Annotated in this window: 120 protein-coding genes and 2 pseudogenes (2 of these 122 only partly in view); 62 read left to right on the top strand and 60 right to left on the bottom strand. The window is 43.6% G+C overall.

Features of this window, described 5'->3' with window-relative positions; genetic code table 11:
* Positions 1-708, top strand: a pseudogene (locus tag P3X63_RS10855) (glycoside hydrolase family 10-like protein); its annotated part reaches 441 nt to the left of the window's first position; the annotation flags it as partial.
* 138 nt (positions 709-846) lie between these two features.
* On the top strand, positions 847-1704 hold the full coding sequence (locus P3X63_RS10850) for a GRP family sugar transporter (RefSeq protein WP_277692846.1): 858 nt from the start codon (positions 847-849) through the stop codon (positions 1702-1704).
* A gap of 27 nt (positions 1705-1731) precedes the next feature.
* Here P3X63_RS10850 and P3X63_RS10845 read toward each other — a convergent pair whose 3' ends face one another.
* Both P3X63_RS10845 and alr read right to left on the bottom strand, forming a co-directional pair.
* Entirely contained in the window at positions 1732-2457 is a 726-nt protein-coding gene (locus tag P3X63_RS10845) for an endonuclease/exonuclease/phosphatase family protein (protein WP_277692845.1), read from the bottom strand.
* A 161-nt stretch (positions 2458-2618) separates the two neighbouring features.
* The gene (alr, locus tag P3X63_RS10840) at positions 2619-3800 is read right to left on the bottom strand and encodes an alanine racemase (protein ID WP_277692920.1); all 1182 of its coding nucleotides are present in this window, start codon (positions 3798-3800) and stop codon (positions 2619-2621) included.
* A gap of 658 nt (positions 3801-4458) precedes the next feature.
* Here alr and P3X63_RS10835 point away from each other — a divergent pair.
* The 4 genes from P3X63_RS10835 (at position 4459) to P3X63_RS10820 (ending at position 7292) form a co-directional block, all read left to right on the top strand.
* Positions 4459-4806 (top strand): ArsR/SmtB family transcription factor, encoded by a 348-nt coding sequence (locus tag P3X63_RS10835; RefSeq protein WP_026587316.1) that lies wholly within the window; start codon positions 4459-4461, stop codon positions 4804-4806.
* Between the two features lie 117 nt (positions 4807-4923).
* A complete protein-coding gene (locus P3X63_RS10830; protein WP_077736680.1) occupies positions 4924-6222 on the top strand; it encodes an arsenic transporter in 1299 nt (432 codons plus the stop codon).
* An 18-nt stretch (positions 6223-6240) separates the two neighbouring features.
* Complete coding sequence (arsC, locus tag P3X63_RS10825) at positions 6241-6660, top strand: arsenate reductase (thioredoxin) (RefSeq protein ID WP_026587314.1); 420 nt, start codon at positions 6241-6243, stop codon at positions 6658-6660.
* A 110-nt stretch (positions 6661-6770) separates the two neighbouring features.
* A complete protein-coding gene (locus P3X63_RS10820) occupies positions 6771-7292 on the top strand; it encodes a GNAT family N-acetyltransferase (protein WP_277692844.1) in 522 nt (173 codons plus the stop codon).
* A 391-nt stretch (positions 7293-7683) separates the two neighbouring features.
* Here P3X63_RS10820 and P3X63_RS10815 read toward each other — a convergent pair whose 3' ends face one another.
* Positions 7684-8682, bottom strand: a complete 999-nt coding sequence (locus P3X63_RS10815; protein ID WP_277692843.1) for a LacI family DNA-binding transcriptional regulator — start codon at positions 8680-8682, stop codon at positions 7684-7686.
* Positions 8683-9060: 378 nt separating this feature from the next.
* On the opposite strand from P3X63_RS10815, the gene P3X63_RS10810 reads away from it, so the two are divergent.
* From P3X63_RS10810 to P3X63_RS10725, 18 genes are all read left to right on the top strand, one after another.
* Entirely contained in the window at positions 9061-10071 is a 1011-nt protein-coding gene (locus P3X63_RS10810) for a TRAP transporter substrate-binding protein (protein ID WP_277692842.1), read from the top strand.
* Between the two features lie 51 nt (positions 10072-10122).
* Positions 10123-10629, top strand: coding sequence for a TRAP transporter small permease (locus P3X63_RS10805; RefSeq protein ID WP_077736684.1), 507 nt, complete (start codon positions 10123-10125; stop codon positions 10627-10629).
* 35 nt (positions 10630-10664) lie between these two features.
* Positions 10665-11960, top strand: coding sequence for a TRAP transporter large permease (locus P3X63_RS10800; protein WP_277692841.1), 1296 nt, complete (start codon positions 10665-10667; stop codon positions 11958-11960).
* A gap of 31 nt (positions 11961-11991) precedes the next feature.
* Complete coding sequence (locus tag P3X63_RS10795) at positions 11992-14409, top strand: glycoside hydrolase family 31 protein (RefSeq protein WP_277692840.1); 2418 nt, start codon at positions 11992-11994, stop codon at positions 14407-14409.
* A gap of 28 nt (positions 14410-14437) precedes the next feature.
* Positions 14438-15532, top strand: coding sequence for a mannonate dehydratase (gene uxuA, locus P3X63_RS10790; protein WP_277692839.1), 1095 nt, complete (start codon positions 14438-14440; stop codon positions 15530-15532).
* A gap of 2 nt (positions 15533-15534) precedes the next feature.
* Positions 15535-16386 carry an SDR family oxidoreductase gene (locus P3X63_RS10785; RefSeq protein ID WP_077736688.1) on the top strand — a complete coding sequence of 284 codons (852 nt, stop codon included), beginning with the start codon at positions 15535-15537 and terminating at the stop codon, positions 16384-16386.
* 216 nt (positions 16387-16602) lie between these two features.
* Entirely contained in the window at positions 16603-16977 is a 375-nt protein-coding gene (locus P3X63_RS10780; RefSeq protein WP_026587301.1) for a GntR family transcriptional regulator, read from the top strand.
* 11 nt (positions 16978-16988) lie between these two features.
* On the top strand, positions 16989-17858 hold the full coding sequence (locus P3X63_RS10775) for an ABC transporter ATP-binding protein (protein ID WP_201278508.1): 870 nt from the start codon (positions 16989-16991) through the stop codon (positions 17856-17858).
* Positions 17842-18498 carry an ABC-2 transporter permease gene (locus P3X63_RS10770; protein ID WP_026587299.1) on the top strand — a complete coding sequence of 219 codons (657 nt, stop codon included), beginning with the start codon at positions 17842-17844 and terminating at the stop codon, positions 18496-18498. The genes P3X63_RS10775 and P3X63_RS10770 overlap by 17 nt, the downstream gene beginning before the upstream one ends.
* Positions 18499-18714: 216 nt before the next feature.
* Complete coding sequence (gene manR / locus P3X63_RS10765; RefSeq protein WP_277692838.1) at positions 18715-20658, top strand: mannose transport/utilization transcriptional regulator ManR; 1944 nt, start codon at positions 18715-18717, stop codon at positions 20656-20658.
* A gap of 141 nt (positions 20659-20799) precedes the next feature.
* A complete protein-coding gene (locus P3X63_RS10760; protein ID WP_277692837.1) occupies positions 20800-22722 on the top strand; it encodes a fructose-specific PTS transporter subunit EIIC in 1923 nt (640 codons plus the stop codon).
* 17 nt (positions 22723-22739) lie between these two features.
* The gene (gene manA, locus P3X63_RS10755) at positions 22740-23684 is read left to right on the top strand and encodes a mannose-6-phosphate isomerase, class I (protein WP_026587296.1); all 945 of its coding nucleotides are present in this window, start codon (positions 22740-22742) and stop codon (positions 23682-23684) included.
* A 359-nt stretch (positions 23685-24043) separates the two neighbouring features.
* Positions 24044-25759, top strand: coding sequence for an acyl-CoA dehydrogenase family protein (locus P3X63_RS10750; protein ID WP_026587295.1), 1716 nt, complete (start codon positions 24044-24046; stop codon positions 25757-25759).
* A 14-nt stretch (positions 25760-25773) separates the two neighbouring features.
* Positions 25774-26682: an NAD(P)-dependent oxidoreductase gene (locus P3X63_RS10745; RefSeq protein WP_077737222.1), complete on the top strand. Its 909-nt coding sequence runs from the start codon at positions 25774-25776 to the stop codon at positions 26680-26682.
* The gene (locus P3X63_RS10740) at positions 26666-28117 is read left to right on the top strand and encodes a CoA-acylating methylmalonate-semialdehyde dehydrogenase (protein WP_481748574.1); all 1452 of its coding nucleotides are present in this window, start codon (positions 26666-26668) and stop codon (positions 28115-28117) included. Before P3X63_RS10745 ends, P3X63_RS10740 begins: the two co-directional genes overlap by 17 nt.
* 84 nt (positions 28118-28201) lie before the next feature.
* Entirely contained in the window at positions 28202-28981 is a 780-nt protein-coding gene (locus tag P3X63_RS10735; RefSeq protein ID WP_026587292.1) for an enoyl-CoA hydratase-related protein, read from the top strand.
* Positions 28982-28996: 15 nt separating this feature from the next.
* Positions 28997-30052 (top strand): enoyl-CoA hydratase/isomerase family protein, encoded by a 1056-nt coding sequence (locus P3X63_RS10730; RefSeq protein WP_277692836.1) that lies wholly within the window; start codon positions 28997-28999, stop codon positions 30050-30052.
* 350 nt (positions 30053-30402) lie between these two features.
* Complete coding sequence (locus tag P3X63_RS10725) at positions 30403-30657, top strand: HPr family phosphocarrier protein (RefSeq protein ID WP_077736695.1); 255 nt, start codon at positions 30403-30405, stop codon at positions 30655-30657.
* 35 nt (positions 30658-30692) lie between these two features.
* On the opposite strand, the gene P3X63_RS10720 is transcribed toward P3X63_RS10725, so the two are convergent.
* A complete protein-coding gene (locus tag P3X63_RS10720) occupies positions 30693-31082 on the bottom strand; it encodes a MerR family transcriptional regulator (protein WP_077736696.1) in 390 nt (129 codons plus the stop codon).
* Positions 31083-31448: 366 nt separating this feature from the next.
* On the opposite strand from P3X63_RS10720, the gene P3X63_RS10715 reads away from it, so the two are divergent.
* The 10 genes from P3X63_RS10715 (at position 31449) to P3X63_RS10670 (ending at position 42594) form a co-directional block, all read left to right on the top strand.
* Positions 31449-31856 carry a hypothetical protein gene (locus P3X63_RS10715; RefSeq protein ID WP_026587289.1) on the top strand — a complete coding sequence of 136 codons (408 nt, stop codon included), beginning with the start codon at positions 31449-31451 and terminating at the stop codon, positions 31854-31856.
* 444 nt (positions 31857-32300) lie between these two features.
* Entirely contained in the window at positions 32301-33641 is a 1341-nt protein-coding gene (gene brnQ / locus P3X63_RS10710; protein ID WP_277692918.1) for a branched-chain amino acid transport system II carrier protein, read from the top strand.
* Positions 33642-33837: 196 nt separating this feature from the next.
* Positions 33838-35241: a right-handed parallel beta-helix repeat-containing protein gene (locus P3X63_RS10705; RefSeq protein WP_277692835.1), complete on the top strand. Its 1404-nt coding sequence runs from the start codon at positions 33838-33840 to the stop codon at positions 35239-35241.
* Between the two features lie 185 nt (positions 35242-35426).
* Positions 35427-35762 (top strand): PadR family transcriptional regulator, encoded by a 336-nt coding sequence (locus P3X63_RS10700; protein WP_277692834.1) that lies wholly within the window; start codon positions 35427-35429, stop codon positions 35760-35762.
* 1 nt (position 35763) lies between these two features.
* Complete coding sequence (locus P3X63_RS10695; RefSeq protein ID WP_277692833.1) at positions 35764-36285, top strand: DUF2812 domain-containing protein; 522 nt, start codon at positions 35764-35766, stop codon at positions 36283-36285.
* 230 nt (positions 36286-36515) lie between these two features.
* Complete coding sequence (gene ppsA, locus P3X63_RS10690; RefSeq protein ID WP_277692832.1) at positions 36516-39116, top strand: phosphoenolpyruvate synthase; 2601 nt, start codon at positions 36516-36518, stop codon at positions 39114-39116.
* A 508-nt stretch (positions 39117-39624) separates the two neighbouring features.
* On the top strand, positions 39625-40119 hold the full coding sequence (locus tag P3X63_RS10685) for a DinB family protein (RefSeq protein WP_026587283.1): 495 nt from the start codon (positions 39625-39627) through the stop codon (positions 40117-40119).
* Positions 40120-40647: 528 nt separating this feature from the next.
* Positions 40648-41826, top strand: coding sequence for an MFS transporter (locus P3X63_RS10680; protein ID WP_277692831.1), 1179 nt, complete (start codon positions 40648-40650; stop codon positions 41824-41826).
* 22 nt (positions 41827-41848) lie between these two features.
* Positions 41849-42406 (top strand): TetR/AcrR family transcriptional regulator, encoded by a 558-nt coding sequence (locus P3X63_RS10675; RefSeq protein WP_277692830.1) that lies wholly within the window; start codon positions 41849-41851, stop codon positions 42404-42406.
* A gap of 74 nt (positions 42407-42480) precedes the next feature.
* Entirely contained in the window at positions 42481-42594 is a 114-nt protein-coding gene (locus tag P3X63_RS10670; RefSeq protein WP_277692829.1) for an immunity protein YezG family protein, read from the top strand.
* Positions 42595-42758: 164 nt separating this feature from the next.
* Here the strand turns inward: P3X63_RS10670 and P3X63_RS10665 are convergent, their stop codons facing one another.
* The 4 genes from P3X63_RS10665 to P3X63_RS10650 all read right to left on the bottom strand — a co-directional run bounded on the left by P3X63_RS10665 (position 42759) and on the right by P3X63_RS10650 (position 45968).
* On the bottom strand, positions 42759-43265 hold the full coding sequence (locus P3X63_RS10665; protein WP_026587280.1) for a GNAT family N-acetyltransferase: 507 nt from the start codon (positions 43263-43265) through the stop codon (positions 42759-42761).
* A 24-nt stretch (positions 43266-43289) separates the two neighbouring features.
* Complete coding sequence (locus tag P3X63_RS10660; protein ID WP_026587279.1) at positions 43290-43544, bottom strand: YnfE family protein; 255 nt, start codon at positions 43542-43544, stop codon at positions 43290-43292.
* A 100-nt stretch (positions 43545-43644) separates the two neighbouring features.
* Positions 43645-45195 (bottom strand): cellulase family glycosylhydrolase, encoded by a 1551-nt coding sequence (locus tag P3X63_RS10655; protein ID WP_026587278.1) that lies wholly within the window; start codon positions 45193-45195, stop codon positions 43645-43647.
* Between the two features lie 401 nt (positions 45196-45596).
* The gene (locus P3X63_RS10650; protein ID WP_026587277.1) at positions 45597-45968 is read right to left on the bottom strand and encodes a DUF1360 domain-containing protein; all 372 of its coding nucleotides are present in this window, start codon (positions 45966-45968) and stop codon (positions 45597-45599) included.
* A gap of 158 nt (positions 45969-46126) precedes the next feature.
* Between P3X63_RS10650 and ric the strand changes: the two genes are divergently transcribed.
* Entirely contained in the window at positions 46127-46840 is a 714-nt protein-coding gene (gene ric / locus P3X63_RS10645) for an iron-sulfur cluster repair di-iron protein (RefSeq protein ID WP_026587276.1), read from the top strand.
* A gap of 87 nt (positions 46841-46927) precedes the next feature.
* Here the strand turns inward: ric and P3X63_RS10640 are convergent, their stop codons facing one another.
* From P3X63_RS10640 to P3X63_RS10630, 3 genes are all read right to left on the bottom strand, one after another.
* Positions 46928-49282 carry a nitric-oxide reductase large subunit gene (locus P3X63_RS10640; protein ID WP_026587275.1) on the bottom strand — a complete coding sequence of 785 codons (2355 nt, stop codon included), beginning with the start codon at positions 49280-49282 and terminating at the stop codon, positions 46928-46930.
* 163 nt (positions 49283-49445) lie between these two features.
* The gene (locus tag P3X63_RS10635; RefSeq protein WP_026587274.1) at positions 49446-50111 is read right to left on the bottom strand and encodes a Crp/Fnr family transcriptional regulator; all 666 of its coding nucleotides are present in this window, start codon (positions 50109-50111) and stop codon (positions 49446-49448) included.
* A gap of 42 nt (positions 50112-50153) precedes the next feature.
* Positions 50154-50393: a DUF2164 domain-containing protein gene (locus P3X63_RS10630; protein WP_026587273.1), complete on the bottom strand. Its 240-nt coding sequence runs from the start codon at positions 50391-50393 to the stop codon at positions 50154-50156.
* Positions 50394-50612: 219 nt separating this feature from the next.
* Here P3X63_RS10630 and P3X63_RS10625 point away from each other — a divergent pair, with 219 nt between their 5' ends.
* The gene (locus P3X63_RS10625; protein WP_026587272.1) at positions 50613-51800 is read left to right on the top strand and encodes a nitrate/nitrite transporter; all 1188 of its coding nucleotides are present in this window, start codon (positions 50613-50615) and stop codon (positions 51798-51800) included.
* A 142-nt stretch (positions 51801-51942) separates the two neighbouring features.
* Positions 51943-52656 carry a fumarate/nitrate reduction transcriptional regulator Fnr gene (locus P3X63_RS10620; protein ID WP_077736703.1) on the top strand — a complete coding sequence of 238 codons (714 nt, stop codon included), beginning with the start codon at positions 51943-51945 and terminating at the stop codon, positions 52654-52656.
* A gap of 44 nt (positions 52657-52700) precedes the next feature.
* Here the strand turns inward: P3X63_RS10620 and P3X63_RS10615 are convergent, their stop codons facing one another.
* The gene (locus tag P3X63_RS10615; RefSeq protein WP_277692828.1) at positions 52701-53423 is read right to left on the bottom strand and encodes a YwiC-like family protein; all 723 of its coding nucleotides are present in this window, start codon (positions 53421-53423) and stop codon (positions 52701-52703) included.
* Positions 53424-53566: 143 nt separating this feature from the next.
* On the opposite strand from P3X63_RS10615, the gene P3X63_RS10610 reads away from it, so the two are divergent.
* From P3X63_RS10610 to P3X63_RS10570, 9 genes are all read left to right on the top strand, one after another.
* Positions 53567-54034 (top strand): cyclic nucleotide-binding domain-containing protein, encoded by a 468-nt coding sequence (locus P3X63_RS10610; RefSeq protein WP_277692827.1) that lies wholly within the window; start codon positions 53567-53569, stop codon positions 54032-54034.
* Positions 54035-54147: 113 nt separating this feature from the next.
* Entirely contained in the window at positions 54148-55251 is a 1104-nt protein-coding gene (locus P3X63_RS10605; RefSeq protein WP_077736705.1) for a TIGR04053 family radical SAM/SPASM domain-containing protein, read from the top strand.
* 91 nt (positions 55252-55342) lie between these two features.
* Positions 55343-55585 (top strand): DUF1858 domain-containing protein, encoded by a 243-nt coding sequence (locus tag P3X63_RS10600; RefSeq protein ID WP_026587267.1) that lies wholly within the window; start codon positions 55343-55345, stop codon positions 55583-55585.
* Complete coding sequence (locus P3X63_RS10595) at positions 55582-56823, top strand: DUF438 domain-containing protein (RefSeq protein ID WP_277692826.1); 1242 nt, start codon at positions 55582-55584, stop codon at positions 56821-56823. Before P3X63_RS10600 ends, P3X63_RS10595 begins: the two co-directional genes overlap by 4 nt.
* Before the next feature lie 198 nt (positions 56824-57021).
* Positions 57022-60708 carry a nitrate reductase subunit alpha gene (locus P3X63_RS10590; RefSeq protein ID WP_026587265.1) on the top strand — a complete coding sequence of 1229 codons (3687 nt, stop codon included), beginning with the start codon at positions 57022-57024 and terminating at the stop codon, positions 60706-60708.
* Entirely contained in the window at positions 60698-62167 is a 1470-nt protein-coding gene (narH, locus tag P3X63_RS10585; RefSeq protein ID WP_026587264.1) for a nitrate reductase subunit beta, read from the top strand. Before P3X63_RS10590 ends, narH begins: the two co-directional genes overlap by 11 nt.
* A 17-nt stretch (positions 62168-62184) precedes the next feature.
* Positions 62185-62727 (top strand): nitrate reductase molybdenum cofactor assembly chaperone, encoded by a 543-nt coding sequence (narJ, locus tag P3X63_RS10580; RefSeq protein WP_077736709.1) that lies wholly within the window; start codon positions 62185-62187, stop codon positions 62725-62727.
* Positions 62724-63410, top strand: coding sequence for a respiratory nitrate reductase subunit gamma (narI, locus tag P3X63_RS10575; RefSeq protein WP_026587262.1), 687 nt, complete (start codon positions 62724-62726; stop codon positions 63408-63410). The genes narJ and narI overlap by 4 nt, the downstream gene beginning before the upstream one ends.
* A 114-nt stretch (positions 63411-63524) precedes the next feature.
* The gene (locus tag P3X63_RS10570; RefSeq protein ID WP_026587261.1) at positions 63525-63866 is read left to right on the top strand and encodes a hypothetical protein; all 342 of its coding nucleotides are present in this window, start codon (positions 63525-63527) and stop codon (positions 63864-63866) included.
* Positions 63867-63903: 37 nt separating this feature from the next.
* Here P3X63_RS10570 and P3X63_RS10565 read toward each other — a convergent pair whose 3' ends face one another.
* Positions 63904-65316: an alanine/glycine:cation symporter family protein gene (locus P3X63_RS10565; protein WP_277692825.1), complete on the bottom strand. Its 1413-nt coding sequence runs from the start codon at positions 65314-65316 to the stop codon at positions 63904-63906.
* A gap of 323 nt (positions 65317-65639) precedes the next feature.
* On the opposite strand from P3X63_RS10565, the gene P3X63_RS10560 reads away from it, so the two are divergent.
* The 3 genes from P3X63_RS10560 (at position 65640) to P3X63_RS10550 (ending at position 67236) form a co-directional block, all read left to right on the top strand.
* A complete protein-coding gene (locus P3X63_RS10560; RefSeq protein WP_026587259.1) occupies positions 65640-65984 on the top strand; it encodes a hypothetical protein in 345 nt (114 codons plus the stop codon).
* A gap of 27 nt (positions 65985-66011) precedes the next feature.
* On the top strand, positions 66012-66137 hold the full coding sequence (locus P3X63_RS10555) for a hypothetical protein (protein ID WP_256860391.1): 126 nt from the start codon (positions 66012-66014) through the stop codon (positions 66135-66137).
* Positions 66138-66453: 316 nt separating this feature from the next.
* A complete protein-coding gene (locus tag P3X63_RS10550; RefSeq protein ID WP_077736710.1) occupies positions 66454-67236 on the top strand; it encodes a (S)-acetoin forming diacetyl reductase in 783 nt (260 codons plus the stop codon).
* Positions 67237-67502: 266 nt separating this feature from the next.
* On the opposite strand, the gene parC is transcribed toward P3X63_RS10550, so the two are convergent.
* From parC to P3X63_RS10535, 3 genes are all read right to left on the bottom strand, one after another.
* Positions 67503-69926, bottom strand: a complete 2424-nt coding sequence (gene parC, locus P3X63_RS10545; RefSeq protein WP_077736711.1) for a DNA topoisomerase IV subunit A — start codon at positions 69924-69926, stop codon at positions 67503-67505.
* A 4-nt stretch (positions 69927-69930) separates the two neighbouring features.
* Positions 69931-71898: a DNA topoisomerase IV subunit B gene (gene parE, locus P3X63_RS10540; protein WP_026587256.1), complete on the bottom strand. Its 1968-nt coding sequence runs from the start codon at positions 71896-71898 to the stop codon at positions 69931-69933.
* A 319-nt stretch (positions 71899-72217) separates the two neighbouring features.
* Positions 72218-72631, bottom strand: a complete 414-nt coding sequence (locus tag P3X63_RS10535) for a CoA-binding protein (RefSeq protein ID WP_026587255.1) — start codon at positions 72629-72631, stop codon at positions 72218-72220.
* 179 nt (positions 72632-72810) lie between these two features.
* Here P3X63_RS10535 and plsY point away from each other — a divergent pair, with 179 nt between their 5' ends.
* The 3 genes from plsY (at position 72811) to P3X63_RS10520 (ending at position 75253) form a co-directional block, all read left to right on the top strand.
* Positions 72811-73404: a glycerol-3-phosphate 1-O-acyltransferase PlsY gene (plsY, locus tag P3X63_RS10530; protein ID WP_026587254.1), complete on the top strand. Its 594-nt coding sequence runs from the start codon at positions 72811-72813 to the stop codon at positions 73402-73404.
* Positions 73405-73488: 84 nt separating this feature from the next.
* Entirely contained in the window at positions 73489-73776 is a 288-nt protein-coding gene (locus P3X63_RS10525; protein ID WP_077736712.1) for a HesB/YadR/YfhF family protein, read from the top strand.
* A 124-nt stretch (positions 73777-73900) separates the two neighbouring features.
* Positions 73901-75253, top strand: coding sequence for an IS1182 family transposase (locus P3X63_RS10520; RefSeq protein WP_179115646.1), 1353 nt, complete (start codon positions 73901-73903; stop codon positions 75251-75253).
* Positions 75254-75378: 125 nt separating this feature from the next.
* Here the strand turns inward: P3X63_RS10520 and P3X63_RS10515 are convergent, their stop codons facing one another.
* The 7 genes from P3X63_RS10515 to acnA all read right to left on the bottom strand — a co-directional run bounded on the left by P3X63_RS10515 (position 75379) and on the right by acnA (position 80198).
* A complete protein-coding gene (locus tag P3X63_RS10515; protein ID WP_026587252.1) occupies positions 75379-75687 on the bottom strand; it encodes a hypothetical protein in 309 nt (102 codons plus the stop codon).
* Positions 75688-76104: a YbgC/FadM family acyl-CoA thioesterase gene (locus P3X63_RS10510; protein WP_026587251.1), complete on the bottom strand. Its 417-nt coding sequence runs from the start codon at positions 76102-76104 to the stop codon at positions 75688-75690.
* Positions 76105-76218: 114 nt separating this feature from the next.
* Complete coding sequence (tlp, locus tag P3X63_RS10505; protein ID WP_026587250.1) at positions 76219-76455, bottom strand: small acid-soluble spore protein Tlp; 237 nt, start codon at positions 76453-76455, stop codon at positions 76219-76221.
* A 28-nt stretch (positions 76456-76483) separates the two neighbouring features.
* Complete coding sequence (locus P3X63_RS10500) at positions 76484-76627, bottom strand: acid-soluble spore protein N (protein WP_006637039.1); 144 nt, start codon at positions 76625-76627, stop codon at positions 76484-76486.
* A gap of 65 nt (positions 76628-76692) precedes the next feature.
* Positions 76693-76818 carry an FbpB family small basic protein gene (locus P3X63_RS10495; RefSeq protein ID WP_077736713.1) on the bottom strand — a complete coding sequence of 42 codons (126 nt, stop codon included), beginning with the start codon at positions 76816-76818 and terminating at the stop codon, positions 76693-76695.
* Between the two features lie 71 nt (positions 76819-76889).
* Positions 76890-77396 carry a peroxiredoxin family protein gene (locus tag P3X63_RS10490; RefSeq protein WP_077736714.1) on the bottom strand — a complete coding sequence of 169 codons (507 nt, stop codon included), beginning with the start codon at positions 77394-77396 and terminating at the stop codon, positions 76890-76892.
* 75 nt (positions 77397-77471) lie between these two features.
* Positions 77472-80198 (bottom strand): aconitate hydratase AcnA, encoded by a 2727-nt coding sequence (gene acnA, locus P3X63_RS10485; protein ID WP_077736715.1) that lies wholly within the window; start codon positions 80196-80198, stop codon positions 77472-77474.
* 234 nt (positions 80199-80432) lie between these two features.
* Here acnA and sspO point away from each other — a divergent pair, with 234 nt between their 5' ends.
* The 4 genes from sspO to P3X63_RS10465 all read left to right on the top strand — a co-directional run bounded on the left by sspO (position 80433) and on the right by P3X63_RS10465 (position 81937).
* Positions 80433-80579 carry a small acid-soluble spore protein SspO gene (gene sspO, locus P3X63_RS10480; protein WP_026587246.1) on the top strand — a complete coding sequence of 49 codons (147 nt, stop codon included), beginning with the start codon at positions 80433-80435 and terminating at the stop codon, positions 80577-80579.
* 29 nt (positions 80580-80608) lie between these two features.
* The gene (locus P3X63_RS10475; RefSeq protein ID WP_026587245.1) at positions 80609-80755 is read left to right on the top strand and encodes a small acid-soluble spore protein P; all 147 of its coding nucleotides are present in this window, start codon (positions 80609-80611) and stop codon (positions 80753-80755) included.
* 131 nt (positions 80756-80886) lie between these two features.
* Positions 80887-81258, top strand: coding sequence for an Hsp20/alpha crystallin family protein (locus P3X63_RS10470; protein WP_077736716.1), 372 nt, complete (start codon positions 80887-80889; stop codon positions 81256-81258).
* 250 nt (positions 81259-81508) lie between these two features.
* Positions 81509-81937, top strand: coding sequence for a DUF2621 family protein (locus P3X63_RS10465; RefSeq protein WP_277692824.1), 429 nt, complete (start codon positions 81509-81511; stop codon positions 81935-81937).
* Positions 81938-81973: 36 nt separating this feature from the next.
* Here the strand turns inward: P3X63_RS10465 and P3X63_RS10460 are convergent, their stop codons facing one another.
* The 3 genes from P3X63_RS10460 to P3X63_RS10450 all read right to left on the bottom strand — a co-directional run bounded on the left by P3X63_RS10460 (position 81974) and on the right by P3X63_RS10450 (position 83708).
* Entirely contained in the window at positions 81974-82468 is a 495-nt protein-coding gene (locus P3X63_RS10460) for a CcdC family protein (RefSeq protein WP_142246118.1), read from the bottom strand.
* An 83-nt stretch (positions 82469-82551) separates the two neighbouring features.
* The gene (locus P3X63_RS10455) at positions 82552-82917 is read right to left on the bottom strand and encodes a response regulator (RefSeq protein ID WP_026587241.1); all 366 of its coding nucleotides are present in this window, start codon (positions 82915-82917) and stop codon (positions 82552-82554) included.
* A gap of 83 nt (positions 82918-83000) precedes the next feature.
* Positions 83001-83708 (bottom strand): cytochrome c biogenesis protein CcdA, encoded by a 708-nt coding sequence (locus tag P3X63_RS10450; RefSeq protein ID WP_277692823.1) that lies wholly within the window; start codon positions 83706-83708, stop codon positions 83001-83003.
* 242 nt (positions 83709-83950) lie between these two features.
* Here P3X63_RS10450 and P3X63_RS10445 point away from each other — a divergent pair, with 242 nt between their 5' ends.
* On the top strand, positions 83951-84118 hold the full coding sequence (locus P3X63_RS10445; protein ID WP_026587239.1) for an aspartyl-phosphate phosphatase Spo0E family protein: 168 nt from the start codon (positions 83951-83953) through the stop codon (positions 84116-84118).
* Between the two features lie 80 nt (positions 84119-84198).
* Here P3X63_RS10445 and P3X63_RS10440 read toward each other — a convergent pair whose 3' ends face one another.
* The 6 genes from P3X63_RS10440 to yneA form a co-directional block, all read right to left on the bottom strand.
* Positions 84199-84417, bottom strand: a complete 219-nt coding sequence (locus P3X63_RS10440) for a YneF family protein (RefSeq protein ID WP_026587238.1) — start codon at positions 84415-84417, stop codon at positions 84199-84201.
* Positions 84418-84502: 85 nt separating this feature from the next.
* Positions 84503-84943 carry a sporulation inhibitor of replication protein SirA gene (sirA, locus tag P3X63_RS10435; protein ID WP_026587237.1) on the bottom strand — a complete coding sequence of 147 codons (441 nt, stop codon included), beginning with the start codon at positions 84941-84943 and terminating at the stop codon, positions 84503-84505.
* A 180-nt stretch (positions 84944-85123) separates the two neighbouring features.
* Complete coding sequence (gene tkt, locus P3X63_RS10430; RefSeq protein ID WP_277692822.1) at positions 85124-87127, bottom strand: transketolase; 2004 nt, start codon at positions 87125-87127, stop codon at positions 85124-85126.
* A gap of 166 nt (positions 87128-87293) precedes the next feature.
* Positions 87294-87527, bottom strand: a complete 234-nt coding sequence (locus P3X63_RS10425) for a DUF896 domain-containing protein (protein ID WP_026587235.1) — start codon at positions 87525-87527, stop codon at positions 87294-87296.
* A 16-nt stretch (positions 87528-87543) separates the two neighbouring features.
* Complete coding sequence (locus P3X63_RS10420) at positions 87544-88233, bottom strand: YneB family resolvase-like protein (protein ID WP_077736718.1); 690 nt, start codon at positions 88231-88233, stop codon at positions 87544-87546.
* Positions 88234-88252: 19 nt separating this feature from the next.
* The gene (gene yneA / locus P3X63_RS10415; protein ID WP_026587234.1) at positions 88253-88564 is read right to left on the bottom strand and encodes a cell division suppressor protein YneA; all 312 of its coding nucleotides are present in this window, start codon (positions 88562-88564) and stop codon (positions 88253-88255) included.
* A gap of 155 nt (positions 88565-88719) precedes the next feature.
* Here yneA and lexA point away from each other — a divergent pair, with 155 nt between their 5' ends.
* Positions 88720-89343, top strand: coding sequence for a transcriptional repressor LexA (gene lexA / locus P3X63_RS10410; RefSeq protein ID WP_026587233.1), 624 nt, complete (start codon positions 88720-88722; stop codon positions 89341-89343).
* A gap of 231 nt (positions 89344-89574) precedes the next feature.
* Here the strand turns inward: lexA and P3X63_RS10405 are convergent, their stop codons facing one another.
* The 6 genes from P3X63_RS10405 to P3X63_RS10380 all read right to left on the bottom strand — a co-directional run bounded on the left by P3X63_RS10405 (position 89575) and on the right by P3X63_RS10380 (position 96069).
* Positions 89575-92019, bottom strand: coding sequence for a peptidase G2 autoproteolytic cleavage domain-containing protein (locus P3X63_RS10405; protein ID WP_026587232.1), 2445 nt, complete (start codon positions 92017-92019; stop codon positions 89575-89577).
* Between the two features lie 206 nt (positions 92020-92225).
* Complete coding sequence (locus P3X63_RS10400; protein WP_077736719.1) at positions 92226-92918, bottom strand: hypothetical protein; 693 nt, start codon at positions 92916-92918, stop codon at positions 92226-92228.
* A 41-nt stretch (positions 92919-92959) separates the two neighbouring features.
* Positions 92960-93799: a thymidylate synthase gene (locus tag P3X63_RS10395; RefSeq protein ID WP_026587230.1), complete on the bottom strand. Its 840-nt coding sequence runs from the start codon at positions 93797-93799 to the stop codon at positions 92960-92962.
* 76 nt (positions 93800-93875) lie between these two features.
* Positions 93876-94634 carry a hypothetical protein gene (locus tag P3X63_RS10390; protein WP_277692916.1) on the bottom strand — a complete coding sequence of 253 codons (759 nt, stop codon included), beginning with the start codon at positions 94632-94634 and terminating at the stop codon, positions 93876-93878.
* A 468-nt stretch (positions 94635-95102) separates the two neighbouring features.
* Positions 95103-95936, bottom strand: coding sequence for a prohibitin family protein (locus P3X63_RS10385; protein ID WP_026587228.1), 834 nt, complete (start codon positions 95934-95936; stop codon positions 95103-95105).
* Positions 95929-96069 carry a hypothetical protein gene (locus tag P3X63_RS10380; RefSeq protein WP_179115722.1) on the bottom strand — a complete coding sequence of 47 codons (141 nt, stop codon included), beginning with the start codon at positions 96067-96069 and terminating at the stop codon, positions 95929-95931. The genes P3X63_RS10385 and P3X63_RS10380 overlap by 8 nt, the downstream gene beginning before the upstream one ends.
* Before the next feature lie 256 nt (positions 96070-96325).
* Here P3X63_RS10380 and P3X63_RS10375 point away from each other — a divergent pair, with 256 nt between their 5' ends.
* Positions 96326-96700, top strand: coding sequence for a P-loop NTPase family protein (locus P3X63_RS10375; RefSeq protein ID WP_077736720.1), 375 nt, complete (start codon positions 96326-96328; stop codon positions 96698-96700).
* 170 nt (positions 96701-96870) lie between these two features.
* Here P3X63_RS10375 and P3X63_RS10370 read toward each other — a convergent pair whose 3' ends face one another.
* From P3X63_RS10370 to P3X63_RS10350, 5 genes are all read right to left on the bottom strand, one after another.
* Positions 96871-97476, bottom strand: coding sequence for a TetR/AcrR family transcriptional regulator (locus tag P3X63_RS10370; RefSeq protein ID WP_277692821.1), 606 nt, complete (start codon positions 97474-97476; stop codon positions 96871-96873).
* Between the two features lie 332 nt (positions 97477-97808).
* Entirely contained in the window at positions 97809-98108 is a 300-nt protein-coding gene (locus tag P3X63_RS10365) for a hypothetical protein (RefSeq protein WP_277692820.1), read from the bottom strand.
* A 14-nt stretch (positions 98109-98122) separates the two neighbouring features.
* Positions 98123-98617 (bottom strand): GNAT family N-acetyltransferase, encoded by a 495-nt coding sequence (locus P3X63_RS10360; RefSeq protein WP_277692819.1) that lies wholly within the window; start codon positions 98615-98617, stop codon positions 98123-98125.
* A gap of 144 nt (positions 98618-98761) precedes the next feature.
* Entirely contained in the window at positions 98762-99562 is an 801-nt protein-coding gene (locus P3X63_RS10355; RefSeq protein WP_026587224.1) for a DUF2935 domain-containing protein, read from the bottom strand.
* An 87-nt stretch (positions 99563-99649) separates the two neighbouring features.
* A complete protein-coding gene (locus tag P3X63_RS10350) occupies positions 99650-100513 on the bottom strand; it encodes a manganese catalase (RefSeq protein WP_277692818.1) in 864 nt (287 codons plus the stop codon).
* Positions 100514-100820: 307 nt separating this feature from the next.
* Between P3X63_RS10350 and P3X63_RS10345 the strand changes: the two genes are divergently transcribed.
* The gene (locus tag P3X63_RS10345) at positions 100821-101006 is read left to right on the top strand and encodes a DUF4177 domain-containing protein (RefSeq protein ID WP_026587223.1); all 186 of its coding nucleotides are present in this window, start codon (positions 100821-100823) and stop codon (positions 101004-101006) included.
* Positions 101007-101213: 207 nt separating this feature from the next.
* A complete protein-coding gene (locus P3X63_RS10340) occupies positions 101214-101570 on the top strand; it encodes a YxeA family protein (RefSeq protein WP_077736725.1) in 357 nt (118 codons plus the stop codon).
* Between the two features lie 81 nt (positions 101571-101651).
* On the opposite strand, the gene speG is transcribed toward P3X63_RS10340, so the two are convergent.
* From speG to P3X63_RS10320, 4 genes are all read right to left on the bottom strand, one after another.
* Positions 101652-102182: a spermidine N1-acetyltransferase gene (gene speG / locus P3X63_RS10335; RefSeq protein WP_026587221.1), complete on the bottom strand. Its 531-nt coding sequence runs from the start codon at positions 102180-102182 to the stop codon at positions 101652-101654.
* 28 nt (positions 102183-102210) lie between these two features.
* The gene (locus tag P3X63_RS10330) at positions 102211-102525 is read right to left on the bottom strand and encodes a DMT family transporter (protein WP_026587220.1); all 315 of its coding nucleotides are present in this window, start codon (positions 102523-102525) and stop codon (positions 102211-102213) included.
* Positions 102525-102860, bottom strand: a complete 336-nt coding sequence (locus P3X63_RS10325) for a DMT family transporter (RefSeq protein WP_026587219.1) — start codon at positions 102858-102860, stop codon at positions 102525-102527. Before P3X63_RS10325 ends, P3X63_RS10330 begins: the two co-directional genes overlap by 1 nt.
* Before the next feature lie 80 nt (positions 102861-102940).
* Complete coding sequence (locus P3X63_RS10320) at positions 102941-103525, bottom strand: TetR/AcrR family transcriptional regulator (protein WP_026587218.1); 585 nt, start codon at positions 103523-103525, stop codon at positions 102941-102943.
* Between the two features lie 306 nt (positions 103526-103831).
* On the opposite strand from P3X63_RS10320, the gene P3X63_RS22880 reads away from it, so the two are divergent.
* Positions 103832-104266: a YrvL family regulatory protein gene (locus tag P3X63_RS22880; RefSeq protein ID WP_481748573.1), complete on the top strand. Its 435-nt coding sequence runs from the start codon at positions 103832-103834 to the stop codon at positions 104264-104266.
* Between the two features lie 125 nt (positions 104267-104391).
* Here the strand turns inward: P3X63_RS22880 and P3X63_RS10315 are convergent, their stop codons facing one another.
* The 13 genes and pseudogenes from P3X63_RS10315 to P3X63_RS10265 form a co-directional block, all read right to left on the bottom strand.
* Positions 104392-105516 carry a Rap family tetratricopeptide repeat protein gene (locus P3X63_RS10315; protein ID WP_026587216.1) on the bottom strand — a complete coding sequence of 375 codons (1125 nt, stop codon included), beginning with the start codon at positions 105514-105516 and terminating at the stop codon, positions 104392-104394.
* Between the two features lie 240 nt (positions 105517-105756).
* Complete coding sequence (locus tag P3X63_RS10310; protein WP_481748578.1) at positions 105757-107172, bottom strand: flavin monoamine oxidase family protein; 1416 nt, start codon at positions 107170-107172, stop codon at positions 105757-105759.
* 217 nt (positions 107173-107389) lie between these two features.
* Entirely contained in the window at positions 107390-108040 is a 651-nt protein-coding gene (locus P3X63_RS10305; protein WP_035428102.1) for a hypothetical protein, read from the bottom strand.
* Between the two features lie 234 nt (positions 108041-108274).
* Positions 108275-108442 carry a hypothetical protein gene (locus P3X63_RS10300; RefSeq protein ID WP_179115696.1) on the bottom strand — a complete coding sequence of 56 codons (168 nt, stop codon included), beginning with the start codon at positions 108440-108442 and terminating at the stop codon, positions 108275-108277.
* 64 nt (positions 108443-108506) lie between these two features.
* Positions 108507-108590, bottom strand: a pseudogene (locus tag P3X63_RS22745) (hypothetical protein); the annotation flags it as partial.
* A gap of 448 nt (positions 108591-109038) precedes the next feature.
* A complete protein-coding gene (locus tag P3X63_RS10295) occupies positions 109039-109473 on the bottom strand; it encodes a dUTP diphosphatase (RefSeq protein ID WP_026587213.1) in 435 nt (144 codons plus the stop codon).
* 635 nt (positions 109474-110108) lie between these two features.
* On the bottom strand, positions 110109-110444 hold the full coding sequence (locus tag P3X63_RS10290; protein WP_026587211.1) for a hypothetical protein: 336 nt from the start codon (positions 110442-110444) through the stop codon (positions 110109-110111).
* A gap of 363 nt (positions 110445-110807) precedes the next feature.
* Positions 110808-111299: a Rok-like winged helix domain-containing protein gene (locus P3X63_RS10285; RefSeq protein ID WP_277692816.1), complete on the bottom strand. Its 492-nt coding sequence runs from the start codon at positions 111297-111299 to the stop codon at positions 110808-110810.
* A gap of 95 nt (positions 111300-111394) precedes the next feature.
* The gene (locus tag P3X63_RS10280; RefSeq protein WP_256860393.1) at positions 111395-111526 is read right to left on the bottom strand and encodes a hypothetical protein; all 132 of its coding nucleotides are present in this window, start codon (positions 111524-111526) and stop codon (positions 111395-111397) included.
* Between the two features lie 808 nt (positions 111527-112334).
* A complete protein-coding gene (locus P3X63_RS22875; RefSeq protein ID WP_442858866.1) occupies positions 112335-112505 on the bottom strand; it encodes a DUF3986 family protein in 171 nt (56 codons plus the stop codon).
* Positions 112506-112725: 220 nt separating this feature from the next.
* Positions 112726-113373 carry a hypothetical protein gene (locus tag P3X63_RS10275; RefSeq protein ID WP_277692815.1) on the bottom strand — a complete coding sequence of 216 codons (648 nt, stop codon included), beginning with the start codon at positions 113371-113373 and terminating at the stop codon, positions 112726-112728.
* A 211-nt stretch (positions 113374-113584) separates the two neighbouring features.
* A complete protein-coding gene (locus P3X63_RS10270) occupies positions 113585-114265 on the bottom strand; it encodes a hypothetical protein (protein WP_277692814.1) in 681 nt (226 codons plus the stop codon).
* Between the two features lie 198 nt (positions 114266-114463).
* Positions 114464-115343, bottom strand: partial view of an alpha/beta hydrolase family protein gene (locus P3X63_RS10265; RefSeq protein WP_277692813.1) — the 3' portion only. 92 nt of this gene lie beyond the right edge of the window; 880 of the gene's 972 nt are visible here — the last part of the coding sequence; its start codon lies beyond the right edge, outside the window; the stop codon is at positions 114464-114466.

Genomic DNA, 115343 nt, shown 5'->3' with positions numbered 1-115343 from the left:
TTCATTGTAAAAGGTATTGAAGAAGTCGTCAAAAACTATGATATTGACGCCGTTCATATGGACGACTATTTTTATCCTTATAAAATCGCAGGTAAAGAATTTCCTGATCAGGACACATATGAGAAATACGGCAAGGACCGCTTTGCAAATATCGATGATTGGCGGCGGGACAACGTCAACCAGCTTGTCAAACAGATCAATGCCGCCATTAAGAAAGAAAAACCATGCGTCAAATTTGGCATCAGTCCATTCGGTGTGTGGAGAAACAAGGCGGATGATCCGACCGGTTCGAATACGACGGCCGGAATGACAAACTATGACGACCTTTATGCAGACACACGGGAATGGATCAAGCAGGGCTATCTTGATTATATTGCCCCGCAAATCTATTGGAGCATCGGTTTTGCACCAGCCAGCTATGACATATTGGTCGATTGGTGGAAACATGAAACGGAAGGTCGCCCCATTCATTTATATATTGGACAAGCGGCCTATAAGATCAACCAAAACGCTGATCCAGCATGGTCAGACCCTGAAGAATACCCAAGACAGATCGCATTAAACCGCTCTTCTGACATCCCGGGAAGCATTCATTTCAGCCTGAAGGATTTAAATCGAAACCCGCTCGGTATAAAGGACAGGTTGATCAATGACCTTTACCATCACCCGGCTCTCATTCCCGAGATGCCGTGGCTTGCCAGCTCCGCAAACCATGATCAATAAAAATCGATCTTCTTAAAACAAAAAATCCATTTTGATTTAATTCAAAGTGGATTTTTTGTTTTAAAATTCCCCTTTATGGCGCACCTTAATACATAAAGACTCTAAAGGAAAGGTTTTAATCAGATGGACATTTTCTTAGCAATTTTACCAGCAGTCTTCTGGGGAAGCATTGTTCTCTTCAATGTAAAACTCGGGGGAGGCCCTTACAGCCAAGTCCTCGGAACGACAATCGGAGCCTTAATCTTTTCAATCGGGGTCTATTTAGTCGTACAGCCTGAATTATCGCCGCGCATATTTGCCGTAGGCATTGTGTCCGGAGTGTTTTGGGCGCTCGGCCAAACCAATCAGCTGAGAAGCATTAAATTAATCGGCGTTTCCAAAACGATGCCGATTTCAACCGGGATGCAACTCGTATCCACATCGCTGTTCGGTGTTCTTGTATTTCATGAGTGGGCGACAACGATCTCCATCATCCTCGGCGTATTAGCGCTGATATTTATCATCGTCGGGATCATCTTGACATCGCTCGAAGACCGCAGCCGAAAAACAGAGGAAGCCACAGGCAACATGAAAAAAGGGATCATCATTTTGCTGATCTCCACTTTAGGCTACCTCGTCTATGTCGTTGTTGTCCGGTTCTTTGATGTCAGCGGCTGGGCCGCTCTGTTCCCACAGGCCATCGGTATGGTGGCCGGGGGCTTGATTTTAACATTCAGACACAAACCTTTTAATTTTTACGTGATCAAAAATATTATCCCCGGCTTAATCTGGGCGGCGGGAAACTTGTTTTTATTCATTTCTCAGCCGCGGGTCGGCGTGGCGACCAGCTTTTCATTGTCGCAAATGGGGATCGTCATTTCGACGCTCGGCGGCATTATTATACTCGGTGAAAAGAAGACGAAGCGGCAGCTGATCGGAATCGTCATCGGCATTATTTTGATTGTGACGGCCGGAGTCTTTTTAGGAATAGCCAAAGCATAAGCAGGACGGCTGATAATCAGCCGTCTTTTAAATGTCAATCCGTCCTAAGAGCGGCAGATGGTCGGATGCAGCCGGATCATTCGCCGCAACTTCAGCGGCTGACGCGTGAAGGGAGGGACTGATAAAGAGATAGTCCAGGCGCTTATTTGGACGATGCGACGGATAGGTGGATCCTTGGCCGTCTCCGGCTTCTTTCCAAACATCGCGTAGCTCTCCGGTGATTTTGTTCCAATCTCTTGAATGGGGTTTCATATTAAAGTCACCCATCACCACCGCCGGCTGTTCCCGTTTTCGGATTCTTTGCAGCAAAAAGTCTGTTTGCTTCCGGTGCAGAAATGGATTCAAACTCAAATGCGTCACAAAGATCCGTAAAATCCGTCCCCCGATTTCCACATCCGCTTCAAGCAAGGACCTTCCCTCGATGAGCCCCGCGATCAAGTTAAACAAATGATGCTGTTGTTGAACAATCTGAAAACGCGTCAACAAGGCATTGCCATACCGCCTTTTAGGTGTGGAGGGACCTGTGCTCAAGGAAAGTGACGGGCTGAACGCATGGTGCATCTTTAATTGCGATGCAAGCCAGCCGATTTGATCTTCGTAATGGCTTCTTTTGGAAAAATGTTGATCCACTTCATTCAATCCGACAATATCGGCATCGCTTTCAGCGATCACTTGAGCGATCCGTTCCAAATCCAACCTTTTATCAGAGCCTTTTCCATGATGGATATTAAATGTCATAATGGTGATGTTCATAAAATCCCGCCTGTTCTTTGTCATCTTAAAAGTATTTTGTCTCCGGATAAGGCAAAATATCCCACGAACTCTTCCTTATGGACAAGAAAAAACCCGACACGGATTTCTGTCGGGCGGCGGTGATGACAAATTGACGGCGATCTTCCAATGCCGATCAAAAGCTACACGTATAATACTGGAGTCGACACCTTCAAAATCTCACCATCGCGAATATAAATTCGAGGGACGCGGCGGCTTATAGTAGATACAACTTCATAATTAATCGTGTCAAGCATTTCGGCAACTTCATCAACGGTAATCTCAGCTCCCTTTTGCCGGCCGTAAATCACGACTTCCTCTCCTTGTTTACCTTCACTCTCTCCTAAACTAACCATGATCATGTCCATTGTCACTCTTCCTGCAACCGGCACTCGTCTTCCGCGATGAAGAACAACCCCTCGATTGGACAGTTCACGGGAATAACCGTCAGCATAGCCGACCGGGAGTGTAGCAATGACCTCCCCGGGGTCTGCAATGTATGTAGCACCATAGCTGACGGTCCGCGGTTCTGTCAACATTTTTTTCACATAAGCGATACGCGCCTTCAAACTTAAGGCAGGTGTAAGCTTCACGAGATCCAGCTGCTCGATATAGGCTGAAGGATATAATCCATACATACCTATACCTAAACGAATCATATCAGCACTAAATTCCGGGAAAGCGATAGATGCAGCCGTGTTATTCATATGAACTGCGGGCAGCTCAAAGCCTTGATCTTTTAGAAAACGAAGAAAACTGATAAATTTATCGTGCTGTACTCTTGTGAGTGTCGTATCCGGCTCATCGGCTGTGGAAAAATGTGTAAAGATCCCTTTCCATCTAAGGAATTTACTTGCCGTAAGTGCTTTCACGATTTCTAAAAGCTTTTCTTTTGTCCGTACACCTAATCGCCCCATGCCAGTATCCACATTAATATGGATATTCAACCGCTTCGTCTCCGCTTCTTTTTCCAATATCTCGTTCGCTTCTTTAATCCAACCAACCTGAAATGCCGATAACGTAATATTCCAAGCTGCTGACTCTTTCACACATCTAAGGGGTGTAAAACCGAGCACAAGGATCGGTGCTTTAATCCCCGCTTTTCGTATTTCGATTCCTTCCTCCAGGCTGGCAACAGCGAGCTCACTCGCTCCATATTCCAGTGCATGGCGCGCCACTTCTACCGCCCCATGACCATAAGCGTTCGCTTTTACGACAGCCATAATGTTGCTCTTCTTTGGAATATGACGGCGAATGGCACGTAAATTTTTCTTAATGGCATCAAGATCGACTTCCACCCAAACTTCTCGGCAAAGCTTTTTCATCAACGCTTCCTTCCTTCTTAATAGAGTAGTATCAAGCGCATTTGTCCGTTTGATAAATTCCCTGACATCAATGGTTGGGTGCTTCCATCTCATTTTTATTCAACTTCACCTGAAATCATTCGACAGCAAACCTTTGAAATAGCAGGCAAGGCTGCAGAGTGATACGTGAATTTAAACACGCATTAAGGAAAAAATGGCTTCCGGAAGTGTTGCAATACTAATGAGGGAAGCAGTCAATTGATCGGGCAAAAGCCGTAAACAGACTTCGGAAACATTCCAGTTAACAGGGCGATTATCGCATCATTTCCTTCGGAGGGGATCTTATTGCCGCATATTAAACCGATCTTCACGGTGCCTTTAATCGTCATCATTCATGCAGGTGTTCTCTTTTTTTTTGGCTTTTTTTACACAAACGGCTTCATCATATGGGGATGTCTATGTGGAATCATCATCTGCTTGACAAGTCATAATACAGCTGGATATAACTTCTACTTTGAAGACGATGATTTTAGCCGTATTATGATCGCCAGCTCGATGCCATGATGAGTGAACACAAATGGAGAAGGAAAAATATTTTTCATCAACTCTTGATTATATAAACGATTAATTATATAATACTGACTGAAATCATCAGGCAAACATGAGGAGGACCATTGCTATGGCTGTACAAACAAAGCTTGATTCTTTAAGCACTGTCAACTGCATGAAGATGTTAAGCGATCCAACCAGGCTGCTCATGCTGAAACTGCTGCAGGAGAAATCGTATTGCGTCTGCCAGCTTGTCGACATGTTCGAAACGAGCCAGCCCGCGATCAGCCAGCATTTGCGAAAGTTAAAGAAAGCAAACATGATCAAGGAAGAAAGAAGGGAGCAATGGCGGTTCTATTCTCTCAATGACGATTTTCCCGCACGGGAATTAGTGCTTAGCATTGTGGAACAGCTTGATGACGGTGATGAAATTTTTCAAGCCGTTAAATCGAAAGAAAAACCTGTTTCGTGCAGTTAATAGGAGGGAAAGCATTCAATGTCCGGTTGGCCTCCTGTATTCTCAATATAAACACCCCTTTATATAATCAATTTATTATATAAATAAGGACCATCAATAGGCAAGGGAGGATTACAATTGACGTCTGCGGTTTTAGCCATCATCATTTTTTTGCTGACGCTTATATTCGTCATTTGGCAGCCGAAAAATTTATCCATCGGCTGGTCGGCCTGCGGGGGAGCTGTTTTGGCCTTCATCGCGGGAGTTGTTAATGTTCAGGATGTTCTAGATGTGACAAGTATTGTCTGGAACGCAACTTTAGCCTTCGTGGCGATTATCATTATTTCTCTGATACTGGATGAAATCGGATTTTTTGAGTGGGCTGCCTTACATATGGCAAAGGCAGCAAAAGGAAACGGCATTCGGATGTTTATCTATATTTCCGTCTTGGGTGCCGTTGTCGCCGCACTGTTTGCCAATGATGGAGCTGCTTTAATATTGACTCCGATCGTTCTCGCCATGGTGCGCGCCCTGAACTTTGAGGAGAAGCTGGTGTTTCCTTTTATCATCGCAAGCGGTTTTATCGCCGACTCCACATCACTGCCGCTTGTCGTCAGCAACCTTGTTAACATCGTCTCGGCCGATTTCTTTCATATCGGCTTTATCGAATACGCGGGACGGATGATCGTTCCAAATCTGTTTTCCCTTGTTGCAAGCATGATCGTCCTTTATTTGTTTTTCCGGAAGAGCATCCCGCGTCATTATGATATGACATATGTGAAACAGCCGGGGGAGGCCATTAAAGACGGGAAGATGTTCCGCTTGTCATGGTTCATATTGGCCGTCCTTTTAGCGGGTTATTTCGTCAGTGAGCTCTTCTCCATACCCGTATCCATCATTGCGGGGGTGATTGCCGTCATCTTCTTAATGGCTGCGAAAAACAGTCCGGCTGTTGAAACGAAAAAAGTGCTGAAAGGCGCTCCTTGGGCGATCGTCTTTTTCTCGATTGGCATGTATGTCGTCGTATACGGACTGAAAAACGCGGGTTTAACAGCTGTCCTTTCACAGGTGATAGAAGCTGCCGCTGATCACGGACTGTTTGCGGGGACGATTGCCATGGGCTTCATCGCAGCCATACTGTCTGCTGTCATGAACAACATGCCGACGGTTATGATCGATGCGCTTGCGATTCAGCACACGGATACCCACGGCATCATGAGGGAAGCCTTGATCTATGCCAATGTGATTGGTTCCGACCTCGGTCCGAAAATCACGCCGATCGGCTCCCTGGCGACGCTTTTATGGCTTTATGTCCTTTCATTGAAAGGCGTGAGGATTTCTTGGGGAACCTATTTTAAAACAGGCGTCATTTTAACGATTCCTACACTTTTTATCACACTTGTCGGACTTTATGTCTGGCTGCTTTTCATCCATTAAAAAAGGAGACGATGAACTATGTCAAAGAAAACCATTTATTTTTTATGCACAGGCAACTCCTGCCGCAGTCAAATGGCTGAAGGCTGGGCGAAACAATACCTTGGAAACGAATGGAACGTCCACAGCGCGGGCATTGAAGCGCACGGATTAAATCCGAATGCCGTAAAAGCCATGAAGGAAGCCGGCATCGATATTTCCGGACAGACATCAGATATCATTGATCCAAATATTTTAAACAATGCGGATCTTGTCGTTACACTGTGCGGAGACGCGGCTGACAAATGCCCGATGACACCGCCGCACGTCAAGCGCGAACACTGGGGGTTTGACGATCCGGCAAAAGCTGAGGGAACCGAAGAAGAAAAATGGGCATTTTTCCAGCGGGTGCGCGATGAAATCGGCGAACGGATCAAGCGTTTTGCACAAGACGGCGAATAATTCACAGACAGGGCTCAGATTGAAATCAATCTGGGCTTTTTTTATTTCAACCGGAAACAAGCATGCCCATGTTATAATCTTACGTAAGGACTTGATAGGAGTGGACAAGTATGATCATCAGAAAAGCTAAAGCGGAGGACGCCGACCAAATCGCAAACGTTCATGTGGAAACCTGGAGAGCGGCATATCAAGGAATTCTGCCGGACGATACATTATCAACACTTTCACTCAAAAAACAGGCAGACCTTTGGAAAACATCTTTAAGCGATCCCAACGATCAAGAGGTTGTCTTTGTTGCAGAGGAGACAGGCGGCAGCATCGCAGGCTTTGCCTCAGGAGGGCCGAGCCGCCTGCAGCACAGCGCATATCAAGGTGAAGTGTCCGCGATTTATCTTTTACCGCGGTATCACAAGCAGGGAATCGGCCGGCGGATGATGCAGACTGTGGCAAGGGAGCTCAAAAAGCAAAACATGAATTCCTTGATGGTTTGGGTATTGGCCGATAATCCATCAGCCGCCTTTTATAAAAGATTGGGGGGAAGGACATTCGCCTCCCAAAAAATCCGCTACGGCAACATGCATGTGAAAGCTATCGCCATAGGCTGGGCGGATATTAAGGACGTTTTACAATGAGATGTCCCTGATTACTTCGATTTGACTAGGGGATCTTAGTTGAAAAAGGCGGACAACATTCTGTTCAGCGTTTAAGATAAATACCGGCAAGATATATGAGGAAAGAAACAAAAGCGATCATGCATGATCTGATGAATGAAGGCTTCGGAGTTCAACCCTGCTTAAAGATTGGGTAAAAAATCGTGAGGGCAAGTCCTTAAAAGAAGTCAAGGCAGACTTTATTTGCCGCTCTAAAACCACTATTAAGAGTGCAGGGGAAGAGCGAACCAGTGTGCTCCGGAAAAGTACCGAAGCACACTGGTTGCATAGTCTTTTTTACGGGGGAAACTATGATGAACGACTTTTTCGACTTTAAAAAAAGACGCAGAACACGCTTTGCCCTATCTTTTGTTTAGGTGACAGCCGCTGGAGGGGCACAAGACATGCGGATGTTGATTTCAGGGTCCATTTTTTGTGTTAAAGGGATTGAATTGGGCTCACGAATCAGAGACAGCAAAGAATCGACCATTTTGTGCGCCAATTGATCGATGGGAACGCCTACGCTAGTCAACGGGGTTTCAAGGCTTGCCATTTGCGGAATATTATCATAGGAAATTAAAGATAAATCTTTGGGAATGTTTAAGCGCTGCTCTTTTACGGCTCGTAAAACCCCTACGCTGATATCATAGCTTCCGCTAATAATCGCTGTTGGTTTTTGAGATTGCTGCAAAAGTTTTTTGGCGGCCGAATAACCGTCATACCAACTTAACCCATTCGTGTTTGCCATACTGTTTTGATTTAATTTCAAACCGGTCGCCAATATGACCTCTTCAAAACCTTTATATTTTTCGCTTTGACGCTTGTCATCAGGGGATAGGTCACCGACATAACTAATGTTTTTGTGGCCTAATTGATACAGGTGCGTAACCGCTTTGAAAATCGCTTTTTTATGGTTTACATCGACAATCGGATGTGTGTTGCCACCAGACACCCCATAGGATAAGATGGGGATGGTTACAGTTGCATCAGTGCCCAGTTGAGTTTCACCGCCTTCTTCAAAAATCATGATTCCATCCACACGAAAACTCTTAAACAATTCCACAGCTTCTTTCGCATTGTTCACAGACAAAATCATTGAATAATTGTTTTTTTCCACGACTTCATTTATTTTTGTAACAAGAGCTGATAAAGCGATCCTTTCAATTGTGGGCCAGACAAGGCCGATCGTTTGACTTTTTTTAGATGCCAAGCTTCTCGCTGCAAAATTTGGAGTATATCCTAATTGTTCGGCAAATTGCAGGACTCTTTTCTTTGTCTCTGGCTTAACAAGAGGACTGTCTCTCAAAGCTTTTGAGACAGTTGAATAACTTACACCGGAAGCCCGTGCGATGTCTTTAATTGTTACATTCATTTTGGATCCTCCAAAAGATTTAAAAATATAATATTGAAAATTTTCAAAAAGAACTTTATCATTTATAATAACAACGTTGTTATTATAAATGATACTTCATGAAATAACAATCACATAAATTTGACACCTAAAATAACAACGTTGTTAAAACGTTTTTCCAGATGATGCGGCTTATTTTTAACAACGTTGTTAAAGCAACGGGAAGGAGGTTGATTTAAAATAACACAACCCAATGATTGGAGGGTAAACCTTAAGACGCTTTCATTTGAGGCGCCCCATTCGCCATTTAAGAAAGAATGTAAACGCTATCAAAACCGATCAGACTGTAAGACAATGCAAGAAAATCTGAAACATTATGCCATTTAAGGAGGGGAGATCATGAGAAAAATCCTATCTGTGTTTTTCATATGCGCTTTAGTTTCAGGAATGCTTACGGGATGTAAAAGCATTGATGCAAAAGGAGCTGATAAAACGGTCATGTTGCGGCTCGCCCATAATCATAATGAGGCGCATCCCACCCACAAGTCTTTAGTTGAATTTTCAAAAGAAGTGGAAAAGAAAACAAATGGCGCCGTTAAAGTGCAATTGTATCCTAATGCTCAGCTCGGTTCAGAACGTGAAGTGATCGAATTGACACAAACAGGGGCAGTCGACATTGCAAAAGTAAGTGCAAGCGCTTTGGAAAGCTTCTCCGACGTTTACTCACTCTTCAGCCTGCCGTATTTATTTGACACCAAGGATCATTTCTACGAAGTAATGGACAGTGATATTGCAAAAGACATTTACCAAACAACAAAAAGCCTGGGATTCATCGGGTTAACCTACTATGATGCCGGATCACGAAACTTTTATACAAAGAACAAGCCCATCATGCATCCAGACGACCTTCAAGGTTTAAAAATTCGGGTGCAGCCGAGCGCCACCGCGATCCGGATGGTTGAATTAATGGGGGGAGCACCTACCCCAATGGCTTACGGTGAGGTTTATACGGCATTGCAGTCAAATGTCATTGACGGCACCGAAAACAATGAAATGGCTTTAACAAGCAGCAATCATGGGGAGGTGGCCAAGGAATACTCCTACACAGAGCATGCGATGGTGCCGGATATATTAATCATGAACTTGAACAAGATGAATCAATTAAAAAAAGAGCAAAAGAATGCGGTGATGAAAGCTGCGAAAACATCTACGGCGTTTCATAAAATCGTCTGGGCTGAGGAAACCGAAAAAGCGGTAAAAAAAGCAAAGAAGATGGGTGTAACATTTCACAAGCCGGACAAAGCACAATTCCGGAAAGCGGTAAGTCCGCTCCATGATCAGTTTGCCAATAAAAAATCGACTGGAACATACTACAGGAACATTCGCGCGAAAGTTAAAAATTTAAAGTGACGCTGCAGGTATGAGGGATTTCGGATCATTTTTCATAAGGCAGGGATATAAATGCACACTTTAAAAAAAGCAGTGGATAAAACGATTGAATGTTTGACAGTTACATTGATGGCAGTGATGGTTCTGGTCGCGATATGGCAAGTATTTACGAGATATGTGCTGAATACTCCTAGTACGTTTTCAGAAGAATTTTTGCGTTATTCGTTAATATGGGTGTCGATGCTGGGCGGTGCCTATGCATTTTCGAAAAAAAAGCACTTGGCCATTGAATGGCTCGTTCGAAAACTCCCAGCTAGAACAAAGGTTTTCGTTCATCTTATCATTCAGATTCTTTTGGTTGCTTTTGCTCTGATTGTGATGGTGTTGGGAGGTTTGAAAGCGGTATTCATCACAATGGGGCAATCTTCAGCGGCATTAGGAATTCCGGTTGGGTATGTTTATCTTTCACTTCCTGTGGCAGGCGTCCTCATCATGGGGTACAGCTTGGCCGATTTATATGAACATTTATATAGAAAACAAAAATCAGGTGAATATGTAGAAAGAGCAGAAAAGATGTGACGAAATCTTTTTCAGACCAAAAGGGGGGAAACGTTATGGCCATTGAAGCAAGCCTCATTTTAGCGGCGGTATTCTTCATTTTGTTGTTTCTCGGTGTACCGATCTCTGTCAGTATTGCGGCGGCGTCGATTGTGACGATGCTTGCCATTTTTCCTTTTGATGTCGCCATTTTCACAGCGGCCCAAAAAATGGTCACAGGGATTGACAATTTTTCTTTATTAGCGGTACCGTTCTTCATTTTATCAGGCATTATGATGAATAATGGCGGGATCGCGATCCGGCTCATTCACTTTGCAAAGCTGCTCAGCGGCAGATTGCCCGGCTCGCTGGCGCATACAAACGTCGTCGGGAATATGCTTTTCGGTTCCATTTCCGGTTCGTCCGTGGCTAGTGCGGCGGCCATCGGCGGGGTCATGTCACCGCTTCAGGAAAAAGAAGGATATGACCGGGCTTATTCTGCTGCAGTCAATATTGCTTCAGCGCCGACGGGTTTGCTTATTCCGCCAAGCGGTCTTTTGATCATTTTCTCACTCGTTAGCGGCGGAACGTCTGTAGCCGCTTTGTTTGTAGCTGGCTACTTGCCCGGAATTTTATGGGGAATGGCTACAATGGCCGTCGCCTGCTTGATTGCAAAAAAGAAGAAATATCCTGTAGCCTCAAAAATTCCGATCAGCCAAGGTTTTAAAGTGTTTTTGGAAGCGATTCCAAGCCTGCTGCTTATTGTGATCGTAATCGGCGGTATTATCGCCGGTGTATTTACGGCAACCGAAGGAGCAGCAATAGCGGTTGTTTATTCCTTATTGTTGTCGCTCTTTTATCGGACATTTCAATTGAAACAGCTTCCCAAAATGCTGCTGGAAACGGTTGAAATCACGGCTGTAATTATGTTCTTGGTCGGGACTTCAACGATGCTGTCATTGGTGCTGGCTTTTACAGGGATACCGGCAGCCATCAGCAGCGGCATGTTAGGATTGACCGATAATCCAATCATCATCCTGCTGATGATGAATATCATTCTGCTCATCATCGGCACATTTATGGACATCACTCCGGCCGTATTAATATTTACTCCAATCTTTCTGCCAGTTGTTCAAAGCTTCGGTATGGATCCTGTTCATTTTGGGATCATGCTCGTTTTTAACCTTTGTATCGGCAATATCACGCCACCTGTGGGGAGTGCGCTGTTTGTCGGGTGCGGCATAGGAAATGTTGAGATTGAACAAGTGGTTAAACCGATTCTGCCATTTTATGCCGCCATCATCATCGTCCTTTTACTCGTGACTTATGTTCCGCAAATCAGCTTAATGCTGCCTCAATTATTTGGACTTTAAAACGCAAAAAAAAGAGGGAGGCATCGGTTTCATGGCAATTAAAGAAGCCTATAAGTTTACATTTGTAAAGGAAGAAAATAATGTACTGCATTTTCATTTAAATGAAGGGGATACCCAAGCGAAAATCTTCATTCTTGAAGAAGATGTGATTCGGATTTGGTTGACGGAGGAAGGAGCGCCAACCCTTGAAAAAACGTGGAGCGTTGCACCCGGGCAAACCGACGTGCCGGTGGAGGGCCGCCATCGTTTAGACACGAGAGGATTCACATTACCCCAATACGAATCCCGGCAAATCGAAGACGTTTTTATCGTGAAAACCGGCAAGCTAAAGCTTCATATTCAATTGAACGGGTTCAAGATCAGCTGGTTTTTTCACAATGGCTCTGAATGGATCAATGCTGCAAACGATCGGCAAACACAAGCATATAACTTTGGCGGTGCTTTGGGAAAAGGTATACACCATTATTTACAACGCGATCTTCAAGACCAATACTTTGGATTTGGCGAAAAAACCGGCAATCTCGATAAACACGGCAAGCGCTACCGGATGTTAAATATAGATGCGATGGGTTACGATGCGGAGTGGTCAGATCCGCTATACAAACATATCCCATTTTATATGACGAGAAATAAGCTGACAGGTATTTCCTATGGCATATTCTATGACAATCTATCAGCCTCTATTTTTGATATGGGCGCCGAGCTTGATAACTATCATGGACTGTATCGTTATTATCAAGCGGAAAGAGGAGACTTAGACTACTATTTCATAGCAGGACCGAAAATAAAAGATGTTGTTGAGAAGTTCTCCTGGATAACAGGCAAAACCGTTTTGCCTCCGAAATGGAGTTTGGGCTACTCGGGCTCAACGATGAGCTACACCGATGCGCCAAACGCTCAGGAACAATTAAAACGTTTCGTTCGTCTTTGTGAAAAACATGATATATTATGCGACTCGTTCCAATTATCGTCAGGATACACTTCGATCGGTGACAAACGTTATGTTTTTACCTGGGACGATTCCAAAATCCCGGATCCAAAAGAGATGGTTCAACACTTTCATGAGAAGGGCTTACGCTTAGTCGCAAACATTAAACCGTGTTTGCTAAAGGATCATCCGTACTTTGATGAACTACAGGAAAAAGAGATGTTCATCATCAACAATGAAACGCAAAAGCCTGAAACAGCCCAATTTTGGGATGATATCGGAGCTTATTTAGACTTTACGAACCCGGAAACGTTCGACTGGTGGAAAGCCCAAGTAAAAGAAAGGCTGCTTGAATATGGTGTTGATTCGACTTGGAATGACAATAACGAGTTTGAAATATGGAGCGAAAATGCCAAGTGCCACGGCTTCGGCAAAGAAATGGATTTTGAACTGATACGCGCGCTTCACCCGCTTCTGATGATGAAAGCGTCTTTCGAGGCGCAGCTGGAATACAATCCGAAATTGCGCCCGTACCTTATCTCAAGATCCGGCTGCTGCGGCATGCACCGTTATGCACAAACATGGACAGGTGACAACCGCACAAGCTGGAAAACATTAAAATATAACATCAAAACAGGCATCGGCTTAAGCCTATCAGGCATATACAATTTTGGCCATGATGTCGGCGGATTCTCAGGCTCTGCCCCGGAACCGGAATTATTCGTACGATGGGTGCAAAACGGCATCATGCATCCGAGATTTACGATTCATTCGTGGAACGATGACGGAACGGTGAATGAACCGTGGATGTATCCGGAAGCAACCGATGCCGTCAGAGAATTGATCAAGTTCAGACATAGGATCATCCCATACCTTTACACAGCACTGTATGAAGCCCACCAAAACGATCAGCCGATCATTCGTCCGACATTTTATGATTTCGAACATGACGAAAGAACATTTGCAGAAAACGACGATTTTATCCTGGGTGAATCACTGCTTGTTGCATCCGTTGTCGAGAAAGGAATGACGGAGCGGGAGGTGTATTTACCAGTGCATGAACAAGGCTGGTACGATTTCCATACTGGAACATGGTATGAAGGAGGAAAAACAGTCGTACTGCCGGCACCGTTACACCATACTCCGCTTTTAGCAAAAGCAGGGGCGATTATACCGGTAAATGATGCAGAAGCGACATTCCAAACAAAGAACAAGGATGAGAGAGGCTTTATTTTATTCCCCTGCCAAGGAAATGGAAAATCATTTTACCGGCTGTATGAAGATGATGGGATATCGAATGAATACCGGCACGTATTCGCGTTGATTCATGTGGGCATGGAGACAACAGAAGACGAAATCAGACTGTCTGTTCGAAAGGAAGGCACATATGAGCTTCCGTATGATCAACTCACTTTTCATATGCCAAAGGCAGAAAACAGAAAGCTGATGATCAATGGCAGCACGCCGAATAATGAAAACAAGCAGGTTTCGTACAGTTTGCCGTTAGATAATTGCTGGTGAAATTCAAAAACGAGGATGTGCAAAAGATATGAAAATGACGTTTCGATGGTATGGAGACAGCGATCCGGTCACGTTGGAAAACATTCGTCAAATTCCCGGGGTCACCGGCATTGTTTCGGCGATTTATGATATTCCCGCAGGGGAAGCATGGCCGTATGAAAAAATTGCGGAGCTCAAAGAAAAAATTGAAAAGCACGGTTTAACGCTAAGTGTGATCGAAAGTATACCCGTTCATGAAGATATCAAATTAGGTCTGCCGACAAGAAATCAATATATTGAAAACTATAAAACAACGATACGCAATTTGGCAAAAGCGAGTGTTAAAATGGTTTGCTATAATTTTATGCCTGTCTTTGACTGGACTCGTTCTTCTCTAGATTATCCATTAGAAGACGGTTCGACAGCACTCATATATGAAGACGAAAAAGTAAAGCAAATGAATCCGTTAAATGGCGGTCTTAAACTTCCCGGCTGGGACACAAGCTATGCAGATGGACAGTTACGCAGCCTGTTTCAACAATATCAACGAGTTACAGAGGAGGACTTATGGAAAAACCTTTCGCATTTCATTCAAGAAATTATACCGGTAGCTGCAGAAGAAGAAGTAAGAATGGCAATTCACCCGGACGATCCGCCATGGTCCATTTTTGGATTACCGCGAATCATGACGAATAAAGAACATTTGGAGCGGTTTGTAAACCTTTATGACAGCCCATTTAACGGGTTGTGTATATGCAGCGGCTCACTCGGTGCAAATCCAACCAATGACATTCCAGAATTCATTCATTATTTCGGAAAAAAAGGAAGAGTCAATTTTGTACATCTTAGAAATATTAAAAGAATCGGAGAAAAGTCATTTCAGGAATCCTCTCATCGTTCGGAAGACGGTTCTCTCGATATGTATGAAATCGTAAGGGCTTTAAGAGACATAGACTTTGCCGGACCGGTGAGGCCGGATCACGGAAGAATGATTTGGAATGAGACCGGAAAGCCGGGTTACGGATTATATGATCGGGCGCTGGGCGCGACATACTTAAATGGAATATGGGAAGCATTGGCAAAAGAAAGAAATCGGTTCTCCTATAAACGCGGAACACTAACAGCAAACAGAAACGAGGGATGATCATGGAAATTCCTTTTCATGTCAACTTGAAAGATAAGGTGGCTGTAGTAACAGGCGGAGGCGGAATGTTATGCAGCTGTTTTGCAAAAGCATTGGCTCAATGCGGTGTAAAAGTAGCGGTAATGAGCCGAAGACAAACTTCTGCAGCAAAGGTAGCGAAAGAGATTCAGGAAAACGGGGGCGAAGCGATCGCCATTGCTGCAAACGTCCTTGATAAACAAAGCCTGGAACAAGCAAAACAACAGATTAGCGGGACATTTGGCAAATGCAACATTCTCATTAACGGAGCAGGCGGCAACCATCCAAAGGGAACGACAGATAAAGAATATTTGTATAAGGAAGATTTGAATTGTGAACAATTAACAACGTTTTTTGATTTGGATTTGGAAGGTGTCAGATCTGTCTTTGACTTGAATTTTCTAGGTACACTGTTAACCACCCAAGTATTTGCAAAAGACATGGCAGGTCAAGACGGAAATGTGATCGTTAATATCTCTTCCATGAACGCATATACGCCTCTGACAAAAATCCCGGCCTACAGCGGCGCAAAAGCCGCTGTCAGCAACTTCACCAGATGGCTTGCTGTGCATATGTCAAAAGCCGGAATTCGCGTCAACGCTATTGCCCCAGGCTTTTTCCTGACCGCACAAAATAAGCGGTTATTGTGTAGGGAAGACGGAACATATACAGAGAGAGCGCAAAAAATATTGGAGCAAACACCCCTGGATCGATTCGGCGACCCGGAAGATCTAATCGGAACATTACTGTGGTTGGTAAGCGACCAAGCCTCTCGGTTTGTTACCGGCACTGTCATACCGGTTGACGGAGGATTCTCCGCCTATTCTGGAGTATAGGCCGTTAACTTGAGATCAACGGCATTTCAAATCCCAATTTCTCTAAGTGTCTTAACTTAGAGAAATTGGGATTTTATGATTTGGCGCCGCCTGAAAGAAATAACGTTTCAGTGTTAAGCCTGGCACATCTCCAGCTTAAAAGAGACAATTGACAAAGGTGTTATTACTGTTTATATTGTATATATACAGTAATAACGAATTGAGGGATGTCATGCTTTGAACATTATTATTTCAAACGCTTCAGACGAACCGATCTATCTTCAGATCGTCAACCAATTAAAGGAGCAGATCGTCAAAGGAGCGCTCTCGGAAACACAGCCGCTCCCATCGATCAGAAACTTGGCCAAAGAGCTGAAAATCAGTGTGATTACAACGAAAAGAGCCTATGATGAGCTTGAGAAAGAAGGGTTCATTGTCACCGTTGCCGGAAAGGGCTCATATGTGGCAGCCATCAATAAAGACATGCTCCGTGAAACAAAAATAAAAATGATTGAAGAAAAAATGGCAGAAGCCGTCAGTCAAGCCAAGCTCGTCGGCCTGACATATGAAGAGCTCGAAGAGATGCTCAAACTGTTGTATGAAGGGTGGTAAAGATGAACAACATTCTGGAAATAAACAATCTATCGAAACATTATCAGGATTTCTCACTACAAAATATCAACTTCACTCTTGAAAAAGGGTATATCATGGGGTTTATCGGTCCAAACGGAGCAGGGAAAAGCACGACAATTAAGCTGATCATGAACCTGATCAAAAAAGATGAAGGCGAAATCAATATTTTCGGCCTTGACAGCGAAAAGCACAACATCGAGATCAAGCAAAGAATCGGCTTTGTCTACGATGAAAATCACTATTATGAAGAACTGACGCTCAGCGAAATGAAGGGCATCATCAGCCCGTTTTACAAAAGGTGGGATGAAGCCGTTTTTCAACGGTATGCAAAAGACTTTCAGCTTCCTTTGAAAAAACAGATTAAACACTTGTCAAAAGGAATGAAAATGAAATTCTCGCTGGCGATCGCCCTTTCCCATCATGCTGAACTGTTGATCATGGATGAACCGACTTCCGGATTAGACCCTCTTGTCAGGTCTGAACTGTTGGATGTTTTGCAAACACTGCTTGAAGACGAAAACAAATCGATCTTCTTTTCAACTCATATTACATCCGATTTAGAGAAAGTCGCTGACTTTATTACACTCATCGATAACGGACAGATGATATTAAGCAAAACAAAAGACGAACTGCTGGAGGGGTACTGCATTGTCAAAGGAAGCAAAGAAATCTTGAACTCGCGCCAGCCAAACACATTTATCGGTCTGAAAGAAAATCACTTTGGTTTTGAAGCGCTGTCGGACAATCGAAAAGACGTCCTGCAGCAATTCGGGGATTCCGTCATGATCGAAAAGCCTACATTGGAGGATATCATGGTATTTTCAACCAACAGGAGTGATCATCGTGTATCATCTTATTAAAAAAGATATCTTAATGCAGAAAAAAACAATCAAATTATCGCTCTTTTTGATGATCTTTTTCACATTTACGTTTTCTCAGCTTGAGCATATCGGCTATACGCTCGCCGTGTTGGCCATCACGTATCAGCTGACTCTCGGTGCAAGCTCATTGGAGGACAAAAACAACAGCGACAAAATCCTGATCAGCCTACCTATCAAACGAAATATCATCGTCATGTCCAAGTATGTTTCAGTCTATGTGTATGCAGCCTACGCGATTCTTGTCTACTTCTTGCTGAATATGATCTGTCAGTTGCTACACGTACCGCTTGAGTTTCCATTCACAGCGATAGGGGCAATGGGCGCCGTTGTGGCTGTCACTTTGTTTAGCGCCATCTCGTTTCCGTTAATTTTTAAGTACGGCTATCTGAAATCGAAAATGGCGAACCTTATCATTTTTTTCGTCTTTATATTTGGCGGAACAGCAGTTGTTAAATTTTTGAGCGAGGATGAGCATTTCGCTTTTAACAAGAAGCTCACGGAATGGATTGGAAGCACCTCAAACGCGGGAAGCTTCATTCTGTTGATTGTTGCTTTATTTGCCATCATCATTTGTTCATATGGTCTTTCTCTTAAGTTTTATCAAAAAAGAGAGTTTTAATCTAAAGGATCAGAAGGGAGCATGGCTCTTTTTGATCCTTTTTTATTTTTTGCTTTTGATAAACATCATTTTTCCGGAAGCTTCGGTAAAAAATCAAACTTTTGCCTCTTTTATTTCATTATATAATGTAAACGGTTTCGTATGTAGTATACTTATACTATAATTTTAGGCATTAAGGGAAATTGACAGGAAGGATAGAAAACAGGTGAAATCCACATGAATACGAGGCAAAAAGACATTTTATATCTGTTATTATCTGAACCTGATGATTATTTAATCGTGCAAGATGTCGCTGACAGAGTAAAGTGTTCCGAAAAAACGATCCGAAACGACCTTAAAGCGATCGAAGATTATTTAAATGAACATGCTGATGCAGAACTGATTCGCAAACCGGGGGTAGGCGTTTACTTACAAATAGAAGATGATGAGAGGGTCCGCCTGACCCATCAACTATTTCGTGAACACAGCGGCCATAAGCAGAAAACCGATGAGGAAAGAATGCTGGACATCGCTTACCACTTATTAATGAATCCAAAGCCCGCTTCTGCAAAAGACATTGCTGCGCGATATTTTTTAAATAAATCGGCCATCAAAAAAGATTTAACCAAAATAGGAGGGTGGCTGAAGCGGTTTGACCTCACATTGGTGTCAAAGCAACGGCTCGGCTTAACCATTAAAGGGAGCGAAAAAAATAAAAGAAAAGCGATGGCCAGGCTATCGGATTTAATCGACCATCCACAATTTACAAGTCAATTTATCAAAAACAAATTTTTAAGCCATGAAATCGAATGTGTGATGAATGAAATCAAATCAATGCAAAAGCGGCATTCTTTATACTTCACGGATGAAACGAGTGAAAATTTGCTGCTGCATATTTTATTGATGATCCGCCGGATCAAAATGAAGCAGCCGATTTCCATTGCTCAAAAAGACATCTCCCTTGTCGAAGAGAAAAAAGAATATCAATGGACACTATCATTGTTAAAACGGCTGGAGGCCCCTTTTGCCATCCGCTTTCCCAAAGAGGAAATCGTCTATTTGACATTGCATATCCTGGGCGGGAAAGTTCGGTATCCGGGTCATCAGGAAGAGAAAAACCTGGAAAATCCTTTGCTTCATCAGGTTGTCCGGCACCTGATCGACCGCGTATCAGAGCTGAAAATGCAGGATTTCCGCCAGGATCAGGTGTTGATGGGCGGCTTGAACATTCATCTCAACACAGTGTTAAATCGCCTAAACTATGGTCTTTCGGTATCCAATCCAATGCTTAGAGACATCAAAACAATGTATCCTTATTTGTTTCATATTGTCATCGATGCGCTGGAAGACATCAATCAAGCGTTCGCGCTTGCGATTCCGGAGGAAGAAGCCGCATATCTGACATTGCATTTTCAAGCGGCGGTCGAACGTTTTAACCGCGGCGGCCATGCAAGAAAAAAAGCCGTCATTGTCTGCCATATGGGAATCGGGATGTCGCAATTATTGCGAACAAAGATCGAGCGGAAATGCCGGCAAATCGATGTGCTCGACTGTATCGCCAAAGCCGACTTGCCGGATTATTTAGCCAGGCACAGTGATGCAGAGCTCGTCATTTCCACAGTATCCCTGGAAGATATGAAGCTTCCCCATGTTGTCGTATCACCGCTGTTAGAGTCCGGTGATGAAGAAAAGCTGAACGTGTTTGTCGAGCAAATGGATGATCGCAAAAAACAAACATTTAAAATGTTAAACAATACGACGCCATTTTTAGTATTTCTGCAGCAAGAATCAGAGCATCGCTACAAACTGATTGAAAAATTGGCAGCGGCTTTGTATGAAAAAGGCTATGTCGAAAAGGATTACGCCGCACATGCCGTCATGCGTGAAAAAATGTCGGCGACAAACATCGGTGCCGGAATTGCGATTCCCCATGCAAACGCGAAATGGATTAAACAATCGGCCATCGCTATCGCCACCTTAAAAGAGCCGCTTGACTGGGGGGCTGAAAAGGTGTCGCTCGTCTTTATGCTGGCTGTGAAACACGAGGATCAAAACATGACGCGGCAATTGTTTCACGAGCTGTCATACCTTAGCGAACAGCCGGCTTTCATTCGCATGCTGACACAGGAAACAAATGTGATGAAATTTTTATCTTATTTGGACTATGAAAGGCAGGGCTAAGCCCTGTTTTTTAATTTGATAGGGAAAAAAGCCGATTTTTCCGGAAACTACGGTAAAAACAAGCGCTTTTAACATCCTGATTTTGATATACAGTAGTGACAAGCCCTACTAAACATACTTTATTCTAAGGGGAGGACGAGCATGAAACTGTTAGCGATTACATCATGTCCAAACGGAATTGCCCACACGTACATGGCCGCGGAAAATCTGCAAAAAGCGGCCGACAGGCTGGGCGTTCAACTGAAAGTCGAAACCCAAGGCGGCATCGGAGTAGAAAACGAGCTGACCGAACAAGACATTCGCGAAGCAGACGCGATTATTATTGCTGCGGACCGGTCGGTCAATAAAGACCGCTTTATCGGAAAGAAATTGTTGGCTGTCGGTGTTCAAGACGGCATCCGCAAGCCGGAAGAACTGATTAAGAGAGCGGTAAACGGCGACATCCCGACCCATCAATCAGATTCAAAATCGGCCCCGGACAGTCAGCGGGAGAAAAAACAAAACCCGATTTACCGTCATCTGATGAACGGTGTTTCCTTCATGGTTCCATTCATCGTCGTCGGCGGACTGCTGATAGCGGTTGCCCTGACGCTCGGCGGTGAGAAAACGCCGAAAGGCCTGGTGATTCCGGATGATTCTTTCTGGAAAACGATTGAACAGATCGGAAGCGCTTCATTCTCATTCATGATCCCGATTTTAGCCGGATATATCGCCTACAGCATCGCCGATAAACCAGGGCTTGTTCCAGGTATGATCGGCGGCTATATCGCGGCGACGGGAAGCTTTTACGGCAGCGTGAGCGGCGCGGGTTTCCTCGGCGGGATTATCGCCGGTTTTTTAGCGGGCTATGCGGCGCTGGCCATCAAAAAATTAAAAGTCCCAAAAGCGCTACAGCCGATTATGCCGATTATTGTCATACCGGTGGTTGCATCACTGATTGTAGGTTTGGCATTTGTACTATTGATCGGCGCGCCTGTCGCGCAAATCTTTGAATCATTGACGGTCTGGCTGGCTGGGATGAAGGGATCAAGCTCCATTCTTCTGGCTTTGATCCTGGGCGCGATGATTTCGTTTGATATGGGCGGTCCCGTCAACAAAGTGGCCTTTCTGTTTGGATCTGCCATGATCGGTGAAGGAAACTACGAAATCATGGGCCCGATTGCAGTTGCCATCTGTATACCGCCAATCGGGCTCGGTATTGCGACGTTTTTAGGAAAAAGAAAATTCCAGACGGCAGAAAGAGAAATGGGAAAAGCGGCATTTACGATGGGATTGTTCGGCATTACTGAAGGCGCCATTCCATTTGCAGCGCAAGATCCGCTTCGCGTGATTCCGAGTATCATGGCTGGTTCGATGACAGGTTCTGTCATCGCGATGATCGGAAACGTCGGGGACAGAGTGGCACACGGGGGACCAATCGTTGCGGTGCTTGGAGCGGTGGATCATGTCCTGATGTTTTTTATCGCTGTCATTGCCGGATCACTTGTCACTGCCTTTTTGGTCAATGTCTTAAAAAAAGATATTGCTGAAACACCGCAGCCAACTCGGCCCGAAACAGTCAAAGACGCACCGATGGAAGCCAAAAAGCACATCAACATGCCGGAAATCAACAAGCTGACCGACATCACCGATATCGAGCTGATCGAGTCTGCATTATCAGGGGAAACAAGAGACGAGATTATCGATGAAATGATCGAAAAATTAGCCAGCGCCGGCGCACTTTATTCAGCAAGCGGATTTAAAGAAGCGATTATGGCTCGCGAACAAGAAAGCACAACAGCGATCGGAATGAATATTGCGATTCCGCACGGAAAATCTGATGCAGTGAAACGGCCAAGCGTCGCATTTGGGATGAAAAGATCGGGTGTCGATTGGAAAAGCCTTGATGGAACAAAGGCGAAATTAATCTTTATGATCGCCGTACCGAAAGAAAGCGAAGGAAACGAGCATTTAAAACTCCTGCAAATGCTGTCGCGAAAACTAATGGATGACAGCTACCGTCAAAGACTGCTGTCTGTGGAAACAAAAGAAGAAGCATACAAGCTTTTGGACGAAATCATATAAACGGGGGAATGATGAGGATGACTGAACCGTTGTTTTTTGCACCCGTTTTCAAAGAAAGAATTTGGGGCGGCACCGCTTTAGCCGCCTTCGGCTATGACATTCCGTCAGAACAAACGGGAGAGTGCTGGGCTTTTGCCGCTCATCAAAATGGACAAAGCGTCGTTTTAAACGGAGAATATAAAGGACTCACACTCGGCGGGCTTTGGGAAAATCATCGGCATTTATTCGGACATCTGGAGGGGGATCGCTTCCCTCTGTTGACGAAGATTTTAGACGCTGATCAAGACCTATCCGTTCAGGTCCACCCAAATGACGTGTATGCGAAGGCACGCGAAAACGGGGAGCTCGGAAAAACAGAATGCTGGTATATCATAGACTGTGAAGAGGGCGCAGAAATCATTTACGGCCATCACGCCAAAACAAAGAATGAGCTGATCTCCATGATAGAAAAGGGAGAATGGGACAAGCTTTTACGGCGGGTAAAGGTGAAGCCGGGAGATTTCTTTTATGTGCCAAGCGGGACCGTGCATGCCATCGGAAAAGGTATTTTGATTTTGGAGACGCAGCAAAATTCCGATACAACCTACAGATTATATGATTATGACAGAAAGGATGCAGCTGGCAACCTTCGCGATCTCCATCTGGAAAAAAGCATTGACGTCATCAACGTTCCATTTTTGCCGGAAGAGCGAACGGTTCAATATGAACAAACAGATGACCTGGCTAGCGCCACTTTAATTGAAGGCCCTTATTTTTCAGTGGCAAAGTGGGAATTAAAAGGAACAGCCTGCTTAAAACAGGAAAAACCTTTTCTTCTCATCAGCATCATCGAAGGACAGGGGCGCGTGATCTCCGGCGAGCGCGAATACGGCTTTCAAAAGGGAGATCACATGCTGCTGCCAAATGGATTTGGTGAATTTGAACTCAACGGGCATACAAAGTGTATTGTATCGAGCATCTAAACATACATCCGTTCACCTTTTTAGAACACCTGTCTTCATACAGGTGTTCTTTTTGTATTCCATCAACTTCTTCCCCAGACCTCCGTTCAATAGCCGCCGTTTTCAGCCGTTGGGACACATCAAAGATGGCATGAACCTTAGGACGTCCGCATATGATTAGAACAATCGTTCTTTTCTTCAAACGGGAAGTGAGCACGGTTCGGGAAAAGAAAAAACGCTTCCTTCCTGAAGAACATCAACCGTAAAAAACACACCATGAGAAAAGAAGGCGATGATTCGGTTAAGAAAGATAATGTAAGCGAATTCATCGCCTTTTTATCACAGTTCATATTCATGAATGGAAAGCGAGGAGGAACGTGATGGAAAAAGCAGAACTCCGGTGGAATGAACCCTTGATTTTTCATCATGAAATTGCCGCTGGCCTATTTACACCTGAGGATTTTACTGAGGAAGAGCAACTCATGGCCAAAACGACAGAATCATTTGTCAAAAACGACGTCATGCCCCTTCTTGAATCGATTGATCAGCATGATCACGTAAACGTTAAAAAATTGTTTCAAGAAGCTGGAGAGCTCGGCCTTCTCGGGATCGAGGTGCCGGAAGAATACGGCGGCCTCTCTCTCAACAAAAAGCTGTCAGGGCTTGTGGCCGAGAAAATGGGAGCCGGCGGGTCGTTCAGCGTCTCCTTTAATATTCATGCGGGTGTAGGGACTTTGCCATACGTTTATTATGGAACCGAAGAACAAAAACAAAAATACCTGCCGAAGCTCGCATCGGGAGAATGGATCGGAGCGTATGCCCTGACAGAGCCCAGTGCAGGATCAGACGCTTTAAATGCAAAAACGACGGCTGTTTTGAACAAAGAAGGAACAGCCTGGATTTTAAATGGCGAAAAACAGTGGATTACGAACGCGCAAGTGGCTGATGTCTATGTTGTCTTTGCAAAAACGGCTGAAGGCATGACCGCGTTTATCGTGGAGCGCTCATTTAAAGGGGTTTCGGTCGGCCCTGAAGAAAAGAAAATGGGGATCAAAGGGTCTTCGACAGCGACCTTGATCTTGGATGATGTCACAGTACCCATCGGGAATGTTATCGGAAAAGCCGGAAAAGGGCATCATGTCGCCTTGAATATTTTAAACATGGCGCGCTTGAAACTCGCCTTTTCAAACATCGGAACTGCAAAACAAGCATTGAAGCTTGCCGTAAGCTACGCCAAACAGCGGAAACAGTTTGACAGGCCGATCATCGATTTTTCCATGATTCAAGAAAAGATCGCCGATATGGCGATTTCGATTTACGGAGCGGAAAGTGCTGCCTACAGGACGGCGGGAAACTTAGACAATGTGTTTGAGACTGCCGGTTCACTGGGCGAAAGTTTAAGAGAACTGGCAAACTATGCATCTGAATGTGCGATCAATAAAGTAAACTGCTCCGAAGTGCTCGGCCGGATCGCAGACGAGGCGGTTCAGATTCATGGCGGCTACGGATACATGCAGGAGTATGAAGTGGAACGTTTGTACCGGGATGCGCGGATCAGCCGGATTTTCGAAGGCACAAACGAAATCAACCGGCTGACGATCGCCAAACTTTTGCTGAAAATGGTGCACCAAAACGTTGGCACAAACTTTGAAATCCCGTTAAAAAAGCAGGAAAAACGAAACAGGCAATTCATCTATCAGTCTAACCGGCTTCTCAACAAATCTTTGAATACACTGGCACACGCCAACATTAACATTCAAGAGGAGCAGGAATACTCGCGGCTTATCGCCGACATGAAGAAAGAAATCTATGTGATGGAATCCGCTGTCATACGGACGGAAAAAGCGGTACAAAAAAGCGGGAAAGCTAAAGAACGGCTGAAAGAAATCATGACAAACGTCATTTGTGAAGAAGGCTTCCGCAACATTGAAGAGATGGCGGTGTCTGTCTTAACAGGGCTGAAATCAGATGAAGCCGAAAGAAAGCTCGTATTGCAAGAGATTCGCAGCCTGCCTGTCCCCCTCTTCAGCAACCTGTTTATCCAAAAGCGCGAAATCGCAGAAAGAATAGCCGAACATGAGAAATATATTGTGTGAACGGAGTGAAACTTTTGAAAAAAATCGGGTTTATCGGTTTGGGCAACATGGGTCTTCCGATGTCAAAAAATTTGCTTCTGGCAAACTTCATTGTCTATGGTATGGATCTCAACAAGGAAGCGGAGCTGTCCTTTCAGCAAGCAGGCGGAACCATCGGTATCCCGCTTGAGAAGATGGTTGAACAGTGTGACGCGATTTTGACAAGCCTTCCTTCATCAAACGCAGCAGAGGAGGTTTTTTTAGGGGAAAAGGGGCTTGTACACCTGGCTGAACCCGGCATCCTGCTGATCGACACGAGTACGGTCGCTCCCGAATTGAATCAGAGAATTGAAGAGGCGGCCGGAAATAAAGGTGTCGATTTTCTGGCGGCGCCCGTCAGCGGCGGTGTGATAGGGGCGGTAAACCGGACACTCACCTTTATGGCAGGGGGCGCAAAGTCCGCTTTCGAAAAGGCAATGCCTGTATTTAACGCTATGGGCGAAAATATCTTTCATGTGAACGAGAATATCGACAGCGGGACGAACACGAAGCTGATCAACAACCTCTTGATCGGATTTTATACAGCCGGGGTCAGTGAGGCGCTGCACCTTGCAAAAAACAGCAACCTCGATCTTGATCAATTGTTTGACATGCTGAATGTAAGCTATGGCCAAAGCCGCATCTATGAGCGCAACTATAAAAGTTTCATAGCGGATGATCACTATGAGCCGGGCTTTTCTTTGAAGCTTCTATTAAAGGACCTCGGCTTCGCCCTGGATTTGGCTCACAAAAACAACGTGGAACTGCCGGTGAGCAACATCCTCTTTGAGCTTTATCAAGAAGCGGATAAGGGTGGATACGGCGAAAAGGATATGTCTGTCTTATACAAAAAAATCAGTGAGCAAAATAGAGGTGGGAAAACGAATCATGAAAAGCAACATTAAAAAAATGCGGAACAACATCAATGGGGAATGGGTGGATTCTCTTGCTGCCGAAGTCGAAGAAGTGGTTAATCCTGCCAACGGAAAAACAATCGCCTATGTCCCCCTGTCTGTAAGAGAAGATGTGGAGCGCGCCGTACGGGCCGCACAACACGCTTACGAGACATGGTCATCGGTGCCTGTGCCCAACAGGACAAGACGTTTATACAAATACCTGCAGCTTCTTGAAGAACAAAAAGAACAGCTGGCTGACATTATTACGATGGAAAACGGAAAAACGCTCAAGGACGCCCGCGGGGAAGTGCAGCGGGGAATTGAAGTCGTGGAGCTGGCGACCGCGGCACCTACGCTCATGATGGGAGAAGCCCTGCCCGGGATAGCAGACGGCATCGACGGCTCGATCTGGCGCTATCCATTGGGAGTAGTCGCCGGCATTACGCCGTTTAACTTTCCGATGATGGTTCCCCTCTGGATGTTTCCGCTCGCCATCGCCTGCGGAAACACGTTCGTCTTGAAAGCTTCAGAACGGACGCCTCTTCTTGCAGAGAAACTAGTCGAACTGTTCTATGAATCAGGCTTTCCAAAAGGGGTTCTCAACCTCGTCCACGGCGGAAAAGACGTCGTGAACGGTTTATTGGAGAATGAAGAAATCAAAGCGATTTCCTTCGTTGGATCAGAACCTGTCGCAAAATATGTGTACCAAACAGGCACAGCAAACGGAAAACGCGTTCAAGCGCTTGCCGGCGCTAAAAACCATGCGATTGTTATGCAGGATTGCCATCTTGAAAAGTCGGTTCAAGGGATCATCGGAGCGGCATTCGGCAGCAGCGGGGAACGCTGTATGGCCTGCTCCGTTGCGGCGGTTGCCACCGACATCGCCGATGACTTCATGGAAATGCTCGTTTCTGAAACACAAAAGCTGAAGACGGGAGACGGCAGATTCGATGATCACTTTGTCGGCCCGCTGATCCGTGAAGTCCACAAAAACCGCGTCCTTGATTATATTGACAGCGGCATAAAAGAAGGAGCCGCACTAACGGTGGACGGACGCAATCCGGGTGTTCAGGAAGGATACTTTGTGGGAGCCACCATTTTCGATCATGTGAAACCGAATATGAAAATCTGGCAGGATGAAATCTTCGCGCCGGTTTTAAGTGTTGTGCGAATCAAAGACCTTGATGAGGGAATCGCACTCGCCAACAAGTCCAAATTTGCCAACGGCGCTGTCATTTATACGTCAAACGGCAAAAGCGTTCAAAAATTCCGCGACAACATTGACGCCGGCATGATCGGTGTCAATGTCAATGTCCCGGCTCCAATGGCGTTCTTTTCCTTCGCAGGAAACAAAGCCTCTTTCTATGGAGACCTTGGGACAAACGGAAAAGACGGTGTCCAGTTTTACACACGGAAAAAGGTCGTCACCGAACGCTGGTTCTAGCCTTACATTGACAAAGCAGGATCCCTCTAATTCCAGGATAAAGACTTGAGAGGGATCTTTCTATTTAAACTGGAGGGATCAATCATGAAATACGTGACACTGAAAAAAGAACATGGTATCACAACCGTCACATTGAACAATCCGCCGGCAAATGTACTGTCTTCTTCATGCATCGCTGAATTGCGCTCCCTGATTCGAGAACTGGCCCGTGACGAAGATACAAAAGCGCTCATCATCACGGGAGAGGGCCGCTTCTTTGCGGCCGGAGCGGACATCAAAGAATTCGTTTCGAAATTAGGGGATCAAAAACAAGGATTGGCGCTCGCAGAAGATGGCCAGGCGCTCTGTGATGAAATCGAAGCTTTGAAAAAACCCGTCATTGCCGCAATCAACGGACCGGCTCTTGGCGGAGGTCTTGAACTGGCGATGAGCTGCCACTTCAGAGTCATATCTGACGAGGCGACAGTCGGTCTTCCGGAATTGAAGCTCGGCCTGATTCCTGCATTTGGCGGTACTCAGCGGCTCCGCAAGATCACGGATACAGCCGCTGCGCTCGATCTTATCCTCACAAGCCGGACGCTTTCAGCTGATGAAGCAGTAGAGATGAAGATTGCCCAGCTGGCCGTGAAAGGTGAGGAGCTGTTGAAGACGGCAACAGCTATCGCCTCGTCATTTGTAAAAGGAAAAAGCATGACGAGTGTCATGCGTGCAGTGGAATGCATTATCCAGGGCGCAAACGAAAGCATGGAAAAAGCGCTGGAAAGGGAGCGAAAAAGGTTTGCCGAGCTGTTTTTAACCGCTGATGCCAAAGAAGGAATTCACGCGTTCGTGGAGAAGCGTAAACCAGAGTTTCATCATTCATAAAAGGAGTGGATCCAGATGTCAGATGACGTTTTGTGTTCCGTTAATCAAAACGGCGCAGCAACGATCGTTCTCAACCGTCCGAAAGCGCTCAACTCGCTTTCTTATGACATGGTTCGTGTGATAAGTGATCAATTAAAAGAATGGGAGAGAGAGCAAAACGTTTCTGTCGTCGTCATCAAAGGAAGCGGACCAAAAGGGCTTTGTGCCGGCGGTGATATTAAGGCACTTTATGAAGCTCGGTCATCAAAACAAGCTTTGCAAGAGGCAGAGCGTTTTTTTGAAAAAGAATATGAAGTCGACATGGCCGTCTATCGATTTTCAAAGCCGATCATCGCCTGCATGGACGGCATCGTCATGGGCGGAGGGGTAGGCCTGACATACGGGGCCAGCCACCGGATTGTGACGGAGAGAACAAAATGGTCGATGCCCGAAATGAATATCGGTTTCTTTCCGGATGTCGGCGCAGCCTACTTTTTAAACAAAGCGCCCGGGTACTTAGGACGCTATCTTGCATTAACAGCGTCTGTCATCCATGCCGCTGATGTGCTGTATATGAACGGCGCAGACATCTATATGACGAGTGTTGATTTAGAGCGCTTTATTCAAAAAGTGGAGCAGACGAATTGGAGGCATGTCAATATCGAGGAAAAGCTGGAACAGCTAATCGGCGAATTTCAAGCGAAACCGCACCAGGAGAGCAAGCTCGCTCCTGAACAAAACGCGATTGATCATCATTTTAAGCATGATACATTGGAAAAGATCATCCAGTCTCTCGAAAGCGAGGGGAGCGTTTTTAGTCTGAATGTGAAAAAACAGCTTCTCTCCAAGTCTCCATTTTCATTGAAAATCACCTTGAAACAACTGGCAGACGGCAAACAAAAAAAGCTGGAGGAATGCTTTGCCACAGATCTTGTGCTGGCCCAGAACTTTTTGAAGCATCACGATTTCTTCGAAGGTGTGCGGTCCGTGCTGATCGATCGCGATCAATCACCGAACTATCAGTACAGGCACATTTCAGATGTAACCGATGATGCCGTGAATCAGTTTTTTCACCCCCGAGCTGACCTTTAGATGTCAGCTCTTTTTTTGCGGAAATATTCTCCAATGCAAGACATCGTTCATTGCTGGACGCTGAACAAGGGCGAGATCTGGAACGGTGATTCATTAACGCCGATTGTCGAATAAAGCTTTAGATACATGATTTCAGCTCTATTGCAATGTAAATGGCGATTCTCAATTTTCATTGAGTAAGCATAGAAACCTTGATGGGCCGTGCGCCTTTCAATGTTTTTTGTGGTGAAGGCACTGTTGTTGGCGCCATACTTCATTCACCTAAAAAAACCCCTTGCGTTAAAGCGGACTTTAAGATTTATCCTGTAAATGAAACTGCCTTTATCAAAATAGAAATAAGGTGAAATATAATGTTGGTCACAAAGCCTGCCGTTCGGCTTCCCCGGGGTCTTCAAGCCAGGCATACAACTCTATTTGTCCGCAAAGCTGCAGCATTTACGAGTGAGATCGTACTCGCTAAAAACGGCCAGACTGCAAACGGGAAAGACCTGATGGAAATCATAAATTTAGCGGTTCAAGAAGGAGATAAAATCACGTTAATCATAAATGGAGCGGATGAGCGAGCCGTAAAAGAGACTTTGGAAAAATTTCTTTTAAACTTGTAATGCAAAAGAAAAAAGCTGATGAATCCATTTCACCATCAGCTTTTCATTTCATTTTTTGTCTGGTACTCTTTTTCTAAGCTGTCATAGTAGATGATTTTCTCATCGATTTTTATAAAGGCTCGATCCAAGTCCCTTTGTTTTTCAAGCATTTTTTCTTTATGTTGTTCAAGGATTTGTTTGCGTTTTGGTACGGTCCAATCTCCTTCTCTAGTTAAATTGACAATGTCACGCAATTCCGAAAGCGCAATATCGGTTTTTCGCAAGCATATCACAAGCTCCAACCATGACAAATCTTTTTCTTCAAAAATACGATTTCCATTGGCATCTCTTTTAATAAAGGGGAGAAGACCCTCTTTTTCATAATATCGGAGTGTATGCGTAGGCAAACCTACTTTTTCCGCAACTTCTTTTATCGAATACCCCATCTGATAACCTCCAACTCAACAAAATACACATTGGCTGCGTCAGCAAGCAATATTGTAATCTCCATCATGATTATAGATTATAGACCTTAAAGTTCACTTTAAAGCAAGCCCTCTAGAAGACCAAAAAGCAAAAGGGACAAAGGACCCTTATGATGAATGGGGAAGATGAATCTTTCCGCGATGGTTAAGGGACAGGAAATTGCGGCAACTCGGACGGCAAATGTGAATACTGCCCTACGGGAGGAAATACGAAAGGGGGATGTGCGGACGTATCATTCATTGGACTGCGACTTGAAAATTTCCAAATTATAGATTATTACAATATTTGTACACATTAACAAAATATGTATTTAGGAGGTTGATAACATGAAATCTGGAAGATTAAGCAAGTATGTCTTGTCACTGTTTATGACCTTCGCAATGGTTCTATCCTTTCATGCCACATCCGCAAACGCTGCATCAGACGGCGCCATAACACCAAGTGAGTGCCCAACATTCATCGTACCCGATGATCACCAACCAACAGTTAAGGTTGGCGAATCCGGCCATTGGAATCTCTATTGTGGCAGTACGAGCGGTGCTCCAATTGATTTTTCAAATGAAGATTTATATGTTTCTGTTGATGATTCGAGTGCTCTAAATGTGTATGCTAATCCAGACAGAAACACACTGGACTACGAAGGACTGGGTAAAGGGAATGTAGAGGTCATGGTTTACTGGGCAAACAAACAACCGGGCACAACATATACATTTTTATTGGTGGAAGTAAAATAATTGCCGCGGCCCGTCATTTTTTCTGAATATCATATGGAACACTCTTATCGAAACCTTGATTGGCTATAGTCGTTCAAGGTTTTTTTGTCATGGCAGGGACTCTCCGCGGGGAAAGCCGCCGCACACCGGATACGCCTCGCTTTATCCGGCAATGTCCGCCGATTCAAACATACCGTTTCGATGGCCGCTCACGATGATCGAGTGTCCCCAAAACATATCGCCGGCAATCCATCAACATATGCGCCTCTAAAATATGCCTCGTTAAAAGGGATTTTGCTTCGTTTTATACTGACTAATTCTTTGACAATGCCGGCAACAGCTACTATAGTGGGATAGTATTGCCGTTTTTTTAATATTTACTGACTATTCAGGACATTTATTTTGAAAGCTATTAACTACTAAATGATCTAACAGTTGCACGTACTAAAAATCGGAGGACTTATGATGGCAAAAAAAATCCCTTATTCTTTTATTATCATTATCGGATTAATGCTGTTTGCATTATTTTTTGGTGCGGGAAATTTAATTTTTCCGCCTATGCTTGGTCAAATGGCCGGAGAGAAGGTATGGGCAGCCAATGCTGGATTTTTAGTGACCGGAGTCGGCTTGCCGCTATTAGCAATCACAGCTTTTGTTTTTTCAGGCAAATATGATTTGCAATCATTGGCCAGCCGTGTACATCCGTTCTTTGGCATAGCATTTACAACCATCCTTTATTTGGCAATCGGCCCTTTTTACGCGATTCCCAGATCCGGTAATGTATCGTTTGAAATCGGAGTCAAACCTTTTTTATCAAATGATGCAGGCCCTGCGGCATTAATCATATTTTCAATTTTGTTTTTCACGGTTGCATGCTTGCTATCCCTGAATCCAAGCAAAATTATTGATGTCATTGGAAAATTTCTGACACCTATTAAATTAACATTTATCGGATTGCTCGTCGCGATCGCTATTATTCAGCCAATCGGAAGCTTTCAAGCGCCGTCTGAAGGATATACATCCAATGTATTTTTTAAAGGCTTCAAAGAAGGCTATTTTACATTGGATGCTCTTGTCGCGTTTGTGTTTGGAATTATTATTGTGAATGCAATGAAAGAGAAGGGAGCCACCTCTAAAAAACAGCTCATGATCGTTTGTGCAAAAGCGACAGCCATTGCTGCCGCACTCCTGGCTCTTATTTATTCCGCCCTTTCATATATGGGGGCATCCAGCGTTGAAAAACTGGGTCTTTTAGAAAATGGAGCCGCGGTTTTGGCTAAGGTTTCATCCTATTATTTCGGCAGCTATGGTGCAGTGTTTTTGGGCTTGATGATTACGGTATCCTGTCTAACAACGAGTGTAGGGCTGATCACAGCGTGCTCTTCATTTTTTCATGGATTGTTCCTAAACATCTCCTATAAAAAAATGGCGGTCACTTTATCTATATTCAGCACCCTTGTAGCAAATATAGGGTTAACACAGCTCATTAATGTTTCAATGCCTGTATTAACGACTTTGTATCCTATCGCGATTTCTTTAATATTTTTAACATTTTTGCACCCTTTATTTAAAGGGCGGAGGGAAGTATATCAAGGCAGTTTGATATTAACCTTTATCATCAGCCTTTTTGACGGCTTGAATGCTGCCGGCATAAAAATCGATGCTATCAATCAAGTGTTCAATCGGTTTCTCCCGATGTATAACATAGGATTAGGATGGCTGCTCCCGGCGCTTGCGGGAGGAATAGGCGGTTACCTCATTCATTTGCTCCGTAAGAAAAATCACCCTGTGGGAAAATTCAATTAAATCGATGAACAAATGGTCGGAATTTGCGATATTTATAAAAGCCTCTGCTGCGCAGCAGAGGCTTTTTTTGTTCAGTTGCAGCACTCATCGCTGAAGTCCGAGGGATCCTTTCATATTTTTGCGATGGTTTTCCATAAATGGATATTCTATAATTGTGATAGTCATCCATATTATTAAAGAGAAAAGAGTGCTGAAAATGAGAATATGGTATTTTATTTTATCAGCAGGTATTTTATCAGCTATCATCGCTTTAGCTTACGATAAGACAGGAGCGAAAGAAGCGGAACCGGCAAACTGCTTATATGTTTCTCCAGATGGAAATGATCAAAATGAAGGCACGAAAGAAAAGCCGTTTCGTACATTGGCACATGCCGCAAAAGAGGCTGTCCCCGGCACAACCGTCATGATTCGGGAAGGCACATATCATGAAACACTTGATGTGAAGCACAGCGGGACGGACGAAAACCCCGTCACATTCCGAAACTATGAGAATGAAAAAGTCGTGATCAGCGGAGAAGCAGTTACAGACGCAGAATATGAAACACCGCTCGTTCATATTCATGATAAACATAACATTACAATCAGCGGGTTCACGATTCAGGATCTGTCTGTATCATCTGAAGAAGCAACCGCCATGGGAATTTATGTATCAGGCTCCAGCAGTCATATAACCATGAAGAACAATCATATTCGGGATATAAAGACAACAGCAGATGACGGAAATGCCCACGGAATTGCCGTCTATGGCTCGGGCAGCATGAAAGACATTAAGATCGAAGACAATACGGTTGAAAAGCTGACACTCGGAGCGAGTGAAGCGGTCGTGCTGAACGGAAACATTGACGGTTTCACGATCAGCGGCAATGTCGTCCGTGACAATAACAACATCGGAATTGATCTGATCGGTTATGAAGGAACGGCCGATCAAAACGATTTTGTGCGCAACGGTGTCGTAGAAAACAATACAGTTTATCATAACTCGACTTACGGAAATCCCGCATATGGAGATGATTACTCAGCGGGCGGAATCTATGTCGATGGAGGACAAAGGATTGACATTAAGAAAAACATCGTCTACGAAAACGATATCGGCATTGAAGCAACGTCTGAACATAGAGGGAAATATGCTGACGATGTTCAAATAACCGACAACACAGTGTATGAGAACGCGTATACCGGTATTTCAATCGGCGGATACGACAACAAGCGGGGAGGCACCAGCAACTCCGTCATTGCGCACAATATTATGTACCGTAATGATACAAAGGGTCTCTATGGCGGACAGCTTTTGCTGCAATATGATACAAAAAATAACAACATCGAAAAAAACATCATGACAGCAAGTGATTCGCGAATATTTATTGCAAACGATTTTACGAAGAATGACGAAAATATAGTGAACCATAACGTGTACCATAAGGAAGCCGGTAAAGATGGCTTATGGATTTGGAAAAAGAATGAATACGACTCGTTTTCATCATATCAAAAGGCAACAAATCAAGATCAAGAATCGATTTATGCCGATCCGATGTATCGTGATGAGAAGTCTTATGACTTTACATTGGATCCAGATTCACCTGCTTGGTCAGTCATGAAGTAAAGCGCAATAATTGAATTGCTGAATCCCCCTTTATGGGGGCTTTTTTATTTATGGATAACATTGAATTCACCGGCAGCTGCCTGGTGTTTGTTTTTTAGTCATGATGTATTGACAAATCGGAAGGGAAATTTTATTATATCTATAAATGATATATCAATAATTGATATAATAAATGGGGTGACCACTTGCCTAAGCAGCGTCCGCAAGAAATGGATCAGTTCACCGATCCAGCGTATTACATCGTTTTAACATTACTGGAACCAAAACACGGATATTCCATTATGAAGGAAATAGAGGAGATGACCGACCATTCCTTTATCATCGGTCCGGCTACACTATACACCCTGTTGAAGAAATTACTTCAAGAAGAGATGATTGAACTTGTAAACAATGAAAACCCGCGCCGCAAAGTGTATCGAACAACCTTGCACGGCCGAGAACTGCTAAAGAAAGAAATTCAACGCAGAAGAGTGATGGCTGAACACGGGGAGCTCGCTTTTCAACAATTGAAAGGGGATTAACATGATACAAAAAAAATATATTATGTCCGAAGGCTTGGCTTTTTCAGAGGAAAAAGATATAAAGAAACTCAAATATATGGCCAGCAAAGGCTGGCTGCTCGACTCATTTGCATTTATGGGCTATAAACTTAAAAAAGCCAAGCCGCAAAATGTAACATACAGCATTGACTATCAGGATATTGATGATGACAGCTTTGAGGAATATACAGAAACGTTTGAAGCCGGAGGGTGGACACATGTATGCTCTTCTCATGGAATGCATATCTTCGCTGCAGAGCCCGGGACTGCTCCGATATATACAGATCGATCAACCCTGATTGAAAAGTATAAGAGAAGCGAAACTTCTGTTCGACATGTCACTATTGTCTTGATTTGCTTAACTCTCTTAGCAACAATCCTTCATTACATAACAGGCATATCAAAGTGGGTGCCTTTGACATGCTTCCTCGTGACCTTGCCGTCTGTCCTGACGTTAGCTGCAGCGAAAGGAAGGGTGCTTGGAATATGGGGAAAATCAGTGTGACAATTAGATGATGATGCAGTAACGGAGCCGCTCGAACAATGGTAGCGGGAAATGAAGAAAGAACCTGGTCAAACTATCCAGGTTCTTTTTAGATTGCATAAAAACATACGTGATGATATAATCAGATGATGTGCGTTTCTGATTATATGTTATAGATATCCCATTTTATATTTTAATTGTATCACGTCGCAAAGCTCATGTCAAATTTTTTTTAGAAGGAGAGATGCAGAATGAGTTCTTTGGTTCTCGGTTTTCACGAAATGGAAAAAACACAGCTTTTACTCGTTGGGGGAAAAGGGTTAAATTTAGGGGAATTATCAAAAATTCAAGGACTACAAGTACCAGAAGGATTTTGTGTCACAACAGCGGGATATCAAAAAGCGGTCGAACAAAACGAAACGTTCCAAGCGTTGGTGGATCAATTAACAATGCTCAAAGCGGAAGATCGAGATCAAATTGGTGAAATCAGCAGGAAGATTCGACGACTCATTATGGAAACAGAAATCCCAGCCGATGTGGTGAAAGCAGTTGCCCACTATCTCTCCCAATTTGGCGATGAACATGCTTATGCCGTGCGTTCCAGTGCAACGGCTGAAGATTTACCACATGCCTCTTTTGCCGGTCAACAAGACACCTATTTAAATATCATCGGAAAAGAAGCCATCTTGCAGCATATCAGCAAATGTTGGGCTTCCCTATTTACAGATCGCGCAATCATCTATCGTATGCAAAATGGATTTGACCACAGTCAAGTTTATTTATCTGTTATCGTTCAAAGGATGGTTTTCCCACAGGCATCAGGAGTCTTATTTACCGCTGACCCGATAACTTCCAACCGTAAGCTGCTGTCGATTGATGCCTGTTTTGGACTCGGAGAAGCGCTGGTCTCCGGCTTGGTATCTTCCGATGGTTATAAAGTACAGGAAGGAGAAATCACGGGTAAGCGGATAGCAACCAAAAAATTGGCGATCTATGGACGAAAAGAAGGCGGAACAGAAACACGGCAGATCGCTCCTGATCAACAAAAGACGCAAATACTGACTGATGAACAAATTTTACAACTGGCACGCATCGGAAGACAGATCGAAGCTCATTTCGGCCAGCCGCAAGATATCGAATGGTGTTTGGTCCACGATACATTTTATATTGTCCAGAGTCGGCCAATAACGACTTTATATCCCATCCCTGAAGCGAGCGATCAAGACAATCACGTCTATATCTCTGTCGGTCATCAACAAATGATGACGGATCCCATAAAACCACTGGGATTGTCTTTTTTTCTGCTGACGACTTCTGCACCCATGCGTAAAGCTGGTGGAAGGTTATTTGTTGATGTTACACATCATCTGGCATCACCTGACAGCAGACAATTTTTATTAAATAGCATGGGACAACACGATCCGCTCTTAAAAGACGCACTTACGACCATAATTGAGCGACGAGATTTCATTAAGTCGATACCAAATGATAACACAACACCGAATCCCAGCAGAAGCAATGCAGATATGCCGGCTCCAGCTGAAAACGATCCGACAATCGTTTCTGATTTGATGAAGAGCAGTCAAACATCGATAGAAGAGTTAAAACAAAACATCCAAACGAAATCAGGGTCGGATTTATTTAGTTTTATTCTGGAAGATATCCAGGAATTAAAGAAGATTTTATTTCACCCAAAAAGTTCGGTTGTGATTCAAGCTGCTATGAATGCTTCATCATGGATTAACGAAAAAATGAACGAGTGGTTAGGTGAAAAAAACGCAGCAGATACGCTTTCTCAATCTGTACCCCATAATATTACTTCAGAAATGGGTCTTGCGCTGCTGGACGTCGCAGATGTGATACGTCCTTATCCAGAAGTAATTGCTTATTTACAGCATGTAAAAGATGATCACTTTTTGGATGAGCTGGTTCAGTTTGAAGGTGGACAGGAAATCCAAGACGCTATCTCCGCTTATCTCAACAAATACGGAATGCGATGTGCCGGAGAAATTGATATCACTAGAACTCGATGGAGCGAAAAACCAACTACACTTGTCCCTATGATTCTTAATCATGTCAAAAACTTTGAGCCTAATGCCAGCCATCGGAAATTTGAGCAAGGACGGCAGGAAGCTTTGAAGAAAGAACAAGAATTATTAGATCGGTTGAAGCAATTGCCGGATGGTGAACAAAAAGCCAAAGAAACAAAACGAATGATCGACCTCATCCGGAATTTCAGCGGGTATCGGGAATATCCAAAATACGGCATGGTGAATCGCTACTTCGTTTATAAGCAGGCTTTGCTGAAAGAAGCCGAACAACTTGTAGAAGTAGGCGCTATTCATGAAAAAGAAGATATATACTATCTCACTTTTGAAGAACTTCACGAAGTCGTACGCACAAAAAAATTAGATGACCAGCTCATCAGCAAACGAAAAGACGAGTACAAATTATATGAAAAACTAACTCCGCCGCGTGTAATCACGTCTGATGGCGAAATCATTACAGGCGAGTACAAACGAGAACATCTCCCGTCCGGAGCGATTGCAGGTCTGCCTGTTTCCTCCGGAGTGATAGAGGGGCGAGCCCGTGTCATTTTAAACATGGAAGATGCTGATCTGGAAGCTGGAGATATATTAGTCACCTCTTTTACCGATCCTAGCTGGACACCATTGTTTGTATCCATAAAAGGCCTGGTCACCGAAGTCGGCGGATTGATGACCCATGGAGCCGTTATCGCCCGCGAATATGGGTTACCGGCAGTAGTCGGAGTAGAGAATGCCACCCAGCTGATAAAGGATGGGCAACGAATTCGCGTTCATGGAACAGAAGGGTATATCGAAATATTGTAATGGCTGTCTATTGCAGCTAAGGAAAACGAGAGTAAAAAATTCACTTTACTCGCAGGAATCCTGCTTGAAAAAAAGCTCAGACATTTTCAAACGATATTTCTCCCCGAAAGCCTAGATTTGAAATTGTCGAAAACTTTCTTTGTCGTTATTAGTGTTAAGAACCATCTAATTCGTTTCCATATTATTTATGGAGTTTTTTAATTTTTGGATAAACAACTCTGTCACTAAAAATGACAGAATTATATATCCATGATGTACGATTGACAGAATTTTATGTACATGATGATCGGTAACGCCGTATTACCTAAAATTTGAGATTCACGGTCATTAAGCCCGCAGAGATCATACACCGAATAATCTTTTTTCAAATTATATTTTTGGTGGAGTAAGGGAGGTAATTAGATGGTTCATCTTGAAATTGTAAGTTATGCCAGAACAACACGCCGCAAATGAAGTTTTGACCAAAGGGATTATCTACTGAAGGGACTAAATTTGGAGGGAATAGAAAATGGATGTAAAGACACTTTTGTCACAGCAATGGGCAAGCTGCTTAGATGAAGAAGACTGGTTTCCACCACTTGAAAAAGTGCTAGAGGATATCACTTTTGAACAGGCAATTTGGAAACCAGCTGATGGGGCAATGAATTCCATTTGGGAATTAGTTTGTCATTTACTTTTCTATGAAAAGAGATTTCTGATGCGGTTTATTGGTGAAACAGCGAATGAACCACAGGCAGAAAATAATGAATCTACATTTCGATTACCAACTGAGACGTTAGAAAATTGGAAGGAAACAAAACAAGAATACTTTTATGTTCATCGTGAACTTGGAAAAATACTAGCAAAATCAGAACATGAAGATTTGTATAGACAGATCCCAGGAGAAGATAATTCATTAGTGCTTGAACTGAAGAGTTTAGCAATGCACGACGCATATCATATTGGGCAAATTGTATTCCTTAGTAAAATGCAAGGAGCTTGGGCAGCGAAACGCAGCTTTTAAAAAAGCTTCATTAGCTTTACAGTTATTCAATTATAAGGCGCGAGTGTTGAGCAACATGGGTAGAAAATGATCAAACTTTTTTATAAAAACCAAACTTAAATCTGCTAAAGAAGAATCCATTTTGATCAATCTTTTTTCAAAATGGATTCTTCTTATTTATCGTAAAACAAGGACCTATGAGGGATTTTTGCTCAAACTTTATTTCAAAGCTACAAAAAGAGCTCACCCAGAGCACTATACCAGAGCACTATAATAGAAGAGCCGCAGCCACCCGGCTGGTCGATACGAAGTCGGAGCAGGAAGAGCTCGCCAACAAAAGCTACTCTTTGAGAGTAGCTTTTTTATTTATTGGAAGATACCCTTTGTGACTCAACTTCTATCTGTCAACAGTCAGTTTAATCAAGTTTTATTTTTTAAATTCTGCTTATTAATAGCTTAAATTCTATAAAATTATATTTACAAACTGACCTTGGTCAGTTAAAGTCAATGCGTGAGAAGAAAAATAAAAACAGTGAGTGAGAGGTAGCCATGGAATTGAATGTAGAAAAAATACATACTGCAAAAATGTGGTCATTGTCATTTGTTTTTGTGACGCTTGCAAATGCTTTCTTGTTTATGGTATTTGAAATGTTATTGCCGACTTTGCCTTTGTTTGTGACGGCTATTGGAGGAGGGGCAAAACAAGTCGGCTATGTCACGGGTATTTTTATGATCTCTGCAATTGCTGTTCGTCCTTTTGCAGGGGCAATGGCTTTAAGGTTCAATAAAAAATATTTGCTCATTTTAGGAATTGTGATCAGCGCTTTCTCAACAGGAGCCTATTACCTGGCGCCTGATGTCAGCGTTTTATTATTGATTCGCTTAATACATGGGGCCGGGTTTGGATTGGCGACGACCTATTTTGCGACAATCGCAGCCGAAATTATCCCTAAAGAGCGAAGAGGGGAAGGAATCGGATATTTTGGAGTAGGTGAGACAATTGCAGTTTCCGTTGGACCGATGATCGGTATCGCGGCTCTGGAGCTTTATGATTTTCAAAGGCTTTTTTTAGGCGGGATGTCCGTTCTTTTGCTGGCGGTACTTATGGCTGTTTTCGTGCGCAGACAGCCGGAAACAACTGGCACTGGCGGAAAGGGAACTGTAAAGTTAAAAGTATTGGAAAAACGTGTACTGTTTCCGTCAATTCTTATTTTATTCGTTGGTATTGCTGCATCTGGAATTATGTCTTTCTTTTCGCTCTATGCAATTGAAAAGGGGTTTCATAGTGTCGGGATGTTTTTCTTTTTGATTGCAGGAGCCAGTTTTTTTATACGGCTCATTTCCGGCAGAACATTTGACCGATACGGAGCTGCCGCCATCCTTATTCCCGCCTCGCTATTTTCAATAGCAGGGCTGTCAATATTATATTTCGCACAAACAAATGCAATGTTTTTTACAGCGGCTATATGCTACGGTTTTGGATTCGGCTCAATTTTTCCCGCCATCCAAACATGGTGTATAAACCTTGTGGAAGAGCATGAACATGAGGATGCAATGGGAACGTTCTTTAACTTTTTCGATATGGGAATTGGCGGAGGCTCCTTATTATTAGGTTTGGTTGCAACGGTTTATTCCTATCGTGAGATCTATATTGCCGCTATTTTCATGTACCTGCTGTTTGTTTTATTATATATTTTATATATCTTCTTGAAGAGAAAAACAGCCTAAAAATGGAGGGGAGGACGCTATATTGACCAGAGAGAATATAAAGCGTACAGCGGTTCGCCAATTTAATGAATTGGGCTATGAGGGAGTCAAAATGTCGCATATTGCAAAAGAGTTGGGAATCAGAAAACAATCTCTCGCTTATCATTTTTCATCAAAAAAAGAATTGCTGATGGAAATATACCCCGAGATTGTTGGAGAGGAAATTTCATTTATCAATGAATACTTCGATTCCCGAAAACATACATCCGCAAAGAGTCAAATATATGACTTTTTAAAAGAAAACCAAGTCCGTTTTCATGCATTGCCAAATGTAGCTTTTTTGCAGGCAATGTCCTTTAAAGCACCTGCTGAAGTAAGTGATTTTATTTCAGCCCAATACCTTTTATATTTGCATACTTTAAAAGAACGGATAGCGAATGTTTTCAAGGAATCGGATGTGAACTGTCCGCCGGAGAAGTGCGCGATAGGATTTATTACGCTTTATGACGGGCTTAACATTCAACTGGTGTACGAAAACAAACAATCATTTGAACGGTCTTTAGAGATCTCATTTGATATTTTTTGGCGCGGACTGTTGTAGGTGCATCTGTTACTGGAATCATGGTCAAAGGTATTCATTTATGGAGAAATTCTTGAACTTGAAGATGTACAGAGATGATCCAAAGCGACGGTAAGTTCAAATTTGATTATGAGGACTTATCTGTAGCCAACGACCATATAAGGAAAATCATTTGGAAATATAAAAATTTAGGACTCCAACCAGAATAACGTTTGCCCCCTATGGTATTGAGTAGGGGGTTTTGTTACAGCTAAATTAAATGATGATTCTGTTTCTTAGTTTACATAATATATATTCTCGGAAGTTATTGAATTTAATGAGATTATGTCTCAATACCAAAGTATACTTATGTTAGTGAGACAGAATGAAAAATTTAGCGATAAACCGTATAAAAAGCAATTTCTTTTCCCCATTTATATATGTTCTTTTCAAGCGTCATGCCGATTCGTTCGGCAACTTTTCTGGACGGCAGATTTTTCGCATCAGGCAAAGAAACGATCTTTTTCAGGTTAAGTGACTCAAATCCGTAGCATTTGCATGCTGCGGCAGCTTCGGTTGCATAGCCGTTGCCCCACACGGGCCTTTTAAATAAATAGCCGATTTCCATTTCGCTTGCTCCTTCAACTTCCTGAGGAACGATTCCGCATTGGCCTAAAAATTCGCCTGTTTGTTTATGTTCTGCGATCCATAGGCCGACTCCGTGATTTTCATAGTTTCCCAGCGTCCAGTCGATCCATTGTAATGTCTGTTTTTCATTTTTTGTTGACGGATAATATTCCATCGCTTTCGGATCTGCAAAGATTTCAAGCAGGTTGTCGGCATCATCAATGGCCATTTTCCGCAAAATGAGCCGTTCTGTACGTAAGACAATTTGTGTCATGAGTCTCCTCTCCTTTATCCAAATTTATCTAGTAAGTTCATGATAAACCGTTTCTAATTCTTCCATTGTGATGTCCCCGTATGCGCATTTAATGACGGCATCGGCAAATTCATCGTAGTCATCATCTGTTGAAAAGCCTTGCTGCAGTTTTTTGGTATAAAGCTTGATTTGCTCTTGGCGTTTTTCAATATCTTGATCTTTGCCTGTGTAGTCTGGTCCATTGATGATGTCGCGGTTTTCCTTCACAAGCATCATATAATGCTGCAATGTTTCATCCATGCATCCACCTCCTTTCATGTTTTCAAAAAAATTCCTCATGCTTTATATTATAATATACATGAAAACGGACACCAAGTACCGGTGTCCGTCAAGAATGCCGTTATTTAGGTTCAGTGCCCCAAATCAGCTTTCCGTTTTCATATAATGTGATCTTTTTTGTATCTTTAAACGTGTTTGAATTTAAGAATGAATAGTCGCCGCTTTGCGCATAATTGCTCCAATCATCGTTGTGGAGGCGAATCTGGATTTCCCCGGTGCTTGCTCCTGGAGACAGTGTACCGTTTGTAAAGCCAAGTTCGAGGTATGTGTCTGCTCCTTTTACAGATTTGTTCAATTTCACGAATTTGTGCTTGATGCTGCTGCAGCCGATCTGTGCGTAGTCGCAGTCGTAATTTTGTCCTTTGTTGTTCGCTTTATACCAGTAGCGGACGGTCAAATTTTTGAGCGACACCGTTTTTTTGCTGTTGTTTTTAATATTGAGCTGCGGACGGATCTGATTTCCGTTCACATTGCCGTCCCCCGCTCTGTACTGTACAGCGATTGCATTTTTCTCGGTGCTGCTGCCTTGATCTGTTTGGTCACGGTCTGAATTTTTCTGATCAGAACCTTTTGAGCCTGAATCAGAATCGGTATCTTCAGATGAATTGTCTGGATTGCTTGTGCTGCGGATGTTTTCCCTTACAAATTTTCCGGATTCGGATAAATCAGACATTGACCAGCCTCCGGTTTTAGATGCGCCCGGATTTAAAGCGGCTGACGACTCCTGTTTATCCGACAGATTCCAGTTGACCCAGCTGATCTTCTTGCTGTCCAAGAATTTTAGCCATTCGCGTGACTGGTCAAGATATACCCCGCCATTGCCGGAAGCATCGCTTGTTCCCCATTCGGTTACAAAAATCGGCGCTCCTTTGCTCAGCGCATAGTTTGCTTTATCCCGCAGCGATTGACCGTGCGTACCTGCGTAAAAATGGAGCGCATACATGACATTGTCGTCTTTCAGCTGGTTGTCTGCCGCATCGTTGACATCCTGGCTCCAAGTACCTGTCCCGACGATGACGATGTTATTGGGATCATTTTTGCGAATGACCGAAATCACGTCTTCCGCGTAAGGTTTGATGTCGCTGTTCCAGTTCACACCGCCGTTCGGCTCGTTTGCGATTTCATAAATGACATTTGGTGTATTGCCGTAAAGACTAGACATTTCTTTGAAAAATTCTTTTGCTTTCGCTTTGTTTTGGTTCGGATTGCCATCGCTTAAAATATGCCAGTCGATGATGACATATATTCCAAGCTCTTTTGCCGCTTCAACGGCTTCTTTCACTTTATTTTTAACAGACGGATTATCAATATATCCTCCCTCTGCCGTGTACATTGCCGCGCGGAACACATTGATGCCCCAGTCGTCTCTCAGCCATTTTAACGTATCTTTGTTGACATAATCGCCGTACCACTGCAGACCATGGGAGCTGATGCCTTTCAGCTGCACCGCTTTTCCATTTTGGTTGACGAGTTGTGTCCCTTTCAGCTTAAGCTGGCCGTTGACAGAAACAGGCGTTTTCGCTGCTGCTGATGCCGCTGGAACAAATGCACCGCTGATGACAAGCGCCGCCATCATGAAGCATGTGACAAAAACAGAAACAGAACGTTTGATTGATGACATTCTTTTTCCTCCATTTGATTTAGAATATGCTTTTTCTGCGAGCGTTTCTCACCTCTCTTCTCACTTTAAGCACGAACTGATTGTAAAAAACCTCTGGATGGATTGTCTATCAACCATATTTCTTGTTTTTGAATCCTTAAAAATCTATCTATTTCCTCTTTTCGTATTTATTGGGAGGCCGTAATGCTAGAAAACGGCATTCATCACTGCTAACCTTCAGGACTTTACACATCCTTTATCTATTAATTCCCAATTATAAGAATCAGAATAATAAAAATGTTTGGTTTCAAAAAAAACTATTCGGGAGAAAAGCGCTATAAAAAGATCAAACCATCGCCGCATGTCTCAAAAAATAAACCCTCCTCTTCTAAGCCCTGAAAGAAAAGGAAAGTTTACTTTTTGAAATCGGATAAAAAACCGACCAGTTTTGTGCCGACACCTACAAACGTTTCAAGAATCGCCTGTGCCCCGGCTACCGACAAAATCAAAATGAACGGAATGCTCGCTTTCGGCATCAGCATATAGCCGATTCCGATGATGATGGCGCACCAAATGCCGGCGCACCAATAGCAATTCAACAAATAGCCGAAGTTTGATTTCGGCACCTTTTTTGTGTCGACATGCCCCTGTTCATCGATCGTTTTCTTTTTCTTCATAAACGGTTTCCGGATGAACTCCGTGATTTTATCGAAGACAATCAAATGGGTCAGTCGGTAGCTGGCAAGGATCAGCATGATATACGTTAGCCAGGATATATCCTCCATCTTGGGCCTCCAAATCCGTAAGTTATCTATAGCTATTCCCGAATCCTCCCCGCTTCTATCCCGATTTTTTGAAAATGTGATATACATCACGATTTTCTCCTGGAAAACACGTTACATTGAACCTGTAACATCAATCTAGCTCCAGGAGGTTTTTTACGATGGACACAGTATTTGACCAAAACACCAAAACCGGCGAGATTGTCACCCGTTTTCCAAGAGCGAGCCGGATTCTGAAGGAATACCGCATCGATTTTTGCTGCGGAGGAAACCGCCCGATTGCAGAAGCGATTCAGGAACAAAACCTAAATGAAGAAGAGATCTTAACGAAAATCAACACCTTATACGAAGAGACAAAAGCTCTCAATGAACAAGAAACGAACTGGAGCGAAGCCCCTTATTCCCGGCTGATTGACTACGTGGTCCAGACCCATCATGCCTATCTGTACGACGTGCTGCCTGAGTTGTCGGGATTTGTTACAAAGGTATACCGCGTTCATGGGATCCATCATCCTGAGCTCGGCCGGGTTCATCAATTGTTCCATCAGCTGAAAGCTGAATTGGAGCACCATTTGATCCAGGAAGAAGAACAGATTTTCCCGAAAATCACCGCTTTCGAAGAGACAAACGATAAAGCCTATTTAACCGAGGCCGTCGAAGCGATCGACACCCTGGAACAAGAGCATGCATCATGCGGCAACATTTTAAAGGAACTGCGGAAAGTGACCAGCGACTATACACTTCCTGAAGGCGCGTGCACCACATACACACTGACTTACTTAAAGCTCGATGAATTGGAAACAGACCTTTTTCAGCACATTCATTTAGAAAATAACATTTTATTCCCTCGTTTAGCGGCCGAAGCCAAACGATAAGAAAAAAGACAGGGCATCCTGTCTTTTTTTCATTCTCTATACACGTGAAAAAGGACAGAGGATTTGATGATCCTCTGTCCTTTCTTTTTAATCCTCTGAGGCAATGTCTTTAACCGGCAGTTCTTCTCCTTCCCCATGTGTTGGTTTGCGGAGATGAAACAATGCTTTGACGCTGAAAACGACGAGCAGGACAATCCCGATTAAAAAGATGGTGTCGGGAACAGCCCGCCATGTCAATAGCCCCTGCACGGCATCCTGCTGCAAAAATGCGGACGCCCGTGAGCTCCAATAGCCGTCGCTAAATGCTTTTTTCAATTGGAGGAAACCGACGGGAAGCAGGCTGATAAAGACCATGCCGAACAGGCCAATGTTAAGCGTCCAGCAGGCGATTTTCAGCCATTTATCATTCCAGCGCTCAGGCTTGACGATATTGCGCAATGTGTACAGCCATACGGCAATCGCGAACATGCCGTAAACCCCCATCATCGCTCCGTGTCCATGGGCCGGTGTTAAAAACTGGCCGTGCTCAAAATAGCTGACGGCGGGCAGGTTGATCAAAAAGCCCAATACCCCCGCACCGACAAGATTCCAAATCGCGGTTGAAATCAAAAACCAGAATGTCGCTTTATACGGGAAGTGATGTCCTCCATCCCGCATCATTTTATATTGTTCATACGCTTCCAAAACAAGCAGGGTCAGCGGGATCACTTCCAGGCATGAGAAGACAGACCCGAGACCGATCCATACTTCTGATGATCCATTGTAATAGTAATGATGGCCGATGCCGATCACACCGCTGCCGAGCAGAAGTATCAGCTGAAAATAGAGCGCTCTTACGGTTGACTTTTTCGTCACCAAATTCATCTGCACCAACAAAAAGCCGATAACGACGACGGCGAAGACTTCAAAAATCCCTTCCACCCATAAATGGATGATCCACCAGCGCCAAAAATCGGACATGGTGATGCTTGTGCCCGGGTTGAACATAAAGGCGGCGCCGTAAAACAGCGGAATGGCGATGGCCGAATAAAACAGCAAATGAATCAAGCCGCCTTTATCAGATTCTCTTTTTAAACCGCGCTTAATGCCCCTGAAAACGATAAACAGCCAGATCAGCATGCCGAGCGCAAGAATGATCTGCCAAAAACGGCCGAGCTCGATATACTCCATTCCTTGATGGCCGAATAAGAACCAATTGTTCCCTAGATAGCCTTTTGCTCCGAGCCATTCACCGGCCATGCTTCCGCCGACAAGAACAATCAGCGCCCAAAACAGAATGTCGACAAACAAGCCTTGCCGCTTCGGCTCCCGGCCGCCGACAAGCGGAGCCACAAAAATGCCCATGCCAAGCCATGATGTCGCAATCCAAAAGATCGCCAGCTGCAGGTGGAATCCCTTTGATATGTTGAAAGGTAAAAGCTCTCTGATCCAATCGATGCCAAAGAAGCTGTCCGGCTCGATATAATAGTGGGCAAGTAATGCGCCGAGCATCGCCTGAACAAAAAACAGCACGGAAACGACGGCGAAATATTTCCCGGTTTTAACCTGTGACGCCGTAAGCGGCTGCTTTTCCAAATCAAAAACCGGAAACGCCCCTTCCTGATAAGCTTCCTTCATCCCAAGCTTATAACGGTAAAACACGAATAAAATGATGCCGATAAATAAAATGAGAATCGTGACGCTGGCGCCGCTCCACCAAACCGCGGCGAAAGACATCGTATTGCCGGCCTCTTCATCATACGGCCAGTTGTTCGTATACGTTATGTCATCGCCGGGCCTTAACGTGCTGGACAGCCATGCCGTCCAAAAGATAAAATCGGAAACCTGTGTGATCTGGTCCTCACTGTCGATCCATGCTCTAGCATGACTCGGCATATGGCTTTCCTTGATCAGCCCGGGCTCAAGCCCCCAGCCGTCGCCTTCTGTGAACACTTTACGGTAATGGGCGCGGACCTGCTCTAAACCATAGACTTGCGCCTCTGTCAGCTGCAGCTTGTCGGAAGCTGAATCATAGCGGTTTTTTCTCATTTCGCGAATGACTTGATCACGGATCACGTTTTGTTTTTCTTCAGACAGCTGTTTAAAGCTCTTTCCGTACCGCTTCTCCGCCTTAAAATTCTGCATCCCTTCCGTATAGATTTTCAGCGCTTCTGCTGTATAATCAGGCCCCATGTATGATCCGTGCCCTAAAATCGTTCCGTAATCCATCAGCGCATATTTTTGAAAAACGGCCTGCCCGCCTTTGATGGACGATTTTGTCATCAGCACCTCTCCGTTTGGGGCTGATGTTTCAAGCGGTCTTGGCGCAAGGGTCTTGAATATCCAATAGCCCCCTAATAACAGCACCGAAAAACTCACAATCAGCGTAAACACGAGAACAGATTTCAAAAAGCCGTTCTTTGCCGTCTTCTTCTCGGGTACCGTCTCCCTTTGAATTTCCATGATGGTTCACTCCTTTCTCAATTTGCATGTCCTAAGATACTGGATATTGAGAGTACCGGTTGTGAACCAGATCACTTAAAAGATGGCAGATTTGTGAATTCAAAAAATCAGGCTCCCCTTATCAAAGGAAAGCCTGATGGTGCGGTGCGGCAAAGGCATACAACTAGAGCCTTTTCAGCCAATCTGAATCATGTATCAGAATCCCGCTTCTGTCGGCGGACAGCAGCTTTTTCTTTTTCATTTCATTCAATGTGCGGTTGATCGTTTCCCTTGATGTTCCGACCATATTGGCAAAATCCTGATTGGTGATCGGCAAATTGATATAGACGTCTTTTCCTTTTCGCACCCCGTGTTCAGCCGCTAACTTCTCTAAGGCGTGCATCAGCCGGTGCTGCACATCTTTGGAAATAAATCCTTGAATGCGTTCCTGCAGGTCAAGGATTTTTTTGCCCATCAGGTTCATAACCTTTATCGTCATCTCCGGATATGTCATGAGCAGATGATTAAAATCGTCAATCCGGATCACGATTAATTCGGTTTCCTGAACCGCTTCAGCCGTTGCCGGGTATGGGGAGCGGTCAAAAAAACCGACGTGCGGGAACATCTCTCCGCTTTGCAGAAGGGAAATGACTTGCTCATTGCCGTCTTCATCAATCTTATACGCTTTCACTAGCCCCGATTTGATGAAAAAAACGGCCTCCCGCTCTTCCCCTTCCATGAAAACAAACATTCTCGGCTGATATTTGCGCTTTGATGCGATCTGTTCAATCTGTTTGAACTCTTCGTCATTCAAATCGCTGAAAATCAGGAACTGCTTCAAAAATTCCATCGCAAACTCAATCCCTTCAAATGACTGCCTTTAAGCCCCCTGTCAAAGGCGCCTTTCCAGTGCAAAAAGCTCCTCTTCTATCGCCGCCGCTTTTTCTTCCACGACCTTGCGGCTGTCTTTTAACGCCTGATTGTAAAAGTAAGGACCAAGCTTTTCCTTGATAAATTCAAACGTCTGAATCGCCGCAATATCTCCGACGTCTTCTCCCCTCTCTTCAAGGTAAAAACGTTTGATCTCATTCATCATCGCCTGTTTTTCTTCCTGTGTCAGCTGTAAAAACACGCCTAGCACTCCTTTTTCTTTTCATGATAAACGAAAATGTTCATCAATGAACGACCTATTTTTGTGATTTTCTCATTTCTTTTGCCTGACCGCCTATTCAACACCATCTTATCATCTTGAACGTGTGATGTTGTTCACATTGTTTTTGAAAGACATTTTGTAAGATAAAAACATGCCAATGAAATATTTCATTTTTCTCTTTGAAAGGAGTATTCCCTAATGGTAAAACGTCAAAAAATGCAATTGCCGCTGCAGTCAATTAGTTTGGTGGCAGGATTTATGGTTTGGGTGTTGATTTCTTCCCTCATGCCTCACATTAAACAAGATATCGCTCTGACTGAAAGCCAAATCTCCCTCGTTACCGCGATCCCGGTCATCCTTGGATCCCTGCTCCGGGTTCCGCTTGGGTACTACACAAACAAATTTGGAGCAAGAATGACGTTTATGATCAGTTTTTTGCTGCTTCTATTCCCGATCTTTTGGATCAGCACTGCAGATTCTTTGTCCGATTTAATCATCGGCGGTTTTTTCCTTGGGATCAGCGGAGCGGTCTTCTCTATCGGTGTGACATCGCTGCCGAAGTATTATCCTAAAGAAAAACACGGTTTTGTAAACGGCATCTATGGTGCCGGAAACATCGGAACGGCGATTACCACATTTTCCGCTCCCGTGATCGCCAAAGCGATAGGATGGTCGAATACGGTCCGGATGTTTCTGATTTTAGTCGCCGCATTTGCCTTGCTGAACTTTTTATTTGGAGATCCAAAAGAAAAGCGGATCACCGTTTCTGTCAAGGATCAAATGAAGGCCGTCTACCGCAATCAAAAGCTTTGGTTTTTAAGCTTGTTTTACTTTATCACATTCGGTTCCTTTGTAGCTTTCACCGTCTATCTGCCGAACTTTCTTGTCAACAACTTCGGACTGGATCCCGTCGATTCGGGAATTAGAACCGCCGGCTTCATCGCCGTCGCCACTTTTCTCAGACCTGTCGGCGGCTGGCTTGCGGATAAGTTCAATCCGCTGAAACTCTTAATGTATGTATTCGCAGGATGCACATTATCAGGTGTTTTACTGGCCTTTTCTCCAGACCTGACGCTTTACGGTTTCGGTGTTTTGACCGTTGCCGTATGCGCGGGAATCGGCAATGGTGTCGTCTTTAAATTGGTCCCGTTCTACTTTCCGACAAACCAGGCGGGAATTGTCAATGGCATCGTCTCAGCGATGGGCGGTTTAGGAGGCTTTTTCCCGCCGCTCATCCTATCGAGCGTTTTTCAGGCGACAGGCCAGTATGCGATCGGCTTCATGGCGCTGTCTGAAGCGGCGCTTGCCAGCTTTGTGATTGTGGCATGGATGTACTTTCAGGACATGAGAAATTCGGCATCGAAAACAAACACAAACAATATATAAAAGCCGGAATATGAAGAACCTGAGACTATTGGTCTCAGGTTTTTTCAGGACTTTAGATTCACGTTCACAAGATTGTTATTTTTAAAAGGCTGAACGGGCTCAAGTTAACGTTACAATAGAACTGCAAAAGGGGTGACACTCAATGAACATGTCTATTCGAAAATCCGACACAGATTTGCTCTCAGCCGATCTGTATCATTTATTGGAATCGATCAGTACGAAAAGAAAAATCCGGCAGGATACATTCCTTTTTCAAGAAGGCATGGATGCTGAAGAACTGTATCTCATTCAGTCAGGACTCGTCCAAATCGGTAAATTAACGTCTGACGGAAAAGAACTGACACTGAGAATGTGCAAAAAAAATGATATTGTCGGGGAGCTGACGCTTTTTTCTGATGAAGCGAAATATATGCTGAGCGCTAAAGTCCTCTTGGATGGAGAAGTATTGGTCATCAATAAAGAAAAGCTCGAAAAAGAACTGATTCAAAATGGTGCCTTAACCTTTGAATTCATGAAATGGATGAGCACTCATTTGCGAAAAATCCAATCCAAAATCCGCGACCTTCTTCTCAATGGCAAGAAAGGCGCGCTGTACTCCACCTTGATCCGCCTTGCGAACAGCTACGGCATCACGCGAAGCGACGGCATTCTCATCAACATCGTGCTGACAAATCAGGAGCTGGCGAAATTTTGTGCGGCCGCTAGAGAAAGCATCAACCGCATGCTGAGCGATCTTAGGAAAACCGGTGTCATTTCAATTGAAGATTCCGGAAAAATCGTCATCCACCAGCTCAACCATTTAAAGCGTGAAATCGACTGTGAAAACTGCCCTCTCGAAATATGTAACATCGACTAAAAACAGAGAATAAACAAGGACAGAGCAACGAATTGTCCTTGTTTTTATATTCTCAGCAAAAAGACGCTGACCACTGTCAAAAACACGCAGGCATTCACCAATTCAAAGATCCCGATTTTCTTCACCGACAGTTTCCGCCCGTAAAAAAGCCAAGCTCTGATGCTGCTCGGAATCAATCCGACAACAGCCCACCCGGCTCCAAACCCCAACGACAAAATCGGCAGGACCGTATGATAGCCCCAAGAATACCATTTAAACCGCTTGTTTTTCTTTTCGCGGATCATCGATTTGACGTAAAAGGCGCTGCCGGTGAAAAACAGGATCGATTGAATGAAAATGAACCATGCCCAGCCGTCCAGCATCCCGGCACCGATCCAATAGCTTGCTACTCCTCCCGCGCTGAACACGCCGATCGCCGCGATATCGTTCAACAGCGCCCTGTCGTTGTTTGTTTTCGCATAATAAAGATTGATGAGAAACAGCGGAAACAGAGAGACTCCCAAGAGCACGAGTCCCGGTTCCATCCATACGGCAATAACCAGAAACGAGACGGCCGGAATGCTGTAGACCCACGCCCATTTTTGATAATAAGCAGTTTTCTTCTTTTTCACCATCATCGTCACAGGAAAAGCAGCCAGGTACAAAAACAGCCAACCGATAAACAGCGGTACATGCCGGCCATCCGCTCCGCCGCCAACCACACCGAGAATAAAAGGAACCGCAAGCATCGCCCAGGCGCCGTGCTGCTTCGGTATCAACACTTTCATCAGACATCCTCCCTTCTATTCCATTATAAAAAGTTTCACTCTATCACAAAGTGACATTTTGCATACAGAAGTGTGAATTATATCACTGCCATTTATAGCCTGTCACTCTATACTTGAGCTAACATATAGAAGGAGGATGTTCTATGGACCGGTTTGACTATTTATTATTCTTGAAAAATCTTCCGATGTTTTTCGGGGTGCCCCTCCCCATCGTCAAAAAACTGCTGAAAAACGGAAAGGTGATTGATATCGCCTCATCCCGCCCTTCCCGGTCGTTCCTTCATGCACAAGCCGTCTATTTTGTGTTAAAAGGAGAAGTTCAATTTTCGGACAGAAGGCTTCCGGAGGAAGCCCGCACCATCGCCGAATGGGAAAAGGGCGATGTTTTTCCCATCGACCAAAAGGGAGAGCCGTTTTTATCTCCGTTTATTTCGGTCAAAACCACCGCAGAAACCGCTGTTCTTGAAATTCCTTTTCATATATTCAAAAAAATGATGACCTACAATAAACAGCTGCAAGTGAACTTTCTCATTCTGCTTCAGCAAAATTTATTTTGTTCCTATCAGCTGTTTTTACGCTATCTCCACTCCTCTTCAGAAGACGACGATTGAGAAGGGCGGCCCCCCTTCTCTTCTTTTTTTGAAATGTGATCTACTTAACTTTTTTTCTCCTCTATTTCCGCTACGCTACAGATGAATGCTCTTTAGGAAAGGACAGATCAACCATGATACATTGTGATTTTCAGAAAGCTCCGTTTATCGTCATCTGGGAACTGACAAGAGCTTGTGAGCTGAAGTGCCTTCATTGCCGGGCATCTGCGCAAAATATGCGGGATCCGCGGGAGCTCTCCCTTCAGGAAGGAAAAGAATTGATCGATCAAATCCATGCCATGAACAACCCTCTTTTGGTCCTGACCGGAGGCGACCCATTAATGAGAGAAGATGTTTTCGACATCATTGAGTATGCCGTCCAAAAAGGGGTCCGGATATCCATGACACCGAGCGCGACACCGAATGTCACGAAGGAAGCGATCAAAACCGCCAAAGATCTCGGCTTATCGCGCTGGGCTTTCAGCCTGGACGGACCGAACCGCGAGATCCATGATCATTTTAGGGGGACAGACGGATCTTTTGATTTAACGATGGACGCCATTCGGCACATCCATGCGTTCGGTTTGCCCCTGCAGATCAACACCGTCATTTCAACATATAACATCGATTATTTGGAGGAAATGGCACAGCTGATTGAAGGATTGGATTGCGTGCTGTGGAGCGTCTTTTTCCTTGTTCCGACCGGGCGCGCCAAACGGGAAGACATGATTTCTCCCGTCCAACACGAAAAAGCATTTTTGTGGCTCAGCCGCTTGGCCAAAGAAGCGCCTTTCGATATTAAAACAACAGCGGCTCAGCACTATAGACGGGTCGTGATTCAGCAAAAAATGCGTGAAGCGAAAGATCCCCACATGCAGATCCGCTACGAGCACGCTTTAGAAAAAGGCAAAATCGATGTGATCGGCGGCTTGGGACGCGCTCCTAAGGGCGTGAATGACGGAAATGGCTTTATGTTCATCTCCCATATCGGTGATGTGTATCCGAGCGGACTCCTGCCGGTTCAAGCCGGAAACGTCCGTGAGCAGCCGCTGGCCGATATTTATTGCGAGTCAGCGATCTTTAAAGATCTAAGAAATCCAGACATATTGAAAGGAAAATGCGGTGTCTGCGAATTCCGCCATGTTTGCGGAGGTTCTCGCTCACGGGCATATGCTCTGACAGGTGACTATTTGGAAAGCGACCCGAGCTGCATTTATATTCCGAAAGCATTGCGCTAATCTTTGTGATCTGCGTCACAATTTTCTCCGCCGCCCTGTATTATCGTAAAGACAGTGAGAGATCATCAATTTCAAAAGGATGTGATCCATTCTGAAGAAAACCATTGATCTGAATGAGTCTGTTTATGAACTTTGCACACAGCATCCTGAAATCAAAACCTTGATGAAGGCCGTCGGCTTTGAACATATCACAAAGCCGGGAATGCTTGAAACCGCCGGGCGCATCATGACAATACCTAAGGGCGCGCGGATGAAACAAATTGACCTGACGCTTGTCTTAGACAAATTAAAAGCGCACGGATTTGACCCCGTTTGGAAAGGAGACAAACAATGAGCGAATTCATCAACAACCGGGAAGAACATCGGGAAATGTCAAGCGAAAAAAAACAGCAGCTCAAAGACATCATCATTGACCTTCATAAAGGAAAATCTCTTGAAGTGGTAAAAGAGCGGTTTAAAAAAGCTTTCGGATCTGTCACTGCCGAGGAAATCGCCCAATTGGAGCAGGCGTTAATGAAGGAAGAAGGCATCAAGCCTGAAGAAATCCGGGAGCTCTGTTCCGTCCACGCTTCCGTTTTCAAAGGTTCGATTGACGATATTCACAAACCGGAGGCTGACAAAGAGCCCGGCCATCCTGTTCATACGTTTATAAAGGAAAATAAAGAACTCGATCTTCTGTTGAATTTTAAGATCCAGCTCCATCTCGATCGTTTTGAAAAGGAAGACAATCAGGAAAACATACACAAGCTGATCGGAGACTTACATTTGCTGGCCGATGTCGACAAACATTACAGCAGAAAAGAAAACCTCCTTTTCCCCTACTTAGAAAAGTACGGGATCAACGGGCCGAGTCAAGTGATGTGGGCTGTTGATGATTTCATCCGCAAAAGCATCAAAGAAGCCAAGCGCTTATTGGAACACTACACATCTGATAAAAAAGATGACGTCATTCGCGAGATCGGCTTTATCATCAATGAAGGCACAGAAATGATCTACAAAGAAGAGAATATTCTTCTGCCGATGGCCCTCCGGACATTGACCGAGGATGAATGGCTGAAAATCGCGGCGGAAAGCGATGAAATCGGCTACTGTCTGACAGCCCCCGAAGCCGTCTGGCAGCCTGAACGGCACCAGATCAACATAAATGAAGAAACAGCCAGCGGATATGTCAGACTTCCAACAGGTATTTTATCTGTAACACAGCTTGAACATATGCTGAATCACCTTCCTGTTGACCTCACCTTTATCGATGAAAACGATGTGGTCCGCTACTTTTCCCACGGTAAAGAACGGATTTTTGCAAGGACAAAAGCAGTGATCGGGCGCACCGTCCAAAACTGCCATCCACCGGCAAGCGTTCATATTGTCAACAAGCTTCTCGACGATTTTAAATCGGGCAAAAAAGATGTCGAAGATTTTTGGATCAAGTTTAAAGATAAATATGTTTTCATCCGTTACTTTGCCGTACGCGATGAAAACAACAACTACATCGGCACTTTGGAATTCACGCAAAACATCGCCCCGATCCAGGAGATAACCGGGGAAAAAAGAATTTTAGATACAGGCGAATGAAAACGGCGCCCCAGCCTGCTTTCTTTTCTTAAAGAAGCAGGCTTTTTTAATTCCTCAGTCCCCGCCCCATTTTCACAGGCCGTCCTGAAATTGTGACGAATTCGTGAAATGAAGCAACATTGTGACAAAGTTAACAAGGTGCCGCTTCTCCTCCGTATATAGTGAGGGTAGCAGCACCGACAAAGGAGTGAAACAGTCATGAAAAAAAAGAAAACAAGTCCACTTTTCAGGAGATTAAACTATTTCTCTCCTATAGAACATCATTCTGATCATCACAGCCAAACCACTTATGAAGACCGGGATTGGGAAAATGTATACAGAAATAGATGGCAGCATGATAAAGTGATCCGCTCCACCCACGGGGTGAACTGCACCGGATCCTGCAGCTGGAATATCTACGTTAAAAACGGCATTGTCACATGGGAAGGACAGCGCCTTGATTACCCTTCGACAGGCCCTGATATGCCTGACTTTGAGCCTCGCGGCTGTCCGCGCGGAGCCAGCTTTTCCTGGTATATTTACAGTCCGCTCCGCGTCAAATATCCATATGTCCGCGGCGTGCTGATCCAAATGTGGCGCGAGGCGCTAAAAACTTACAAAAACCCGTTGGAAGCCTGGAAATCGATTGTCGAAAATCCTGAAAAAGCGAAAGCCTATAAACAGGCGCGCGGAAAAGGCGGCTTTGTCCGCGCCGAATGGAGCGAAGTCTTAAAGCTGATTTCCGCTTCCCTTCTATATACAGTCATGAAATACGGACCTGACCGCAATGTCGGATTCTCGCCGATACCAGCTATGTCCATGCTCAGCCATGCGGCAGGCTCTCGCTTTATGTCGCTGATCGGCGGCCCGATGCTGAGCTTCTATGACTGGTATGCCGACCTTCCCCCTGCTTCACCGCAGATTTGGGGAGATCAAACCGACGTTCCCGAAAGCAGCGACTGGTACAACTCCGGCTACATCATGACTTGGGGTTCCAACGTACCGCTGACAAGAACACCTGATGCACACTTTTTGGCCGAAGCCCGCTATAAAGGAGCAAAAGTGATTTCGATCAGCCCGGATTTCGCTGAGTCATCTAAGTTTTCCGATGATTGGCTGAGCATCAGACAAGGAACCGACGGAGCACTGGCCATGGCGATGGGCCATGTCATTCTGCAAGACTTTTATGTCAACCAGAAGACCGAACGTTTTATTGATTATGCAAAACAATATACCGATTTCCCGTTTTTGGTGACTTTGAAAGAGGAAAACGGAACGTTCACAGCAGGCCGCTTCCTCCATGCTAAAGATATCGGGCGTGCGACAGAGCACGATGAATGGAAGCCTGCCGTTTGGGACGAAGACACAGATGGATTTGCGATTCCGCAGGGCACGATGGGCTCCCGCTGGGACGGCCAAGGAAAATGGAACTTGCGCATGGTTGATGAGGATTCAGAAAAACCGATCACACCTCGGCTTTCCATGCTTGGACATGAAGATATGATCGGCACGGTCAACATTCCTTACTTCTCACATGAAGGCAATAAGGTGATCGAAAGACCGCTTCCGATCAAAAAAGTCATCCTGGACGGCGAGGAAGTCTTTGTTTCCACCGTTTTCGACCTGACTCTCGCCAACTATGGCGTCAACCGCGGAATCGGCGGACAGACCCCGGCATCATTTGATGATCCTGAACCATTTACACCGGCTTGGCAAGAGCCGATTACTGGCATTAAAAGTGAAATGGTGATCAAGATCGCAAGGGAATTCGCGCAAAATGCGATTGACACAGAGGGCCGCTCAATGATCATTGTCGGCGCCGGGATTAACCATTGGTTCAATTCAGACACCATTTACAGAGCTGTGCTGAACCTTGTGCTTCTCGTCGGAGCCCAAGGGGTTAACGGAGGCGGCTGGGCCCACTATGTCGGCCAGGAAAAACTCCGTCCGGCCGAAGGATGGCAGACGATCGCGATGGCCAAAGACTGGGGAGGCCCTGCCAAACTGCAAAACGGCACATCCTTCTTCTATTTCGCTACCGACCAGTGGCGCTATGAAGATCAGGAAATCAGCGGGCTCGCTTCCCCAATCGCAAAAACATCGCGCTACAAGCACCATGCTGATTACAATGTGCTGGCGGCAAGACTCGGCTGGCTTCCATCGTATCCGACGTTTGAGAAAAACGGCATCGACTTGTATAAAGAAGCAGAAAAAGCAGGCGCTGAAAACGCTCAGCAAGTCGGAAGCTATATTGCCAGACAGCTTGAAGAGAAAAAGCTCAAGTTTTCGATTGAAGATCCTGACAATGAAAAGAACTTCCCGAGAAACCTATTTGTCTGGAGAGCCAACTTAATCTCGAGCTCCGGCAAAGGTCATGAATATTTTCTGAAGCACTTGCTCGGTACGACAAACGGACTGATGAACGATGATCAGGACAGCATCCGTCCTGAAGAAATCAAATGGCGCGACGAAGCGCCTGAAGGCAAGCTCGACTTATTGATCAATCTCGACTTCAGGATGGCGGGTACCGCTCTGTACTCCGACATTGTGCTCCCTGCGGCCACCTGGTACGAAAAACACGATCTCAGCAGCACGGATATGCATCCGTTCATCCATCCGTTTAACCCGGCCATTTCAGCGCCGTGGGAATCAAAGTCTGACTGGGATATTTTCAAAGCATTAGCAAAAGCGGTTTCCGATCTGGCTGAAGAAGTTGACATGGAACCTGTCAAAGAGGCTGTTGCGACTCCTCTTCTCCATGACACTCCACAAGAAATGGCGCAGCCGCTCGGGAAAATCAAAGACTGGAGCAAAGATGACTGCCCTGCCGTTCCAGGGAAAACAATGCCGCAAATTCACGTCGTGGAACGGGATTACAAGCAGATTTACAATAAGATGACATCGCTCGGGCCGAATGTTGCCAAACAGCCGTTTGGTACGAAAGGTATGAACTGGTCTGTTGAAGCAGAATATGATTCTCTCAAAAAAACGCTCGGCGTCGTAAAAGAAGACACGATCGCCAAAGGCTGTCCTGACATCAGTGATGCAAGACAAGCTGCTGAAGCGGTATTGACCCTCTCTTCCACTTCAAACGGGAAAGTAGCCGTTAAAGCGTGGGAATCGCTTGAAAAAATAACGAATCTTGAGTTGAAAGATTTAGCTGAAGAACGGGAAGAGGAATGCTTCACATTTGAGCAAATTTCAGCTCAGCCGAAAACGGTGATCACCTCCCCTGCTTTCAGCGGTTCTGAAAAAGGCGGACGGCGCTATTCTCCGTTTACGACGAACGTTGAAAAACTGATTCCGTGGAGAACGCTGACCGGCAGACAGTCTTTTTACCTTGATCATGAAATGATGACAGAATTCGGGGAAAACATGGCGACATTCAAACCGATTCTGATCCACCGCCCTTTCGTAAATAAACGGCCTGAGCAAGAAGGGAAAGAAATCGTGTTGAACTATTTAACACCGCATAATAAATGGTCGGTGCACAGCATGTATTTTGATTCCCTGCCGATGCTCACCCTTTTCAGAGGCGGACCGACGGTCTGGATGAATAAAGACGATGCGGAAGAAACCGACATTCAGGACAACGACTGGATCGAGTGTTTTAACCGAAATGGAGTCGTCGTCGCACGGGCCGTGACATCACACCGGATTCCAAAAGGAATGGCGTTTATGCACCATGCCCAAGACCGGCATATCAACGTGCCGGGAACAAAGCTGACGAATAACCGCGGAGGAACCCATAACAGCCCGACCCGCATTCATGTCAAGCCGACGCAGATGATCGGAGGCTACGGACAGCTCAGCTACGGATTCAACTACTACGGGCCGACAGGAAATCAGCGCGACCTCAATGTCGTGATCAGAAAATTGAAGGAGGTCGATTGGCTTGAAGATTAAAGCGCAGATCGGGATGGTCATGAACCTTGACAAATGCATCGGCTGTCATACATGCAGCGTCACATGCAAAAACACTTGGACAAACCGTTCCGGAGCAGAATATATGTACTTCAACAACGTCGAAACAAAACCGGGCATCGGCTACCCGAAACAATGGGAGAACCAGGATAAATACCGAGGCGGCTGGGAGCTGAAAAAAGGCAAGCTGCAGCTCAAATCAGGCGCCAAAACAACACGGCTCATGAATTTATTCTACAACCCGTATCAGCCGACGATCGATGACTACTATGAACCTTGGAATTATGATTATGAAACACTGACAAACAGTCCGGAGAAAAAACACCAGCCTGTTGCACGGCCGAAGTCTTCCATTACGGGAGACTTCATGAACCTTGAATGGGGCCCGAACTGGGAAGATGACCTTGCCGGCGGCCACATTACAGGCCTCCAAGATCCAAACGTCAAAAAAATGGAAGAATCGATCAAGACTGAATTTGAAGACGTCTTTATGATGTATCTGCCAAGGATATGCGAACACTGCATCAATCCGTCGTGCGTCTCCTCCTGTCCGTCAGGCGCGATGTACAAACGCGAAGAAGACGGGATCGTTCTCGTCGATCAAAATGCATGCCGCTCATGGAGGCACTGTGTATCATCATGTCCTTATAAAAAAGTGTATTTCAACTGGCAGACAAACAAGGCGGAAAAATGCACACTGTGCTTCCCTCGTCTCGAAGCCGGACTGCCGACAATCTGCTCTGAGACATGTGTCGGCAGAATCCGCTATCTCGGTGTCATGCTTTATGACGCAGATAAAGTCGAGGAAGCAGCTTCAGCCGAAAATGAAAAAGATTTGTATCACTCACAGCTGGAGATTTTCCTGGATCCGAATGATCCTGCTGTCGCAGAAGAAGCAAAAGCCCAAGGCATTCCGCTGGAGTGGATCGAAGCCGCGCAAAAATCGCCAATCTACAAAATGATCATCGATTGGAAAATCGCCCTGCCGCTGCATCCGGAATACCGGACATTGCCGATGGTATGGTACATTCCTCCGCTCAGTCCGATTATGAATATGTTTGAAGGAAAAGGAACGGCCCAATCAGCTGAGGATATCTTCCCGGCCATTGATGAAATGCGGATTCCGATCGAATATTTGGCCAATCTGCTGACGGCCGGTGATACACACCATATTAGAACGACATTAAAGAAAATGTCTGTGATGCGTATGTACATGCGGGCGACCCAAACGAACAAACAGATCGATTCAGCTCTGATACAAGATACCGGATTGACTGAAGAACAGATTGAAGATATGTACCGTCTGCTTGCAATCGCCAAATACGATGACCGATTTGTCATTCCGCAAACCCATCGCGAAGAAGTCGCAGATCTGTACATGGAACAAGGAAGCTGCGGGTTATCATTTGCCGGAGGACCCGGTTCTTGCCAAACCCTATAAGACTGGAGTGAAGCACAATGGATGCAACAGATAAACAAGCCGTTTTCGCCGCACTTTCCTATCTCCTCTCCTACCCTGATGAACAGTGGAGAAAAGAACGCTCTGAATGGCAAACCATGATCAATCAGATACAGCATCAGCAATTGAAAGAGAAATTGCTTTCATTTATGGAGGAGGCGGCTCTCTATTCTCCGGAAGAGTTGATCGAAACATATGTATACACATTTGATTTCGGCAAAAAAACGAACCTTTATGTCACCTACTTCAATTCCGGAGAACAGCGGGAACGCGGGATTGAGCTCTTGCAGCTGAAAGATTTATATCAGCAATCAGGTTTTCAGCCGACAGAAAAAGAGCTTCCTGACTACCTTCCGCTCATGCTGGAGTTCGCCGCATTGGCCAACCGCGATCAAGCGGCGGCTGTCTTTCAAAAGTATGCGGGGAATCTTGAAGAGCTGAGATTGCAGCTAAGCGAAAATGAAAGCATCTATGCCGCGCTGTTGGACGGATTGTTTATAGGATTGGCGGAAATCGGTGTTGAAAGGACTGTACAGCCATGATCGAACAAATTCTTTGGGTCATTCTCCCCTATATTGTCCTGACGATCTTTATCGGCGGTCATATTTACCGCTACCAGCATGATCAGTTTGGCTGGACGGCCAAATCAAGCGAAATGCTCGAAAAGAAAAAGCTGGCGCTTGGCAGCAGCCTCTTTCATTGGGGAATCTTCTTTGTCATCGGCGGACATGTGATGGGGATTTTAATTCCGGAAAGCTTTTATGAGACAATCGGCGTCTCAGAACATCTTTATCATAAAGTCGCCATCGGTTTCGGACTGCCGGCAGGAATTGCTGCACTATCGGGACTCATCATTCTTGCTTACCGGAGAGTGACTGACAAACGAATCCGGAAAACGAGTTCAGCCGGCGATTTGATCACGTTAGCGGCCTTATTGTTCATGATGATAACCGGCCTTGCGTCAACTTTCCTCAACATCGATTCAAAAGGATTCGACTACAGAACGACAATCGGACCTTGGTTCCGCGGAATCTTCATGTTTAAACCGGATCCCTCGCTTATGGCAAGTGTACCGATCTGGTTTAAAATTCATATCGTCATGGGCTATGTCATATTCATTGTCTGGCCGTTTACGCGGCTTGTCCATGTTTTCAGCATGCCGCTGAAATATTTGACAAGAAGCTATGTCGTCTACAGGAAACGGGCGCCGCGCAAAAGCATGTAAACCATCTCCCTAAAGCCAAAATGGCTTTAGGGATTTTTTTCTCTATAAGGCAAGCTACCCATCTTTTCAGCAAATCATACGATAAAGCAAACAGTTAGAAAGGAGCGTTTTTGCTTGTATCCATACGATTATATATATGACCCGTACCGTCAGCAGTTCCCGCCCGGTCCTCCTCCTGGAGCAGGAGGACCGCAGCAGCAGGTTTTGCCTCCTCCCCCAAGCCAGCTTCCTCAAGACACCGGCGGCCCTTCGGTTTTTGCCGTTGACCCTGGAGGAATCAGAAGATGCCTGTTCAGATTTACGTACATCCGTTTAAGGAACGGCGCCCGCTTTTGGTTTTACCCGGTTTTTCTCGGTAGGCGTTCGATCGCAGGCTACCGCTGGAGGCCGCGGCAGTTCCGCTGGGTGTACTTCGGGATTGACCTGAATGAAATCACATCTTTCAGCTGCCAATAAGAAAAAGGCGTCATCTACAAGACGCCTTTTTCATCTTTTATTTTGATTTAAGTGTTTCCTTCTCATCTTCCCAAGCCTCTGTATTCTTCAGCCCCGGTATAGAGCTCGCTTTAAAGACCGGATTCTTCCCTTCTTTACACTGTGCTGTATAATCCTTGAGCACTTTGGCCGCGATTCCTGACAGGAGGAGAATCGCGATCAGGTTGATGATGGCCATTAAGCCCATGAATAAATCGGCCATGTCCCATACGAGCTGAAAGCCGGAGACGGATCCGAAAATCACCATTGCGACAACTGCCGCGCGATAAACGGCAAGCGCCGTTTTGCTCTTTTTAATAAATTCGATATTTGTTTCACCATAGTAGTAGTTCCCGACGATTGAGCTGAAAGCGAACAGGAAAATCGCCACGGCGACAAACGCAGGCGCCCAGCTTCCGATATGATGCTGCATCGCTGCTTGTGTAATCTGAATGCCGTCAAGCTCTTTGCCCGGCGTCAAATTGAACAAAAGGATCATAAAGGCTGTCGCACTGCAGATGACAATCGTATCAAAGAATACACCGAGCGTTTGGATAAAGCCTTGTTTTGCGGGGTGAGACACATTGGCAGTCGCCGCCGCGTTCGGCGCGCTTCCCATTCCGGCTTCATTTGAAAATAAACCGCGCTTGGCACCGATGATGATGAGCGATCCCAAGGTACCCCCTGCGATCTGTTCGATGCCAAACGCATCCTTCACGATCATGGCAAAGACAGCCGGCAGCTGCGAAATGTTCGTCAGTACGACGTAAAGAGCCAAGGCAAGATAAATGATGGCCATGACGGGAACAATTAATTGCGTGACTGTTACAACCCGTTTCAAGCCGCCGAAAATAATAAATCCGGTCAATACCGCAAGAACAATTCCGACCGTTGTTTTATCAAGGTTGAAAGCCCCTTCCATGGAGCCGACGATCGTATTGGCTTGCACCGCATTAAAGATCAAGCCGAATGTAATCGTAATTAAAACGGCAAAGATAATGCCCATCCATCTGGCGCCGAGCGCTTTTTCCATGTAATAAGCCGGACCGCCGCGGAAATGATCGCCGTCCTTTACTTTATAGACTTGGGCCAATGTGCTCTCGACAAAGCTTGATGCCATCCCTACAAGAGCGACAACCCACATCCAAAAGACCGCTCCGGGTCCGCCGGTCGCAACAGCCAGCGCCACACCGGTCAGGTTTCCCGTTCCTACCCGCGAAGCTGCTGAGATAAAGAAAGCCTGCAAAGACGAAACGCCTTGCCCTTTCTCTTCTTTTTGGCCGACAATACGAAACATCTCAAAGAAATAACGAAATTGGACAAATCTCAGTTTAAAAGTAAAATACAGTCCTATACCTATTAATATATAGACTAAATAAGTCCAAATAAAACCGCTTGGGACATTAATAATTTCGCTTAAAATTTCTTCCATAGCACCCTCCTGCAACAAACTGATTTTGATGTTAAGTTTCCTAACATGATAGGATTATATCATAATCATGACGCAAGCAAAACTAGATAGAATTTTCTGTTTTTTAACCCTGTATATTTATGGCGTCATCATTACTTTAGTCCCGATTCTCATTATAACAGAGATACACGTGTAATCATATATAAAAAAGCGCTTTCATTGTGATGGTCCTCGAAAAACCAAGGAATTTGTCAACAAATAAAGCAAAACTGTCACAAAAAAATCATCTTTTATTATCTAATAAAATATGTTAAGATTATGAGACGTTAAGGGGATGAGATCTGATGAAAAAGACATTGTTACTGCAATTGTCTATGTTCTTTTTAGTCATTGCGAGCCTTCATTCGTTCTCAATGCCCCAGATGCCGGCAAATCATCATGTACAAAAAGCCGCAGTTTCAGGCGATGAGCTTCACGAACTGTCAATCGGCAAGCATGGTGAGGAAAAGGCTAAATCATTATGGAATTCACTCGGGTTTCGAATTGAATTCATACTGCTCTTAATCTTAGCTGCCGCTACCAGTCAAGTTTACATTCTGAACCGGCGGAAAGAACATCTGAAGGCATTTATGCTCGCAGTTTTCTATCACTCTTCTTATTTCGATAAAGCGCATGTTCTAAAACCATAACCATACTAAAACAGGAGGTTTTTAAACATGTTATTTATCATAAGAATGGTGATTATCGGGCTCTTTTCATTGACAGCTTTAAACTTGTTTGTATTTCAAGGAATTGAATTCATGCACGCGATTACAGATCTGTTTAATCGCCAGGACAGCTGAATGATATTTGCAGTGCCCCAAAAAGTTAGACAATAAAATTTCATGAAACAGTTTGATTGGCATGAGTCCGGCATTGCACGGATTCATGCCTTTTCATTTGCTCTTCATCCGTTTAGTGATTGAACTGAATCGCTGTTTTATAGTGGAACATCCCTTTTATAGTCTGACACACAGTTTTTCGCCTCCTTTAAAAACTATTAAATTTTTTCGAAAAATTTTAAACATCTTTTCGACAAATGCCGCGGCTTTACTTCAAATCTACACATATAAGATATAATACTCCTGTACCAATTACTTATAGAAAGAAGATGTTCATATGAGTAAAGTATCTGAAAAAATTGCTTTTGTTACCGGCGGCGGCCAAGGAATTGGTGAAGCAATCTGCAAACGCTTGGCAGAGGACGGATTCGCTGTTGCAGTTGCTGATTATAATGAAGAAACTGCAACACAAGTTGCTGAGGACATTAACAAGCTTAACGGCAAAGCAATCGCGGTTAAAGTAGATGTTGCTGATCGTGATGATGTTTTTAAAGCTGTCGATGAAACAGTAAAACGTCTTGGCGGTCTTGATGTGGTGATCAATAATGCAGGTCTTGGACCAACCACCCCTATTGAAAGCATTACATATGAAGATTATCGGAAAGTCTATGATGTTAATGTTGGCGGTACTTATTGGGGAATACAAGCAGCTGTAAAAGCCTTCAAAGAACTTGGACACGGCGGGAAAATCATTAATGCTTCTTCTCAAGCCGGTCAAGTCGGCAATCCGGGCTTAGCCGTTTACGGCGGAACAAAGTTCGCTGTTCGCGGTATCACCCAAACGGCAGCAAAAGATCTAGCTGAATTAGGCATTACTGTAAACGCCTTTTGTCCGGGTATCGTAAAAACGCCGATGATGATGGACATTGCACAGCAAACCGCTCATGAAGCAGGCAAGCCATTTGAATGGGGATTGGAGCAATTCTCTCAAAATATTGCATTAAAACGCTTATCCAAACCGGAAGATGTAGCGGCATGCGTTTCCTACCTTGCAGGACCAGATTCAGATTATATGACTGGTCAAGCACTTATCATCGATGGCGGGATGGTGTTCAATTAAGGTTAAAACAACCTGCACGGATCAGCTGAACGAATGTCTTCACTCTGAACCATATATTAAGTAATAACGTAAAAAGAGGCTGGGACATAACCAGCCTGAAATACTCAAAAAGAGTCGGATGATCAAAAAACGATCTCCGGCTCTTTTTGATGGTTGATTTTATTTTTTAAATTCCTCACTAAAATGCCAAGGAGGCAATGTTGTAAATCCGCGTTTTGCTGGTGATCCCCCTAGACCTTGTCTGACAATTGGAGTGCAGTTTTATCTCACTCCTGTTCATGTTTGCTAAGCCAGACATCTGTTACTTTTCCGGCTTCATCTTCGTCGATGATGAATGAACCGTTGCTGTACCGGTCATGCAGTTTGATTTCTTTGACAAGCATCTCCTCTGCGGAGCCTTTTTCAGTTTGAATCATGATCTGGTCATGATATGAGCAGGCAAGCAGTCCGGCGATGCGGTGAGGTTTTTTCTTCAGTTCCCGCAGCATGAGAACGCCTCGTTTGGCCCGCGAGGTTTTTTCGAATTCGCTGCGGTTCATTCGCTTGACTGAGCCGCGCTGTGTGACGAGGACGAGCACATCTGATTCCTCTAAAATCTGTCCTGAGACGACAAAATCGCCTTCTTTTAAGTTCACGCCTTTAACACCGGCCGCTCTGGCGCCGACAACACTGATTTCTTCCTCTGTGAACCATAAGCCATAGCCTGTATGTGTAGCGATGAATACGTCTTTCGTCCCGTCTGTGACATGGACATCGACCACTTCGTCATCGCCTTTTAAATTAAGCGCGACCAAGGCTTTTGAATAACGCTGTGCTTTATATTGAAGAAGCTGCGTTCTTTTCGTCATTCCGTTTTTCGTGAAAAACAGAAGATATTCCGACTCGGTAAATTCCCTGACAGGAATCGCTTTGACGACAGACTCATCACTGTCAATGGAAATGATGTTCGTAATATGCTGACCAAGGTCTTTCCACCTGATATCCGGCAGCTGGTGAACCGGACAATACACATAGCTTCCTTTGTTCGTAAACAAAAGCAGCACATCTGTCGTGTTCATTTCCAGTTGGCAAAGCAGACGGTCGGTATCCTTCATGCCGAAATCCTGTCCGTTTGAAGCGGCAAACGATCTTTGGCTTGTACGTTTGATATAGCCGTCTTTCGTTACGGTTACATAGACGTCCTCTGAGGCTACCATTACTTCAAGGTTGATTTTGATCTCTTCGATCTTTTCTTCGATCACAGAGAGCCTCTCGCCTGCATAGGTTTTTTTCAACTTTTGCAAGTTGTCTTTGATGACCTTCAAAAGCTTCCGATCATTAGAAAGGATCGCTTCCAGCTCCTGTATTTTCCGATTCAGCTCTTTCGCTTCTTCCTGCAAAGCGGTTATATCGGTGTTTGTCAATCTGTACAGCTGCAAGGAAACGATGGCTTCCGCCTGCGGTTCTGTGAATGCGAACTTTGCAATCAAGTTGTTTTTGGCGTCCCGCTTATCATTTGAAGAGCGGATCGTCGAGATGACTTCATCGAGGATCGACAGTGCTTTCATCAATCCTTCGACGATATGATGCCTTTCCTTCGCCTTTCTCAGCTCATACTGAGAACGATTGGTGATCACTTCTTTCTGATGCTCGATATAGGCATCTAAAATAGAAGTGAGATTCATCAGCATCGGTCTTCTGTTATGGATGGCGACCATGTTGAAGTTGTATGGAATTTGCAGATCCGCATTTTTATACAAGAAATTCAAAATACCTTGTGCATCCGCTTCTTTTTTCAGTTCGATCACGATTCTGAGACCTGTGCGATCGGTCTCATCGCGGACTTCGGAAATTCCTTCAACTTTGCGCTCAATCCGGAATTCGTCGATTTTTTTCACTAAATTTGCTTTATTGACTTCAAACGGAATTTCCGTGATAACAATTTGCTGGCGGCCGCCTCTAATCGTTTCGATCTCGGCTTTTCCTCTGATGATGATTTTGCCTTTTCCGGTTTCATAGGCCTTTTTAATGCCTTCTTTCCCCTGGATGATGCCGCCTGTCGGAAAATCGGGCCCTTTGACAAGCTCCATGAGTTCATCAACACTGCAGTTGGGCGAATCGATTCGTTTAATGACGGCGTCGATCACTTCTCCTAGGTTGTGAGGCGGGATGTCTGTCGCATATCCCGCGGATATTCCCGTCGATCCGTTCACAAGCAAATTCGGGAACATCGCCGGCAGAACAACAGGCTCCTTGCTTGTATCATCAAAGTTCGGCACAAACTCGACCGTTTCTTTATCGATGTCCCGCAAAAGCTCTGAAGCAATCGCCGAAAGCCTCGCTTCTGTATAACGCATCGCAGCGGGCGGATCGCCGTCGATGCTTCCGTTGTTTCCGTGCATTTCAATCAGCACGTTGCGAACCTTCCAATCCTGGCTCATCCTCACCATCGCTTCGTACACGGAACTGTCCCCATGCGGATGGTAGTTCCCGATCACATTCCCGACCGTTTTCGCGGCTTTGCGGAAGTTTTTGTCATGCGTGTTTCCTTCCGCGTGCATGGCGTACAGAATTCTCCTTTGCACCGGCTTCAGTCCATCGCGCGCATCAGGAAGCGCCCGGTCTTGAATGATGTATTTGCTGTATCGGCCGAAACGGTCGCCGATCACGTCTTCCAATGGTAAATCATGAAAAATCTCTGGCTGTGCCATTTATTTAAACCTCCTCAGCGACCGATAAGTTCTCATTTTCCAAAATATTGCTTTCTTCATCAAGTCCGAAAGCGACATTTTTCTCAATCCACTTTCTCCTCGGTTCAACTTTGTCCCCCATCAATGTCGTTACGCGCCGTTCAACGCGGGCCGCATCATCGATTTTGACCCTGACGAGCGTCCTTGATTCAGGGTTCATCGTCGTTTCCCAAAGCTGATCTGCATTCATTTCTCCGAGACCTTTATAGCGCTGTATCGTATATCCTTTTCCGACTTTTTTCAGAACATCGTCCATTTCTTCATCAGACCAGGCGTACTCAACGATTTCTTTTTTGCCTGAGCCCTTGCTGACCTTATAGAGCGGCGGCAGCGCGATAAACACTTTTCCGTGCTCGATCAGCGGTTTCATATAGCGGTAGAAAAAGGTTAACAGAAGCACCTGGATATGCGCACCGTCTGTATCGGCATCCGTCATGATGATGACTTTGTCATAGTTGATGTCTTCAATATCAAAATCGACGCCGACGCCCCCGCCTATCGCATGAATGATCGTATTAATTTCTTCATTTTTGAAGATATCGGCAAGCTTTGCTTTTTCTGTATTGATGACCTTTCCGCGGAGCGGCAGAACCGCCTGGAATTTCCGGTCTCTTCCCTGCTTGGCTGAACCGCCTGCAGAATCACCCTCAACAAGATACAGTTCGTTTTTAGCCGGGTTTCTTGATTGGGCAGGCGTCAGTTTACCGCTTAATGTCGCTTCCGATTTTTTTCTCTTTTTGCCGCTTCTCGCTTCTTCTCTTGCTTTTCGGGCTGCTTCCCTTGCCTGTGAAGCTTTGATGGCCTTTTTCACAAGCAAAGTCGCGGTTTCTCTATTTTCTTCAAGGAAATAGGCGAGCTGCTCGGAAACGATAGCGTCAACCGCTGATCTTGCTTCACTTGTGCCGAGCTTGCCTTTTGTCTGTCCTTCAAACTGAAGAAGCTCTTCCGGTATGCGCACAGAAACGATCGCAGACAATCCTTCTCTGATATCCGTTCCTTCCAGATTTTTGTCCTTTTCTTTTAACAGCGCAACCTTTCTCGCATACTCGTTGAATGCTCTCGTCATCGCTGTTTTGGCTCCGGACTCATGGGTCCCGCCGTCCTTCGTCCTGACATTGTTGACAAAGGACAGTATGTTTTCGGAATAGCCGTCATTAAACTGGAACGCGAAATCGACTTCGATCCCGTTATGTTCGCCTTCAAAGGAAACCACTTCGCAAAGCGCGTCTTTTTCTTCGTTCAAATAAGCGACGAAAGCTTCGATGCCGGTTTCATACAAAAAAGTTTCTTTCGTTTGATGGCGTTCATCAATCAGCTCAATTTTTAATCCTTTTAATAAAAAGGCTGATTCTCTCAGCCGTTCTGAAAGCGTTTCAAAGTTATAGGTCGTCGTGCTGAACATCTTGGGGTCCGGCTTAAAATGAATCAGGGTGCCGGTTTTTTTAGTCGTTCCGATTTTCTCAAGGGATGTTACCGGTTTACCGCCGTTTTCAAACCGCTGTTTGTAGACATTTCCGTCCCGTTCGATCGTCACCGTCAGCCATTCGGACAGAGCGTTGACGACGGATGCACCGACACCGTGCAGACCTCCGCTCGTTTTATAGCCGCCTTGGCCGAATTTACCTCCTGCGTGAAGGACGGTTAAAATAATTTCCGGAGTCGGTTTGCCGAGCTTATGCATTCCTGTTGGCATTCCCCGGCCTCTGTCTTGCACCGATATGCTGTTATCTTTATGTATTTTCACTATAATGTGATCCCCGTGGCCCGCCAGAACTTCGTCAACGGAATTATCGACGATTTCATAAACGAGATGGTGCAAGCCGCGGCTGTCCGTTGAACCGATGTACATGCCGGGGCGTTTTCTGACCGCTTCAAGGCCTTCGAGCACCTGTATGGAATCATCATTATAGTCAACCTGCTGTTTTTTAACCAAATGCATAAACCCCTTTCAAAAATCAAACATTGCTTATAAAGAATAATACACACTCTGACATGCAAATCAAAGCGATATCCGATTTTCTTTCGACCGCTTCAAAGATTTGTCATGATTTCGTTAACCTTTAGCCGATTGAATGACAGACGTCATTTTACACGAATCTTTCGGCACAATACAAGGCTGTTTAAAAGTATTTGGAAAATCATTCTTAAAAAAACTGTCCAAGACTTATTGTATCTGTTTCACAATAAATCGCAAACATAATCTCGTATAAAAAAGACAAAAACCCTTGTTTTTTCAAGGATTTTTGTCTTTTTTATGCCGATTTGGTCAGCGCATGGGCCACTTTTATGCACAAATCCATAACGACTGTATAGCCCTTTTCACTCAGCAGCTGATATGCGTCTTCATTGACAAGTCCCTGCTGCGCCCAAAACACGTCGGCATCGATCTCCAAAAACTCCTCAGCGACATCTAAAAGATGCTCAGATCTTCTAAACACATTAACGATATCCACATGTCCTTCAATATCCTTTAAAGACGCCACAGCCTTCACTCCGAGCGCTTCATCGATAGTCGGATTGACGGGGATAATATCATAGCCCGCTTCCTGCATCGCTTTTGAAACCATGTACGACGTTCTCTCCGGATTGTTTGAGAGGCCGACGACCGCGATTCGCTTGCTGTTTTCAAGAATCTTTTTAATTTCCTGTTTAGATGGGTTTTCCATACCGCTCACTCCTTTATTTATTAGTTTACACGAAAACAATCGCCGCAATCAAAATTTTCATATGATTGCATCGCATTATCCTGTATGATATATACGGGTACATACCAATAAAAATCCTCAGAGAAGGTGCCTCTCATGTTAAAATAAAGAGAAGGGATCATCTAAAAAGGAGAAATGAAATGTTTATTGCTTTATTATTTTTGTTAGCCTATCTACTCGGCAGCATTCCGTCCGGCTTGATTGTCGGAAAAGCTGCCAAAGGAATTGATATCAGAGAACACGGCAGCGGCAATCTCGGAGCCACCAACGCATTCAGGACGCTCGGCGTTAAAGCGGGCTCGATTGTCATCGCCGCGGATATCTTAAAAGGGACGCTTGCCGCTTTTTTGCCGGCCATCCTGCACGTCGGCGTTCACCCTTTATTTGCGGGAGTGGCCGCGGTGATCGGGCACATGTTCCCTGTTTTCGCAAAGTTTAAAGGCGGAAAAGCTGTCGCTACCTCAGGAGGCGTATTATTGTGCTATCAGCCTCTATTGTTTCTTACCATGGTCGCTGTGTTTTTCCTGTTTTTGTATATGACAAAGTATGTATCGCTTTCATCCATTTTAACCGGCCTGTATACCACCATCTACAGCCTGTTCACAAAAGACCTCTTTTTGGTGGCGGTCGTCGTCGTTCTTACGGTGTTTGTCATATACAGACACAGAATGAACATTAAGCGGATTATCGATAAAACCGAACCGAAAATAAAATGGATGTCCGGTAAAAGGTAGATGCCTTTCATCAATCGGTTCAATCATTATATACTATAAAGGCAGCACATATTTGAAATGAATGATAAAGGAGAGTGCTTGCTCGTGAATTTGAAAATTAATGAAGATGCGCTGATTTGGTATAAGGACGAGCTTGATTTGAAAAAAGGGGATCAGGTTCGCTTCTTTGTCCGTTACGGCGGTTGCAGCAATGTTCAAAAAGGCTTCTCCCTCGGTGTTTCAAAAGATGAGCCTCAGCAAATCGGGGCGAGCGCAGAAGCAGATGGGATTACGTTTTTTATCGAAGAAAGCGATGTCTGGTATTTCGACGGCCACGATTTGCTCGTCACGTACAATGAATCATCTGAAGAACCGGTTTTTGAATATCAGTAAAAAAAGAACGCTTAAATGCGTCAGACTGTCGAGAAAATCTCGACAGTCTTTTATTTTTTCCTTAAATCATCCATTTCTTCATTTTATAATAAAGAAAAGGACTTAAAAGGAAGGTGTTTTGCTAATGTTCTACACCAGAAATTCTTCTCAAAACGAAGCCGAATTCGTATTGCTTGATCAACTTGTTGAAGAGGATCATCTGCTACGCAAAATTGACAAATACATAGATTTCTCGTTCATTATTGAAAAGGTTAAGCCTTACTACAGTGAGAATAATGGCCGGCCATCTCTCGATCCATTGATTTTATTCAAAATGATGTTTATCGGATACCTGTACGGTATCCGTTCAGAAAGACAGCTCGAAAAAGAAATTTACTACAATATGGCCTACAGATGGTTTTTAGGATTAAATATCAATGATCCAGTTCCTCATCATTCAACGATCAGTTGGAACCGACGCACTCGTTTCAAAGATACAACCATTTTCCAAGATATTTTTGATGAAATTGTCCTTCAAGCCATCAATCACGAAATGGTTGGCGGGCGTGTCCTTTTTACCGATTCAACCCATCTCAAAGCCAACGCCAACAAGCATAAATATACGAGGAAAACAATTGAACAGGATACACAAAACTATATAAAGGACTTGGATGAAGCCGTGCAAGAAGATCGAGAGGCGCACGGAAAAAAGTCTTTAAAAGCCAAAGAGGAGGTGAAAGCTAAAAAAGAAATTCGCCACAGTACCACCGATCCCGAAAGCGGCTATCTTTACCGTGAAAATAAACCTGAAGGTTTTTTCTATTTGGATCATCGAACAACGGATATGAAATACAATATCATCACCGATGTCTATGTAACACCTGGCAATGTCCATGATTCTGCACCTTATCTTGATCGTTTAGATCACCAAATCGGACGATTTGGTTTTCAAGTTGAAGCCGTCGCTCTGGATTCCGGCTATTTAACAACACCAATCTGTAAAGGGCTTTCCGACCGCCATATTTTTGGCGTCATTGCCCACAGACGCTTTCATCCTAAAAAAGGTTTGTTTCCTAAATGGAAGTTTCAATACGACAATGAAAAAGATCAGTACATTTGTCCAAACGGACAAACACTTTTTTACTCCACAACCGATCGAAAAGGCTACAGGTTTTATAAATCAAATCCTGAAAAATGCGCTTCATGTCCTCTGCTTGAGAGCTGTACACGATCTAAAAACCATCAGAAGGTCGTTTCAAGACACATATGGGAGGATCATAAAGAAAAGGTCAGGGAAAATCGTTTGACTGCCTCAGGAAAAAACCTCTACAAAAAAAGAAAAGAAAAAATAGAGCGAAGCTTTGCAGATTCAAAACAGCTGCATGGGCTTCGCTACTGCCGGTTGAGGGGAAAACGGAATGTGACGGAACAAGTTCTCCTCACAGCTACCTGCCAGAATATGAAGAAGATTGCCACACACCTAGCGAAGCTAGGCTAGGAGTGTGGGAGGCCTTTTTCTGTTTCTTTGTAAGAAGAAAAACATATCAAAACCTATTTAAAACAAAAAGCTTGTAGAAAAACATGGGTTTCTCTACAAGCTGAACGCTTAAATGCGTTCTTTTTTTATCGTTTTTCAAGCCGAAAGCGTTCGATATGGCTGAAGAGCTGTTCTTTTTTTAAAATGTCGATTTGCTTTTTCCCCAGCAAATCAAAATGGGGAAATTCGCCTCTTTTGTGAATCCACTCTTCTTTCAAACCGTACTTTTTGCCCCATGCGGCAAGCTTTTCAATGTTTTGGCAGCCCGCTTTTGTCACGGTGCGGGCCTCAGGAAACCTGTCATCGATCCAATAATGCGTCAGAAAGGCGATTTCCCCGTTTAATACCGCTTGTTTCCATTTGTTCAGCTCGCGCCTGGTGATTCCAAAGGCCATTTATTTTTTCGCCTCTTCGTACGCCTGATGCCATTTTGGATAAAGTTTACGGAATTGAAGCGGCTTGAAGCTGTCCTGGTCGACGCAAATATGGGAAGACGTTCCTTTCACAGCCGTTTCTCCGGCAGAGTTTAAAATCTCATACCCATAGACCGTTTTAAATCCATTGTAATCTTCAATCCATGTATGTACCATCGCGGTTTCTCCATAGCGCAGCGGTTTGACGTAGCGGACATTGACATCCACGACAGGAGAAAGCACACCGTCTTTTTCCATTTCGGCATAGGAAAAACCGAGTTCTTTTATTAAAGCCGTCCGGCCCACCTCCATCCAAATCAGGTAGTTGGCGTGATACACAATACCCATTTGATCTGTTTCAGCATAGCGTACTTCTATTTCTTTTTTTGAGACGTACAAATTCCTTCTACTCCCTTATCAGCAATGTATAACTCTATTTTAGCATAAGGTATAACCAAACACACGGCAGGCGGCTTATGTATGAGCCGTGCAAAAAAACCAGGTTGCCCTGGTTTATTGATCATATTCTTGTTTTTGGCTTTTAGCCTCGTCATGAATTTCATTGCGCATAGCTTCAATGCTTTCATTTCGGCGTTCGTTTTTCTCACGGATTTGCTGCTTCTCTTCACCGCTTGCAAAAGACAGCTGTTCTTCGGATTCCTCGATGTTTTCAATCGTATTCTGTACCATGTCTTGAAGCTTTTCCACGTTGTCTGATCTGTCATCCGGATGATGCTGCTGTTTTTCCATCATGCTGTATACGCCTCCTTTTCCAACATTATTCGCCTTTTGTCTGCATAATAATCGGCGTTTCTCCCGATTTATCATGCATTTTTTTGCCTTTGTTCCGCTTGTATTCAACCGGCTTTGTCCCGAGGTGGCTCGGGGCAAATTTCGCCTGTTTGTCATGCTCTCTCGGCATGTCCATCCCTCCTTTTAAGAATTAGGATTCTCAAAAAGAAGAAAAAACATGAACGTTTTCTATCGTCACTTCAGCTTGAATTTCTCTTCAAGCCTGTCCTCCAGCCGATCGAGGAACTCCTGGTTGCTTAAAAGCTCCTTCTTATTTTCTGAGACAAGTTCTTCAAATGTCCGACGTTTTGTTTTTTTCATCAGAATCACCTCCAGCTTGTATTCATTTTCGCCATTTTTAGCCCAATATAAGCAAAAAAAGCCGGGATTTTTTATAAACCCAGCTTTTCTTTCATTATTTTTTTTGTCATGGTTCCTAAAACGATGTCTTGGATGATGCCGTTTTCATCAATAATGTAGGTCGTCGGATAGGAAAAAATCTCGTACTTGGCATTGATGCCCTCTCGATCTAGAACGATCGGAAACGTTAAGCCAAGCTTTTCGGCAAATGATTCAACCGTCTCGCGGTTTTTCTCGGCTGATGTGAAATTGACGGCTAAAACGGTGATGTCTTGATGTTCGTTTTGAAGCTCTTCCATCGCAGGCATTTCCGTCTGACAAGGTTTGCACCATGTCGCCCAAAAATTGAGGATCACTTTCCGACCCTTGAAATCGGACAATGAGACGTTTTTTTCGCCTTTTAACGATGGAAGTGTAAAATCCGGTGCTTGATCCCCTTTTTCAATCCCGATTTCCGCTTTTTTTTGCATTGTGAAATTCCAGATGGCAGCACCGGCCAAGACAAGCAGGATCAGTACAGCAAGCGTTTTTTTAACCATCGACATCCTCCACATTTCCGCGTTTTACTGACAAAAAGAAGAGAAGCGCTAAGGTGCGCTCTCTTCCCCGGATATCTACTGTTTCATTTTATCGCGAAGCACCATTTGCAGAATTCCGCCGTGGCGGTAGTAGTCGATTTCCACTTCGCTGTCAAAACGGACAACGGCTTCAAACGATTTGACTGTGCCATCTTCGCCAATCGCTCTCACTTGAACAAGATCGCGAGGACGGACGGATTCGCTGACGTCGACTTCAATCGTTTCTTTGCCAGTCAAGCCCAGCGTTTCGGCGTTTTCTCCTTCTTTGAATTGCAGCGGAAGAACACCCATCAGCACAAGGTTGCTTCTGTGAATCCGTTCAAAGCTTTCGGCAATGACCGTTTTAATGCCGAGCAGGTTGGTCCCTTTGGCCGCCCAGTCACGTGAAGATCCCATTCCGTAGTCTTTTCCGGCAATGACGATGAGGCCTGTGCCGTTTTCTTTGTATTTCATGCAGGCATCATAGATCGACATGACCTCTCCGGTTGGCCAGTAGGTTGTATAGCCGCCTTCTGTGTCAGGAGCGATTTGGTTCTTGATTCTGATGTTGGCGAATGTTCCTCTCATCATGACTTCATGATTTCCGCGTCTTGAACCGTATGAGTTGAAGTCTCTTGGAGAAACGCCTTTTTCCTGAAGATATTTTCCGGCCGGTGTATCTTTGCCGATCGCTCCCGCTGGAGAAATATGGTCTGTTGTGACAGAATCTCCGAATTTGCCGACAACGCGCAAGCCTTTTAACGGTTCAACGGTTCCAGGCTCCACCGACATGTTCTCAAAGAACGGCGGATTTTGGATGTAAGTTGACTCCTCATCCCATTTATAAAGAGCTTCATCTGTTGTTTCGATCGCATTCCAGCGCTCGTTGTCATCAAAGACGCGCTCGTATTCTTTTCTGAACAGCTCAGGTGTCACCGTTTGCTTCACGACGGAGTTGATTTCGTCCATAGACGGCCAAATGTCGTTAAAGTATACGTTTTGTCCGTCTTTGCCGACACCGATCGGTTCGTTTTTCAAGTCGATGTCGACCGTACCAGCCAATGCATATGCAACGACAAGCGGCGGAGACGCCAGATAGTTTCCTTTAACAAGCGGGTGAATCCGGCCTTCAAAGTTACGGTTTCCTGAAAGGACAGACGTAATCAGGAGATCGTTTTCAGCAACCGCTTTTTCGATTTCAGGCGCAAGCGGGCCGGAGTTTCCGATACAAGTGGTACATCCGTAGCCGACAATGTTGAAGCCAAGCTTGCGCATATATGGAAGCAGTCCGGAATTGACCAGGTAGCCTGTTACGACTTTGGAACCCGGCGCCAGTGATGTTTTCACATAGTTCGGCACTTTCAAGCCCAGTTCCACCGCTTTTTTCGCGACGAGACCTGCTCCGATCAAGACATACGGATTTGATGTGTTCGTACAGCTTGTAATGGCAGCGATCGCGATCGCACCTGTTTTCATAACCGCTTCTTCGCCGTTTTCAAGTTTAAACTTGATTTCTTTGTCAGCTTCGGAGGCGTCCATGCCAAATCCCTGGTTGCCTGCAGGGCTTGTCAAATGCTTATGGAACGTATCTTTCATTTCCGTCAGCGGAATCAAGTCCTGTGGACGCTTCGGTCCGGAAAGATTCGCTTCAACTTTTGACAAGTCGATTTCAACGATATCCGTAAATACAGGATCATCCTGATCAGGCGTGTAGAACAGTCCGTTTTGACGGCAATATTCTTTGACAACCGCGATTTGCTCATCATCACGGCCTGTTAAGCGCATGTATTCCAATGCTTCTTCATCTACAGGGAAGAAGCCGCAAGTCGCACCGTATTCCGGAGCCATGTTGGCGATTGTCGCCCGGTCGGCCAGTGGAAGCTCGGCAACACCAGGTCCGAAGAATTCAACAAATTTGCCGACAACGCCTTTTTCGCGAAGCACCTGTGTCACTTTCAGCGCAAGGTCTGTCGCTGTCGTCCCGTTCGGAAGCTTTCCGACAAGCTTGGCGCCGATGACTTCCGGAACCGGGAAGTAAGAAGGCTGTCCGAGCATTCCCGCTTCAGCTTCAATTCCTCCGACACCCCAGCCGAGAACGCCGATGCCGTTGATCATCGTTGTATGAGAGTCTGTTCCGACAAGCGTATCCGGATATGTGACGATCTCGCCGTCTTCTTCAACGGCATGAACGACATTAGCCAAATACTCAAGGTTTACCTGGTGGACAATTCCGGTTGCAGGCGGAACAGCCTGGTAGTTATTAAACGCTTTCTTTGCCCAGCTTAAAAATTTATAACGCTCTGCGTTTCGTTGGAATTCAAGGTCCATGTTAACGGTCAGCGCATCTTCTGTTCCGGCTTTATCAACCTGTACGGAGTGGTCGATGACAAGGTCAACCGGAATTTCAGGATTGATTTTATCTGGATCACCGCCGACTGAAGCCATCGCTTTTCTTAATGAAGCAAGGTCGACGACGGCAGGAACACCGGTGAAATCCTGCAAAATAACTCGGGAAGGTTTAAAAGGAACATCGATATCTTTTAATTCAGCAGTGCCCCATTTTGCCAAATTTTCGACATGCTCCTCTGTAATGACTCTTCCGTCGACTTGACGAAGTACGGATTCCAGCAGGACTTTAATGGAATAAGGCAGCTTTGACACTTTTCCGATTCCTTGATCCTCTAATGCTTTTAAAGAATAATAGCTGTACGTTTTGCCTTGTACAGTAAACGTTTTTCTTGATTGAAAAGCGTCTTTTTTTGCGACTTGTTGCTGTTTCGCCATTTCTCCAAAATCCCCCTTTAAAGATCAAGATCATACGCCTGAAAATCCGGCATATTTCACCACAATTTTCTCACAATTTAATCTTAAAACAATTTTAAACATAAGTAAATATCAATGTTTTTATTAAATTCAATAAGAATGGCTTATGCACGAAAAAAAGTTTATTTTACTGGAAATACATTTTTTTATACAACTCACTGACCGGGGATATACTACAGTCTGAGGTGATCGAGATTGGCAAAACAAAAAGCAAATCATGTGATAAACGGAATGAACAATGCGAAGCGCCAAGGGAATGGAGCGGGCTATATCGAAGATGATCAACACATTCTTACAGAAGCGGAACGTCAAAACAACAAAAAACGCAAAACGAATCAATAATCCTGCTTGACAATAAGGAGGGCTTAACTTTGACAAATAAAAATGATGGCAAAGATATGCGCAAAAATGCGCCGAAGGGTGCTCAGCCTGGACAGCCTGAACCCTTAAGCGGAAGCAAAAAAGTGAAAAACCGAAACCATACAAGACAAAAGCATAATTCAAATCACGATATGTAAAGCATTGGAGCCTGCGTTCTTTGACGCAGGTTTTTCTCATTGCCCCCCCTTCCTGTCAGCGGAATCTCTTCACACGTCTTCAAAGCCTTGCATAACTTATCGTAAGGCTAAAGGTATGGAGGAATGCTTCAATGACAAATGCCAAACGGTCCGATTACCCGGAGTTCGACGAGGAATGGATGAAGCAGTTTTTTGATGATCCTTTTGCCCTTTATGACGAGACAATTCCGATTGATTTATACGAGACGAGCACCGACTATATAATTGAAGCAGATTTATCCCATTTAAATTGCGAACATCTGCACATGACATTTTCGGGCTATGATTTCAAGCTGAAAGTGAGAACCGATGAACAGCATTACGAAAAAACGCTGATGCTTCCTTTTTTTCTGAATGACAAACAGATTGAAACCAAATGCCAAAATAAAATCCTTTCCGTTAAAATAAACAAGGAAGCTAATCAAGATGAAGCTTCTGTTTCTCTCAACATTCCTTTCCTGTAATTCTTAAAGCCTTAACGAGAAACCCGGGTAAAAGCTTGCAGTCATAAGCCAATACCCGGGTTTTTTCCGTTCATTCGTCAAATATCCTCTAGCATTTCTCCATGGCCGAATAGAGAATTGCTATACGATAGAATATGTTCTAGCATCTCTTTTGACCAGGTGAATGTCCTTACCATTTCATATTATTTTTTCTATGTTCTTCTAATACGGCTTCATGTACAATAGTCTGTAGACAAAGGAGTGATGAGAGATGCTGGAAGGATGGTTTTTATGGCTGATAATCGCTTGGATCATGATCATGATCGTCCTTTTATCCATCGGCGGCTTTTTCATGTTCCGCAAATTTTTGAAGCGCCTTCCGAAAGAGGATGGAAAATCAGAGCTTGACTGGCAGGATTATTATATCGAACAGACTAAGCATTTATGGAAAGAAGAAGAAAAAGCTTTGCTAGAAGAGCTTGTTTCTCCCGTTCCCGAGCTGTTTCGCGACACAGCCAAAGCCAAAATAGCCGGAAAGATCGGCGAGCTGGCACTACAGGAAAAAGCCCGCACAATCGATCAGGATTTAATCGTCAGGGGCTACATTATAGCCACGCCGAAAAAAGATCATAAATTTCTCCTCAAGCGCCTGAGAGAAAAAAACATTGACCACTCCCCATACCAGGAGCTTTTTAAATAAAACAAAACCTTTCCGGAATGATGGAAAGGTTTTGTTTTAATTCACCTGAATATGATTTGACGCATCAAGCTGATTGGAAAGCTTTCTGAAAGAGAGATACATGGCGATTCGCCAAGGAACAATCATTCCAAAAGCCAGAATCCAAAACATTCCGCTCAAAGCTCCATAATCAATCGTTGTGCTCAATATACTCTTCATCACGATGCGAATGATGAGAAGAGCGATTAAAATAAACACAAAAGATTTCGAACGTTTAATGTAAATTTTATCATCTTTAATTTCAAATTTTGATGTTTTAATCAAGAAAATGGAAAAGATCATTCCGACCGTAATCGCTTCTAAAAATTCTGCTCCAGTCACATGGAACGCCGGAAATAGAAACATTAAGGCGCCGGTGCTCATAAAGATCGGCGGCAGTATAATTTTTTTTGCCGTAGCCGGTTTTTCCGATGACTTAATTCTGACAGCCATGACAATGACGGCCATCACAACGGCAAGTATAGATGAAATGATAATCATCATACGTATCATCCCTTTATTCAGCGAATTTTCTCTATATGTTACTATACTCTAAAACGGAGAAAAAAACCATTCTTCCGGGTTTTTGCTTCTGTTTATGCGTTTCCGAGAACGATCCGAACCGCTTCAACCACCTTGGTTTCTTCAAATGGCTTGACGATAAAGTCTTTGGCTCCGGCTTCAATTGCCTCGACGACGATCCGCTGCTGGCGCATAGCCGTGCACATGATGACCTTCACCTTTGGATCGGCCGCAATCATTTCCTTTAAAGCCTCTATCCCGTTTTTCACTGGCATTGTAATATCCATGATCACCAAATCCGGTTTCAGCTTTTGATATAAGGAGACGGCCTCTTCACCATTCTCGGCTTCCCCTGCGACTTGAACATTCTCCGTTTCAAGTATTTCCCTCAATTTATCTCTCATAAATTTTGCATCATCAACAATTAAAACCCTTGCCATACTCCCCTCCAACATCACGATTCAATTTAGCTGTGAATAAGTTCTATTTTAACAAAAAACTGAACAGAGCAGATCAAAAGTTTTTAAAAACCTTTGAAATCACCAAACAGCCCTGATAGAACGATAATGATCTTCGTCATCCAGTCAAAGAACAGGAGGATGCCGACTAAAATCATGACAGCGCCGCCGATTTTCATGATCAGCAGCTGATGTTTCCGGAACCATTTCATCTTGGAAATGAAAAAAGACAGCAGCAGAAACGGCAGGCTGAACCCAAGCGCATACAGCAGCATATACGGGACAGCGGACATCGGATTGGTCCCCGCCAGTGCAATGACCGCCGCTAAAATCGGCCCGGTGCACGGCGTCCAGCCTGCAGCAAACGCCATTCCGATCCCGACAGACCCGAGCAAACCCCCCGGCCGGCTTTTCAATTGGAGGCGCCTTTCCTTCATTAGAAATTCGGGTTTAAAAACACCTAAAGTGACAAACCCGAAAAAGATAATGAAGATCGCTCCGAGCTGTCTGATGAGATTGTGGTAATCCTTAAAAAACGTGCCGATCAGCGATGTGCTGTAGCCTAAGGCGATAAAGATAATCGAAAAGCCGATCAGGAAAAAAACCGTGTGCAGCAGGCTTCTCTTTTGAAGCAGCAGTCTGTCCGAATTGATTTCACTCATACTGACGCCTGTAATGTAGGATAAAAAAGCCGGATACAGCGGAAGACAACAGGGTGAAATAAAAGATAGAAATCCGGCGCCGAAAGCCAGAATATAATTAATATCCGTCATTCTCTCTTTCTCCCTTCTATTTTTTGGGATGATATGAAGAAAAATCATCGGTTATGACAATGGCATTTCAATTTCCTTACATATCACCAAAAAAGGTGTTGGTTTCCCGAATTTCTTTATATAATCAATTTTGACAATTTCCCCTTATCACCTTCACAATTGAAAAGAAACCTATATATGGATATAATAGCATTTAGTAGGCAACAAAAAGATGATTTTTACAGAAGAAAGGATAAATTCCTGTGATGAAAGAGAACCTGCTTCATGAAATTGAGGAAAAAAGAAAAGAGCTGGTGAAAATCGTCATGACAAACGGCATGACCTCCCATGTCACGTTACAGCACAGCCAGCAGCTGGACATCCTTCTCTTGGAATATCAAAAACGATCTCTCGGCGGCAGCACACAATAATCATAAATCAAAATAAAAAACCCAGAAAACGGGTTTTTTATTTATAACCATGTTCCTTCTATGTCATAATCGCATTCGTATTATTTCGTTTGATTTTCCATGGCTTTCATCATTTGGTTGATTTTCTTTTGGGATGGTTTCATTCCCATCTGCATCATCATCATGCGTAACATTTGTTCATTAATTGGCGGATTTTTTTTCAGATAGTTCATCATATATTTACGAGCAATAAAAAATCCGAGTGCAACACCTGCGAGCAATGCCAAAATGCCCACTAGGATGACAACCCATAAATCCATTTAATTTCCTCCTTCATGTTGTCTCGTAATAAAGTGTACTAAACCAAACGCTATTATACAACATTTACACTCTAAATTCTTTTTTTTATACAAAATTTCTTTCTTTCACAGGGTTCAGCCAGCCGTACCGCTCCATGCCGAAGTCCATCGCAAGAAAACAAGGACTTACCTTCCGCAAGACTTCAAAGAAGACGGTTTCCGCATCAAATTGCCCGTTTGCTAAAATTTCGATATAGCGGTCTTTGATAATGAAAGAAGCGCTTCCCTTTGGAACGTATAATCTGTATATGCAGTCTACCTGTGTGTAATCCTCACGGTTCAGGTTCGTTTTCAGCCTGTTGTGTATATGGGCAACCGGAATCGGCTTCGTAATATATTCGATTTGTCTGGCCGCTAATTGAGACTTTTTGTTTTCGGGGCTTGTCCAATGGTAATCGTAAAAAAGCTTGAACATGACAGATTCTCTTCCAAAATAATGACTGGCAAATTCCTCTTCTATCAGATACGTATAATAATGACGTTCCATCACTGTCTCATCCCCCTTAGGATATCGATTCTGATGAATGTATGCTTTCAATTATACAAAAGGGGAATAGAAATAATTGTCTGATGGTGATAAAAGAAGCGACTAATTTTGTCGAAACGAAAAAAAGAGAATGATTCAAAGATCATTCTCTTAGATTGTTGATAAAATCCTATGACATCTTTATTGATTTAAAAGCTTTTTCACACGGGCAGCTACATTCTCAGCTGTAAAGCCGTATTCTTTCATAATTTTTTCTCCAGGAGCGGAGGCGCCAAATTGGTCGATTGCGAGAATGTCGCCTTCTGTTCCTGTATATCTGTCCCATCCCAGCGGTGAACCCATTTCAATGGCAAGGCGCTTCGTCACATCTGCAGGCAGGACGGCGTTTTTATATTCGGCCGGCTGCTTTTCAAAGCGGTCCCAAGACGGAACGCTGACGACTGATACGTCAATGCCTTCTTTCGCGAGTTCACTCTGTGCGTCGATCGCAAGTCCGACCTCTGATCCGCTTGCGAGAAGAAGCGCGGCCGGCTTTTCGCTTTGGCTCTTGGACACGACGTATGCACCTTTTTCAACACCTTCATACGCCGCCTCAGCAGACTGGTCAATTGTCGGCAAGTTTTGGCGCGTCAGTACAAGCGCTGTCGGCTGGTTTGTCGATTGAAGGGCAAGTTTCCAAGCGGCAGCCGTTTCATTTCCGTCGGCAGGTCTGATGACAGACAGGTTTGGAAGGGCGCGCAGCGATGCGAGCTGTTCAATCGGCTCATGTGTCGGTCCGTCTTCTCCCACTGCGATGCTGTCATGTGTAAACACATATGTGACCGGAAGCCCCATTAAGGCTGCAAGACGGATCGCAGGTCTCAAATAGTCAGAAAAGACGAAGAATGTGCCGCCAAATACGCGAAGGCCGCCGTGAAGAGCCATTCCGTTTAAAGCCGCTCCCATCGCAAATTCGCGGACTCCGAACCAGATGTTTCTGCCGGCATAGTCTTTCGCAGAAAAGTCTCCGCCGTCTTTGATCGTCGTCTTATTGGAACCGGCCAAATCAGCTGATCCGCCAAAGAAATATGGCACTTTTTTGGCGATTCCGTTCAGGACTTCGCCGGAAGATGCGCGTGAAGCCAGGCTGCTTCCTTTCTCATAAACGGGAACTTCCTTATCCCAACCTGCAGGAAGCTCTCCTTTCATTGCCAGTTCAAGCTGTTCTGCAAGATCCGGATGGGCTTTCTTGTATGCGGCGAACAGCTCGTTCCATTCCTGTTCTTTGCGTTTGCCGGCTTCCTTGACCGTTTCTTTAAAATGATCGTAGACTTCGGAAGGAACGTAGAAATCCTCTTCATATGTCCACTTATATGCTTCTTTTGTCAGACCGGCTTCTTCTGCACCGAGAGGAGCGCCGTGAACACCGGAAGTTCCAGCCCGGTTTGGAGAACCGTAACCGATCGTTGTTTTGACTTCAATTAGTGTCGGCTGATCTACATTCTGCTTTGCTTTTTCGATCGCAGCTGTAATTTCTTCAATGTTATTCCCGTCCTCAACATACAGCACTTCCCATTTCATCGCTTCAAAGCGCTGTTTCACATTTTCAGAGAAGGAACGGTCCAGATCTCCGTCAAGAGAAATATCGTTGGAATCATAAAGAACGATTAAACGGCCAAGCTTCAGATGTCCGGCAAGTGAAGCCGCTTCTGAGGAAATTCCTTCCATTAAATCTCCGTCACCGCAAATACTGTATGTATAATGGTCAACGACACGATATTCATTACGGTTGTAGGTTTCCGCAAGATGGCGTTCTGCAAGCGCCATACCGACAGCCATTGCGATTCCTTGGCCAAGCGGCCCTGTCGTCGCGTCGACCCCTGGAGTATGACCGAATTCAGGATGTCCGGGAGTTTTGCTTCCCCATTGGCGGAAATTCTTCAGATCTTCCATTGATACGTCATATCCGCTTAAATGCAGCATGCTGTAAAGCAGCATTGAACCGTGTCCGGCAGATAACACAAACCGGTCTCTGTTAAACCAATTTGGGTTTTCCGGGTTCACGTTCATCATTTTTGTCCAAAGCGCATAAGCCATCGGAGCTGTACCCATTGGCATGCCCGGGTGGCCGGATTTTGCTTTTTCAATCGCATCTATGGATAGAGTCCGGATCGTTGCGACAGATTTTGATTCAATCGTTTTCATTTTAATCCCCTTCCTGTATGTACTCTACTTCCTTATCATAAATCTACCCATCAGTTTTCACAACCATTTCGTCTCAAAAGACGGCTGAAAAATGATGATTTGCAGTTATTTTAAACAACAGTAGTATATACAAAAAAGGAATACGATATTGACGTATTCCCTAAAATTAATGGAGCCCGCGCTTGTTTTTTTCTTGTTTGAGCTTTTCCGGCGTCACATCGTTGCCTTCCGGGTCAACAATGGTTACATTTTTCAGCGTGTTTTTCATAGAAGCGCGGACACCTTGCAGGTATTCCTGGCGGAGCTTCTGCTGTTCCGCTTTTTCTTTGTCTGTTAAAGAGCCGGTTTTTGATTTTTTCGCAAGCTCATTAATCCTGGCTATTTTTTCTTTGGAAATCATAACATGCTCCTTTGGTTTATTTCTCATTCATACTACTAAATTCGCTTCCATTTGACAACAAATGAACCTGTCCCTCTTTATACTCCTGATAGCGGCGGTGCACTGTTGCCTTTGAAATGCTGTAGCCGAAGCCTCTCAGCACGGCTGCAATCTCTGCAAACGTCAGCTTGTTTTCCCTGAGCCGGATGATTTCCGAAAGCGGTGCTTCGATCCGTTCTCTTCCGCTTCCCTCATGCCGGTTTTTCAAATTTCTTTCCGGACGGTAGCCGTTTTCGACCGCCTTTTTCATGCCTCTTTTAATTTTCAGGTTATGTATTTTCCGCTGATATTCCTCAACGATGCTGACAATTTCCAACACCATCGAGTCCGCCTCGGAAAGTTCCAGCCGGCCCCTGTGAGCAAGCGTATAAATTTGAACGCCTTCTTTATATAAGCAGTGAAGGAGGGCAATTTTTGCATTTCCCCTGCCAAGCCTTGTGTCATCCTGGATTAAGACCGCATCTACTCTTGAGCTTTTGAGTTCTTCCAGCAGTTCGAATACGCCGTCGCGGTCCATCTCATATCCGCTCGCCTGTTCTGAAATGACCTTTACAACGGTCATGCCGTGTTCGGCGGCAAGCGCTGCAAGCTCCTCTTCCTGCCGTTTTAAGGAGGTTTCCTGCTGCTCTTTTGACGTGCTCACCCTGGTGTATATAATCGCGTTCATAGAAATCCCCTCATCCTTATTATTCTACGACTGCAAGCTGATACCGGTGGGAGTGCTGCTTGGTTACCGGAAGGATCAAAACGTCGCCCGGCCTGATGACGGACGTCGAAAGGCCGTTTTTGTCGGCAACCCACTCAATGAACTTTTGTTTATCAGCGTTTTTCCCGCCTTCGATGCGATCGGCAAGCTCCCATAACGTATCGCCTTCCTGCACCTCTATTTTAACATATTGCTTGTTTTCCTCCATTTTCCCGGCAAGAGACAAAAACAGAATACAGCAGCTGATCACAGCAGTAAGCAGACCGACGAAAACCAACGATTCCCTTTTCAAATCCATCACCCCAAACAGAATATTTGTTCGCTTTTTGTGTTTTCAGTATACATACGAACACACGTTTCTGTCAAACGTTTTTTCGAACCTATGTTTGTACTTGGAGGTAAAACATGCTATAATCTACCTAAAATCGACGTTTTGAGGTGCAGAACATGACGAAGCTATCAAAAAGACAACTTGATATTTTGCGTTTCATTAAGGAAGAAGTGAAACGCAAAGGTTACCCGCCTTCCGTCAGGGAAATCGGCGAAGCGGTCGGCCTTGCATCAAGTTCAACCGTACACGGCCACTTGGCAAGGCTTGAAACAAAGGGACTGATCAGAAGAGACCCGACAAAGCCGAGAGCCATCGAAATACTGGATACCGAAGAAGACATTCACATTCCGCAAAACCAGGTGGTCAACGTTCCCGTTATTGGAAAGGTGACAGCCGGGACGCCGATTACAGCTGTGGAAAATATCGAGGAGTACTTTCCCCTTCCCGACCGCCTGGCACCGCCGGACGAGCATGTTTTCATGCTTGAGATCATGGGGGAAAGCATGATTGATGCGGGAATACTTGATAAAGACTATGTGATTGTCAAACAGCAGAACACAGCCAACAACGGGGATATCGTCGTGGCCATGACCGAAGAAGATGAAGCGACCGTCAAGCGGTTTTTCAAAGAAAAGACTCACATCCGCCTGCAGCCTGAAAATCCCACGATGGAGCCTATCATTCTGCAAAATGTGACCATTCTCGGAAAAGTGATCGGCGTCTTCAGAACCGTTCACTAATGATGCAGCGGCTGCCGGTTTACCGGCGGCCTTTTTGATATCAAAAAAAATCAGGTTCATCCCTTCCCGCTGTTTTGGGGGGCGAACCTGAAAAAGAGGAATTCATAATATGCTTACAAGTCCATTATCTATGATGATTTATTGATAGTCAACAAAATTTTTGCACACAGGAAACTTTTATAAATCTTCATGTTTAAAATGTTTTTCTCCTGACCGTTTTTATGGCGCCCGCTATTTGATCAAGGCGAGAGCGATTCCGTATCCTTTTTCAGGAGTGTACGGAGAAGTTATTTTGATCACCTTCCAAGAACCTTCAGTTGCTTTTGTCCCTATGCCGTCAATCGCTCCTAAATAATCTCCTTGCCGCACTGTGCCGTCAATACGTACATACTGTCTGCCCAAAAGCCCGACGACATGCCATTCATCTCTGACATCGCGTGACAGATAGCTCCCTTCCAAAGACTCGTTATAGTCCGGATTTTGTTTCGGGAGGCGAATCAGCTCCCCTGTCTCATGATCGGTTACCTCTTCATCAATCAATCCGCCGAACTCATTTGTCAAATAGCGGCGCTGCCAGACAAAGCTGGATGCCCCAGAAACAAAAGCTGTCGTTTCTGACACAACCCCCAGCAAATCATTTCCGCTTTGGGCAGGGGCTATTTTTTCTCCTTTTAAAGTGACGATGGTGCCTGTATCGATCAACTGCCCGCTTTCACTCTCAAAATACTCTCCATAGCCGGTTAATGAAGAGGTTACCGCCCCCGCAAATGCTCCATTTCCATAACGGGAGTCAAGGAGCCATTTGATTGACTGGTGACCTCCGGCCACAGTGTACGGCTCTTCAAGTGTAATGCTTTCTGATGAAAGTATCGTTCTGGATACGCCGTTGCCTGTAATATGAGAGTTGTTTGAAGCTGTGACAAATGCGCGGGAGCCCTCTGTGCTGGAACCGCCCGAAGCTCCGATGACCGCATTTCTTTCACCTTTTGCCGTAATATCCCCGGTTCCGGCAATAACGGCGCTTGTTTGATTAAATGCAAAACCGGAGGTGGTTGCAATCTGGGCTCCGCCCTTTAAATTGACGGGCATCTGCTGGTAGGTTTGACCTTTAATGGATGCAGCGGCGCTGTACCCTTCCGCCAAAACGCCGATGATGACAGCCTGACTATTCGGAGACTGGATCCCTGCTGTCCCGCCTTCTGTTATCATGGTTCCGTTCATAATATTCACGTTATAGAGTCCGCCTCCGATCGATATTCCGATTGGAGCTGAATGATAAAAATCAAAGTTTGATATTTTGATATGATCGGTTTGATTTGCCCCTCCCAATAAACGAATATCGATGCCGGCCTTTTTAAATCCGCGAATCTTAATCCCATTGATCGTAATGTTTTGACTTCGGTACTGCAATGCTACTACAGGATAGCCGCCATAGTCGTAATCCGGATTTCCGATCGCTGTGAATCCGCTTATATAAACATTTTTATAGGCTGAAACAACGAGTGCTCTTGGGGTCACACTCTCATACAGAGAATTGAAGACTGGCTCGACCGCTGTACAATCAATAAGCGTTACATCGTATGCTGTGGTGCTTTCCGGATCTGATGCCTGGTGGTGGCCGATATGCCGAAGGTCAAACGCGCGGACATCCCGGTAGGATATATGGCCGATAATATGGACATTTTGAGAAGCCGGCCACATTTCATGGGCTTTCACTTCTACCCCGCGAATGTTTCCGCTTGTCACGTTGTTTAAAAGCCAGACATGCTTTGACCCATCATCAATCTCGATACCGTTGGAGTTGGCCATGCCTTCGGCGTGCTCTGTGCCGCGAGGGGCTGCAGAATAGCAGTTTGAAATAAAGATGTATTCGCTGTAATGCGTAGTGATGCCGTCATCGCCGGCGCCATATGCGACACAGTTATCAATCCAAATATATTTGGAGCCGTCTTTTGTCCAGTCTGTATCAGGCAAATGATCATATGTCGGGGATGTAATATCAATTCCGTGGAGACCTGCATTGACGGCTTCAATATCTTTGATCCAGCCAAATTCGACTTTTGCAAACGTTAAACAGCTGGAAAACTGCCCTCCAGGATTTCTCACCCCGCATTGTCTGTCAGGATTCCAGTCTAAAGTCATTCCCTGGACAAAAATATGACGGTTTCCATTTTCATAATCGTCATTCGTGATGACCCACTCATGTGCCGGGGTATCCTCATGAAGTTTAATGACAGTGACGCCTTTGCCTTGTCCGACAAGATATGTCCAAGACGGAAGCTTGATTCCTTGAACAAAATATTCGCCCGCCGGAATGTTCACTTTAACTCGTCCATTTCCGATCGCATTGCGGAAAGCTTCAGTATTATCCCTTCCATCAGGAACAGCCCCGAAATCTGCAACATTCACTTCGCGAGTGATTTTGCCAAGCAATTTGTGATACTCCTTATCAAGCCGCTCCTTCAACAGTGAGGCCGCCTCTCCTTCGGCCGTCACCCTTGCATCTGTCACCTCAACGCTTTGAGAGGTTTCGACATGCTGAATGAGATTTTGCATCCTTGCTTTCAGTTGCTCGATTTCCGTCAAACGGTTTTGATGCTTTAAAAATTGACCTTTAGCGGTGGATCTCAATTCGGCATTTAGAGACACATCAGAAGGTTTTTGTGAATGAACCATTCTAAGGACACCTCTTTCTTTTTAATATGGGCGTTGAAATGCGGATGGGAAGGCCTGTCTCAAATTTCGAAAACGGAGCGGCCAAATCATCCATTTTACATCTATGTTATAAATTGGATATACATCACTGTAATCCTTCTAACCCCTGCAAAAAAAGGACGGATGATCAGTATTTCCGATCCCTCCATCCTTTTAAAGCCGGCTTATTATAGCTTTGTATTTTCTGCGATCAAGTGCCGCCTCTCTAATTGCAGCAAAGCTGCCACATGGCGCTCTAGCGGTTCGAGCGGATTGATGATCATTTCAGATGATGAACTTTCCGCTGCTTCAGCTGCATCAACCATGGATAACTGAGCAACGGAGAGCAGCCTGTTTTCGGTATTTGCGATTCGCTTTATATGTTTCTCAATCTCGGCATCGTACATTTCCTTATATCCACGCATGATGAGATCGAAAGTATGTTTAAGGATCATACACTCTACATTCGGGGATTTTTGTCGTTGACGCGCATATTCTTTCAGACGCTCCATTGTACTTTCAACAGTTGCAGGATTAGAAAAAAGCATCAATTGCCGCTTCTCGGTTTGACAGATCTGTTCAAAAAATGGTTCATCAATGTTAATGACCGGCACGGAAATGGAAAGTTCCGCTTTCTGTAAAACCGCAATATAATTTGTGCAGGTGATCAAGATCGCCCCTGGGCTGCAGCGTGCCATCCATTCTATTTGCTCTTTTGCTTTTTGTCCGGCATTAAAGGTTGATTCTGCCGTTAATTCATGCATCAAGCCGGGATCGACAAAGTGAATAAGCTCTATTTCATATTGAGAAAACACACGTTCAATATATCCAATATTTGAGTGGTGGGCATGAAGACAGGCCAACTTTTTCACCGGTTCGATTCCCCCTTTTTAAGAAAAACAGGCGGATTTTCCGCCTGTTTTTATACTGCTACTTCAAATGTGAGCTTGTCTCCGTGCTGATAATCAATCAATTGAAAATCGTCGATCGTGAAATCATAAAAATCTTTAATTTCCGGATTGATCCAAAGCTTCGGCGCCTCATACTGCTCCCGCGACATCTGAATGTTCAAATTGTCGATGTGGCGGGTGTAGATATGGCAATCTCCGATATTGAAGATATATTCGCCCAGTTCATAGCCAAGAACTTGGGCGATCATGCGCTGCAGCACATTATATTGAAACACATTGAACGGATTGCCCAATGCCATATCATTGCTTCTCGCCCTTACTTCCAAAGACAGTTTTCCTTCCTTGACATACCATTGCGTTTCATAAACGCAAGGCGTCAGCGCCATCTCATCCAAGTCATCGGGATTCCACAGCATTGTAATATGCCTGCGGGAAGCCGGGTTATGCTTTAATTGATGAAGCAGGTAGTCAACCTGATCGACTTTTTCGCCGTTGATCGTTCTGTTTTTCTTTGCCAGCTGATAGCCGTATGCTGAACCGATCGTTCCGTCTTTAAGCTTCCATTGGTCCCAAATGTGAACACCCATGTTCTGAAGAACCTGAACATCGTTCGATTTCAGCTGCCAAATCCAAAGCAGCTCTTTAATCGCTGTCTTCCATGCTACTTTTTTGGTTGTTAAAATCGGCACTTCAGAATTATCAAAGCGCATTTTTTCGCTCATGATGCTCAAAGTATGAGCAGCTGTACCGTCTGACTCCCATTTCGTCCGGACGCGATACTCTTCATCTGAAATCCCGGATTCAATAATTTTTTGAATAATAGCGTTGTATTGTTGATCGCAGTGGCTCATCATATCCTCTCCTATCCTCTTTCCAAATGATATGTATAAAACGAGTTTTTTTCAATAGATAAGAGAAGATATTTCTTTATCGGGATTGATAAGTCGTCAATGCACTGAGCAAAACATGTTTGTCATAGCCGGTCATTTGCTGGATTTTGTCAGCCCAGCCTTCAATCGATTTCGGCTTTGATTCCTGATCCAATCCATTGCTTGTGCTCAGATGACTGCTCCATCCGCTGAATTCCCAGTGCGCCGTTTCATTTTGATAGGGAACCCGGCATTCCACCAGCGGCTCAGGCTTCAATCTGCGCTGTGAATATTCAGCCGCCTCTAAAAATATGTTTTCGTCGACCGGCTCAGGATCGTAGGCTTGTGTCACGATTTTACCATTCGGCCGATGGTAAGTGATTTCGATTTGGTGTTGCGACGGCTTGACCTGAACTTTTGCGGCCGGAAAAAAACCGCTCAGCTTTTCCTCTGTATAGTCTTCACAGCCTGAATCTATTAAAATCGGATTCAACCATTGGTCGCCTAAATCACATAAAAATCGTCTTCCCCTCTCATCAAGTGCGATCACTGCCGCATGCGCCCTGTCTGTTTTGAAATGATGGCCAATCGGATAGGCCTCAACCCCGGCTTTTTTCAATTCGGCCAGCAGCCAAATCGCAAGATCAAAACAATTGCCTGAAATGCCGTATTGTTGATGATGCTCTTGCATTAAGGATATGTCGCGCTGCTTCCGATCACCAGCTTGGTCGTAAAACCAAGCCTTTGTCAACGTTTCCATCGGGAATTTGTCAAACTTTCTCCATACAGAAAGGATCTCGTCCGGTGCAAACATGATCTTCCTCCTTTTCTTGTGTGCATTCATCTTTCTGATAGATTTGAATCATCTGGCATTCATTAATCATGATACTCGGCAACACCGGAGACTCCTTCTTTTTGGCAAATCTCCGAATGCCGTATGAGGGGAATTTTCCATAAATATGAAGTCCGGGACACCTGGCTGATATGATGCATGTCGATTTTAGGATTGAATGGACGTCATCCGGTAAATCTAGTTTTTTAAAAAAACGTTGTTCAAAGATTTTAACCGTTCCTCAAAACGTGCTTTTGCCTGATGATACAGCTGGATATCAAGCTGGTTCGTTTTTTTGATTTCTTCAATCGTTTCCTCAGGAATCAATCTCTGCTGTTTTTGACCTTCTCTTGTTGATATTTACTTTAGAGTACTGAATGTTTTGCCCCCCTTCTGAAAGGGGGATTCGCTTAAAAACCCCCTTAATGCTAAGGGAGTTTTTAAGTGATATGTTTATTTCTGGTCTTCGTCGATCGGCAGCTGTATAAATGAATTGGATCCCGTAGCTTTTGGCATTTTTCCGTCCCATTTTTGAATCCATTGATATTTGATCATTTGATCTGACATAGACTTTTTGATGATTTCGTTGTATTCGGCAATCCCTTCAGCTTCGATCTTTTTCTTTTTCGCTTCCGCTTCGGCGATTTTAAGTTCTGTCTGTTTTCGTTCCAGTTCCTGCGAGGACTTCACGCGCGCGTCGATCGCTTCCTGTGTGGCTTTATCCGGTTTCGGAACTCCCAGGGTCAAGTCATCTATCACAAAGCCGAGCTTCTTCATATCATCGGCAAAGGCTTTTTGCACTTCTGCAGCCGCCTCCGATGACTTTTGACCGTAAGTGTCTATAACGGAATATTTGGAAATCGATTTTCTTGCAGCATCCCATAATCTCGTTTTCAGATAGCTGTTTTCAATCGATTCAATCTCAACCGCTCCGAATTTATTAAACAACTCTACGACTTTATCAGGCTGAACGACATAGTTGTAGGCGATATCCATTGAGATGTTTTTTCCGTCAGAGGTGGCCACTTGAATATCTTGATTGTTTACAGTCTGCATCCGAACCGGATATCTTGTGACTTTATCAAACAGACCGACCAAGTGCCAGCCCTGATCAAGCGTTTCCGATTTTACGCCGCCATTTGGCGAATAGACGACACCGACATAGCCGTTCGGGATTTTTTCTATGAACAGGGAAGCTGTGAATCCCCCTACGATTAAAGCGGCGGCGACAATAATTCCGCCAAGCAGTGTTTTGTTTCTGCCTTTTTTTGTTTGTTGCTCATTCATCTTGATCATCCTCCAGCGTTTTCTTGATTTTGCTTGCTCCGCTGCCGACTTTTTTAAAAAGCGGGCTTAACATCAGCCATACTCCAAACCCGATAATCAATAGAAGTATGATGGAGCCGATCATCACTTTCACTTGTTCCTGCCTCCTTATGTGTTGAAGATTCAGTATGACTTAAAAATCATTTCACTAATGTTTACGTTCATATGAACTTAAAGTTTCATTTTTCTGGGGAAATCATGATTTTGGAAGAAATTCGACGGCAGCCGAGAGAAGAACACTCAAGATTAAAGGGTTCAATATAAACTCATACGGCGTTAGGAGGGTTCTTATACCAAAAGGAAGTGATAAGTCGTTAAAAAAAAGGAATTTATATTCTGACAGGACACTCATGGCCTCTGGAAAATCGACGATTGCTCAGATGTTGTCCGAGCCATTTGAAGAAAGTGTGCATGTGCGGGGCGATCTATTTCGAAAGATGATTGTAAAAGGAAACATCGACATGTCTCCCGATGACGCGACAGGTGCAGAAGAACAACTGCAGCTCCGCTACGCTATCGCGGCAAATGTTGCAGAAATGTATGACAGAGCGGGATTCGCGTTGTCTTGCAGAACCATCTATTTGGGAAAAGCGGTCCATCCCTTTCTTAAAAGGTTTACGGAGAAGCCTCTTTATTTGATTACACTGAATCCGAACTCTGCGGCGATGGCAGGCGAAGCAAAACAGGCTAGGCTACTCCATTTGGGAAATCGAACCTCTCTTTGATATCCTGAAAAATGAAAATCCAAGAACAGGGCTTTGGATCGACTCATCTGATTTGACTCCTGAAGAGACATTAGCTGAAATCATAAAACGGGCAGAATCGGAAGCGCGCCTTGTATAAGTACGCGAAAAAAATTGGGGAGCTGCCGGTCGGCCGGCAGCTTTTTACATGATTATGTACTGATGATTTTGTGTTTGATTTTGGAATAGATTTTCGGATTGAGCAAAAAAATGATGGATTGAAGCTGTTCTTGTTTATTAATCGAGGGATCTGCAAAATGCTGGTGATTATATCCATTAAAGATCGAAATCAAGGTCGTCGCCATGACTCTTGGGTGAAGCTCGTTTTGAACGATTCCTTCATCTTGGAGCTGTTCAATCAAAATGACAAAAAACTCTCTCCACCTATCATAAAGCAAGGCCACTTTCCTCTGAATCTCAGGGTATCTGTGACTATTTGCCATGAACTCCAAAAACAGAGCTGTCGAGTGCTCTTTATTTGTTGTTTGAATCAGATGCTCGATACCTGTCAGCAGTCCACTTAAATTCTTCTTTCGAAAACATTTTATGCTCGTTTGAAACCGCTCTTCCATCTGCTCATTCATAATATGGAGAAACAGCATCTCCTTGGATTTGAAGTATAGGTAAAATGTAGCTTTGGAATAGCCGGCTTTTCTCATGATTTCGTCTACAGAGGTGGCCGAATATCCATATTGGGCAAACAGATGATATCCGGCGTCTACGATTTTTTGAATCGTATTCTGTGTGTTCTTTTTCATTAAGCTGTCCTGTCCTCTCTTCTCTCATTAAAATGGATCGGTATGTATTTAGAAAATTTGAAACGCCAAGGACTATTACATGTTAAAGAAAATTGGAAAAGGCGCTTAAACCCTTCAATAAGAATCCGCCAACAAAAAGGTTGGCTCTCTCACAAGCATAGCAGTGACAAGCAAATCGCGCCAAGTGACATAAGGCCGGTAACGATCAAGAATTCAACAAGGTCAAACGTTATGTAAATTTCTGCTTTGATATGTATGTACCTTCCTTTACGCAAAATGTCCAACATACATTCTAGCATTTACTGCTAAAACTTCATATATATTGAATTTATTTAATTGGATTTTTTCAGTTTTTTATAACTTTTGATAAAATGCGCCGGATCAGCCTCTACTTCAAATGCGAAAACCCCTTGGTTTGTATGGAGGTAAAGCAGTCCCGCATCGGAAAAAGGCCTGAATGATACATCGTGAACATTGTCCAAAGAAAATTGACGCTTGTCCGCTAAAATCTTGTCATGATATAAATACATCTCATACCGTTTTTTCGTATAATGCTGTTGATTGAAATCGATCGTGCGCTCGGTTTTATAAAAGCTGACAGCGGACATCATCTCACCGTTTCCGTCCTTCATATGTTTCACCTCTTTTAGATCAATTTGGCCATGAAATATTCGTCAACATATGTACCATTGACCATCATCGCATGCTTTCTCGTTCCTTCTATGCTAAAGCCGATTTTTTGATATAATTTCACGGCAGTTTGGTTATGGCTCATAACAGTCAGCTCAAGCCTGTGCAGTTTTTCTTCACAGGCCCATTTCTCCAAAGCCAGAAACAGGTGCGTGCCTATCCCCTGTCCTCTATAAGCTTTGCGGATTCCGATGACAATATGGGCGCGGTGCCGTGTCCGGTTAGCTTGTCCTCTGACTGCCGTAATGTGGCCGATCAAGCTTCCGCCTGCACTCGCAACTAAGATCTGAGATGAACCGGCCAACATGGATCTGATCTGTTCCCTTTGGCGCTCTATTGTTGTCAGCCGCTCTCCTGGTTCATACATCATGAATTCGGATTCTTCATCTAAAGTTTGACACAGATTTAGAAATTGTTCTGCATCTGATATATTGATTTTTCTAATTTCCATAAAACCCCTCTTTTCTTGCGAAATCACCGTAAGCTCTCGAATGCTCTGTGTATTCTGAATATGATAACAAAAAAACGCCGCAGTTTTCCAGCTTCACAGAAATGGTTTGTTTTAAGGGCAAAAAATAAAGCAAAACCGATGGTTTTACTTTTCTTGCAGCCTTGGCTTTGCCGGGTCGCATGCAGGCTTTTGCGTATTTGTCGATTCGGCGATTTTCATTAAATAATAGCATTCTTCCCTCATCATATGATCTGCCATAAGCGCTGAGAAAGTGCCGAGCATCTGCTCTGTCAATTCCAATTCTTCGATTTCATTTAAAAAGGTGCGGAATAATTCGATTTCAAGCTTGACATCTTTGTTCATTCTTCTAAGAGCCGGAAAGGATTCCACATTTGCTCTAAGATAACCTGTCAATTCCACAGATTTAAGGTAAAACTGTTCAAAATGCTTGACAAATCCCCTGCTTTTTTCTTTCAGCCGTTTTTCGACCGCATCAAGCTCATCAGCGATCGCTCCAGCATGCCCGGCTGCATCCATCAGCCATAGCATATGGTGGTGCAATTCATGGAAAACGGGCGGCGTCTCCCGCTTTTTCAAATATTTGATGATCAGAAGATATTCTTCAAGCTCGTTCACCATATGGTTGATAAAAGTCGGGGAAAGATGGATTTTAATATCGCTTGTAATATGCCGTTTAATAATGGACAGTTTAAATTTTCTAAACTGAAGGACGTATTCCTCCGCCTCCAATGTTAAGGAATATAAATCAGCCGATGTATTCACTTTTTTCAGCAAAACGTCAAATATTTGCTTAAACCGCTTCGCTTTCTGTATGTCTTCCCTTTCTTTTTCAGCCAAAGAATCCAAGATAAAACGGGCGTGATCCCCCATCACTTGCAGCCAAAATTTGTGTTCAAAGACCGCCGTTTCCCGATATGTTTTCAAATTTGCGCCTCCCTTTCATAACCATTCTTTAACATGGCTATTCGCTTTCAGTCCGAAATATGATTCAGGAGGCATGGAACAAAAGCGTCAGTACAGGTTTGGAGGAGGTGCGTCATCCCGATGGTTTTGAATGACTGAAGGCGGTGTATCATGGATATAAGGAGGAGCAGGGCTTAACACCGGTTTTTTCGCGAGCGGCTGCGGCTTCTCAACATACTGAAAGACTCCTTCGCCATCCATGCTCGTTCCATGTGCCCATCTGCCAGCCGCACTTTCATTTCCTCTTGAGAAGTTAAATAAGACATGGGACACTTCTCTTTTTTCAAGTTTCCTCGGGAAGGTGCTTGGCACGACGACATTTTCTTTCGCCTCCAGCTCCTTAATCGCCGCAATCCATTGATTTTGATGCATCGTATCCCTTGCGATCAGCCAAGACAGCATATCTTTGACACCGCGATCTGTTGTTGTTTCATAAAGCCGGACTGCCTGAAGACGGCCTTGTGACTCAGCATTTAAATTTGCCCGAAAGTCAGCAAGCAAATTGCCGCTGGCAATAATATAATCGGCGGTCCAACGGTTCCCCACACTATCCGAAGGCATAGCCCCGAGTCCCGATACAATCGCGTGCTGCGGATTCATCCCTCCAAGAATGGCCCCTATAACCGGATCTTTTGCCGCTTTTTCGAGATCGCCGACAGGCGCTCCATCCAGCAAGCGTGCAATCATGGTCGCCAGCATTTCAATATGGGCCAGCTCTTCCGCCCCAGTATCCATTAACAGATCTTTGTACTTGCCGTTTCCCCGGACATTCCAGCCCTGAAAAAGATACTGCAAGGCAACGGAGATTTCGCCAAACTGCCCGCCCAATATTTCCTGCAGCTTTTTCGCAAATAAAGCATCAGGCTTTTCCGGTTTTGCCCGGTACTGCAATTCTTTTATATGAAAAAACATAAAACCACCCTTTCCTGCATTACCATATGACCGGAAAGAAAATAGGTGTTTGTCTTGCGGAAAACAGAACCAACATATGGCTGGCAATCCCGGTAATCGAACCGGCTTTCTGTATGACTTGTTCCCCCTTATATGCTTGGGAGACTTTAAATCAATACAGGTGCAGGAACGGCAGATGGCAGCCACATCAAAACCGGCTCCTTTATTTCGGTTCATGCTTATTGATTAGCCTATCCTTTTTCATTTTCCATGCGGAAACCTTTTCGCTTCTTCATGCGTATAAACATGAAAAGGAGGCTTCGTTAGCATGAAAGAATATCAATTTGTCAAAATTGAATTGAGCTCATTTAATAAGAAACCAAAGGAAGATTACCGGGAAGTCATCCGAGAGTACGCCCGGGAAGGGTGGCGATTTGTGCAAATCTTCGCTCCTGCGACTTCAGGATATGGAATTGCATCTTATTTTGAGTTGATCTTTGAAAGAGATGCATGACGGCAAAAAGGGGCTCTGCCCCTTTTTTAAATGATCCTCCTATCATCAGGGTCTTCATAAATAAAAACCCCGCGCAGCCGGTTTCCTCCATACGATAAAAGTCCACATAAAACCTTACAAAAGTGTAATGTTCTTGTTATATGATTCAATTTTTTCTTTCAAGAAAGAAGCTTACAATCAGGACAGAACAAAAAAGAGGTGAACAACATGAAACGACATTTCGCATTGATCAGTCTCATGATCGCATTTGCTGCCGTATTGACAGGCTGCAACCTGAATCGTCTGGGAACAGACCAATATTATGTCCAGATTGCAGGTGATGGAAAAGAGGAGATTTCAAAGGCGGATGACGGCAAGGAATATCGAATATTCAACTATCAATTAGCCGGCTTTGACGAAGAAGGCAAGGAAAAAACAATGACGTTTACCGCAGACAAAAATCTCAAGAAAGGCGCATTTTTGCGCGTATACGATTCCAAGAAAAAGGGCGTAACATCCTGGGAAGAAGTTGACAAAGAGGACATCCCGGATTTGGCGAAAGAGCGATTGGATGTAAAAAAATGAACGGCAGAAATGACGGCGGCGGCCGGACAGGACGTCCGCGCATTTCACCGCCGCTTCTTTAGCACAAGGGCTGTGCTGTTTTTATTTTGTTCCATCCTGTTTGATTTTTAAAAATTCCTTCTGAAAAATACACATTCTGATGGCGTTATGGTAAAAACCGTCGACGAAAAATTCATCCTGAAGCTCGCTCTCGATAGAAAAACCGGCTTTTTTATATAGATGAATGGCTTTTTGATTATCTTCATCGACAATTAAATAAAGCTTATGCAAATTCAATACGGAAAACGCGTAGTTCATGGCCAGATAAGTCGCGATTGACGAATAGCCATTGCCTTGATGCGCCGGATCAATAATAATTTGAAACTCGGCCCTGCGGTGAATATAATCAATTTCCACCAACTCAACCAATCCGATCATCTCTGTCTCTTTTTCAACAATAAATCGACGTTCACTTTGATCGTGAATGTGTTTATCAAATAAATCCTGCAATTCCACAAACGTTTCGTAAGGCTCTTCAAACCAATAGGACATGATTTTTGCATCGTTGTTGAGACGGTGGACAAATGGCAAATCTTCTCTTTCCAACGGACGCAATTTAAGCTGATTCGACATGTAAACATCCTCCAATGTAAATCAAATATTAAGATGTAAGCCGCAGGCCGACAACTCCGACAATGATCAGGAAAAGGGATATCAGCTGCGGGAGTTGAAAGCGATCTTTAAACCAAAAAAAGCTGACGGCCGTTATGCCGATGATCCCTATCCCGGTCCAGACTGCATACGCGACTCCGGCGGAGAGAACCTGCATTGCTTTTGAAAGGCAGTAAAATGACAAAGCAAATCCAACAACCATCACAATGATCGGCCACTTCTTTTTCGTGCCGTCCACATATTTCATCGCAATGGCAGCGATCATTTCTTCAATTCCTGAAACGACAAGCAAAAACCATGCCATCAATGTTCACCTCTTGAATGTGTCTCACGTTCTTTTGTGAAAAGCTTCATGCCGATAATTCCGGCTAAGAGCACGGTTAAAAAGAAAATTTGGCCTCCTGAAAAGGGTTCCCCCAAAACAATTCCAGTAACATAAGTTCCGACGGTTCCGATGCCGACAAATACAGTGTAAGCAGACGCCATCGGAATTTTCCGGTAAGAACGAATAAGCAAAATAAAACTGACAGCGATCAATATAAAGATGACCGTCCAATCTAACAATGTCTCTGCACCTTTAAGCGCCGTGGCCCACACCACTTCCAAAAAGCCTGCAATCAAAACAAACAGCCAATACATATGCAGCATCCTTCCTATTATGAATGAATGTCAGTCATTTTTGTGGCGATAAAAAATGAACGGCATAGGCCAGTCATTTTTCACCTGACGCTTAAGCTTCTTTTCAGAAATGTGAAAATTTCCTTCTTGAACACTTCGATATCCTCTTCTTTTTCAGCGCCGATATAGTAACGTTCAGCTGTATTTTCAACAAAATTGATAATCGTTCTGGCCGTCCATCTTACATTGATATCGCGAATAATTTCATTGTTTTCCGCGGCTTTTTCAATGATTCCTTCCAGCCAGGAATAATACGGCTGATAAATGGCTTCCCATTTTTCCATGGAGTGGTCGATGGCAAGCCCTGAGTAACAAAGCACAATAATATCCTTATGAAGGCTAGTAATGTTGAATGTCTCATCGATCAGAATTTTCATGACCGTCCAAAAGGGCTCTGTTCCGTCCATTTTGCCTTTGATTTCATTCAGTGTATGTGTTAAAAGATTCTCTGCTATCGCAGGAATTAACGCATTTTTCGAGGAAAAATACAAATAAAAAGTGCCTTGCGCCGTCCCGGCTCTTTTCACAATATCTGAAATGGAAGCCTTATCAAGCCCTTTTTCAGAAATGACTTCAATGGCCGCATGCAAAATTTTTTCATATTTCCCTGAAGTTTGTTTAGGCATAAATAAAGGCCTCCTTGAAAATGAATGACTATCAGTCATTTTAACGGATCGATGCATTTGTGTCAACGGTGCCGATCTCTCTTTCAGCTTAACATTCCTTTAAAATCCGAAACATTCGCTGACATGGAAATTGCTGTCCTATATACTTTATATAACAGCAACATTGCAAACTTGCGCTCGTTTGTTTATTTATCTTGGGCCAATTGCCGCTTTTCTTTGTCTTGCCTACCGTTCAATGGACCAACGGGAAGAAAAAAGCGGCGGCCTCATGAAACGCTTATTGAAGAAGGGAGCAGCACTTGAACAATGAGGAAGGGAGAATGGCTCTTTAGAAAATTTAGTGTACTCACAGGAATCGGCCTCATGCTTTTGATCGCGCTGGCGCTTATTGCTTTTTTCATTTTCTTTCTCATCACGGGGTTTTTTAAACTCTTTGGCGTATCATATGAATCACATACATCCATCCTGCTTTTTATGTTGGGTTGTTTTTTGATCGGCGGGATCTTTGAGTTCATTGGAAAAGTCTTAAACACGATGTCCTTTCTGACTTTCGAAAACAGAAAGATATATTTATTTTTGAAGTTTATGATCGACTTTCTCATGAACCTGGTCACCTTTCGTATCGTCGATCAACTTATGACCAGTATTTTCATACCTTCAAACACTCTTTTCATAGCGGCGGCTTTTATTGCTGTTATTGAAGTTGTGTTTGATGAAACAAATTCAAAAAGCCGCAAATAGCAAAAAATGAAGGAGTGAATCCCCTCTCCTTCACATTTACCTGACATCAAATACTGCTTGCCTTTTCCGCCCACAGGGGATGTCGTCGTTAGTTTATGTATAGTTGAGAATTTCACACCATAATTTTAATGTAAAAGCACACCTCTTTGAATTTGTCTTTTTGCATCAATAGTTGCTCGATAAAATTCTAAAGCATCATGAACTTGATCCTTCGCTTCCAGAAATTGAGCTGCAATTAAACCGTATTCCTCCAAATCTGCATACTTTCCCGTTTCTTTAAAGAACTTGAAGGATTCTCTAACCATATCTAAATCGTTTAAAAAATAGAGTCCCTTAACCATGTTCAGCTTTGACAACATATCTATATCCTTATTCTTTTCTGCTAGTTCTGTTCCTTCAAGATATAAATTATAAGCCGATGAATATTCTTTTAATTTTGCTTTAACGTATGCAAGATTGAAGATTGCTTTCGGCAAATAACTGTGATTTTCCTCTTTATACAATCCTATCGCATTTTGAAAATAATCTTTTGATGTTTCGAATTCTCCTAATTGATCATAGCAAAGTCCAATGTTTAAAAGTGAAGACCCTATTAGATGGGCAGCACTTATTTGCCGGGCCTCATTTAATGCTTTATTGAAGAAGGGCATTGCTTTTTCTGGGCACATCTGGTCCAGACAGTTACCAGCTAATATGAACTGGCATTGAATAATCCGCTCGCCATAAGTAGGATAATGTTTGTATATGTTATATGCTTTACTGGCATAATTCATTGAAAGTATCGTTTGTTTCATATGGTAATATACTTCAGACACTTTGAAATAAAACTCCGCTTTCTCCACTTCATCACATTCCATAGAACGAAGCTGAAATTCGGCGTTCTTATAGTAAGTTAATGCATGTAATAATTCTTTTTGTCGAAAGTGGTACATGCCAGCAAAGAAATGATAATAATATTCAAGCATCCCTTCTAAATCATTGGTCGTTCTAATTTCCCTAAACTTTTTATAACGGCTGTCCAGGTCACCTTCAGCTCCTGATCTTAAATAATCAAATTGCAGTCTATGTCGGAACTCTAGTAAAGAGTAATAAATAAGAACCTCTTGATTTTGTTCCATTTGATCTATCAATTTTTCAATTTCCTTTTTTGTTTCTTCAGCTTCATGCGGCCAATTTTGTTTTAATGTCTTATACCAAAAATTCATTTTTATTGCAACTAGATCGTATGGTATTACACTTTCATTATCCAAAAACAAAAACTCCTTCCCGCTTATTTTCGTGTAAATTTATTTTATCTTACCATATCTTTGGGATATCCAGAACCAAAAATGCAAATTTTATACAAGTATAATTGCTTAATTGGAGGAAGTTGAAAGGAAAAGAATACAGAAAGAGTTTTTTAAAAAACTTGATACGCAAGCTTTCTGAAGTTGAATCCCCGCTGTCGAAAGTATGCACTTTCCAAGAGACAGAATATGGCCTCAGGCGTCTCATTTCGTTAAATGATTCACTTCATACGCCACGCGTACCCCCGACTCAATCGCTCCTTGCATCCAGCCGTGTGTCAGTGAGGTGTGTTCTCCGGCGAAATGGACTCTTCCCTCAGGGGTTGGAATATAAGGGTACAGTTCGATTTCCTGTCCGGGTTCAAAAGCGGTGAATCCCCCGACAGAATAGGGGTTCTGACTCCAGCTGAAAGAAGCGCCTGAGACAAATTCAGAATAGACGATATTTCCGTAGATTTCTGCTAAATTCCTTAACGTATAGCGGATTCTCTCTCCTTCAGGCTGACTGTCCCATGTCAGCGCCTCATCCGCCCATGTATAGCTCGCTAACATGAGAGCAGGTCCAGCCGAGCCAATTCCGTAGCTTGGATAGTACGAAAATCGAATCGGCAGGTCGGTTATCGATTTGCCGCCAAGCTGTCCAACTTTTTCCCAAAACCGGCTTTTAAACTCGATACCGATTTTGGTTGCGGCTATATAGTTGAGTTCACGGATTGCCCTTCGCTTGTAATAGGAAAAAGAATGGAACGGTTCAACCTTTACAAATCGCATGGCTGAAAAAGGAATGGTTACGATAGCGAGGTCGCCTGTCAGCGCTACATGTTCTGCTGATTGCTGATGAATGCAGTGGATCGTTACACTGTTTTGCTTTTGGGAAATCTCCACCATTTTTTGCTGAAACAGAATATGATCTTTTAATTGCGGAAGAAATGCATGCGGCAGCCGGTCCATGCCGCCGGTTATCTCATAGAACCTAGCCGGTGATGTAAAAAAAATTGATTCCCTCAAGACTTCAATAAGGGATATCCCCATATACGCTTCCATATCCAGAAGTACGCCAATCATGTCGATCGCACCCGCTGAATAATAAGCGCTTAAGAAAGAGCCTAACGAATGAAACCTGTATTTCTGCTCTACAATCCGCCAATTTCTCTCCGGGTTCTGCTCTATAAAGTTGAGGATCGGCTGCAAAACATTGAGCATCAGCTCTTCAGCCGTTTTTCCCTGTTCATGTGGGGCAACCGGGTAACACAAAATTTGCGGATTTTTTTCGAACAAGTGCAGCCGTGTTGTGATGCCATTTGCATAAATGATATCCTGATCCGTTCGGTTTATAAATACATTTATAGGCAGATTAAATTTTTTAAAATATTCTAAAGTTAAAGAATGGGTGTCCGGAATGCGCATTGGTCCGGTATTGAAAAATAACCCATTGCTAAAGGGAGACCGCAAAGTGAAAACGCGCCCGCCCACTCTATCATTCGCTTCCAGAATCGTCACTTTATGCCCGGCATCTTTCAATAAAGATGCCGCAACGAGCCCGGACAAACCGGCTCCTACAATTAGAATATGCTTGGGATGCTGCGATGTTTTAAGCCCATGTTTAATGATCGTCATCATGTCTTCGCTCTTTAATTGGGAATTCAATTGTTCAGGCACCCTCTTTAATGATTTATTGCATTATATTCATTAAAAAGGACGCCTATCACCATCTCATGGATATTTTGCAGCCTTTCAAATTTACAAAAGCATTCGTACGTTTGACGGGCACTTCAAAATTTACTACTAAAAAGCTTGTCAATAAAGCCGACAAGCTGTAAAGAGTCGTTTACAGAAATCATTTTACAGGTATAAGCTTAACCTGGGCTTCGGTCCTCATGATATCCCCTTCTGAAGTATAGAAGACATACTCAGGTTCATTTCCATCTGCACTGGAGCCCAGAATCGTATTGACAGTTGCACTGCCGTCACTTCCGTAAATAAAGAAGTTGCTTCCCTGCCCAACAGGCACCGCTTTGTATCTACCCTCAGGAAAGTCTTGGCCAACAATATATTGGCCGGCCGAAAACACTTTAGGAGCTTCTTTCTTTTCTTGAATCTGTCCTGTTACTGAAGACAATTCTTTGTTTTTATCATTGATTTCGTTTTTAACCTCTTTTAATTCTTCTTTCTTGGTGCTAATTTCATTGGTTAGCTCTTCTTTTTCATTCTGGGCATCGTCTCTTTGTGCAATCATTTTTTTCGCATCTTGATACGCCTTTGATTTTTCATCTAATTTGGCAGCAGTCTCTCTTAATTTTTTATCCAATAGATCCAATTCTTTTTTCTTTTTAGAAACCTTATCAGTCATTTCTTCGTATTTCACTTTTTCTTTGCCTAGTTCTGTTGAAGCATTTGCAGAACCCCAGCTGTATGATGCCCCAACAACGCCGACTGCTGCAACAGCTCCAATTATAATCTTTTTCCTGTTTTTCTTTTCTAACACCATCAAACGCCCCTCTCAGTACGAATCATCCCATAAAAGCGAGTGATCTACACTTGCTGTCACCTTATATGTATAATATCGGCCATCTCTTTATATATTTGATGATCGCTAATGTTTTCAAACAAAGACCCGACAATAGCGGGTCGGGTCTTATGTCTAAAATAGATTTTTCAGCCTCAAAAGGTGATTATTTAAGCTGTTATTTTTCTGACGCAAAAGAGGCACGGGTGTGTTATGCTAAAATTCCTTGATCGCTAAATTTAAAACAATCGCCAGCACGATGATGCCCACTATGATCACTACTTCTATTGTATATGTTTTCTCATCTTCCTTTCCCTGTCGCTGTCTTTTCATTTCCTCTCTATATTTTTCTTGTATCGCTTTCTTTTTCTCATTCATTTTCATGACATAACTCCCCCGTCTTTTTGCGATAATGCCGCTCCAGAAAGTACATTTATCTCTTCTCCTGCTAAAACCCTTGCAGCGTGTAAAAGAAATAAATAAACAACACAATCAATGTCACGACAATGATGACTTCTTTTGTATAATGTTTTTCATCTTTTGTGAATAAGCAGGCCTTTACTCAAATTTTCTTCTGACATACTTCATCAAAAGCAGACGCTGGAAAATGGGAAACTCCCTCGTTTGTGCAGATGTTTCCTTATTCCTCTTATAAAAAAAATACTTCAATAATGGACTTATCCTTTGCTCCTTCAACAATTTATAGAACTAATTGGGTTAAAAATAGGGAAATCTAAAGAATCAAGTGATTTTATAGAGAATTCCTGTTTCTCACTGATGCCAATCACACTGTATGTCGCATTGGCTACAAATGAAATCCTCCATCCGCTCAAACGAAATTGGGCTTCTTCAGTGAGAACACAGATTTACTATAGGGGCATTTAAAAAGACTTTTGTTGGAAGAATTCAGAAATTCGAGGAGGGTGTTCAAATAATACCTTGACTGTACATCATGATGAAGACAGCCAAGGCTTGCTCTTTTATTTAGTCCCTGTAGAACCATGGCCGCCACGATTCTCATTTCCTAGATGATCAACCTCGACCAGTTCAACTGCAGGCATCTTCTTCATGATTCTGAACTGGCAAATGCGGTCGCCTTTCTTGATTTCAGTGTCTCTGAGCGCATAAGCCGGGAAGAACCAGAAATCATCATCCCCTTTGTATGATTCATCAATCACACCCATTGAATTTGTCTGAATGATTCCGAAATGTTTATATGTACTTGAACGAGGAACTACATGGGCTTCATAATCTTCAGGTAATTCCATCGCTACACCGAGTGGAATCAATTTAAACTCCCCTTTTTGAATGGACACATCTTCGGCAGCTCGCAAATCAATCCAATCCCCTTGTTCAATTTTTGAGATGCGTGTTTGTGTTTGATCTAAATATTTGATTTTAATTTGCAGTGGCATTTGTGCTGGCTCCTTTTTTCTTTATTGTCATTCCTTCATGATATACTCAAACCTATTGAAAGTATAACAGCTGAAGCTTTGAAAGTCAGTCACCCGTTCTGAACTTCACTCTTGTCATACCATGTCTCAATTCTGTCTGGTTTAAATCCGGTACTGCACTCGTTTTACGTGAGTTTCCTCCTTTATCCAAAGCGAGCAATCGCTAGGTGCATTTATTTCATCCGCTCTTATTCTAAGAACCACTGCCATAACAATGTCAGCTCATTCCTTAAAAGTATGTATGGGAAATCCCTTAGTGATGGTGACTGCTCTTTCGATATGATTTTTGGCTGCTACTGCTTCTTTTCCGATATGATTTTTGGTTCGAATGATAATTCTTGTGACTGCTGTTATAATATTTATGGCTGTGAAGTTCATCTTCCTCTTTATCTTTCCCGGCTCCAGGCAGGAATAGCACTCCCAAAATTAATATAGCGAAAATCATGGAGACAATTGCATATATTATTTTTTTTAAGGTTTTGAAAAGCTTCACTATCAGATTTTCTTGCTTTTTCTTTTCTAATCGCGATTTCATTTAGGATCAATTCTCTTTCATTGTTTTTGGTAATGTGACTGAGCTGCCTTTGCAAGGGTTATCAATCTTGAGACAGTTTATCAAAATTGCTTTCTTTCATATTAGGGAGCGTTTCATTAATTCCTAATATATTTAAAATTTCCTGAACATAATGACGAATAGCAAGCATATCAAAAGGAAAATCAAAATCAAATTCTTCCTCAACTTTTAACAAATTCATGTAGTGAGTACGCTTATACTTCATACCTAAAAGATCATCATTAAAGCTAACAACATCCTGATAAGAATCATCATCTAGTTCCTGAGTATAAATCAAATAAACATCGATACAATCTTGATCTGTTTGGTCATCGTGTATTAAAAGATGGGCTATGTAGTCATTCTCCGCAGATACCACCTGAAAGAATTCAAAATGACGCAGTCTTAATAAACGTTTAAATCTTGTATTCAAGGTTCTCATTATCCTTCCTTAAGCTAAATCCTGATTCAACTGAGAATTTTTTATAAAAGACTGGCTTAGTTAAATGAAAGCAAACACTCCACAGCTGATTATAATTGTAGAACAATTCATCCACACTAAGTGCATTTTCAATGGCGAGAAATTTCACCTTTTTGAATTTTCCAGCTGTAATAACATAAGCTCTAAAGGTCGTTTATTCCTGCTCAGACCCCTATCCGAAAAATCTTTCCTGTGTAGCAGTCTGTATAATCGGCTTCAAGGATCAAATCAGCTTCATAAAACAAGCACAACAAAAAAGTCCTATTGAAAGGACTTAAGGAGATAACGACCGCGCCCTGGTTTTTCGATTTCAGGATAATGCTTCATCAAGCCATTCATGAAAGTCGTCATATTCCTAACCGGGAAACCCGTTTCTTTTTCAATTTCCGTACGAAGGCTTGTCCCTCTCATACCGTCTTTATGCTCATTCAATATTTTCAATGCTGCTTCCCACTGAATTGATGTTTTAGACCTATGACGTTCTTCGGCTTCTGAGTCCAACGGGGATGTGCCGTCATCAGAAAAAGAATGTTGAGACAGATTTTTGGATTGTTTCAACTCTTGGGCCGCCGCACTTGCCAGTTCAATCAATGAAGAGTTTTTGTCAGCCTTAGGAAGCTGATTTCCTCTATCCAACTCGCGGAGCTTAATATAAATACTCTCTCGTTCTTCTCGAAGTTCCCGCATGACATGAATCTCTTTATCATTAAGCTGCTCAAGTCTCAAACGTAAAGCTTCTCTTTCATTGAACATAAGCCCCAGCTCCTAAATCAATTGTTTAATTATAGTTTATAGGACTTTTTTAACTTTCACAATTGATTTATAAGTTATTTGAAGCAAAAACAGGTTTACAAAGTGCTTGCAGCAGCATCCACTTCCCCAACTTCATCAAAGTAAAATTCTAATATCTCTGCAATCTTATTGATTTCTGTTAATTCATCAGCAGAAAATTCAACGGCTTGAGCTTTTGCTAAACCCATTGTACTTAAGGATAGTTAAGATAAAAATCAATGGTTTAAATAAATTGTTTTCTATTTTTCTCAATTCACTCAATCTCCCCTTTTATTTATATAACAAATATCCCTAAATTGGAAGTATCACTAGCTCAAATGCTACTAAAATTAACAAAAAGGTGTCCGCTTTATCATACTCAGCCGTTCGATCTTTTTGATACCGCCTTATGATAAAAAACGCCGATATCAAAATAATAATTCCGATCACGATTTTTAAAATAGTTAAAATATCGATCAAAAACTCCTTCTTTCATTTTCCATGTGGCATTTTATCCAGGTATACAAATGATTGAAATGCTAATTTTTTCTTATTTTTCTTTATGTCGTAATTAAGCCTTATCTCCTTTATTTTGGATGACAGGGAGCCGTTAAACATTAGCGGTACACCAGATTACTGTGTAATTGAATTGGGAAACGGTTTCCACAAAATAGTGTTAATAATACGACTTCCTTTCCGGGCTTAACAATACGGATGAATAACAGAACGATTAAAGCCTGAAGAGGACGGAAAACGTTCATTTGAAGGGCATTTTTAGGATTGAACCAAAATGAAGAATGGGTGCTTTTTAATCTTTGGAACAGTTACTTAAATGATATTGAGGTGTCTGAAGGAAACTTGGAAAAGAAAAGCCGGAGACAAAAAGCCATGGAGGATGCCAGTATATAATCCCTCACTGAACTACACTCCCCCATGCCGGGCGGGATTTATGTACGTTTAATATCATTTTGCCGGTAAAGATAAATTAAAGAGCTTTGATAAACTGATTTACCTCATCTATATTAAATCATCACTTATTAATATTGAGAGCATCATACAACCGAATGAAACGATTTTTAAAACCTCAAATTGGCTTACAGAGAATGATCCCTGAAATGTAAAATAAACGTCCCAAACACCAACATCTAGTCGCTTTACGGAACATTGAGTTACATTTGTAGTGAGGATCGTGATGATCTTGAAAGGAGAGAAAAATTGTTTAGACGGTGTTTTGTTGAGGGATTGAATTCTCTCCTTTCAAATCATACAAGACATGAATTTGCAGACTAAGACAACCCCTGTTCCAATGCTAAAAATCATTAAATTTTTGTTTATTTTCCACTAATCTAGAAAGGAGCTGCCTTTACTTTGTCCGTTATGCTGAAAATAAAATGATTTCCGGCTATACTCACTGTGGAATTGTTACAGCGAACAACAAAAGTAATTTTTCTTTTGAATACTCGACGGTATAATGAAAACCAGCATAACGCTTTTCTCTGCTGAAATCATCATGTGTTATTACTTGATTGGCTTCTAAGTCATCAAACAATAGTTTTCCTCTATCTTTTTTTGTCATCTCTGGATGAAAAGTATTCATTATGACGGCAGCATTTTTATAAAATTCCGTTAATCCTTCCGCCTCTATCTCACCACTTCTAAACAGCACTACATTGATCACTTTGTTTGATTTTTTGTCAATGACTGCAGTTAATGCAAGGTTATGATTAAAGTGATAGACTGCTAACTCTTTCTTTTTTCCTTCCTGGACCTTTAAACGTATGTTTTCAGAACTTACTTCCAGCTTTTTCGCTTCGTCATTGAATCGTTGTTCAAATTGTGCAAGCGTAAAATTCTTTTCATCACGTTTTTTCGTGTCTTCCGATTCTTCTGAAGCAATACTTCTCTTATTCGTATGTAACTCTTTAATCATTTCTCGTTTTACATCATGACTTATTTCCTCGTGATCATTGTTATGTATTCCATTAAAAACGATAAATCCTACCGTCACTGCTCCAATGATCCCTAAAATAATTAAATACTTCACTAATGCTTTCATGACTTTCCTCCTCGGCATTACATTTAACCATTATACTATATTTTTTGCACATTTTTACCGGTATTTCTGTTTAATGTGTGTTTCTATCGTTTTTTGGTAAATGGATGCACATCCGAGGGCTAAGATTGCTTTACAAATAAAAACGGTATAGCAGTTCAATAAATGTAACTTTGGGGAAAGTTTAGTATTTTCCCGCGAAAAATCAATCTGATTAATGAATATTCATTATATCAATGAGCTTTATCACTTTTACATCATCGCCGGGGTCTACGTGAACAAGCTTTTTATTTTCAATTATTCCTTTTGTGTATTCGTGCATGAAGTTTTTATCTACATCAGCAGAACGATCCCAACGTAAAGGAACATTGTATACCTTAATCGTGCCATCCCCGTTTCCACTGTAAGTTACTGATCCATCTACTAATCGAGAACCCGCTAATTGGATAACATCTTCTGGATATCTAGCACTGGTGTCATCATTAGGATTGATTGGTTCGCCAGCCGAAATATGTCGAACATTCAATTCATCTAGCTCTTGATTTGGTCCAAGTTGCAACCAAACTCTAGCGTATTCGATTTCCTCAGCAGAATATCCAGATAATGCATCGTCTTTTTCACTTTTAGATGGATGTTTTGGCTCTCTGGTTTTTGTTTCTTTGTCCTTTGAATCGTCTATTGCAGATTCTTCTGATCCCTTTTTGGCCACCGATTCATTTTCCTTCTTGTCTGTTGAATTGCTGTCTTGTTTTTCGCTGGGTGCTTCTTGAGATTCTAAAACAGAGTCATTATTTGAATGAGCTGTTTTTGCTTCTTTCGTACCGCCTGTACATCCTGCGAGCACCAGCAAAGCCAGAGCAGCATTACAATAAAAAATCTTTGTTCGTTTCTTCATCCAACCATTCCTTTCATCTATCATAAAATATCATACTGGTATTTCATGTCAAGGAACAAACGCAAAAGAGTGTATCCCCTTAGATTATCATGGTAACAGTAAAAGATTCTGCAAATCAGAAGCGAAGAGTTGAAGCCGGAAGAGAACCAGGTGAAAAATTGAAGAGACCCCACTTTTTGTGGGGGTTGCGTTTATATTTCATCTAAGAATTAATTTTTGTCGGATGAAAGAAAGCGTATCTAAAGCCAGCTTTCTGCGACAAAGAACAATCCCGGCATGGCCGCAATTGTAGAGATATCTTTCGGGTTTCCCCCAACTTTCCCACAAATCATCTGCATCTTCTAAGTGAATATACTGATCATGTTTAGCGGAAATCAGCAGAATGTTTTCTTTGTTTATTTTCGGTGTGGCTTGGCTAGGATCGGTGATGTTCCAGTATCTTACTACATCTTTATAAGTCACACCATGCTGTTCTAATTCTTCTCTTATGAATTGACCCGGAATTGTATTCCATATCGAATAGGAAAGGCGGTTGGCATAAAATATTGATACCATTACATCAATTTGAGATTCAAGGGTAGCCATTAGATTCGTAATCCATCCCCCTAAACTCACGCCCACGATAACAACTGGGCCGGTTTTATTTTCTTTTATCCAGTGTATTAATCCACGTAAATCTACAACAGCTTGTCTCGTTGATTCAACTGTACGATCAAGATTCGCACTGATCATCAATTCTCCACTATAAAGTGAATAATCCGGCTCTCTTTCAATGTGATATGGAAGGGGAAAGTAGTACATGTTCCATCCTAAATCATTCATGACGCGGTGATGAAATATCTTTTTGATTCGATCGTATGAATCCATTCGCCAGCCGTGGACAAAAATAACATTCGGTTTATCTGTATCATTTTTGTTAAAAAAAACCTCCCCTTTTAACGTATCATTGACGCGATCGCCGGATGGAATTAAGGATTGATAGCTGAATGTCCCAATCCTATAATGTTTTCTTGATTCATTCAGTCTAATTGAGACATCAGCTATATTTGATTTATAGAATTGATCTCTAGCCGTTGTA

The sequence above is a fragment of the Bacillus sp. HSf4 genome, from assembly GCF_029537375.1.
Taxonomy (GTDB): Bacteria; Bacillota; Bacilli; order Bacillales; family Bacillaceae; genus Bacillus; species Bacillus sonorensis_A.
The sequence above is the reverse complement of the archived record's forward strand: the minus strand, read 5'-3'. Positions and strand labels throughout refer to the sequence as shown.

Coding starts and splice junctions, on each gene's coding strand:
- P3X63_RS10850 (WP_277692846.1), top strand. CDS start 847: ATGGACATTTTCTTAGCAATTTTACCAGCAGTCTTCTGGGGAAGCATT.
- P3X63_RS10845 (WP_277692845.1), bottom strand. CDS start 2,457: ATGAACATCACCATTATGACATTTAATATCCATCATGGAAAAGGCTCT.
- alr (WP_277692920.1), bottom strand. CDS start 3,800: ATGAAAAAGCTTTGCCGAGAAGTTTGGGTGGAAGTCGATCTTGATGCC.
- P3X63_RS10835 (WP_026587316.1), top strand. CDS start 4,459: ATGGCTGTACAAACAAAGCTTGATTCTTTAAGCACTGTCAACTGCATG.
- arsC (WP_026587314.1), top strand. CDS start 6,241: ATGTCAAAGAAAACCATTTATTTTTTATGCACAGGCAACTCCTGCCGC.
- P3X63_RS10820 (WP_277692844.1), top strand. CDS start 6,771: ATGATCATCAGAAAAGCTAAAGCGGAGGACGCCGACCAAATCGCAAAC.
- P3X63_RS10815 (WP_277692843.1), bottom strand. CDS start 8,682: ATGAATGTAACAATTAAAGACATCGCACGGGCTTCCGGTGTAAGTTAT.
- P3X63_RS10810 (WP_277692842.1), top strand. CDS start 9,061: ATGAGAAAAATCCTATCTGTGTTTTTCATATGCGCTTTAGTTTCAGGA.
- P3X63_RS10805 (WP_077736684.1), top strand. CDS start 10,123: ATGCACACTTTAAAAAAAGCAGTGGATAAAACGATTGAATGTTTGACA.
- P3X63_RS10800 (WP_277692841.1), top strand. CDS start 10,665: ATGGCCATTGAAGCAAGCCTCATTTTAGCGGCGGTATTCTTCATTTTG.
- P3X63_RS10795 (WP_277692840.1), top strand. CDS start 11,992: ATGGCAATTAAAGAAGCCTATAAGTTTACATTTGTAAAGGAAGAAAAT.
- uxuA (WP_277692839.1), top strand. CDS start 14,438: ATGAAAATGACGTTTCGATGGTATGGAGACAGCGATCCGGTCACGTTG.
- P3X63_RS10785 (WP_077736688.1), top strand. CDS start 15,535: ATGGAAATTCCTTTTCATGTCAACTTGAAAGATAAGGTGGCTGTAGTA.
- manR (WP_277692838.1), top strand. CDS start 18,715: ATGAATACGAGGCAAAAAGACATTTTATATCTGTTATTATCTGAACCT.
- P3X63_RS10760 (WP_277692837.1), top strand. CDS start 20,800: ATGAAACTGTTAGCGATTACATCATGTCCAAACGGAATTGCCCACACG.
- manA (WP_026587296.1), top strand. CDS start 22,740: ATGACTGAACCGTTGTTTTTTGCACCCGTTTTCAAAGAAAGAATTTGG.
- P3X63_RS10750 (WP_026587295.1), top strand. CDS start 24,044: ATGGAAAAAGCAGAACTCCGGTGGAATGAACCCTTGATTTTTCATCAT.
- P3X63_RS10740 (WP_481748574.1), top strand. CDS start 26,666: ATGAAAAGCAACATTAAAAAAATGCGGAACAACATCAATGGGGAATGG.
- P3X63_RS10735 (WP_026587292.1), top strand. CDS start 28,202: ATGAAATACGTGACACTGAAAAAAGAACATGGTATCACAACCGTCACA.
- P3X63_RS10730 (WP_277692836.1), top strand. CDS start 28,997: ATGTCAGATGACGTTTTGTGTTCCGTTAATCAAAACGGCGCAGCAACG.
- P3X63_RS10725 (WP_077736695.1), top strand. CDS start 30,403: ATGTTGGTCACAAAGCCTGCCGTTCGGCTTCCCCGGGGTCTTCAAGCC.
- P3X63_RS10720 (WP_077736696.1), bottom strand. CDS start 31,082: ATGGGGTATTCGATAAAAGAAGTTGCGGAAAAAGTAGGTTTGCCTACG.
- P3X63_RS10715 (WP_026587289.1), top strand. CDS start 31,449: ATGAAATCTGGAAGATTAAGCAAGTATGTCTTGTCACTGTTTATGACC.
- brnQ (WP_277692918.1), top strand. CDS start 32,301: ATGGCAAAAAAAATCCCTTATTCTTTTATTATCATTATCGGATTAATG.
- P3X63_RS10705 (WP_277692835.1), top strand. CDS start 33,838: ATGAGAATATGGTATTTTATTTTATCAGCAGGTATTTTATCAGCTATC.
- P3X63_RS10695 (WP_277692833.1), top strand. CDS start 35,764: ATGATACAAAAAAAATATATTATGTCCGAAGGCTTGGCTTTTTCAGAG.
- ppsA (WP_277692832.1), top strand. CDS start 36,516: ATGAGTTCTTTGGTTCTCGGTTTTCACGAAATGGAAAAAACACAGCTT.
- P3X63_RS10685 (WP_026587283.1), top strand. CDS start 39,625: ATGGATGTAAAGACACTTTTGTCACAGCAATGGGCAAGCTGCTTAGAT.
- P3X63_RS10680 (WP_277692831.1), top strand. CDS start 40,648: ATGGAATTGAATGTAGAAAAAATACATACTGCAAAAATGTGGTCATTG.
- P3X63_RS10670 (WP_277692829.1), top strand. CDS start 42,481: ATGATCCAAAGCGACGGTAAGTTCAAATTTGATTATGAGGACTTATCT.
- P3X63_RS10665 (WP_026587280.1), bottom strand. CDS start 43,265: ATGACACAAATTGTCTTACGTACAGAACGGCTCATTTTGCGGAAAATG.
- P3X63_RS10660 (WP_026587279.1), bottom strand. CDS start 43,544: ATGGATGAAACATTGCAGCATTATATGATGCTTGTGAAGGAAAACCGC.
- P3X63_RS10650 (WP_026587277.1), bottom strand. CDS start 45,968: ATGGAGGATATATCCTGGCTAACGTATATCATGCTGATCCTTGCCAGC.
- ric (WP_026587276.1), top strand. CDS start 46,127: ATGGACACAGTATTTGACCAAAACACCAAAACCGGCGAGATTGTCACC.
- P3X63_RS10640 (WP_026587275.1), bottom strand. CDS start 49,282: ATGGAAATTCAAAGGGAGACGGTACCCGAGAAGAAGACGGCAAAGAAC.
- P3X63_RS10635 (WP_026587274.1), bottom strand. CDS start 50,111: ATGGAATTTTTGAAGCAGTTCCTGATTTTCAGCGATTTGAATGACGAA.
- P3X63_RS10625 (WP_026587272.1), top strand. CDS start 50,613: ATGGTAAAACGTCAAAAAATGCAATTGCCGCTGCAGTCAATTAGTTTG.
- P3X63_RS10620 (WP_077736703.1), top strand. CDS start 51,943: ATGAACATGTCTATTCGAAAATCCGACACAGATTTGCTCTCAGCCGAT.
- P3X63_RS10615 (WP_277692828.1), bottom strand. CDS start 53,423: ATGAAAGTGTTGATACCGAAGCAGCACGGCGCCTGGGCGATGCTTGCG.
- P3X63_RS10610 (WP_277692827.1), top strand. CDS start 53,567: ATGGACCGGTTTGACTATTTATTATTCTTGAAAAATCTTCCGATGTTT.
- P3X63_RS10605 (WP_077736705.1), top strand. CDS start 54,148: ATGATACATTGTGATTTTCAGAAAGCTCCGTTTATCGTCATCTGGGAA.
- P3X63_RS10595 (WP_277692826.1), top strand. CDS start 55,582: ATGAGCGAATTCATCAACAACCGGGAAGAACATCGGGAAATGTCAAGC.
- P3X63_RS10590 (WP_026587265.1), top strand. CDS start 57,022: ATGAAAAAAAAGAAAACAAGTCCACTTTTCAGGAGATTAAACTATTTC.
- narJ (WP_077736709.1), top strand. CDS start 62,185: ATGGATGCAACAGATAAACAAGCCGTTTTCGCCGCACTTTCCTATCTC.
- narI (WP_026587262.1), top strand. CDS start 62,724: ATGATCGAACAAATTCTTTGGGTCATTCTCCCCTATATTGTCCTGACG.
- P3X63_RS10565 (WP_277692825.1), bottom strand. CDS start 65,316: ATGGAAGAAATTTTAAGCGAAATTATTAATGTCCCAAGCGGTTTTATT.
- P3X63_RS10560 (WP_026587259.1), top strand. CDS start 65,640: ATGAAAAAGACATTGTTACTGCAATTGTCTATGTTCTTTTTAGTCATT.
- P3X63_RS10555 (WP_256860391.1), top strand. CDS start 66,012: ATGTTATTTATCATAAGAATGGTGATTATCGGGCTCTTTTCATTGACA.
- P3X63_RS10550 (WP_077736710.1), top strand. CDS start 66,454: ATGAGTAAAGTATCTGAAAAAATTGCTTTTGTTACCGGCGGCGGCCAA.
- parC (WP_077736711.1), bottom strand. CDS start 69,926: ATGGCACAGCCAGAGATTTTTCATGATTTACCATTGGAAGACGTGATC.
- P3X63_RS10535 (WP_026587255.1), bottom strand. CDS start 72,631: ATGGAAAACCCATCTAAACAGGAAATTAAAAAGATTCTTGAAAACAGC.
- plsY (WP_026587254.1), top strand. CDS start 72,811: ATGTTTATTGCTTTATTATTTTTGTTAGCCTATCTACTCGGCAGCATT.
- P3X63_RS10520 (WP_179115646.1), top strand. CDS start 73,901: ATGTTCTACACCAGAAATTCTTCTCAAAACGAAGCCGAATTCGTATTG.
- P3X63_RS10515 (WP_026587252.1), bottom strand. CDS start 75,687: ATGGCCTTTGGAATCACCAGGCGCGAGCTGAACAAATGGAAACAAGCG.
- tlp (WP_026587250.1), bottom strand. CDS start 76,455: ATGGAAAAACAGCAGCATCATCCGGATGACAGATCAGACAACGTGGAA.
- P3X63_RS10500 (WP_006637039.1), bottom strand. CDS start 76,627: ATGCCGAGAGAGCATGACAAACAGGCGAAATTTGCCCCGAGCCACCTC.
- P3X63_RS10495 (WP_077736713.1), bottom strand. CDS start 76,818: ATGAAAAAAACAAAACGTCGGACATTTGAAGAACTTGTCTCAGAAAAT.
- P3X63_RS10490 (WP_077736714.1), bottom strand. CDS start 77,396: ATGGTTAAAAAAACGCTTGCTGTACTGATCCTGCTTGTCTTGGCCGGT.
- acnA (WP_077736715.1), bottom strand. CDS start 80,198: ATGGCGAAACAGCAACAAGTCGCAAAAAAAGACGCTTTTCAATCAAGA.
- P3X63_RS10470 (WP_077736716.1), top strand. CDS start 80,887: ATGACAAATGCCAAACGGTCCGATTACCCGGAGTTCGACGAGGAATGG.
- P3X63_RS10465 (WP_277692824.1), top strand. CDS start 81,509: ATGCTGGAAGGATGGTTTTTATGGCTGATAATCGCTTGGATCATGATC.
- P3X63_RS10460 (WP_142246118.1), bottom strand. CDS start 82,468: ATGATACGTATGATGATTATCATTTCATCTATACTTGCCGTTGTGATG.
- P3X63_RS10455 (WP_026587241.1), bottom strand. CDS start 82,917: ATGGCAAGGGTTTTAATTGTTGATGATGCAAAATTTATGAGAGATAAA.
- P3X63_RS10450 (WP_277692823.1), bottom strand. CDS start 83,708: ATGACGGATATTAATTATATTCTGGCTTTCGGCGCCGGATTTCTATCT.
- P3X63_RS10440 (WP_026587238.1), bottom strand. CDS start 84,417: ATGGATTTATGGGTTGTCATCCTAGTGGGCATTTTGGCATTGCTCGCA.
- sirA (WP_026587237.1), bottom strand. CDS start 84,943: ATGGAACGTCATTATTATACGTATCTGATAGAAGAGGAATTTGCCAGT.
- tkt (WP_277692822.1), bottom strand. CDS start 87,127: ATGAAAACGATTGAATCAAAATCTGTCGCAACGATCCGGACTCTATCC.
- P3X63_RS10425 (WP_026587235.1), bottom strand. CDS start 87,527: ATGATTTCCAAAGAAAAAATAGCCAGGATTAATGAGCTTGCGAAAAAA.
- P3X63_RS10420 (WP_077736718.1), bottom strand. CDS start 88,233: ATGAACGCGATTATATACACCAGGGTGAGCACGTCAAAAGAGCAGCAG.
- lexA (WP_026587233.1), top strand. CDS start 88,720: ATGACGAAGCTATCAAAAAGACAACTTGATATTTTGCGTTTCATTAAG.
- P3X63_RS10405 (WP_026587232.1), bottom strand. CDS start 92,019: ATGGTTCATTCACAAAAACCTTCTGATGTGTCTCTAAATGCCGAATTG.
- P3X63_RS10395 (WP_026587230.1), bottom strand. CDS start 93,799: ATGAGCCACTGCGATCAACAATACAACGCTATTATTCAAAAAATTATT.
- P3X63_RS10385 (WP_026587228.1), bottom strand. CDS start 95,936: ATGAATGAGCAACAAACAAAAAAAGGCAGAAACAAAACACTGCTTGGC.
- P3X63_RS10375 (WP_077736720.1), top strand. CDS start 96,326: ATGGCCTCTGGAAAATCGACGATTGCTCAGATGTTGTCCGAGCCATTT.
- P3X63_RS10370 (WP_277692821.1), bottom strand. CDS start 97,476: ATGAAAAAGAACACACAGAATACGATTCAAAAAATCGTAGACGCCGGA.
- P3X63_RS10365 (WP_277692820.1), bottom strand. CDS start 98,108: ATGAAGGACGGAAACGGTGAGATGATGTCCGCTGTCAGCTTTTATAAA.
- P3X63_RS10360 (WP_277692819.1), bottom strand. CDS start 98,617: ATGGAAATTAGAAAAATCAATATATCAGATGCAGAACAATTTCTAAAT.
- P3X63_RS10350 (WP_277692818.1), bottom strand. CDS start 100,513: ATGTTTTTTCATATAAAAGAATTGCAGTACCGGGCAAAACCGGAAAAG.
- P3X63_RS10345 (WP_026587223.1), top strand. CDS start 100,821: ATGAAAGAATATCAATTTGTCAAAATTGAATTGAGCTCATTTAATAAG.
- P3X63_RS10340 (WP_077736725.1), top strand. CDS start 101,214: ATGAAACGACATTTCGCATTGATCAGTCTCATGATCGCATTTGCTGCC.
- speG (WP_026587221.1), bottom strand. CDS start 102,182: ATGTCGAATCAGCTTAAATTGCGTCCGTTGGAAAGAGAAGATTTGCCA.
- P3X63_RS10330 (WP_026587220.1), bottom strand. CDS start 102,525: ATGGCATGGTTTTTGCTTGTCGTTTCAGGAATTGAAGAAATGATCGCT.
- P3X63_RS10325 (WP_026587219.1), bottom strand. CDS start 102,860: ATGTATTGGCTGTTTGTTTTGATTGCAGGCTTTTTGGAAGTGGTGTGG.
- P3X63_RS10320 (WP_026587218.1), bottom strand. CDS start 103,525: ATGCCTAAACAAACTTCAGGGAAATATGAAAAAATTTTGCATGCGGCC.
- P3X63_RS22880 (WP_481748573.1), top strand. CDS start 103,832: ATGAGGAAGGGAGAATGGCTCTTTAGAAAATTTAGTGTACTCACAGGA.
- P3X63_RS10310 (WP_481748578.1), bottom strand. CDS start 107,172: ATGATGACGATCATTAAACATGGGCTTAAAACATCGCAGCATCCCAAG.
- P3X63_RS10305 (WP_035428102.1), bottom strand. CDS start 108,040: ATGGTGTTAGAAAAGAAAAACAGGAAAAAGATTATAATTGGAGCTGTT.
- P3X63_RS10300 (WP_179115696.1), bottom strand. CDS start 108,442: ATGAAAATGAATGAGAAAAAGAAAGCGATACAAGAAAAATATAGAGAG.
- P3X63_RS10295 (WP_026587213.1), bottom strand. CDS start 109,473: ATGCCACTGCAAATTAAAATCAAATATTTAGATCAAACACAAACACGC.
- P3X63_RS10285 (WP_277692816.1), bottom strand. CDS start 111,299: ATGTTCAATGAAAGAGAAGCTTTACGTTTGAGACTTGAGCAGCTTAAT.
- P3X63_RS10280 (WP_256860393.1), bottom strand. CDS start 111,526: ATGGGTTTAGCAAAAGCTCAAGCCGTTGAATTTTCTGCTGATGAATTA.
- P3X63_RS10275 (WP_277692815.1), bottom strand. CDS start 113,373: ATGAAAGCATTAGTGAAGTATTTAATTATTTTAGGGATCATTGGAGCA.
- P3X63_RS10270 (WP_277692814.1), bottom strand. CDS start 114,265: ATGAAGAAACGAACAAAGATTTTTTATTGTAATGCTGCTCTGGCTTTG.